Source organism: Candidatus Limimorpha avicola, assembly GCF_056978975.1.
This window is the reverse complement of the sequence record NZ_DBMCYK010000011.1, coordinates 1-84,235: the sequence shown is the minus strand read 5'-3', so window position 1 is coordinate 84,235 and position 84,235 is coordinate 1. Positions and strand designations below refer to the sequence as shown.

At 37.6% G+C, this 84,235-nt stretch carries 63 protein-coding genes and 1 tRNA gene; 34 read left to right on the top strand and 30 right to left on the bottom strand.

Features of this window, described 5'->3' with window-relative positions:
* The first annotated feature begins 414 nt into the window (after positions 1–414).
* The 7 genes from mdh to ACZOVS_RS06540 all read left to right on the top strand — a co-directional run bounded on the left by mdh (position 415) and on the right by ACZOVS_RS06540 (position 8,854).
* Complete coding sequence (mdh, locus tag ACZOVS_RS06570) at positions 415–1,362, top strand: malate dehydrogenase (protein ID WP_483996435.1); 948 nt, start codon at positions 415–417, stop codon at positions 1,360–1,362.
* Positions 1,363–1,384: 22 nt separating this feature from the next.
* Entirely contained in the window at positions 1,385–1,843 is a 459-nt protein-coding gene (locus tag ACZOVS_RS06565) for a regulatory protein RecX (protein WP_483996434.1), read from the top strand.
* A gap of 93 nt (positions 1,844–1,936) precedes the next feature.
* Positions 1,937–3,047 (top strand): peptide chain release factor 2 gene (prfB, locus tag ACZOVS_RS06560; RefSeq protein WP_483996433.1). Its coding sequence is split into 2 segments (ribosomal slippage): positions 1,937–1,999 and positions 2,001–3,047, totalling 1,110 coding nucleotides; the frame shifts between segments, so codons are not numbered across the junction.
* A gap of 215 nt (positions 3,048–3,262) precedes the next feature.
* Complete coding sequence (gene fumC / locus ACZOVS_RS06555; RefSeq protein WP_483996432.1) at positions 3,263–4,642, top strand: class II fumarate hydratase; 1,380 nt, start codon at positions 3,263–3,265, stop codon at positions 4,640–4,642.
* 162 nt (positions 4,643–4,804) lie between these two features.
* A complete protein-coding gene (locus tag ACZOVS_RS06550; RefSeq protein WP_483996431.1) occupies positions 4,805–6,223 on the top strand; it encodes a carbon starvation CstA family protein in 1,419 nt (472 codons plus the stop codon).
* Positions 6,223–7,386: a THUMP-like domain-containing protein gene (locus ACZOVS_RS06545; RefSeq protein ID WP_483996430.1), complete on the top strand. Its 1,164-nt coding sequence runs from the start codon at positions 6,223–6,225 to the stop codon at positions 7,384–7,386. The genes ACZOVS_RS06550 and ACZOVS_RS06545 overlap by 1 nt, the downstream gene beginning before the upstream one ends.
* Positions 7,387–7,666: 280 nt before the next feature.
* Entirely contained in the window at positions 7,667–8,854 is a 1,188-nt protein-coding gene (locus tag ACZOVS_RS06540) for a C1 family peptidase (protein WP_483996437.1), read from the top strand.
* 203 nt (positions 8,855–9,057) lie between these two features.
* On the opposite strand, the gene ACZOVS_RS06535 is transcribed toward ACZOVS_RS06540, so the two are convergent.
* From ACZOVS_RS06535 to ACZOVS_RS06500, 8 genes are all read right to left on the bottom strand, one after another.
* Positions 9,058–10,299, bottom strand: coding sequence for a hypothetical protein (locus ACZOVS_RS06535; protein ID WP_483996429.1), 1,242 nt, complete (start codon positions 10,297–10,299; stop codon positions 9,058–9,060).
* Positions 10,300–10,726: 427 nt separating this feature from the next.
* Positions 10,727–13,663 carry a T9SS type A sorting domain-containing protein gene (locus ACZOVS_RS06530; protein WP_483996428.1) on the bottom strand — a complete coding sequence of 979 codons (2,937 nt, stop codon included), beginning with the start codon at positions 13,661–13,663 and terminating at the stop codon, positions 10,727–10,729.
* 242 nt (positions 13,664–13,905) lie between these two features.
* Entirely contained in the window at positions 13,906–15,480 is a 1,575-nt protein-coding gene (locus ACZOVS_RS06525) for a dipeptidase (RefSeq protein ID WP_483996427.1), read from the bottom strand.
* Positions 15,481–15,489: 9 nt separating this feature from the next.
* Positions 15,490–16,020, bottom strand: a complete 531-nt coding sequence (gene rsmD, locus ACZOVS_RS06520; RefSeq protein ID WP_483996426.1) for a 16S rRNA (guanine(966)-N(2))-methyltransferase RsmD — start codon at positions 16,018–16,020, stop codon at positions 15,490–15,492.
* On the bottom strand, positions 16,008–16,874 hold the full coding sequence (locus ACZOVS_RS06515) for a DUF3822 family protein (protein ID WP_483996425.1): 867 nt from the start codon (positions 16,872–16,874) through the stop codon (positions 16,008–16,010). The genes rsmD and ACZOVS_RS06515 overlap by 13 nt, the downstream gene beginning before the upstream one ends.
* Before the next feature lie 15 nt (positions 16,875–16,889).
* Positions 16,890–17,495 carry a hypothetical protein gene (locus ACZOVS_RS06510; RefSeq protein WP_483996424.1) on the bottom strand — a complete coding sequence of 202 codons (606 nt, stop codon included), beginning with the start codon at positions 17,493–17,495 and terminating at the stop codon, positions 16,890–16,892.
* Positions 17,496–17,569: 74 nt separating this feature from the next.
* Positions 17,570–17,944, bottom strand: a complete 375-nt coding sequence (locus ACZOVS_RS06505) for a hypothetical protein (protein ID WP_483996423.1) — start codon at positions 17,942–17,944, stop codon at positions 17,570–17,572.
* 30 nt (positions 17,945–17,974) lie between these two features.
* On the bottom strand, positions 17,975–18,751 hold the full coding sequence (locus tag ACZOVS_RS06500; RefSeq protein ID WP_483996422.1) for a radical SAM protein: 777 nt from the start codon (positions 18,749–18,751) through the stop codon (positions 17,975–17,977).
* A 622-nt stretch (positions 18,752–19,373) separates the two neighbouring features.
* Between ACZOVS_RS06500 and ACZOVS_RS06495 the strand changes: the two genes are divergently transcribed.
* The gene (locus tag ACZOVS_RS06495) at positions 19,374–20,144 is read left to right on the top strand and encodes an AMP nucleosidase (protein ID WP_483996421.1); all 771 of its coding nucleotides are present in this window, start codon (positions 19,374–19,376) and stop codon (positions 20,142–20,144) included.
* Positions 20,145–20,146: 2 nt separating this feature from the next.
* Entirely contained in the window at positions 20,147–21,160 is a 1,014-nt protein-coding gene (holA, locus tag ACZOVS_RS06490) for a DNA polymerase III subunit delta (protein ID WP_483996420.1), read from the top strand.
* Here the strand turns inward: holA and ACZOVS_RS06485 are convergent.
* The 6 genes from ACZOVS_RS06485 to ACZOVS_RS06460 form a co-directional block, all read right to left on the bottom strand.
* Positions 21,148–22,956: an AMP-dependent synthetase/ligase gene (locus ACZOVS_RS06485; RefSeq protein ID WP_483996419.1), complete on the bottom strand. Its 1,809-nt coding sequence runs from the start codon at positions 22,954–22,956 to the stop codon at positions 21,148–21,150. The genes holA and ACZOVS_RS06485 overlap by 13 nt on opposite strands.
* Positions 22,940–26,641 (bottom strand): phosphoribosylformylglycinamidine synthase, encoded by a 3,702-nt coding sequence (gene purL, locus ACZOVS_RS06480; protein WP_483996418.1) that lies wholly within the window; start codon positions 26,639–26,641, stop codon positions 22,940–22,942. The genes ACZOVS_RS06485 and purL overlap by 17 nt, the downstream gene beginning before the upstream one ends.
* A gap of 84 nt (positions 26,642–26,725) precedes the next feature.
* Complete coding sequence (locus ACZOVS_RS06475; protein WP_483996417.1) at positions 26,726–29,716, bottom strand: T9SS type A sorting domain-containing protein; 2,991 nt, start codon at positions 29,714–29,716, stop codon at positions 26,726–26,728.
* Positions 29,717–29,722: 6 nt separating this feature from the next.
* A complete protein-coding gene (locus ACZOVS_RS06470) occupies positions 29,723–31,114 on the bottom strand; it encodes an STN domain-containing protein (protein ID WP_483996416.1) in 1,392 nt (463 codons plus the stop codon).
* Between the two features lie 190 nt (positions 31,115–31,304).
* Positions 31,305–32,303, bottom strand: coding sequence for a FecR family protein (locus ACZOVS_RS06465; protein ID WP_483996415.1), 999 nt, complete (start codon positions 32,301–32,303; stop codon positions 31,305–31,307).
* A gap of 101 nt (positions 32,304–32,404) precedes the next feature.
* Positions 32,405–32,971 carry an RNA polymerase sigma-70 factor gene (locus tag ACZOVS_RS06460; RefSeq protein ID WP_483996414.1) on the bottom strand — a complete coding sequence of 189 codons (567 nt, stop codon included), beginning with the start codon at positions 32,969–32,971 and terminating at the stop codon, positions 32,405–32,407.
* A 369-nt stretch (positions 32,972–33,340) separates the two neighbouring features.
* Here ACZOVS_RS06460 and rplU point away from each other — a divergent pair, with 369 nt between their 5' ends.
* From rplU to rsmA, 6 genes are all read left to right on the top strand, one after another.
* Positions 33,341–33,652 (top strand): 50S ribosomal protein L21, encoded by a 312-nt coding sequence (rplU, locus tag ACZOVS_RS06455; protein ID WP_483996413.1) that lies wholly within the window; start codon positions 33,341–33,343, stop codon positions 33,650–33,652.
* Positions 33,653–33,674: 22 nt separating this feature from the next.
* Positions 33,675–33,953, top strand: a complete 279-nt coding sequence (rpmA, locus tag ACZOVS_RS06450) for a 50S ribosomal protein L27 (protein ID WP_483996412.1) — start codon at positions 33,675–33,677, stop codon at positions 33,951–33,953.
* Positions 33,954–34,108: 155 nt separating this feature from the next.
* Positions 34,109–35,380: a serine--tRNA ligase gene (serS, locus tag ACZOVS_RS06445; RefSeq protein ID WP_483996411.1), complete on the top strand. Its 1,272-nt coding sequence runs from the start codon at positions 34,109–34,111 to the stop codon at positions 35,378–35,380.
* Positions 35,364–35,828, top strand: a complete 465-nt coding sequence (locus ACZOVS_RS06440; RefSeq protein WP_483996410.1) for a hypothetical protein — start codon at positions 35,364–35,366, stop codon at positions 35,826–35,828. Before serS ends, ACZOVS_RS06440 begins: the two co-directional genes overlap by 17 nt.
* A gap of 9 nt (positions 35,829–35,837) precedes the next feature.
* Positions 35,838–37,682, top strand: a complete 1,845-nt coding sequence (locus ACZOVS_RS06435; RefSeq protein ID WP_483996409.1) for a tetratricopeptide repeat protein — start codon at positions 35,838–35,840, stop codon at positions 37,680–37,682.
* Between the two features lie 19 nt (positions 37,683–37,701).
* Positions 37,702–38,466: a 16S rRNA (adenine(1518)-N(6)/adenine(1519)-N(6))-dimethyltransferase RsmA gene (rsmA, locus tag ACZOVS_RS06430; RefSeq protein WP_483996436.1), complete on the top strand. Its 765-nt coding sequence runs from the start codon at positions 37,702–37,704 to the stop codon at positions 38,464–38,466.
* A gap of 167 nt (positions 38,467–38,633) precedes the next feature.
* On the opposite strand, the gene ACZOVS_RS06425 is transcribed toward rsmA, so the two are convergent.
* The 6 genes from ACZOVS_RS06425 to ACZOVS_RS06400 are packed head-to-tail and all read right to left on the bottom strand — an operon-like array spanning position 38,634 to position 44,244.
* Entirely contained in the window at positions 38,634–40,298 is a 1,665-nt protein-coding gene (locus tag ACZOVS_RS06425) for an O-antigen ligase family protein (RefSeq protein ID WP_483996408.1), read from the bottom strand.
* Positions 40,295–41,953 carry a S41 family peptidase gene (locus ACZOVS_RS06420; RefSeq protein ID WP_483996407.1) on the bottom strand — a complete coding sequence of 553 codons (1,659 nt, stop codon included), beginning with the start codon at positions 41,951–41,953 and terminating at the stop codon, positions 40,295–40,297. Before ACZOVS_RS06420 ends, ACZOVS_RS06425 begins: the two co-directional genes overlap by 4 nt.
* A gap of 11 nt (positions 41,954–41,964) precedes the next feature.
* Positions 41,965–42,195 (bottom strand): membrane protein insertion efficiency factor YidD, encoded by a 231-nt coding sequence (gene yidD / locus ACZOVS_RS06415; RefSeq protein WP_483996406.1) that lies wholly within the window; start codon positions 42,193–42,195, stop codon positions 41,965–41,967.
* A 1-nt stretch (position 42,196) separates the two neighbouring features.
* Complete coding sequence (gene rnpA, locus ACZOVS_RS06410; RefSeq protein ID WP_483996405.1) at positions 42,197–42,532, bottom strand: ribonuclease P protein component; 336 nt, start codon at positions 42,530–42,532, stop codon at positions 42,197–42,199.
* Between the two features lie 59 nt (positions 42,533–42,591).
* Positions 42,592–43,359, bottom strand: a complete 768-nt coding sequence (locus ACZOVS_RS06405) for a uroporphyrinogen-III synthase (protein WP_483996404.1) — start codon at positions 43,357–43,359, stop codon at positions 42,592–42,594.
* 57 nt (positions 43,360–43,416) lie between these two features.
* Entirely contained in the window at positions 43,417–44,244 is an 828-nt protein-coding gene (locus ACZOVS_RS06400; protein ID WP_483996403.1) for a DUF4271 domain-containing protein, read from the bottom strand.
* A gap of 137 nt (positions 44,245–44,381) precedes the next feature.
* Here ACZOVS_RS06400 and pta point away from each other — a divergent pair, with 137 nt between their 5' ends.
* Positions 44,382–45,398: a phosphate acetyltransferase gene (gene pta / locus ACZOVS_RS06395; RefSeq protein ID WP_483996402.1), complete on the top strand. Its 1,017-nt coding sequence runs from the start codon at positions 44,382–44,384 to the stop codon at positions 45,396–45,398.
* 15 nt (positions 45,399–45,413) lie between these two features.
* Positions 45,414–46,613: an acetate kinase gene (locus ACZOVS_RS06390; RefSeq protein ID WP_483996401.1), complete on the top strand. Its 1,200-nt coding sequence runs from the start codon at positions 45,414–45,416 to the stop codon at positions 46,611–46,613.
* A gap of 169 nt (positions 46,614–46,782) precedes the next feature.
* Here ACZOVS_RS06390 and ACZOVS_RS06385 read toward each other — a convergent pair whose 3' ends face one another.
* Positions 46,783–47,103, bottom strand: a complete 321-nt coding sequence (locus ACZOVS_RS06385) for a diguanylate cyclase (RefSeq protein ID WP_483996400.1) — start codon at positions 47,101–47,103, stop codon at positions 46,783–46,785.
* 114 nt (positions 47,104–47,217) lie between these two features.
* Here ACZOVS_RS06385 and ACZOVS_RS06380 point away from each other — a divergent pair, with 114 nt between their 5' ends.
* The 4 genes from ACZOVS_RS06380 to ettA are packed head-to-tail and all read left to right on the top strand — an operon-like array spanning position 47,218 to position 52,770.
* Positions 47,218–48,684, top strand: coding sequence for an LptF/LptG family permease (locus ACZOVS_RS06380; RefSeq protein WP_483996399.1), 1,467 nt, complete (start codon positions 47,218–47,220; stop codon positions 48,682–48,684).
* Positions 48,685–48,686: 2 nt separating this feature from the next.
* Complete coding sequence (locus ACZOVS_RS06375) at positions 48,687–49,907, top strand: glycosyltransferase family 4 protein (RefSeq protein ID WP_483996398.1); 1,221 nt, start codon at positions 48,687–48,689, stop codon at positions 49,905–49,907.
* Between the two features lie 5 nt (positions 49,908–49,912).
* On the top strand, positions 49,913–51,091 hold the full coding sequence (locus tag ACZOVS_RS06370) for a glycosyltransferase (protein ID WP_483996397.1): 1,179 nt from the start codon (positions 49,913–49,915) through the stop codon (positions 51,089–51,091).
* Between the two features lie 5 nt (positions 51,092–51,096).
* Positions 51,097–52,770: an energy-dependent translational throttle protein EttA gene (gene ettA, locus ACZOVS_RS06365; RefSeq protein WP_483996396.1), complete on the top strand. Its 1,674-nt coding sequence runs from the start codon at positions 51,097–51,099 to the stop codon at positions 52,768–52,770.
* A 9-nt stretch (positions 52,771–52,779) separates the two neighbouring features.
* On the opposite strand, the gene ACZOVS_RS06360 is transcribed toward ettA, so the two are convergent.
* The 3 genes from ACZOVS_RS06360 to ACZOVS_RS06350 form a co-directional block, all read right to left on the bottom strand.
* Positions 52,780–53,217 (bottom strand): YqaA family protein, encoded by a 438-nt coding sequence (locus tag ACZOVS_RS06360; protein ID WP_483996395.1) that lies wholly within the window; start codon positions 53,215–53,217, stop codon positions 52,780–52,782.
* Between the two features lie 221 nt (positions 53,218–53,438).
* Positions 53,439–56,843 (bottom strand): C25 family cysteine peptidase, encoded by a 3,405-nt coding sequence (locus ACZOVS_RS06355; RefSeq protein ID WP_483996394.1) that lies wholly within the window; start codon positions 56,841–56,843, stop codon positions 53,439–53,441.
* Between the two features lie 23 nt (positions 56,844–56,866).
* Positions 56,867–60,292 (bottom strand): C25 family cysteine peptidase, encoded by a 3,426-nt coding sequence (locus ACZOVS_RS06350; RefSeq protein WP_483996393.1) that lies wholly within the window; start codon positions 60,290–60,292, stop codon positions 56,867–56,869.
* A 400-nt stretch (positions 60,293–60,692) separates the two neighbouring features.
* On the opposite strand from ACZOVS_RS06350, the gene ACZOVS_RS06345 reads away from it, so the two are divergent.
* The 11 genes from ACZOVS_RS06345 to ACZOVS_RS06295 all read left to right on the top strand — a co-directional run bounded on the left by ACZOVS_RS06345 (position 60,693) and on the right by ACZOVS_RS06295 (position 72,914).
* On the top strand, positions 60,693–63,005 hold the full coding sequence (locus ACZOVS_RS06345) for a glycoside hydrolase family 3 N-terminal domain-containing protein (protein ID WP_483996392.1): 2,313 nt from the start codon (positions 60,693–60,695) through the stop codon (positions 63,003–63,005).
* Between the two features lie 10 nt (positions 63,006–63,015).
* Positions 63,016–64,326: a polysaccharide deacetylase family protein gene (locus tag ACZOVS_RS06340; protein WP_483996391.1), complete on the top strand. Its 1,311-nt coding sequence runs from the start codon at positions 63,016–63,018 to the stop codon at positions 64,324–64,326.
* A gap of 1 nt (position 64,327) precedes the next feature.
* Positions 64,328–65,260 (top strand): hypothetical protein, encoded by a 933-nt coding sequence (locus tag ACZOVS_RS06335; RefSeq protein ID WP_483996390.1) that lies wholly within the window; start codon positions 64,328–64,330, stop codon positions 65,258–65,260.
* A 17-nt stretch (positions 65,261–65,277) separates the two neighbouring features.
* Positions 65,278–65,937 carry a uracil phosphoribosyltransferase gene (upp, locus tag ACZOVS_RS06330; RefSeq protein ID WP_483996389.1) on the top strand — a complete coding sequence of 220 codons (660 nt, stop codon included), beginning with the start codon at positions 65,278–65,280 and terminating at the stop codon, positions 65,935–65,937.
* A 101-nt stretch (positions 65,938–66,038) separates the two neighbouring features.
* On the top strand, positions 66,039–66,785 hold the full coding sequence (locus ACZOVS_RS06325) for a ComEA family DNA-binding protein (RefSeq protein ID WP_483996388.1): 747 nt from the start codon (positions 66,039–66,041) through the stop codon (positions 66,783–66,785).
* A gap of 217 nt (positions 66,786–67,002) precedes the next feature.
* Positions 67,003–67,539: a hypoxanthine phosphoribosyltransferase gene (gene hpt / locus ACZOVS_RS06320; protein ID WP_483996387.1), complete on the top strand. Its 537-nt coding sequence runs from the start codon at positions 67,003–67,005 to the stop codon at positions 67,537–67,539.
* A gap of 17 nt (positions 67,540–67,556) precedes the next feature.
* Positions 67,557–68,129, top strand: a complete 573-nt coding sequence (locus ACZOVS_RS06315; protein ID WP_483996386.1) for an adenylate kinase — start codon at positions 67,557–67,559, stop codon at positions 68,127–68,129.
* Between the two features lie 67 nt (positions 68,130–68,196).
* A complete protein-coding gene (locus ACZOVS_RS06310; protein ID WP_483996385.1) occupies positions 68,197–70,581 on the top strand; it encodes a 4-alpha-glucanotransferase in 2,385 nt (794 codons plus the stop codon).
* A gap of 6 nt (positions 70,582–70,587) precedes the next feature.
* Positions 70,588–71,223 (top strand): HAD family hydrolase, encoded by a 636-nt coding sequence (locus ACZOVS_RS06305; RefSeq protein WP_483996384.1) that lies wholly within the window; start codon positions 70,588–70,590, stop codon positions 71,221–71,223.
* A gap of 8 nt (positions 71,224–71,231) precedes the next feature.
* Positions 71,232–72,077: a deoxyribose-phosphate aldolase gene (gene deoC, locus ACZOVS_RS06300; RefSeq protein WP_483996383.1), complete on the top strand. Its 846-nt coding sequence runs from the start codon at positions 71,232–71,234 to the stop codon at positions 72,075–72,077.
* 450 nt (positions 72,078–72,527) lie between these two features.
* Positions 72,528–72,914: a transposase gene (locus ACZOVS_RS06295; RefSeq protein ID WP_483996382.1), complete on the top strand. Its 387-nt coding sequence runs from the start codon at positions 72,528–72,530 to the stop codon at positions 72,912–72,914.
* A 310-nt stretch (positions 72,915–73,224) separates the two neighbouring features.
* Here ACZOVS_RS06295 and ACZOVS_RS06290 read toward each other — a convergent pair whose 3' ends face one another.
* Genes ACZOVS_RS06290 through era form a run of 4 tightly spaced genes read right to left on the bottom strand, consistent with a single transcriptional unit; the run spans position 73,225 to position 77,159 of the window.
* On the bottom strand, positions 73,225–74,508 hold the full coding sequence (locus tag ACZOVS_RS06290; protein WP_483996381.1) for an aspartate kinase: 1,284 nt from the start codon (positions 74,506–74,508) through the stop codon (positions 73,225–73,227).
* Positions 74,509–74,552: 44 nt separating this feature from the next.
* On the bottom strand, positions 74,553–74,939 hold the full coding sequence (locus tag ACZOVS_RS06285) for an RNA-binding S4 domain-containing protein (RefSeq protein WP_483996380.1): 387 nt from the start codon (positions 74,937–74,939) through the stop codon (positions 74,553–74,555).
* A gap of 2 nt (positions 74,940–74,941) precedes the next feature.
* Complete coding sequence (gene der, locus ACZOVS_RS06280) at positions 74,942–76,249, bottom strand: ribosome biogenesis GTPase Der (RefSeq protein ID WP_483996379.1); 1,308 nt, start codon at positions 76,247–76,249, stop codon at positions 74,942–74,944.
* Between the two features lie 28 nt (positions 76,250–76,277).
* Positions 76,278–77,159 (bottom strand): GTPase Era, encoded by an 882-nt coding sequence (gene era, locus ACZOVS_RS06275; RefSeq protein ID WP_483996378.1) that lies wholly within the window; start codon positions 77,157–77,159, stop codon positions 76,278–76,280.
* A gap of 91 nt (positions 77,160–77,250) precedes the next feature.
* Between era and ACZOVS_RS06270 the strand changes: the two genes are divergently transcribed.
* Positions 77,251–77,324: transfer RNA gene (locus tag ACZOVS_RS06270), tRNA-Met, on the top strand.
* A 280-nt stretch (positions 77,325–77,604) separates the two neighbouring features.
* Here the strand turns inward: ACZOVS_RS06270 and ACZOVS_RS06265 are convergent.
* Both ACZOVS_RS06265 and ACZOVS_RS06260 read right to left on the bottom strand, forming a co-directional pair.
* Positions 77,605–78,642: a deaminase gene (locus tag ACZOVS_RS06265; protein ID WP_483996377.1), complete on the bottom strand. Its 1,038-nt coding sequence runs from the start codon at positions 78,640–78,642 to the stop codon at positions 77,605–77,607.
* Between the two features lie 7 nt (positions 78,643–78,649).
* The gene (locus ACZOVS_RS06260) at positions 78,650–79,240 is read right to left on the bottom strand and encodes an LOG family protein (RefSeq protein ID WP_483996376.1); all 591 of its coding nucleotides are present in this window, start codon (positions 79,238–79,240) and stop codon (positions 78,650–78,652) included.
* 468 nt (positions 79,241–79,708) lie between these two features.
* Between ACZOVS_RS06260 and ACZOVS_RS06255 the strand changes: the two genes are divergently transcribed.
* Positions 79,709–84,235 (top strand): fibronectin type III domain-containing protein (locus ACZOVS_RS06255; protein WP_483996375.1); only part of this gene is annotated, 4,527 nt, incomplete at its 3' end.

Genomic DNA, 84,235 nt, shown 5'->3' with positions numbered 1-84,235 from the left:
TCGCAACACAAAATTACTTAATCCATTCGGGGAAGCAGAGGCTTCCCCTTTATTTTTTGTATTGCTGAATGACCCTTCTGAGTTGCTTGCCATCCTCCTCCCTTTCCGCTACGCTCCAAGGACGGAGGAGGATGGTTGCACTTCTATCTTGAATCTATAATATTTTTTAAGATATTATAATTTTTTATGTCTTTTGACAATGAAACATGCACATATTCACTACTGTTAGTGAAATAGGAAAAGAAAAATATGGCAATAACTTGCCATAATAATAAGTTAATGATATAGTCAGCTGATTATCATTATGTTATTTAAAGTTGAACAAAAAGTTATTTTATGATTTTTAAAATGTTAAAACACCTTGTTGCAGCAACAAAATGGTTTTAAGGTTGTCTTTAAAGTAAAATTTGAATCATGAAAAAAATAACTGTCATAGGTGCCGGGAATGTGGGAGCTACCACAGCAAAAAACATTGCAGCCAAAGACATAGCTGAAGAGATAGTACTTTTAGATGTCAAAGAAGGACTCGCAGAAGGTAAGGCGTTGGATATCAAAGAATCGTCTTCTATTGAGGATTTTGATTCCGATGTCATTGGATATACTGATGATTATAGTAAGACTGCTGATTCTGACATAACTGTCATTACTTCCGGAATAACAAGGAAGCCGGGAATGTCGCGTGATGACTTGATTTACACTAATGCGACAATCATAAAGGAGGTGACAAGAAAGATAATGCAATATTCGTCAAATACTATGATAATAGTGGTGTCCAATCCTCTTGATGTGATGACATATATTGCCTTTCGTACTTCAGGATTGCCTTCCAACAGAGTATTCGGTATGGCTGGAGTACTTGATGCAGCACGGTTAAAGACTTTTGTCGCTGATGAATTGGATGTATCTCCTAATGATGTACAGACTTTGCTGCTCGGCGGTCATGGTGATGCAATGGTGCCATTGCCGCGTTATACCACTGTTTCCGGCATCCCAATTACAGAACTTATTCCGAGCGATAAGCTGAATGCCATTGTCGAAAGAACACGTAACGGAGGCGGAGAAATACTTAACTTGATGGGAACTTCGGCTTTTGTGGCTCCGGCTGCTGCAATCACTCAAATGGTGGATTCTATTGCTCATGACAGAAAAACCATCATGCCGGTGTGTACCTTGTTGAAAGGTCAGTACGGAATGAAAAACATTTTTATAGGAGTTCCTGTCGTCATCGGTAAAAATGGCGTGGAGAAGGTGATAGAGATAGATCTAAATGAAATGGAAAAACAGATGTTCGAGAAATCTGCCGATAATGTCAGAGCTATAATGGAGATGGTAAATAAAGTGCAGGAAACGACTGTGGAATGAGCTTTTTCAGTATCTTTGTCGTATGATTTGCGATAAAGATACTGTTTTAAAAAAATTACTGCATTATTGTTCTTATCAGGATAGGAGCTTGTATGAGGTATGTGTTAAATTGAAATCGTTTGACCTTCCTTCCAATGAATATGATGATATATTGAAAATACTGATTGACGAAGGCTTCGTTGACGACAAACGTTATGCGGAGAGCTTCGTGAGAGCTAAACTGCGCTATAGGAAATGGGGCGTCAATAAAATACGTGCTGAATTGAGAAACAAAGGCATTGATGCTTCCATTATCGATAAGGCTTTGCTCGATGTAGATCCCGACATATATTACAATACTCTCTTGTCGTTGCTTCAGTCAAAAAAAACAGAAAATCCTGATCTATTTAAAGAAAAAAACAGACTGATGAGGTTTGCCTTACAGAGAGGTTATCAGTTTGAGATGATACAATGCGCCTTAGATGATATTTTCAATAAATGATGATTATTTGATATTGTAAAAACAGAAGAATGAGTTATTTTGGCATTTTTGTTATCGTACAGGAAAAATTAGTATTTTTGCAAAAAAATAATCATGGTTACTTCAGATAGTATAAAAGAATTGTGTAAGAGGATCGAATCCTTGAGGAGGTATCTTTGACATCGACAATAAGTTGGTCGAGATAGCAGCTTTGGAAGACAAGACACATGCAGATGGTTTTTGGGATGACCCTAAGGCAGGTAAGATAGTGATGCGTCAGATGCGTGACGTTAAAAGTTGGGTTACAGCCTATGACAATATTGTAAAGGCAAATGATGACTTGTCGGTATTGTTCGATTTTGCCAAAGAAGGAGAAGCTTCGGAAGAAGAAGTAGATAAACAATATGCCGATACCTTGAAACTTGTCGAGGACCTTGAATTTAGAAATATGCTTCACGAGGAAGCAGATATGATGAGTTGTGTATTGAAAATCAACTCCGGTGCTGGTGGTACCGAGTCGCAGGATTGGGCTGAGATGTTGATGCGCATGTATATGCGTTATGCTGAAGCTCATGGATATAAGGTCCGCATAAGTAATTTGCTCGAAGGTGAGGATGCCGGTATCAAAAGCGTCACTATGGAGATAGATGGTGATTATGCATACGGTTATCTTAAAGGCGAAAACGGAGTTCACCGCCTCGTCCGTGTCTCCCCATATAATGCTCAAGGTAAACGTATGACATCGTTCAGTTCTGTGTTTGTGACACCTCTTATCGATGATACCATAGAAATAGTCATTGATCCGTCTAAATTGAGTTGGGATACTTTCAGAAGCGGTGGCGCAGGTGGCCAAAATGTCAATAAGGTAGAATCAGGCGTGCGTTTGCGGTATCAGTATAAAGATCCTTATACAGGTGAAGAAGAGGAAATTTTGATAGAAAATACTGAGACACGCGATCAACCGAAAAATAAGGAAAATGCTTTGCGTCTTCTTAAATCTCAACTGTATGATAAAGAGTTACAACATCGTATGGAAGAGAGGAATAAAATAGAGGCAAGTAAGAAAAAAATAGAATGGGGTTCCCAGATAAGGAGTTATGTTTTTGACGATAGACGTGTGAAAGACCATAGAACTAACTATCAGACAAGTAATGTACAAGGCGTCATGGATGGTAAAATAGATGACTTTATCAAGGCTTATCTTATGGAATTTGGACAAAAATAATGCTTTAATGATATTTTTGATTGCTTTTTGTAAGTATTGTATTGATTGTTAATTTGGATATAGGATAATATTTTCTTGGAAGGAGTCGGGTTAATGCCCGGCTCCTTTTTTATTAAATTTATTCTGTTGATTTATAATGTCTTATCACTTGGTTATATAACATTTTATTAAGAATTGAAATGTCGTCTTGTTTGTTTTGTTTTAAAAACGACAAAATGAGATACAGACTTGAATATGATACCATGGGAGCCGTTGAGGTGCCATACGACAAATATTGGGGTGCACAGACACAACGTTCGTTGAACAATTTTGAGATAGGTGAGCCGGCTTCTATGCCTGAATCTTTGATTTATTCCATGGTATTGGTGAAGAAAGCAGCTGCAATGGCAAACATGCATTTCAATGTTTTGGATGCAAAAAAGGCTCATCTCATCATCAAGGCTTGTGATGCCATACTCGATGGAAAATATGATGATAACTTTCCTCTTGTTATTTGGCAGACAGGCTCTGGCACTCAGACTAATATGAATGTCAATGAGGTGATTGTCAATGTGGCGCAAGTAATTAGTGGAGGTTCTCTCGAAGACAAACATAAAATATTGCATCCTAACGATGATGTCAATATGTCGCAGTCATCTAATGATACTTTTCCGACAGCAATGAGTATTGCGGTCTATAAATTGCTTACGGATAATACTATTCCTAATGTCACTTTACTTCGCGACGCTTTAAACAGTAAAGCGGAGGAATATAGTGATGTCAGGAAGGTTGGCAGGACACATCTCATGGATGCAGCACCGCTGACATTGGGACAAGAGTTTTCAGGTTATGTATCTCAACTCGACCATGCATTGGCAGTATTGCGTTTTGCCATGCAACATTTGTCAGAACTTGCAATAGGTGGTACTGCTGTTGGGACCGGACAAAATGCACCTGAGGGTTTTGCCGGTAAGGTGGCGAAGATTATAGCAGGCTTTACCGATATGCCATTTGTCAGTGCAGCCAACAAATTTGAGGCGATATCTGCCAATGATGCCATGGTGGAGATTTCTTCTGCATTGAAAATTACTGCGGTAAGTCTTTTACATATAACTAACAACATACGTTTTCTTGCCTCCGGACCGAGATGTGGTATAGGTGAAATAATATTACCTGCCAATGAACCGGGGTCTTCTATCATGCCGGGTAAGGTGAATCCTACTCAGAATGAGGCGCTCGCCATGGTGTGTTCTCAGGTTATTGGTAATGATATTGCAGTGACGACAGGCGGTTTGCAAGGCCATTTTCAACTTAATACATTTAAACCTTTGATGGTTCATAATGTTCTTGAATCTGCACGTCTTTTGGGAGATGCGTGCAAGAGTTTTGCAATAAAAGCTGTCAATGGAATAACCCCTAATTATAAGAAAATAAAACATAATCTCGAAAATAATCTTATGATGGTGACCGCTTTAAGTCCATATATAGGTTATGATAATGCTGCTAAGATTGCAAAAATGGCATTGTCGGAAGAAATTACTTTGCGACAGGCAGCTTCTGAACTTGGACTTCTTTCACCGGAAAAATATGACGAGTTGATGTCGTCTTGTTTATGATGGTCGTAATATCTTTTCATACCCTTTGGTTTATTTTGTCAAAGAACGCCTTTAGTGTCAGAGGCGTTCTTTTGTATATTCAGATGTTGTTATTTGTTAAAAAAACAGTTTTGTTTTTGTGATAAAATATTTATAAATTTGCATGATTAAAAAATAGTGGTGATGATTACTTTTATTATTGCTTTAGGGATTCTCATTTTGGGATATTTTATTTATGGAGGTTTCATAAACCGTATGTTTGGTGCTGATCCTAAACGTGTTACACCGGCAATAAGTAACAACGACGGGATAGATTATGTTCCTATGCCAACATGGAAAATTTTTATGATACAGTTTCTGAACATAGCCGGATTGGGACCTATCTTCGGTGCTATAATGGGAGCTAAGTTTGGAATGTCATCTTATCTGTGGATTGTCTTCGGTACTGTTTTTGCCGGTGCTGTACATGATTATTTGTCAGGAATGATATCTTTGCGTGATGGTGGTATAAGTCTGCCGATGATAATAGGTAAATATCTCGGAACAAAAGTCGAAAAGGTGATGACAGTGTTCACCATGCTTCTTATGTTGCTCGTGGGCGCAGTGTTTATTTCACAGCCTGCAGACTTGCTTGAGAAACTTACACCGGACTTTTTTAATGTTTACTTCTGGATTATAATGATATTTGTATATTATTTTATTGCAAGTATATTTCCTATTGACAAGATAATTGGGAAGATATATCCTGTTTTTGCTGCCGCCTTGTTGTTTATGGCATTAGGCATATTAATCATGCTTTTTGTCAAATGGCCGGCTTTGCCTGAAGTGTGGGATGGATTGGGTAACACTTATGAGAGTAATCCTATCTTTCCTATGATGTTTATCTCGATAGCATGTGGTGCTATCAGCGGTTTTCATGCTACTCAGTCACCTCTTATGGCTCGTTGTATCAAAAATGAGAAATATGGACGCCCTGTATTTTACGGAGCCATGGTTGCTGAAGGTATTGTGGCGTTGATATGGGCAGCTGCGGCAACCTATTATTTCGGTGAGAATGGTGTAGGAAATTCTGCCTCTGTGGTGGTGATGGATATTTCTAAGGACTGGCTTGGTTATTTTGGAGGTATTCTTGCAGTGCTCGGTGTCATAGCAGCTCCAATAACAAGTGGCGATACTGCATTGCGTTCGGCTCGTCTTATTTTGGCTGATTTCTTCCACATGGAGCAGAAAAGTGTCAAAAACCGTTTGTTGCTTTGTGTTCCTATTATGCTTGTCGTTACCGGTATCTTGATTTTTAGTATTGTAAGCCAAGACGGATTTAATATTATATGGCGTTATTTCTCGTGGCTGAATCAGGTGCTATCTGTATTTACACTTTGGGCTATTACAGTATATCTTGTAAGAAATAACAAGAATTATTTCGTTACTATGATACCGGCATTGTTTATGACTTGTGTGACAATGACTTATATATGTATTGCCCCTGAAGGTTTTCATCTTAACCCTGTGTTGTCATATATAATAGCCGGAGTCATCACCATTGGTATGATGGTGCTTTTTGCCGTGAAAATTAAAAGAATAAAATCCGATGTCTTAAGTTGATGAACGATGTTACTTTTAACTTTATAAAAGAACATCTCAATGATGATGTAAAGTGTCTGGCATTATCTGCTTTTCCTGAGGATGTAGATAAGAACTTTGTTATAAATCAGATATATGCACGTCAACTTTTGAGGCATAAGCTCCCCTCATGGGCTGCTGATGACAATCTTCTGTTTCCGTCTCATCTTTCTGTGGAACAATGTTCCTCTGAGTTGACGGCATTGTATAAGGCTTCTCTTGTGAGAGGTGATACTTTTGCAGACCTTACCGGAGGACTTGGTGTGGATGCTTGTTTCATGTCCAAATCATTCGAAATAAGTCATTACGTTGAATGTCAACAACAATTGTGTGTCTTGGCAGAACACAACTTTGCGGCCTTGGGGGTAAATATAAAGGTGTTTAACGATACGGCAGAATCTTTTCTTCAGCATTGCGGCAACTATGACTGTATATTCCTTGATCCGGCACGGCGCGATAACTATGGTCGCAAAATGATTTCTTTGCACGATTGTAGTCCCGATGTGTCAACTCTGTTGCCACCGTTGTTTCAAAAAACAGGAATAATAATGTTGAAATTATCTCCTATGATAGATATATCTATGATTCTTAGAGAGTTGTCTGACGTTGCCGAGATACATGTGGTTGCTGTAAAAAATGAATGTAAAGAGATACTTGTGTTGATGCGACAAGGGTTCACAGGTAAAACAAAGTATTGTTGCTCAGACCTGAAAGATAATAATCGTTTTGTTTATCAAGAAGGAGAAGAAGATGATGCATTATGCCAAATGGCAGACAATGTGGGACATTATCTTTATGAACCCAATGCTGCCTTGATGAAAGGCGGGGCTTTCAAACTTATTGGTCAACGTTATGGATTGTCTATGTTGCACAAAAACAGTCATCTATATACTTCTGATGTGTTGTCGGACTCTTTCCCCGGCAGAGTTTTTTCAGTTCAGGCTTATTCTGATTTTAATAAGAAAGTTAAAAAGGAATTGTTGAAAGACTTAACGGCAGCTTCTGTGATAGTCAGAAATTTTCCTGTTAAGGCTGATGAGCTTCGTAAAATGTATAATCTTAAGGAGAATAGTCAACATTTTGTCATTGCTACTACAATGAAAGGAAATAGAAAGATAATTATCAATGCATTAAGGTTATATTGATTTTTTTCAATTATTTGTTTGTCATTTAAAAATTTTTGACAAAAGCGTATAAATTGAGATTAAAATCTTATCTTTGCGCCAAATATCACAATGATATGGCAAAGGTGTCACAAATGTATGTCGTTATGATGTTTTTTTTCTTTGATAACTATACCTTGTTTTTTGATGATGGTTTTATTTTTGATATGAAATAAAAGAAAAAATTTTAACGTTAAAATAATAAGTTATGAATTTTAAAAAATTTTTAGCTACAACAGCTTTGGCAGCATGTCTGCCTTGTATGTTTGTTTCTCCTGTTGTTGCACAGGAAGAACAAAAGGAAGAAAAAGAAGAAGGTTATATCTTCACAGACATTAAAGTGTTACCTGTAACATCTGTAAAAGACCAAAATGCAGCCGGCACATGCTGGTGCTATTCCGGATTGGCATTCTTCGAGGCTGAGTTGTTACGTATGGGTAAACCTGAATATGATTTTTCGGAGATGTATATTGTTTACAACACATATATGGACCGTGCCGAGGCGACAGTACGTACTCATGGTGATGTGTCTTTCGCACAAGGCGGCTCATTTTATGACGTCATTTATGGTATGAAGCATTATGGTCTTGTGCCTGAAGAGTTTATGAGACCAGGAGCAATGCATGGCGATTCATTGTCTGACTTTACGGAATTTTCCAATGTCACTGATCCTTTTGTAGAGGGTATCACAAAAAATAGAAAACTTCAACTTGCTCCCGATGGCACTCCGCTTTGGAAAAATGCTCTCGAAGGTATTCTCAATGCCTATATTGGTGAACGTCCGGAAGTGTTTGTCTATGAAGGTAAAGAATATACCCCTCAGACATTTTTCGAATCAACAGGGCTTAATCCTGATGATTATGTAAATCTTACTTCATTCACACATCATCCTTTCTATGATAAATTTGTCATTGAAGTACAAGACAACTGGCGCTGGGGTACTGCATACAATCTTCCTATTGACGAATTTATGGAGGTGATGGATTATGCTATTGACAATGGTTATCCTATCGCCTGGGGCTCGGATGTCAGTGAGAAAGGTTGGCTGAGAGGTGCAAATATGGGTGTTGTTGTCCTTCCTGACATAGAAGCAAAAAATGTGGACAAGAGCAATACCGATATGGCTCACTGGACAGGCCTCACTACTGTTGACAGAGAAAAAGAAGCCCAAAATAAACCTACTCCTCAACGTTGGGTGACTCAGGAAGATCGCCAAAGAGCTTATGATAACTATGAGTCAACCGACGACCATGGCATGATGATATACGGCAAGGCTAAAGACCAGATAGGAAATGAATATTATATAGTGAAAAATTCATGGGGAAAAGCCGGTAACTACGATGGTAAATGGTATGCTTCAAAGGCTTTTGTACGTTATAAAACATTGAACATTGTAGTTCATAAAGATGCCCTTCCTAAACATATTAAGAAATCACTGGGTATAAAATAAAATTCATGTTTATTGCAATGAAAAAGAGAATGTGCCTCGGCATGTTCTCTTTTTCTATTACATTTATAATGATTTTTGCATTATAATATAAAATGGTGTGCCGCTTTTTCGACACACCACTTGAAATACATTACAATAACAAATCAATATGATATTGTAATAAAATATACAATAATACTAATCATGCATAATGATTGTCATTCTCATTTGGCCTGGCGTTTTTCTTTTGATTTGGCATATATTTCTTTCCAGTTGTAATTTCTTCTTAAACCTTGTATGGTAGAATACAACATTATCAAACAGGATGTTATGCAAATTAAGGCAAAGGCTATGATATATAGTATTATTTTTCTTGCTGCCACCATCTGATTACCGGCGATATCATATTCTCTGACTACTTTGCCGTTAGAATATTTGGTAATGATATCCGGAGCATCCTTAATTGACCTGGAATAAATCATCAGCATGCCGGATATCGAATAAGCCAACATGGTTAATCCTCCTAATTTTTCAGCTTCTGCTCTGTGTCGGGAGATGGAATATCCGTATGGTCTTTCTGCAAAGATATATAAAGGTATTAATAGGATGAAAAAGATATTCCATATTAAAACCGAACGTTTTTCCCCTTTGTATCTTGAAAGCGATGTTTTTGCATCTTCCAAAGCTGCTTTTTGTATCTTTTTGAAATTCATACTGTTAATATCTTCATACTCTTTTTGAAATTCTTCAGCATTTTTATAATTTTCTTTGGACTTTTTTTGAAAATCTTTCTTCCATTCTTTATTGGAGGTTGTATCTGCTTTATTGGCATATTCTTCAGCGTATTTAATGCAATTATCATAATTATAGCGGCAATTCATCAACATATATATTTTATATGTTTGAGCATTATTGAAAGCATAATAAATATGATATTTTATGATATAGTCGGTTGATGCTCTGGCAATATCATCCCATGCTACTGTGGTGTCGCTTTTTGTCCAATTCTTTATCAAAGTAACTTTCTCTTGTGCTTTTTCAACGTCATCGTCATGTCTCGATACTCTCCATGAGAGAAAAATAACAGTTAGTATGACGCCTAAAATTATAGCCCATTGGAAATTCCAATGCCTTTCTGACGACCAATCTAAAATGCTTCTCATTTCATTCATGCAATATCTAAAATGAGGATTCTGCTTGTCGCCGGCTACATCTTCAGCCTTATCCAGTAACTTTCGCATTTCTTCAACTTCCCATGCGGAAATAGGATATTCGTCGTCGATTTTTTTCCCTCTTCTCCTTATATTAGGGTCGGAAGTATTTTTTAATGCCTCATAGATATATCCGTATGCTTCGGCATTAACGTCAGTACCTTCATCGGCAATCTGCTTGAGTTCATCGATATCGAAAGATACATATCCTTCTCTGTACTGGTTTTTGGAAATGTTTTCATTCTGCTCTCCCATAATTTTGTGATTTATAAATTATTAAACAGGACAAATATAAAAATTTTTCAAATACTTTTTAAATTTGACTGTATATTTTTCAAAATATTTTTTAATAGTGTTCATTATCACATTATTAAAAAGTTTGAAAATCGTAAGATTATGTCGGAAAAGATGGATTTTATTGTTAAAAGAAAATATAATGTTAGAATTGTTTATGAAAAAACCGATTAAATTCTTATTTTTATTATGCTTAATTTATTGTTTCTTTTTCGAATTAAAAATTATCATTTGTTTATTTTAAGATAAAAAAATTGGTGTGCCAATTCTTAGTTTGGCACACCACAAAATTAAATTGCATAAAACTTTAAAGGTTGTTTTGTAAAGCGAAATTAAATGGGACTTCTTTTGTAAAAGTTATTACTTCAAGTTTAATCAAAGAAGTCTTTTATTTTATGGTTATTTTCTTTATTATTGCCATTTCTTTGGTGATTATTTCCATAATATATAAACCTGGTATCAGATTTTCGACATCTACAGAAGTATTCTGCAAATTGTTTAACGAACAGCGTTTTACAATACGTCCGCTTATATCATACATATTGATTTCTGCATAATCGTTGAAATTGGAACAGATGTTTATAGTAGATGAAGCAGGGTTGGGGAATATTCTCAATGTAGATACCAAAGTCTCGGAGATGAAAACATCGCCTACCGAGAATGTTATGATTTCAGACTCTTCCGATTCAAGTCCCGAATGGTCAACAGCAGTGGCTTTTACGTTATAAGTGGTGTTATATTCAACATCTGTTACTAACATGTTACCTTTGACTTCAATGATTTCATTGTTGATATAAATGTTGTAATGATCGAGGTCGTTTGATTCTACATTATCCCATGTGATTATGGCATAATAGTCGTCACCGGCACATACAACAGCTTCAAGGTTTGTTGGAGTTTCCGGAGCATTGTGTTGTACATTGTAATTTATCATGTTGTATGTAGAAGCATCGAAAGTGCTGACATCGTAAGGCCAGTATGCGTGATAATCACTGCCATGACTTCTGTAATAAATATAAAAACCGCTTTTGTCATTTATAGGGCTAAGCATGTAGGTCTCATCACCAAATTCTAATGAAAATTCGACGAAAACATGACCGTCAACGGTACCGAAAGCTAATTCCTGGTCGAAAACGTCAATTGTTGTACCAACGCTTCCGTTTTCATATATCGGTCTGTATGTCATCGATGTGCCGTTGCCTGTATAAGTAAGCCAGTAGTTGCCTTCGCTGTCGTCGCCTTGTGGCGGAAATGTGCGGTTGCCATTGTCGTCAACATATAATGCCACGCAGTCATCAGCCTCAAGCTCAGTATCTGTGAACACTTCAACTGCACCATATAATTTGTTGTTGTTCGTCTTGCAATAAAATAATACAGAGCCTGCAGGTTCAATTTCGTTACTGTTACCAAGGAAGTCAGAGATATCTACAACAGAAGCATCAATCCATTCATCAGTGCCTTTCTGTCCGTCAATCGTGGCGGCAGTCCCTTGATATGCGTCTGCTGTGGTCACAATGAAGTCTGTCGATACACTGCCTTCAGCTATGTTGGAATAAGGAGTTTCCATGTTGTCGCCAAGTATTGCCGTTACAGCATAGAAGTATTGTTTTGTTGGTAAGGCAGTGTCGTCGTAGTAAGCATTCTCTTCGGAAAAACCTATAGGTTCTCCAAAAGCTGCTTCTATGGCATCTTTGCGATATACGGCATAATGTTCGAAACTTCCTCCAAAATCGTTCCAGAACAGAAACACCTTGTCGTTGGAGTTTATGGTGGCATGAAGACCTGTCAAGGGCATTCCTACAGGCTCTAATGTGCATGATATTGTTGTTGTCGTTTCTCCGTTGATGACAACATTATCAATGGTTTGCTGTACGTAACCTGTTTTACTGACAGTGACGTTATAGGTGCCTACAGGGATAAATCTGATGTTGAAAATACCATCTTCGTCTGTTAACTCATAATAATTATCGATGCCATCAATAGTAACTGTGACGTCCTTATGTGATGTTTCTCCGCTGAGAATTACCTCACCGGCAAGAGTTCCGACATTTTCGTGTCCGGTTTTGATAAGATACGCGTTGCCACCCCATCCCATAGTGGTACTGTGGACTGCCTTACCTGCTGTTAAACAATATTTTCCGTCTGTAGATAAGTCTATGTTTGTTAAAGAGCCCGATGTGTTGAGTTCCATATAAGGTTCATTGGTTTGTTTACGGAAAATGATGGCATCGGGACCGGAGTTGTCAACAGGACCGTCTGATGCAACTGCCAAGAGACTTCCATCACTCGCCATGGAGAGTTCAGATACCTGGCCTCCACAGTTTTCGTATGTCCATAATGGAATGGGTGAGTAAGAATTAAAGAAAAATACGGTACCGTCATATCCGGAAGATACAAAATCAAGTGTTCCGAAAGCTACGTATTTTCCGTCAGCAGAGATGGCATTGCCGCATCCCCATGAACTGCTTGCATAACTTGAAGTGATGTTGGTTTTCCATACTAATTCATAACGTTCTCCATTCCAATGCATCAATGTACCTTGTCCGCTGAAGTCACTGAAAGCAAGATAATCACCATTGGCGCTGAGTGCCGGACTTTGAGTTGGAGAGTTGTCGTAATAATAAATGTCATCTTGAAGTATGTCACCTGTTTCCGGCTCTAATACATAAATGGTCTCTTCTGGTTGTGCTACAGATACAACAAGACGGTTACATTCTGCTGATATACTCATTCCTACTACATTGCCTGCTAATGTCGTTGTCCATGATGCTGTGTTGGAATCTAAAGTGTAGTAAGATACTTCGGTGTTGTTGTTTGTTCGTATTGCAAGATAATAACCGGCATCGTCATTTCTTGCCGCTGCGTATGAGTTCTCTGAACATTCATGTGTCTTGGTGATATTGCCGTTGCCGTCTGAGACATAGATGACGGTTTCTTCAGCAGTGATTTGTATGTTGCCGCTTTTGTTGGCAAAATGAGTGGTAAAAGAACCTGTTGTCGTTGGAATTTGCCATGTGGGAGAATTGTTTTCTCCGGTAAAACCGTCAATGCGAGGGTCGTTAAGCGACCAGTTGATGGCAAATTTATGGTCTTCATTGTCGTCAATGTCAAAAGCATATACATTGTCACCGATGGCATATTCTTCTGACAATGACCAAACGACATTGGCATCGCCTTTTGTTTCACCGCCTCTTTGCGAGATGACATTATCGGAAAACTCTACAATCCTGCCTTTTTGAGGATTGTACACTGTTTTGTAGCCTCTTTGTGCGTTCGCACATAAAACCACAAAAACCATTGTTAATGAAAGTAGAAATTTCTTCATCTTTTTGTTTTTTAGGTTATTGTTAATAATGAAAGTTTAATTGTTATTATCTCTTGTCATGAGATGTTTTTTTGCTGCTAATATAAGTGAGATTTTAAAAAGAAACAAGTAAAATGTAAATGTTTTCAATATTTTGGAATCATTTTAAAAAAGTGGTGTGTCAATTTTCAGTTTGACACACCACAAGGGTTATTTAGATAATATATGTTATAACAGGATATATAATGTTTTTATATTATAAATCAGAATCCTATCCAGAAAAACTCCCAGAGTCTTTGTTCCATTTCCTTCCATGTTTGCGCTGTTGCCGCTTCAAAATCGGCAGTATATCTGTTCAGCATCTTTTGTGCTTCTTCTTTTTTGCCGTCATCGAGTAATGCCTTGACTCTTTTTTCCAATTCCGGCTGTTCTTCGCGAGCTTTCTGTTCGTAACGCAATACATTGTTTATTAACATGTCTTTGGTGTTGCCCCACATTACCTGTGCCAATTTGTTGGCTTTACGGTATCTCCACAGTGCAGTATTTTCGTTATACCCGTGATGACCGCAATGAGAGAATACTTTCGGCATTTCTGTCGAACCGCAATAAACCGGTATTCTCGGGCTCTGTCCCGGATTTTCTACACTGATATAACATACACCGCCAATCTCGTCCGGCATCCAGTCGCGCAATTGTGCTACAAAAGAATAAGAACACCACGATACCGACACTGTACGTTGAAATTCTACTGTACCCGGTTTTAAAAAGTTATAAGTGGAAATCTCGGTATTACCCAACCACGGGTTGGCTGTAGGACTCACAATAGTGTCACCTTTTCTATTGACAATTTTCAAGTTGCGTGTCATGTCTAAATCGGTGCCTTCGTATGTGCTTCTTAATAACTCCATGACTTTGTTTACATCGACATTTTCTTCCGGTTTTACTGAGAATGGTAAGTCTTCATCGTCCATACTGAGCCCCAGTGATGGAGCCAATGTACTGAGGATGAAAAATTCACGCTCGCGGAAATTCTTGCCTTCGGAATAACTGCTGCCGAAAGTTTTATACCATATAAACTCTCCTTTGCCATCCCAAAGACCATATTTCTTTGCTACTTTCTCAATATTGTCTGAACAGAGGAAGTTGTCCGGGTCGTTTCTGTTGAGATATTTTATTCTCGGGATATTGGCTGACACTCCTACTTCTCCATCCGGCACACGTTGTGCTGCCCAAATGCCGCCTGTTTTTTTAGGTCCTTCTCCCATGATCTCCATGAGCCATACCTCTTTGGTATCTGCAATGGTGATGGCTTCGCCGCTGTCACCGTAGCCGTACTTTTTAATCAATTCGCCAATTAGGCGTATTGCATCTCTTGCATTGTCACAGCGTTGCAAGGCAATACGCTCCAATTCTTCTATTTGAAACATGCCTTTTGGATTGATGAGGGTGTCGGGTCCGGAAAACGTAGTCTCTCCTATGGCAAGTTGTTTCTCGTTAAGACATGGATATGCCGTGTTGAGATAAGAATATGTATGTGCCACTTGAGGTATCTCTCCGGCAAGTTTCATGCCACAACTGTCGTAAGGATTCTCGGTATGCATAGTGCCTTTGTAAATCTTTACTTTAGCGTCTTTTTCAAAATCTTGTGCCTTTTCCCAGCGCATCCATGTACGGTACTGTCCGTCACAGGTGTGTGATGTCATTACTGAGCCGTCTGTTGAGGCATTTTTGCCAACCATGATACTGGTACAGTTGGCTCCGTCAAATTCTTGTGCTTCTGTTTTCCATGATACTGATAGTATCAAAAATGTTGCGATGGTTAAAATTCCGATTTTCATATCAATTTTTTATTTAAAGAATGTAAAGTTGACTTTTCCGTATTTACGATGGTCAACAAAACGCGGATGTTCTGTAAAATCTATATATTTGTTGTGTTCAACGACAAACAAGCCATCTTCTTTTAGCAAATTATTGTCTAATACCAATTTTACGAGTAAGTCATAATGTTGACATTCGTATGGAGGGTCGGCGAAGATGAGGTCGTATTGCATTTTGTGCATCTGAAGAAATCTGAATACATCGGATTTTACAGCCACAATGGCGTTCATGCCGAGTTTGGTGGCTGTCTCTCTAATAAATCTGACACAACTGTTTTCTATATCCACCGATGTTATTCTTTGACAGCCTCTGGATGCCAATTCGTATGATATGTTGCCTGTACCGGCAAAAAGGTCTAATGCCGTGACATCCTCAAAATACAAGTGGTTTTCAAGAATGTTGAATAAACTTTCTTTTGCCATGTCAGTCGTGGGACGGACAGGAAGATTGGATGGTGCCACGATTTGACGTCTTTGATGTGTACCTCTTATAATTCGCATTTTATGGCGTTGTAAATGATGTAATGTTGATGATATGGTTCTTCTTCCAAATCTTTAGTAAGTTGTATTTCAACGGGTTTTCTCATAAATCTTATGTCACGAAAATATCGGGAACATAATTCCAATATTTTTGATGTGTTTTCTATATGTCCCAAGAAATATAATGGGACAGTCTCATTGTCAATATTGAACTGTGATGTGGCAAAAATGAGAAAATAAACAAAATCTTCTGTGGTTTTGTATCGGAAATAATTGTGAAACACCAGGATACAGCCATTCATGATTACAAGTTCAAAATAATCGTTCTTGACATTGACAAAAACTCTTGAATCATGGTTTCTGTTTAGATTCTCATTGATAAGACTGTTTATCATAACGCTTGATGCATGTGCGATTGTGACATTTTCCGGGAGATTATTAAGGTAAATTCCGTCACTTTTGTTTATGGCAAAAATGTTGTTGATGTCAACTCTTGCAATGTAATCGGTTAAAATAAAAGAATCATCATCACTGAGATTGAGAAATCTCATGAAGTCATCTTTGTGTTTGTTTAGGAAGAAATTAGCAGGCACAAAAGTGTTTAATGTATTGTCAATAAGAATAACAGCTCTTTTGTATTCTTGTAATTCAATGTTTTTTCTTTCTTGAAACTCATCGATGACTTGTTCTATGCCTGCATCTTGTTTGATGATATTATAGTGTTCAAGGACGATAAATGTGGCGATGGTCTCATCAAAAACAGAATAAGAAAAACCATCCAACGAACATTGGATGGTTATAATATAATCTTTTATTCTTTTTTTGTCGAAACTATTATCAACCCTTGTAGTATATGGTCTTAAAAATGAAGTCATGTTGATGAAACCTCATTATTCCCAATTGCCGTCAACAGAAGGTTCAGTCATGGAACCTACTTTCAATCCCGGATATTTTTCTATTTGCTCTTGTTCAGCAATTAAGTTTTTGACTCTTTGTTCGTCAAGATCCCAAAGATAAGTCTCGTATGGAACTTTAACTTCGAAAACGCCTACTTTAAGACCGCCACGCATGATGTAACCTGCTTGCACTTCAAAAGGTTTGTTCTGTGAATAAGGAATTATGCGCAACTGGTTGATGTCGAAGTTGACTCTGTTTTTAAACAAGGAATCGATGACTTTGATATATCCGACAGTGTCATTGATGGTTTTTGTAAAAGTTGTATCGTTTGGATCAGGAATGATGTTTACAATAGGAAGTGTACCATTCTTGATATAATCTGTAAGCGAGTCGAAATTCGCTGTGTATCTGTTGTAAGTCTGTTTGAACAAAGCTTGTGTATTTCTTATGTCTTTCAGACTTTGAATAATTTTTGCTTCTCTTTCTGTACGGGTATTCTCAAAAACGACAGGTTGTCTTACGCTGTCGAATACTTTATACGCCAAAAATATAGCTAAAAGTGCTAATACGATGTTGATAATTGTGAGTCTTTTATTCATGATTGTAAACTATTATTTTCGATTGGCAAATTTATTCATTTTTTTAGAAATATTACAAAGTTTTTTTATTTTTTTTAAAAATTCATCTTGTGATAGTCAAAAGTCTTGTTGTCAAGGTATTTGCGAATCTTTTGAGCTATGATTAGGAATATATCCAAATTATTGGTTGTCAATATATTTATCGCACTTTGATTTCCATGAACGGCCTCTACTAACAATACCATGATTTTGTAATCGTAACGTTGAAGCCATTGAAAGGCAGCCGTTTTGTTGTCAATGGCGGCATCGAGAGCTGCAAGATGATAAAATTTGTTGTCCATCAGCCATTTAGTGGCTCTTTCACTGCCTCTTATTGCCTCACTTAATGCTGATAATTCGGGATAGCCGTTTTCCAACAGCCATTTGTTGAATTCAGCACCGTTATCTTCGAAGGTTTGTGCAAAGGCCATTAAAATTTTGACATTATATTCTATCATATTTCATCCAAAACATTCAACTTCAAAACCCAAAGCTCTCACATTGTCGGCAATATTTTCCAATTCAGCAACTGTCAATTTTTCCAAATCTTTTTCAGGAGTACTGCGGTCAATGGCGTAAATCATTGTTTTTCTTGGCTTTATCTTTTTAATATAATCTATCCACAAAGATATTTCTTCTTCTGTTGTGTTGTCGATTCTGTTGCCATTGTGATTACCTCTCAAGAAGAGTGTCTGTATTATAACTTTCCCGTTAAATCGTTGCAGATCTTGAATATATCTGTTCAGGTCGATTTTTACATTCGGCATATTGATATTTTGTATCATATCGATAGAACCGGCATCTATTTTCATGATGTTGTTGTCGATTTTTGACAATGCCTTAAATACCTCTTCTTTATGCAGCATGGTGCCGTTCGACAGTACGCTGATGACAGCCTTTGGAACATATTTATTCCTTAATCTTATAGTTATGTCAATGATGTCGGCAAATTCCGGATGCAATGTGGGTTCTCCGTTGCCTGAAAATGTAATGCTGTCGGGCTCTTCAGTTGTTCCTGCTATTTCTTTTAGTCTTTTTTCCAGAACCTTTTCAAAATCTTCTTTTTTCGGTAACTTCGTTTTTTCTACTGTGTTTTCCGGATTCCAGCCACATTCACAATACACACAATTGAAAGTGCATATTTTGTGTGTTTGTGGTAATAAATTGATACCTAATGATTTACCTAATCGCCTGCTGTATATTGGCCCAAAAACCAATTCTTCAAATATTATTGACATTTCTTATTATTTTTTGCAAAGATAAGCTTTTTTCTATCTTTATCTAAACATAATCTTGTAAAAGTTTTTATGAAATATATAAACAGTCTTATCATTTGATTTATTATGAAAATTTCAAGTGATATCGATGATTTATATGCTTGATGATATGTATTAGGATGAATGAATTTATTTATCAATAATTTATAAATCAATTAATTTATTTAAAATAGATTTACTTCTATGATTGTTGTATTTTCCGTTTCTATAAAATGTTGAATATTTTTTTGTTTTTCTGGATACAAATTTTACTTATTTCAATTTATTTTGTTTATGTTTGAAAAATTGTAGTGATTTTCAACATTTTTTGTAGAAAGTTTGATTTCATTGCAATGGATACAATAATTCACTGTTTTTATTGAATATTGTATTTTTATAAAATATAAAAGTTTATTACTGAGAAAAATAAGTATTCTTTATTTGATGAAGTAGATGTTTTTATGATAAAGACAATATATTATATTTTCAAGTGATTATAATTTGGGAATTTGTTTGAAAAGATTATAATTAACAAACTGTTGTCAAATTTTTTGGAATGTTGAATTTTTCAAAAGTTCTTATTATCTTTGCAGAAAATAACGCTATGAAAACAAGGAAAGAGATTATAGAAAACTGGCTTCCTCGATATACAGGTCTGGATTTGGAAGATTTCGGACATTATATTTTATTGACTAATTTTAAGAAATATCTTGATTTTTTTTCAGAAAAATATAATGCTCCTATTGTCAATGAGAATGTCACCATGCCATGTGCTACACATGGAGGTATTACCATGATAAATTTCGGTATGGGCAGTGCCAATGCCGCCACTATAATGGATTTGTTGAGTGCCGTGCATCCTCGTGCTGTCTTGTTTCTCGGCAAATGCGGAGGTATCAAGAAAATAAATAAGGTAGGCGATTTGATTTTGCCCATTGCAGCTATCAGAGGCGATGGAACCTCCAATGATTACATGCCTCCAGAGGTTCCTGCATTACCTGCGTTCAATCTTCAAAAGGCTATTTCGAATATTATCAAAGAGCATGGCAAGGATTATTGGACAGGCACTGTATATACTACAAATCGCCGTGTTTGGGAACATGACGATGAATTTAAGAAATATCTTCTCAAAATACGTTGTATGGCAGTAGATATGGAGACTGCTACTATTTTCACTACCGGTTTTGTCAATGAGATTCCTACGGGAGCACTGTTGCTCGTGTCTGATCAACCTATGATACCCGATGGCGTGAAAACAATGGAAAGCGATAAGGTCGTAGATAAACTTTATGTGGATGATCATATAATAATTGGAGTGGATGCTTTGCAACAACTTATTGATGAAAATATTCCTGTCAAACACCTAAAGTTTTGATTATGACATACGAACAGATAATGTCCGACATTGGGAACAGAAGATACAAGCCAATATATCTGCTTACAGGAGAAGAGCCTTATTTTATTGATACTATAAGTGATGCTCTTGAGAATACTGTGCTCGATGAAGTACAGAAGACTTTTAATCTTGTGGTGCTTTATGGTTTGGATGTCAATGTCCATGATATTGTCAATCAGGCTCGAGCTTTTCCGATGATGGGAGATGTTTTGCTTGTCATCGTCAAGGAGGCTCAAAATGTAAAAGATATTGATGCTCTTGTGGATTATTTGCCGGTGTTTCCTCCGACTACGATACTTGTTCTCGATTATAAATATAAGAAATTAGACAAACGTAAATCGTTTGCAAAACAGGTAGATAAAATGGGAGTCTTGTTTGAATCCAAGAAACTGTATGATAATAAGATACCTGAATGGGTGATGGATTATCTGAAAGAAAGAAAATATTCCATAACACCTAAAGCATGTCAGATGATAGTTGATTTTATTGGAAACGATTTGCATAAGATACGTAATGAACTTGAAAAACTGATTTTGGCCTTGCCTAAGAAAAAAAATATTGATGATGCTGATGTTGAATATAATATTGGCATATCTAAAGATTTCAATATTTTTGAATTGCAAAGCGCCATTGGCACGGGCAACCTTGTCAAAGCAGTACAGATTGTCAATTATTTCGGTGATAATATAAACGATAATCCTATCATTGTAACTGTTTCGGTATTGTTTGGTTATTTTACCAAACTGATGAAACTGCATTGTTCTAATGATAAAAGTAGAAGTACGCTTGCTTCTCTTTTGGGAGTCAGTCCGTTTTTCGTCAATGATTACCTTAATGCAGCAAATCGTTATTCTCTCTCGGATTGTTGCAGATGCATAGAAGTATTGCGCGAGTTTGACCTTAAATCCAAAGGTTATAATAACGTCTCTTCCTCACAAAAAGAACTTTACAGAGAGATGATTTTCAAATTAATGCATAATTCTTATTCTGCATAAATTTTTTCTATTATGTCACCGAAATCTTTAATGATACGTGTACGGCGCAGTTTTAAACTTGCTGTCATATAACCGTCATCTATATTCCATTCTTTAGGCAAGAGTTCCAATTTTTTGATTTGTTCAAAATCACCCAAAGTCTTGTTGTATTTGTCAACTTCTTTGCGGAAACGGTCGATGATGATTTTTTCTTTGACCATCTGTTCGTCAGTGGTATATTCAACACCTTTTATATTACACCATGAACGTACATGTTCGAAGTTAGGTACTATGAGAGCGGCTGCAAATTTCTGACCTTCGCCGACGACCATCACTTGATTGATGAATTGCGACTCTGTCAATTTGTTCTCTATCAATGCAGGACTGACATATTTCCCCATAGAAGTTTTAAATATCTCTTTGATACGTCCGGTAATATGCAACATGTTGTCTTCGTCTATTGTACCCACATCGCCTGTATGAAAGAAGCCGTCTTCATCAATAGCTTCACGAGTCATGTCTTCAGCCTTGTAATAGCCAAGCATCACATTAGGACCTTTGACTAATATCTCGTTGTTATCACCTATTTTAATCTCCTGGTTTTTAAGCACTTCACCTACAGTACCGGCTTTTAATTTGCCGGTTACCATACTGTTGGTGCATATCACCGGGGATGTTTCTGTCAATCCATAACCTTCACTCAGTGGAATACCTATTGCAGAAAATGTCTTTACGAGTTTAGGATTGATGGCTGCACCTCCGGTTATGATAAGCTGCAGGTTGTTTCCCAAAGCCTTACGCCATTCTTTGAAGACGAGTTTATCGGCAATTCTTAATTTCATAAGGTAAAACAATCCATTGTTGCGTCCGGTTTCATCATAACGTCCGGCAAGATTCACTGACCAGAAGAATATTATTCTCTTTAAACCTTTGAGTTTGCTTCCTTTTCGTAATATTGTGGAGTAAATTTTTTCTATAAGACGAGGTACTGATGAAAAATGTTGAGGTTTTATTTCTTTGAGATTGTCAACAATGGCGCCTATACTTTCTGCATAATATATTGATACTCCGAGATATATGCGGCAATATTGTACTGTTCTTTCGTAAATGTGCGACAATGGAAGATAGCTTAGCGCATCATGAGACTCATCTATAGGATATAACGGACAAAGATATTCTACTACCGACAAGATATTGCGGTGGGACAGCATAACTCCTTTTGGAGTCCCCATGGTTCCGGAAGTATATATTATTGTAGCCACATCGTTGGTATCTATGCCTTCCGATATATTCTTCAACAATTCATAATCTGCATTGGCTCTTCCTAATTCTAAGAGTTCGCTGAAGTGTTGTATTCCTTCTATCTTTTGTATAGAAAAGACACATTCAATTTTCACATTGTTGATTATGTCTTTTATCTTGCTGTATAACAACTTGCTTCCGACGAAAATTGCTTTTGCCTCAGAATGTTTGAAAATATATTCATAGTCATCATGACTGATGGTAGGATAGACGGGGATACATATTGCACCGACTTTTTGAATTGCGAAATCTAAGATGTTCCATTCAGGACAGTTGTTAGCGGCGATGATGATGCGGTCACCTTTCTGTATTCCTATTTTCAAGAGACCATAACAAACATAATCGGTCAACTCGCAGAATTTTTTTCCATCATATTTTACCCACTTGCCATTTTCTTTTCCGGCAAACATACAGTCCTTGTAACTGTATTTCTGAGCAAAATGCGACACCAAGTCAAATAGTCTTTTTGGAACGTCTGTAAGTATTGGTGTTGATCCTTTAAAGTTCTTTCCCATAATCAGTCTGTTTTGTGTTTTTTATCCAGTTTTTAGCATTGATGAAAGTCTCGATCCAAGGGCTTACTTCATCATTTTTTCTGTTTTGTGGATAGAATGCCCATTGCCAAGGTAGAAATGCTCTCTCAAGGTGAGGCATCATGGCAAGATGACGTCCGTCATTGGAGCATACAGCAGCTACATCCCAGTTGCTTCCGTTAGGGTTGCCGGGATATTCATCGAAACTGTATGTCATGGCAATGTTGTATTTGTCCTTGTAATATGGGAAGTTGAATTTCCCTTCTCCATGTGATACCCATACTCCGAGACGACGCCCGGCTAATGTCGATAACATGATACTGTTGCTGCATAATATTTCAACATTGATAAATGCAGATTCAAATTTATGGGAGTCGTTATGCAACATTTTTATATGTTCTTCATGTTCAGGATAAATGAGATGCAGCTCTGTCATAAGCTGGCAGCCGTTGCATACGCCGAGACTCATGGTATCAGGGCGAGAATAGAAGTTTTCTATTGCTTTACGGGCTTTTTCGTTGAATAATAAAGCACCCGCCCATCCTTTTGCAGAACCTAATACGTCTGAGTTGGAAAATCCTCCAACGAAAACTATCATGTTGACGTCGTTAAGGTCTTCTTTACCGCTTATTAGGTCAGTGGTGTGTATGTCCTTGACGTCGAAACCGGCTAAATATAATGCGTAGGCCATCTCTCTGTCTCCATTGACGCCTTTTTCTCTGATAATGGCGGCTTTGATGCCGGATGGTGTGCGCCTATGCATATCTATTCCCAGATCAGCGGCTTTGCCCGTGAACTCTCCGAAGTTGAATCTTAAATCCTGTTTCTTGTAGTTTATGAAACGTTCTTTCGCCTTCTGCATTCCACTCTGTTTTATATCCATAAGATAGGAACTCTTATACCAAATATCTCGTAATTCATTGATATCTAATTGATATAAGATGTCGTCTTTTTTGAGTCTTATCATCCGTTTCTCAATGGGTTTTCCTATTATATGATATTTTATGCCGTTATTTTCAAGTATTTGTTTTGCTTTTGTATCTTTAATTTGGATGATAACAGCAGGTTGCTCGCTGAAAGCCATGGATACGAGATCATAGTCAAAAGCACTGAGGTCTATGTCCATTCCGTATTCGCAATTGGCAAAGTTCATCTCTAACAATGTCGTTATCAGTCCTCCGGCGGAAATATCATGTCCTGCAAGTATCAATTCTTGTTCTATAAGTTCTTGTATGCTGTTGAAACATTTCTTGAAATATTCCGGATCTTTGACATCAGATGCTTTATCACCTATTATGTTTATGGTTTGGGCAAAGCTGCTTCCTCCAAGCTGATAATTGTCTTTTGAGAAGTCTATGTATATTAACTCACTGTCTTTATCTTGTATCATGACAGGTTTTACGGCTTTGCGTATATCGCTTACTTCTCCGACAGCAGATACAATCACAGTACCAGGAGACAATACTTTTTGTCCGTCAGGATATTTTTGAGTCATGGAGAGAGAGTCTTTACCTGTAGGTATGTTGATATTCAAGGCAATACAGAAGTCGCTTATAGCTTTCACTGCATGATACAACCGAGCATTTTCACCGGTATTCTTGGCCGGCCACATCCAGTTGGCACTTAAAGACACTCCTTGAAGCCGCTGTTCTATAGGAGCCCATAGCAAATTTGTCAATGCTTCGGCCACAGACAGACGGGAGCCATTTTCTGGATTGACAAGACCTGCAACAGGAGCATGACCTAGAGCAGTGCCTATACCTTTAACGCCTTGATAGTCTAATGCCATGATACCCAGATTGTTGAGTGGTAACTGTATGGCACCTGCACACTGTTGCAATGCTACTCTTCCAGTTACTGAACGGTCAACTTTGTTGGTAAGCCAATCTTTGCAGGATACTGCCTCTATCTGTAGTACTTGTTTGAGATATTTTTCAAAATCATCGTTGTTATATTGTACAGGCGTGAATTTATATGGTTTTTCTGTGTCTGTCATAATTGTCTTTGGAGCACTGCCGAAAAAGTCCGATAAACTGAGGTCTATGGGATTCTCTCCGTTTTTACGGACAAAACGTAATCTTTGGTCGCCGGTGGCTTCACCTACCAAATAATAAGGTGCTCTTTCGCGTATTGCTGTCTTTTTTATGATGTCTATGTCTCTGTTGTTTACGAGAAGTCCCATTCTCTCCTGTGATTCATTTCCAATTATCTCTTTGTCTGAAAGGGTAGGGTCTCCAATAGGCAGAGTGTCAACATTGATTATGCCGCCGCTTTTATCCACAAGTTCAGATAGACAGTTGAGATGTCCGCCGGCGCCATGGTCATGTATGGAACGTATTGGGTTGCTGTCGTTTTCTACCATGGCACGGATTACATTGGATACACGTTTTTGCATCTCAGGGTTGGCACGTTGTACTGCGTTGAGTTCTATGGCATTGCTGTATTGTCCGGTGTCAACGCTCGATACGGCGCCGCCGCCCATGCCTATACGGTAGTTGTCACCACCTAATACCACGATAATGTCACCCGGTTCCGGTTCCTCTTTTATGCTGTCGTCTTGTTTTGCAAAGCCTATGCCGCCGGCAAGCATTATGACTTTGTCATATCCGAAATTTTGACCTTCACTGTGTTCAAAAGTCAACAGACTGCCATTGATAAGAGGCTGTCCGAATTTGTTGCCGAAATCTGAAGCACCGTTAGATGCCTTTATCATAATGTCTGACGGACTTTGATACAACCATTTACGTTCATTAAAAGAGTTTTCCCATTTTTTATCTTCGTTATTGCGAGGATATGAAGTCATATAAACAGCAGTGCCAGCCAACGGAATGCTGCCACGTCCTCCGGCAAGACGATCTCTTATTTCTCCTCCACTGCCTGTCGATGCTCCGTTGAAAGGTTCTACCGTGGTGGGGAAATTATGTGTCTCTGCTTTTAAAGAAATAACAGTGTCTATTTCTTTGATTCTGAAATAATCTGCTTGATGTTGCGTGGAAGGGGCAAACTGCTCTATCTTTGGACCCATAATAAATGCGACATTGTCTTTATATGCCGAGATGAGTCTGTTGTGATTTTCCTTGGACGTTTTCTTTATTAAGGCGAATAATGTCTCAGGCATTTCTTTGCCGTCAATTATAAATTTACCATTGAAAATCTTGTGCCGACAATGTTCTGAGTTGACTTGTGCAAACCCATATACTTCACTGTCTGTCAATGCCCTGCCAATCTTAGTGCTGACTTCTTGTAAATAAGAGATTTCTTCTTCACTTAATGCAAGCCCTTCCTTGCGGTTATAGTCTTCGATGTCGGTGATATGCTGTATGGGCTCAGGTTTCCTGTTAATGAAAAATACTTTCTGATCCAATATGTCATATTTAGATTGCAACATAGGGTCATAACTGTTGTCATCGTGTGCAACACGAGTAAATTCCTCAATTCTCTTGATACCTTTGATACCCATGTTCTGAGTTATCTCGACGGCATTAGTGCTCCAAGGCGTTATCATTTCACGTCTTGGTCCGAAGAAATGTCCTTCAACAAAATCTTCATCCGTTTTCTTGGCTTCATCAAAAAGCCATATAAGTTTTTTCAGATCCTTTTCAGATTGACGCTCAATGCTATCTACCGCAATGATTGTATTTTGCTTAGTTTCAAAAAAGATAATCATTTGTTCATTCAATATACTATGCTGCAAAGATAGCAATATTATCGACAATAATGAAATTATGGAAACTTAAAATAATCACTAATCCTAATGACTTATGATTAAGTTTTTGATTGTCATATTATTATCTTTTGACAAAATTTTTACTGAATATATTCCGGTCGGAAGATGTGATGTGCCAATACTTGATTTTTTTTCGCCTTTTATAGTTTGATGATGTACTTTTTCGCCTAAAATATTGTAAATCTCAATAAAGAGTATGTCATTGCTGCTGATATTGGAGAACTCTATATTAAAATTCATGTCGCACGGATTGGGATATATAGAAGTTTTTGTAACATTATTTTCTGCTGCTTCATTGTTATATCTCATTGTAATGATATCATTGTTTATCTCAAATACAAGTCCTTCAATCTCAGGATTTTGTTCTGTCAATATTAATTTATATGGTGTACTGGTCGTATATCTTGGCATGTCGGATATTACATAATAGGATCCGAATGGCAAACTGTCGAATTTGAAGTATCCTTTATAATCTGTCAATTTATAGTCCAAGAGATACTTCTCTGTAGAATTGTACAACATTATTGTTGCATTTGACAATCCTCCGTCACAATACATTTGTGTGCTGTCTCTGTCATACCAATCATTGCAATAAAATAAGGTATCACGAAATAGGGTGGAAGGATATTCAAATTGACCTGATATGGAGCCTGTTCCTTTCAACATTTGCGATATTGGAGATGATAATTCTATATCCACATCGTAAATATTGCCGTCGAGTTTTATTTTGTTGGCATATTTCCAACTGTTTTTAGCAGCATAATATACAGGTGCTCCTTGTTCGTTTATGGTATCTGGTATGGCATATAAAAGATAATTGCCCTCATGTAATTTGTTGAATATAAACTTGCCTTCTCCGTCAGTGCTTGTCTTGTACATTCTTTCTATCGCTCCGTTTGTGATGTTGGCGGCAATAACCAATGCATTCTCCGATTTTGTGTTTTTATATGATACTGTACCTTCAAGATTATATGCATTGATGAGAGTATAATTAGTCGTATCAGAGTGTCTTCCGCATTGCGAATACACGTGAATTGCCATGGTTATTTTCTTGTTTGTAGAGTCATGTTCTCCGTAATAATATACGGGATGCAGTTTATGTATGTCGTCGAAGTAGCCGTCACCGAAAGTTTCCCATTCTATGGAATCTTGATACATACTGTAAACGTTGCTTATCATGACAGGTTCACCGTAAAGACTGAAATTGTTTTCAGAAACATATACCATAGGTGTCTTTTTAAGATATAGTGTTATTTCGTCGCTTTCGTCACTTCCGCTGTTTTCTGCTTTGTCCACAAATAGCGTCAGGGTTACTTCTCCATTCGTGAAATCTTCTTCAGACGGGAAATAATCGGGTTGTAACGTCAAACTGTCGCTGAATGTGCCGCTTCCGGATGTTTCCCAGTGTATTTTTGAAAATAATGATGGAACATTGGCTTGTGTTAGCGATATATAACCAATTGATTCGCAAATGGTGTCATCAAATCCGGCGAATGGCTTTGCTGTGGCTATGCTATATGCACTTTCATGCGGTGATACCTCGTAATATTTCGTATTATATTGATTATCACATCCTGTTACTGCAATGTCACAATCCAATGTCAATCCCTGTATATAAATGATAGTATCTGTTATGTTTTTTATTACATTGTCGTATCTGTAATTGTTGAAATTGTCATGATAAATGTTATAACTGTTGAAATCACTTTCTTTATTGCTTTCCCATTTGACGAGTACACCTTCACCGGTGAATTGTTTCGTGACTTTTTTAGGTGCTGAAATAGGAGCATTTATATTGTGACTGTCTAAAAGTGGCATGTAAATTATTTTTCCTAAATTCATGTCATCGTTGTAATCAATAATAGCTTCTTCTATTGTTAAGGTGTTTGTGGTGCCCCAATAATTATTGGAAAGGTTTATGTTATTTTCTAAATTGTTAATAAATGTCGGTTTTGCTGATTCAAATAGTAGGAAGTTGTTGTTTGTAAACTGAACATTATTATAAGTTGAAAAATTAGTTATTGTGACATTAAGATGAAAAGTGTTGTCTTTTATGATAGCGGATTTTTGTGTATTGATATCGTAAAAACATAGATTATTCTCATAAAATGTGTTCTTTGTTATTTCGCAATATATATTGTCTTTAAATTCAATGGCATTTCCTAAATTCCAAAAGATGTTGTTCTCGACATATACTGAGTCTGTCTGGAGGTAAATGCCTATATTGTTCGTTGTGGTACTATTTGTTGGAGAATATATCACATTGTTTATTATTAGGTTATTCCCGGTTGAAGGCTTGTTGGCATTGCTGAGTAGTATAGCGATTTCCGAATTTTCAAAAATGTTATCTTCTATAATATTCCTTGTAGTTATGCCAAGTTTGTCAGTTATTACCATAATGGCATTCTGTCCTTCTTTAAAGACATTGTTTCTTATGATGTTGTCACTGCAAATGTTTTCATTGCTGTTTATAACAACGGCTTTATAGTTGTTGCAAAACCATGAATTTTCCACAGTACAGTTGTAAGAATCGAGAATATTGATGCCTTCTATGTATGAGTTCTCAAAGAAACAGTTTTTTATATTTATTTTGGAAGAATTTTTTATGCTGATAGCTGTTTCTATATCTTGGAATTTCACATATTTTAATGACACCTGATTCTCTTCATTGACATCTTTTATTTGAATACCTGTCCAATTCAACGTAGTGGCTGAACTGAAAATAACAGTGTCTTGTTCTGTCCCTTCTATCAGCAGTTTCCCTTTATTTACATACATTCCGGTGGATGATTCAAAGATTATTTGTGTTCCGGCATCTATTAATAATGTACTGATATTTTCAATGTAAATGTTTGAATATACGTAATAAATGTATTCTTTGGTCCAATGATGATCTCCTAACAATGTACCGCCTACAAATTTATATGTTTGCGCATTGAGAAGTTTTCCCGATAGACAGCACAATGTTATCGTAATCGCAGCTAAGAGTGTTGATATTTGTTTGGAAGACTTCATGATTGACTAAAAATAATAATACAATCCTATTCTTAAACCCATGCAGTCGAGGCGAGCAGTGGGCAGCGGTTCTTTTGTTATTGTTCCCAAATAACGATTGTAGTATATCTCAGGTACAATGTCAAAATCTTCGCTGATAGCATATTTCACTCCTATACTTCCTGATAATGTGAATTTTACTCTGTTAAACTCGTCAATATTCAAGTCTTTGATTTTATCGTTGCTGTTTTCAGTGATAAAAGAACCTTTTGCATTTATTAGATAATTCAAATCTCCTCTGCATTTGATGAATATGTTGAATCTTTCTGTCCTGAAAAAGGTATATGACACTCCAAAATTTAATCCTAAGTATAATAAATTGTTATTGCTAAATGTGTTGTATTTGAATTCCGAGCCGGAAATCATCACTGTATCGGTGATGTGGAAATAAGTAGTGTCGTGTGTAATACTGTTGATATTATAATATGTGTCTATGGTATCTATTGTGAAAGTTGGGGGGTCTTTTATTATGTCGGAAAATGAGAAATGATGACGTAGTGAATTTAAAGAAATACCTATTGTAAAATCAAAATTTTTATAAGTATAGCCACCATCTAAGTCAACTGTATAGTTGCGCAGTGAATATTTGTCAAGAGCACCAAGGCTTTCTTCAAAATAATCATGGTCAATGTCATTATTCCCTATATTGATTATTGTTAGATATTGTGAATATGATAGACGAAGTGAAAATTTTTCGTTGTGAGTATAATCTATTCCCATAAAAGCTCTTCTGACATCTTCCATTCTTTTTTTGATATTGGGTCTTTTATATACTATTACAGTGTCAACTACTCGTATTGTTTCTGTTTTTATCAACGTATCTGTTCTTACAATTGTGTCAGTGCGGACAAATGTAATGGTATCATGTACAAATACAGTGTCAGATACTTTCAATGGCACTTGCAGCAAGTCATTCTCTTTGTGTTTTTCTTTTTTAGGCTTTCTACTGTCATGTTTATTATCATCATTTGATTCTTTGTCAGTAATATTCCGGTCTTTGAAAATAACGACTTGATTGCCAATATATTTGAAAGAACAACCTGTGTTAGCCAAAATGTCAGACAACACATCTTTTACAGCTTTGTTTTCGGCAGAATAATGCTTGATCTGATAACCTTGTAAATCAGATGCACTATAAGCGAGTTTTATGGAGTATTCTTTATATAGTCTGTTTAATGCTGCGTCAACACTGATGTTTTCAAAAGATATGGAAATTTGTTTGTCTGTGATATCCTGTGCTCTTAATGTTGTTGTGGAAACAATGGCTATTAATATGGGAAGTATGAAATAATTTAACACAAATGGTTTATAACCAACAACTCTTCTGTAAAATAAGTCTATTTTCTCATTTCTTGACATTACGGTGTAATATTATTTCATGCCGCTAATTTATTAAAAAAAACATTAGATGATAAAAAATGTGTAAAAAATAATTGAGTGACACTAAAAAAAGTTTGCAGGTTTTTATTTTAAATGAAAATAAACCTGCAAACGCGAGCATTAAAAAGTGAATTTGGATAGAGTTTCATTATATTTTTGAAAACTTGTTTTATCTTATAGTTACCGTATTGCCTATTCTTACAATTTGCAAATTGAAGATGGCTGCCATGGTATCAAAGATACTTTCCAAGGTCTCATTTTCGAATCGTGCAGTGAGTATTAAATTGTTATATTTTTCATCGAGATAAATTTCAATTCCGTATGCCTGTGATAATGACTCTGTTACTGTTAACAAAGTAACATTGTTGAAATCAAGTATTCCTGTAGTTCTGGCAAATATGTTGTTGTTACTTGACTGATATTGTCTTTCTATACGGTTGTTTTTAGTATTGAATGTGCCTCTTTCTCCGGGTATGAGTGTTATCAACTCTTGTTGTTGACCTTTTTCGTCCACGCAGTACATTTTTACTTTGCCGGAATGCAAATCCACATAATATTCTGTAGATTCTTTTTCTGCATTTATGTCAAATTCAGTTCCGAGTACTTCTACTATCATACTTCCGCTTTTAATACAGAAAGGCTTTTCTGGATTTTTTGCCACATCGAAATGTGCAGAACCTTCAAAAAAGATATCCCTGTTGCTTGTGTTGAAACTTTTGTTGTAAGTTAATTTAGCATTTGGCTCTAATGTCACTTCTGTGTTGTCGGGTAATATGAAATGTTGAGATTCAGCCACTGCCATCAATATGGTTGTATTATCATGACGCAGAAAAATGCTTAATATCAATCCCAATACCAGCACTGCGGCAATCGATGCTATTGCAGCATAATATTTTAGGAATTTCTTTGTTTTGTTTGTTTCAAATATGTTATTCTCTTCGATTTCTTTGATGCGGCGATTGACTTTTTGCAAGGCAGACTCGGTATCGAATTTTTTCTCGGCTTTTGGTTCCGAAAATTCCCAAATCTTCTTGATAGATTCAAAATATGATTGATTGTATGGTGATTTAGTCAACCATATTTCAAACTCTTTCCTCTTCTCACTGCTTAGTTTCCCATGCAAGAAGTCTGTTATGAGTTCATTATATTTTTTGTTGACATTTACCATCTTTTTTTTTCTCTTAATTTCAAATTTATGACAACTTTATATATTGTTTTCCCTATCATTTTTTACAATTTTAACAAAAATTTAACATTTGACGACTATTTTTAGAGGAAAAACATTCCGATAAAATCTTTTAAGGCATTTCTAAGGTGTGTGAGTGCTTTGGAAAAGTCTTTTTCAACGGTTTTGGAAGATATATTCAGTTTTTCAGCTATCTCGTGATATTTCAATCCTTCATATCTTTTCATTTCGAAAGTCTTCCTCGAGCGTTCAGGCAATTCTATCAATGCCTCTTCCATTCTTAACTTCAAGTCCTTTTCTTTTAATTTTTCCAATGGATTGTTATTGTCCGGTTCGGAATTAAATCCTATAAAATTAAGGTGCTTTTCTCTTATTTTTTGCAATTTAATATAATTCAATGTATGGTTCAATACACCTTTATAAAGATAAGCTTCTAACGATGTGGTTATTAGCAGGGTGCTGTGTTTAAGCCATATTTTTACGAAAAAGTCTTGCACTATTTCTTCCGCCACATCACTATCATCGACAAACCTATTGCAATAATTGACAAGCGGTGAATAAAACTTACGGAAAATTATATCGAAAGAAAAGCGGTCGCCTTTTTTCATATTTTCAATAAGAATACCATATTCATTGCTGTTAATTATCATATGTTAATAGGTATAACAAATACAAAACTCTTCAGATAATTTTATGCAAATATAGCGCTTTTTTAAAGAGAAAAAACATTTTTGTTTTTTTTTGTTGAATGACGTAGTGTTCATCATAAATTAATGTTGGACAATATTTGAAGCAAGGAATGCTGTATCATGTTGATAGATACAGTTGTTTTTAAGATATGAAATAATATGAAACACCATTTTTATTTTTTTGATAGACAATGGTATAATCGATTTATAGCTTTAATATCAAATGGTTATTTGTTTTTTGATAAAAATTTTTCATATTAATGTAAGAAGTATAAAAAATAGTCTTAACTTTGCAGTCCGAAAAATTGTAAAGATTAATTGTATTAAAGAATGTACGCAATTGTAGAAATCGCAGGGCAACAGTTCAAGGTAAGCAAAGGTGATGAGATATTTTGCAATCGCTTGAAAGGTGAAGTCGAAAGCGCTATCACTTTCGATAAGGTGTTGTTGATTGATGATAATGGCAACACAAGGGTTGGCACCCCCGTCCTCCAAGGTGCTAAGGTTGATGCTACGATAGTCCAGCATCTCAGAGCTGATAAAGTTCTTGTTTTCAAGAAGAAAAGAAGAAAAGGTTATCAGAAATTAACCGGCCACCGTCAGGATATGAGTAAGGTGCGCATTGAAAACATTACTGAATAAAAAAATTAAAAAATTAGTAGTTATGGCACACAAAAAAGGCGTTGGTAGTTCCGAAAACGGTCGTGAATCACATAGCAAACGACTCGGAGTTAAGGTGTTTGGCGGACAAGCTGTTTTGGCAGGTAATATCATCGTTCGTCAACGTGGTACAAAACACAATCCCGGTGACAATGTGGGTATAGGTAAAGACCATACTTTGTTCGCTTTGAAAGACGGTGTTGTGAAATTTTATAAGGATAAGAAAAGAAACAACAGATCATATATCACCGTTATCCCCGTGAGCGGTGAGATAGTGGACTGATTGTTTTGAATAACGAGACAGAGAAAAGCCCGGTTCATTGTAATCGGGCTTTTTTGTTCTTCATGACACTTCTTTTGTGTTTTTGAAGAAAAATTTAGAAAACACTCCGATTTTTTGGTTCTAAATATTATTTTTGCAAAACAAATATAACGCTTATGTTAGTAATATCTTATATCAGAGAACATAAAGAAGAGGTTATCAATCGTCTGAGTATCAAAAACTTTACTCGTTTTGAGCTGATTGATGAGATTTTAGAACTCGATGATGAACGTCGTAGAGTACAACAGGAAAACGATGAGGCTCTCGCCGAAGCCAATAATTTAGCCCGTATTATTGGAGATTTGTTTAAACAGGGCAAGGCATCAGAAGCTAATGAACTGAAAGCTAGAAATGCTGTGCTTAAAGAGAAAGCCAAGTCGTGCTCCGACAGGCTCGCAGTGATAAAACAGAGCATTCAGGAAAAACTTGTGGAGATTCCCAATACTCCTCATCTTGATGTGCCTCGTGGCAAGACTGCTGCCGACAATCTTAATGTGCATCAGGAAGGAGAGATGCCTAAACTGCCGGATAATGCAATGCCTCATTGGGATTTGCTTAACAAATATCAACTCGCCGATTTCGAACTCGGCAACAAAGTCACCGGAGCCGGATTCCCTTTCTATAAAGGTAAAGGTGCCCGTCTGCAGCGTGCTTTGATAAATTTCTTCCTCGATGAGGCTGTCAGTGATGGTTATTTCGAGGTGCAGCCTCCTGTCCTTGTCAATGAGGCTTCTGCCTATGCTACCGGTCAACTTCCTGATAAAGAGGCTCAGATGTATGCTGTGCCTCTCGATAAGATGTATCTTATTCCTACTGCAGAGGTGCCGGTAACCAATATATTCCGTGATCAGATTGTACAAGAAGCACAACTGCCGATAAAAACAGTCGCTTATTCCAATTGTTTCCGTCGTGAGGCAGGTTCATGGGGTAAAACCGTACGAGGCTTGAATCGTCTTCATCAGTTCGACAAGGTGGAGATTGTGGAAATAGCTAATCCTGCTAATTCATACGAACGTCTTGAGGCTATGAAAGCCCATGTTGCAGGCTTGCTCCGTAAACTCGAATTGCCTTTCCGTGTCCTTCGTCTCTGCGGTGGCGACATGAGTTTTACTTCAGCAATGACATACGACTTCGAGGTTTATTCTGCTGCACAGCAACTGTGGCTTGAGGTAAGTTCTGTCTCCAATTTCGAAACGTTCCAGGCTAACAGAATGAGACTCAGATATAAAGATAAAGAAGGCAATATCAATTTCGTGCATACTCTTAACGGTAGTGCTCTCGCTCTCCCGCGTATTGTGGCCGCTTTGCTTGAGAATAACCAATGTGCTGAGGGCATTAGAATTCCTAAAGCACTCCAAAAATATACCGGCTTTGAGATTATTGACTAATATATTATGTTTGTTGTCGGTGTTGTCGCTGCTGTCATGCTCCGACACTCCGTCAAAACAGGTGAGTTCGATGCAAAAACGCCTCGCTGTCGTGCAATCCGGCGTTTCAACTCTGTATGAGAGAGATTTTGACTTCCTCGTAAAGGAATATTATCGCATAGATACTACTTTGGCAAGAAAATCCAACATATCAAAGGAAATGGATTTGTTGGCGTCATATCTTCAACAGTTTGAAACGGTTAGAGTGGATATGCTCGATGAGATAAAATATTCCGAACAACAGTTGTCGGATCTTAAATACGATATAGATAACAACAAGCTTTCCGAAAATGATATCTCCAAGTATCTTAAGGATGAAGAAGCTGCCGTGAAACGTCTTGAGGCTCAATTGGATTATTTTCGTGACAGATTTTCTCAACAGAAAAAAGTCGTCAAGAACTTAAAGTAATGATATGCCATGAAAGTGCCCTGTCTTGTTTTCTTTTTGCTGTTCGCTTTTTTGTCGATTGATGTTCAAGCACAGATTAATATCAACAATCCTCAAAAGATGGAACAAAAGGTGACTGAAGAACGTCTTGCAAAAGAATTGTTCAATAAAAAGGAATATGATAAGGCGAAAGATATATATCTTAAATTGTACAATGATTATAAACAAATTGTATATTTTAACCAGTATATCGACTGTCTCGTTCTTGACGGGGATTTAAGTCTGGCAGAACGCAGCCTGAGAACTTATTTGAGAGGCAATAACTCCAATTGGAGAGCCAAAGTGCTGCTTGGCAATATCTATATTCTTGGTAACGAATATGACAAGGCAGACAAATATTTTGTAAGATTTATAAGAGAAGTACCCAAGACAAGGAGAACTGTATCCGAAGTCGCCTCAATAATGCGTTCTTATGGATTGGAGAAATACGCATTGCAGCTCTATGAGGATGCTGCTGAAATTCCGGAGATAGATTATCAGTTTTATCTTGAAAGAGCATATTGCTATCAGTCGATGCTCGACTTTGAGAATGCTACTGAGATGTATCTTCGACACCTTGAAAAGACTCCTAAACAATATGATATGGTGAAAAACCGTATCCGTGTCATGATGATGTATGATATGGACGGTTCCATAAATGATATTATAAGGACTGTTTTGCTTGCCAATACTCAGAAATATCCTGATAATATAAAGTTTTCGGAATTGTTGATGTGGTTTTCTCTGCAGATGATGGATTATGATATAGCCCTGATGCAGGCTGAGGCTCTTGACCGCAGGACAGGAGATAGAGAGAGCGACATATTTTATATAGCAAGTATTGCAGAGGATAACAAGGAATTTGAGGTGGCTTCCGATGCTTATAACTATATAGTCAACAAACATCAGGATGGAGTGTTCTATTTGAAGGCGGCGGTGGCATTGTTGAACCTGGAATATCTGAAAGCCGTAGAAGAAAATATCAACGATGTCAAGTATTATGAGTCTTTGTCGAAACGTATAGATCAGGCTTTTGATAATATAGGATTCTTTCAGCAGACCCGTCCTCTCATGCTTGCACAAGCTGAAATATTGGCATATCATCTTGATAGAATCGACGATGCTGTTTCTCTTTTAGAGAGAGGTATAGCTCTTGGCGGCACTAATTATGAACAGTCGATTCTGAAAATGCGTCTTGCCGATATATATCTTTATAATGATGAGATATGGGAAGCTACTTTGTTGTACAGTCAGGTGGATAAGGCAATGAAAGATGACCCTTTGGGACATGAGGCAAGACTGAAAAATGCACGACTTCGTTATTATATAGGTGAATTTCAATGGGCTGTCACTGTGCTTGATATACTGAAATCTGCTACGTCAAAGTTGGTTGCCAATGATGCCATGACATTGTCGCTTTTGATAAAAGATAACTTGGAATATGATACTGTGGCATTAAGACGTATAGCAAAAGCAGATTATTATATCTATCAGAAAAAATATGACATTGCCGAGAAAGTACTTGATTCTGTTTGTATTTATAACCCTAATGAAGTAAGTCTCCCGGCAGTGTATTACCGTAAGGCGCAGATTGCAATGACACGTCAGGATTATTCTATGGCGGACAGTTTGTTCCGTAAGGTTTATGAGGGGTATGCCGGCAGTTATATTGCTGACGAAGCTTTGATGGATGATGCTGAGGTGTTGGAAAAATATCTTGACAGAAAAGATGATGCGATGCGTTGTTATGAGATGTTGATGGATACATATACTGCCAGCGTTTATGTGGCTCAGGCACGCAAAAATTATCGCCGGATTCGTGATGGTATAAAATGATGGTTGTATGAAAGATAATATCGGTAAAGTAAAACCCAAAAAGGCACTTGGACAACATTTCCTCATGGATTTGAATATTGCTCACGATATTGTTGACGCCTTGTCTGACGAGGTGGGAGAAGTCGTTGAAGTAGGTGCGGGCATGGGTGTACTTACTCGTTATCTTATCCCAAAATTTGGTGATAGGCTTCATGTTGTTGAGATTGATAATGAATCTGTTGTATATCTTGAAAAGGCATTTCCTGAACTTGGTACAGCAATAGAACATGCCGATTTCCTTAAAACGGATTTACATCGTTTTGGAGATAATATCGCCATTATTGGCAACTTCCCCTATAATATAAGCAGTCAGATTTTCTTTCATGTGTTGAAATACCGTGACAATGTGATTGAGATTGTCGGTATGCTTCAAAAAGAAGTGGCAGAACGTATCAGTGCAGCCCCGGGAAGTAAGACATACGGCATTTTAAGTGTCTTGCTGCAGGCTTGGTATGATATAGAGTATCTTTTTACTGTCAACGAGAATGTCTTTAACCCGCCTCCCAAGGTGAAATCAGCAGTGATACGTCTTAGACGTAATGAGGTAAAATCTTTGAATTGTGATGAAAGATATTTTACAATGGTTGTAAAACAGGCTTTTAATCAACGTCGCAAGACTTTGCGCAATTCATTGCGTTCTCTTGTACCTGCTGATATGATGGGTAATCCTCTTTTGGATAAACGTCCTGAGCAACTGTCTGTTGACGACTTCGTTACTTTGACAAATATGTTGTCAATAAAATAAGTTTTTTTAGTAAGCTCTTAAAATTACATTTAGCGATATACTTCGAGATAGTGTCAAGAGCAGTATCTATTGTTTTTTCGATAAGTTAATAAGGAATTATCATCGCTTTTCTGGACAGTATCATTTCTTTGGGAAGGATGGTATCATTATCTGTTTTCCGTTCTTTTTTACTTCTGTATCTTCTGTCTCCGGCAAGATGTCTGATTTTTGTCGGTTGTATTGTTGAAGAGCAGGAAAGAATTGAAAAATGCAAACAATGTGACACCGGCTTGAGACTCTATGGTGTCTTCTGTAAACATCGACAGTAACATGATAAGCAAGAAAGTAACATAAAGGAAGTTACGTGAGTTTTTGTCGAAAATTATCGGATATAATAATGTAAATAAAAACCATAACAAGCCTATTATTCCCAGTCCTACAGTGATAGACAGATACTGATTATGAGAGCGGTGCCTATATTGTGGAAGGAGTTTTGAGTCAGATTCTTCATAATAATTTTCAAAAGCGTCAGGCAAATCTCCGGTACCGACACCGAAAATTAAATTGTCTTTTATGATGTTTAATGAAGCTTTGATATATTCTATTCTTTGGAATTCCGAACTGCCGTTTGCGTCTTTTGTCTTTTTATATCTTTGATATGCAACCAACATTTTCGACAGCCTTGTCATTATTCCTGGATTGTATATATAGTTATAATTGTCAATGTTATTTTCAATATGTTGAATATCTTCTTTTGTGAGTTGAGATAAGCCTTCTGCATCTTTTCTTAAGTTTTTGGAATTCAAATATCTTATAATAGATTGATAATCAATATCTTTAAAATCAATATCGCTTATTTTTCCCCATTCTTCCTCTAATTCGGATTCACAAATGTAAAGTCCGGAATATCTGCCTTCTTCTATCGGAAAATTTACAGTGTCATGGATATATGGGTTTCCCAATTTTGTTGTTTTATCTAATGTAGAGAAATCGATTTTTCCCGGGAAAAGGTTTTCTTTTATTATTTTGAAAGTTTTCAATGAGCCAATTGAGAATACTACAAGTATTAAAGAGAAAACTATTATTTTAACAGTCGTATTACCTTTTTTTATTGTGAAATATATGATTATTAAAGAAGGTATGACAGTCAACAATACAAAACCTATAAGAGATTCAAAAACAAATGTAAGCCATAAGAACCATAATATTAAGGCCATCATAATGATTTTCAATGAAATATGATATTTTCTAGTCACTATGAAATAGGCAAGAATGAAAATGCTGAAAACTATACTTAGACAGAATCGTATGTGACTGATAAAAACTGATATTTCCCGTACATCGAGGAAGTCTTTGCTTAGATACTTCTCTGTACTGAAAATTGCACCGAAAACAATGGAGGCGATGTAAAACCATAACACAATATCGGTTTGTTTGCGCGTAAGCGGTTTCATGGAAGATAGCAATATAGGAAAGAGAAGCAGAGGCAGTTTAGTACGCAAATCTTTTGCTGCATAATCGAAATCGGCAGTGTGTATCAAACCTAACACATGAATAAGAAATAATGATGAAAGCACAAGAGCTGTTTTGTTGTGCAGAAAAGTGTTGAATCTCTCTCTGATGTTGCATCCGATATAACGGAACGACACTGCAATTTGAGACGACAGGCGAGGCAGGAGACTCTTTTCTGGAAACATCTTGTTGATGTCAGCCATGGGAACGCCGACAAGAATCCATACTGCGAGAAGGTAAAACTGTGTTACACTCATCCCATAATTTGATAACGGAATGAATACCGCCATACTGATGAGTCCAAGAAGATAAAATCCTGTGCCAATTTTGCCGTAACTCATTTATTTTGATTGCCCTTTAATATTGTTTCGTATTCGTTTTTGCCGTTACTGTCAAGAAGAATCTCAAAAGCTCTTTGTATCTCTTCATCATCGGCAATGGTTGATGTTATTCTTCCTTTCTGATGGTAATATCTGCCAACGATTTCATATTTGAGAAGTTCTTTTATCTCTTCGCTGTTGTTAATCAAGTCGTTGTCCTTGTGTTTTTTCAGTTCTGATTCTAATTGTGACAACTGCGATTCTATAACTTCCAAATAACCCTCTTCTTCAGCGGTGTTGCGCAAGTCTTCAATTTGCTTTTCACTTTCAGACACGAAAGAAAAATTCTGATTTTCAATAAATTCCATAAAATCGTTATAGATATTGTCAGTTACTGTAAATGTTTCCGGATCATCTATGGATTTATTCTCATTGTAAAACTTGTTTCCGTATTTGAAGAATAAATTTTTGGCATACAGGTTTGAAGTTATGGTAGAGAAACTGTCGATATCTATTTTTACGTCAGGTTGTATGCCATGTCCTTCATACACTATTCTTCCGTTAGCTGTTTTAAACTGAGGACCAAGGGTATCGGTACTGCCGTTTTCTGTAGTGTTTTTCTTTTTTGAATAATCTATTTCTTGAATACAACGTTTACTTGGGATATAATACTTTGAAACTGTAACTTTGATCTGAGTGTTATAGTTCATGTGCAATATATTTTGTACCAATCCTTTGCCGAAGGTACGTTGACCTATTATCACACCTCTGTCGAAATCCTGAATTGATCCGGCGACTATTTCGCTTGCCGAAGCACTTAGACCGTTAACTAAAATAGCAAGAGGAATGTTGGTATCGTTAGGTTCGTTTTTAGTGAAATAGTTTTTATTCTGTTGCGAAGTTTTACCTTTTGTATATACAACAAGCTGGTTTTTGGGGACGAAGATATTGACGATGTCTATCGCCTCGTTGAGCAAGCCGCCGCCATTTCCGCGCAAATCGAGGATTATGCCTTTGAGGTCGTGTTCTTCTTTCATTTTCAGAAAACATTCCCTTACTTCTTTGGCTGCGTCTTTAGTAAAACTTCCAAGTGCTATATAACCTATTCCATTGTCGAAGACTCTTTGATAGGTAATATTGTCAACCTTGATATTCTCTCGTGTCAATGTTTTAGTGGCTATACTTTCATCATAACGTTTTATTTTCAGGGTCACGGTGGTTCCCGGCTGTCCTTTCAACAGTTCACTGACTTCGGAGGTATTTTTTTTACTGACATCCATTCCGTTTATTTCCAACAAAATATCGCCCGGCAGTAATCCGCTTTTATGAGCCGGTGAGTTTTCGTAAGGTTCTGCTATATGTACGGCATTGTCGTAATAGCTTATTATGGCGCCTATGCCGCCGTATTCGCCTGTCGTCATAAGTCGAACGTCTTCTATCTCGGATTCCGGAATATAAACGGTATAAGGGTCTAAACTCTCAAGCATGGCATTGATTGCAGCTTCGTTGAGTTCGGAAGGGTTTATGTCATCGACATAATTGAGATTAAGTATTTTTAATACGTTGTTATAAATGTCGAGACTTTTTGATATTTCAAAATTGTTGAGTTTTTCTTGTGCCATCATCGACAATGGCAACAACATCATCAATAAGAGAATGTTTTTAATTCTTTTCATTGTTGAAATTATTAAGGGACGGGGTCATAGCCGCTGCCGCCCCAAGGATTACACGATAATATTCTTTTTATTGTCAGCCAGCCGCCTTTTATAGCACCGTATTTTCTTATTGCTTCTATGCCGTAATTGGAACATGTCGGCGTGTAACGGCACGATTTGCCTAAAAATGGCGATAATGTCACTTGATATATGCGTATCAGCAATATCATGATGTCGGCCGGTATCTTTATAAGTCTTTTCATTTCAGAGACATTCGTTCTGTAAACGTTCAATAAGCAGTTTTATTTTCTTTTCAATATCTTTATATTCCATTATTATCGTTGCGGTATAGACAAGAGCTATGTCGATCGTAATATTTTCGTCCATACATTTACATAACAATTCATGTTTGTTTTTTCTCCAAGTTTCACGAATCAGACGTTTTATACGGTTGCGTTTTATTGCATGATGAAAACGTTTTTTTGATACTGATACGAGAATCCTTGGTAAGGCATCACATTGGTTGTCGGGTTTAGTTACGTTTATTATGACCCTAAAAGGATAAAAACTGAAGCCTTTGCCTTTTTCAAACAAGGCCATAATGGCTTTTTTTTTGAAAAGCCTTTGAGATTTCGGTAATCCTTCGGTCTTTAACAATGTTATTTCTTTTTGTTTTTCTTGTTTTCTGCAGTAAGAAATTGTTCTATTGCCATTGTCATTGAAGGTGCTGTCTGTGTGGGAGCAGAGAAATTCAGAGTGAATCCTGCATCGGTGATGGCCTGACATGTTGTTTCGCCGAAACCTCCAATTACTACGTTTTCAGTCTGTTTGAAATCCGGGAAATTGGACTTCAAGGAGTCTATTCCTGCAGGACTGAAAAATACCAGCATATCATAATTGTCAATTTTGACATGAGAAAGGTCGGATGCAACAGTCCTGAAAATTACAGCTTTCTTGAAATTAATTTTAGCATTGGTAAGCATCTCAGGATGATCTTCGTTGGTGCTGATGTTGGAACATGGAAGAAAATAACTTTCATTACTATGTTTTTTCATGATAGCAATAAGTTCCGCAAACGAATGCTTGCTGAAAAATATTTTTCTTTTTCTGTATTGAATGTAGTGTTGCAAGTATAAAGCTGTAGATTCTGTAACACAAAAATACTTAAGTTCATCGGGAATAGTATAACGCATTTCTTTTGCGATACGGAAGAAATGGTCAACAGTGTTGCGACTTGTTAGTATTATGGCAGTGTAGTCCGAAAGTTTTATTTTATCTTGTCTTAATTCTGATGCGCTTACATCTTCCAACCTGATGAATTTTTCAAATTCTATGTTGACATTGAATTTTTTTATGATGTTATCATAAGGGGTTTTTGTAATGTCAACAGGTTTGGGCTGCGAAATTAGAATTGACTTGATTTTCATTTCAGTAAATTATTATTTTTCGTAATGTTAGTTTTTATTTTGCAAATTTCAGTAACTCTATATGATACAATTACTTGTAACTATCCGATAAGCCATTGTCAGTGCTACTGCCAAGGGTGCTATTTCAAGCGTGCAAAGATACAAAAAAATATTAATATAGCTTAGTTTGGTTAAAATTTGAAGTTCGAAAAATATTTTCACTATCCTGATGATGTATGGAATAAACAAAATAATGCCGGTAATGATGCATATTGCCTTGCTTGGATAAAATATTATGATAAGCATCGTCGGTATAAGAATTAGATTGTTAAGACTCACAGCCGATAGCCGCACTATTGTATGGTGCTGTATGGCCTTTTTCGCATTTATAATCCATCCGTAAAGATTAGACATGAGGTATTGAAACAATAGAAATACGGCAATGCTGCAACATATTATCAGATAAAATTTAAAACTTCTGAATAAAGAGTCATTATTGATTATCAGTAAAATATGTTGTATATATAATGACATCATCGCGATATGGCATATAAAAACCGAAGTACCGGAAATACTGCGCAAAGGGTTCCATTCTCTCAACATCTTTTCTGATGATTTGTTTTGTGCGAATGTCGTGATAATGGTACTGAATTTATTGTAGGCAAGACTTCGGTTGAGTGCTATTGTCAAAAGTGTAATTAAAATTATTGCCATGTTCCACCAAGGTGAGAATGATGATGTGTTTCTAATATTTGTTTCTACGGTATAGTTAGGTTTCTCTGTTACAAAATGAAATGATGAATATATGGTGTCATTGGTTGTTATTGATGCGTTATCAGCCTGATACTCAATGTTTGAGCATGGTGTGTCAATTGGAAAGCAAGACATGATAATGCTATCGTTCATTAGTTCAACTTTATTTTGCAAAGATACATTTTGTTTAAATGTCGTGCAAGAAAGGTGATTTTTTTTGATTTTAGAAAATAGATTTATATCTTTGCATTTTGTTTGTAATCATGTAGTAATAATCATTGTAAATCGATATGGAACTTATTGAAAAAATCAAAAAAAATGCGCAAGCCAATCCGCAACGCATAGTGCTTCCCGAAGGAACAGAAGAACGTACTTTGAAAGCCGCAGATATTGCTCTTGAACAGAAACTTGTGAAAGAATTGGTGCTTCTCGGCAATGAATCGAAAATAAATGAAATGGCAGAACAATTCGGGTTAAAAAATATCTGTAACGCCATTATTGTTGACCCCGTCAACAATCCCAAGAAGGAGTATTATGCCAATATGCTGTATGAATTACGCAAAAGTAAAGGTGTTGACATGGATAAGGCTATGAAACTTGTGGAAGATCCTTTGTATCTTGGTGTTCTTATGATCAAAGCCGGTGTCGTTGACGGAGAACTTGCCGGTGCCGACAATGCGACTGCCGATGTGCTTCGCCCTGCTTTGCAGATTGTCAAGACACGTCCCGGTATCAGTACTGTATCAGGTGCTTTTATGATGGTGTTGCCTGAGAACAAGAAAAATTATGGTGATGATGGCATAATGGTGTTTGCAGACTGTGCCGTATCACCGGAGCTGACAGCACAACAACTTGCGGAAATTGCTGTTATCTCAGCCGAGACGGCCAAAAATATTGCCTGTATTCAAGAACCACGTGTCGCCATATTGAGTTTCTCTACTAAAGGTAGTGCAAAACATGAGAAAGTCGATAAAATTATTGAAGCGACAAGTATAGCTAAAGAAATGGCTCCTGGTCTCAAACTTGATGGCGAGTTGCAGTCTGATGCTGCCATAGTACCTTCGGTGGCAATGAAAAAAGCACCTCATTCTGAAGTCGCCGGTAAGGCCAACGTGTTGATATTCCCTTCTTTAGAGACAGGCAACATAGCTTATAAACTTGTACAGCGCCTTGGTGATGTTGAGGCGGTTGGTCCGGTTCTTCAAGGTATGGCAGCACCTATCAACGATTTGTCAAGAGGCTGTTCCGTCGATGATATTGTCAATATGATTGCTGTTACTGTTAATCAGGCAGCTGCCAATAAATAATTAAAAATTACTGTTATGAAAATATTAGTTCTTAACTGCGGAAGCTCTTCGATAAAATATCAACTTATCAATATGGATAACGATCATGCAGTTTTGGCAAAAGGGCTTCTTGAACGTATAGGCCTCGAGATGGGAGAATTTACCCATAAATATAGAGGTGAGAAACATTATGAACAACTGCCGATACCTAATCATACCTTTGGCATAGACCTTGTACTTAAAGCTTTGGTGAATCCGGATTATGGCGTTATAGACTCGCTTGATGAAATAGGTGCCGTAGGTCATCGTTTGGTACATGGTGGTGAGAAATATACCAAGAGTGTTCTGATAGATGAAGATGTGGTGAAAGGTATGGAAAGTCTTATTGACCTTGCACCGCTTCACAATCCAGGCTGTTTAGAGGGCGTTTATGCTGTCACAAAACTGTTGCCCAACGTAAAACAGGCAGGCGTTTTCGATACCGCATTCCATTCTACCATGCCGCCGGAGTCTTATCTTTATGCAGTGCCTTATGAGTATTATGAGAAATATCGTATCCGCAGATATGGCTTCCATGGTACAAGTCATAAATATGTTGCCGAAAATGGAGCTGAATTTATAGGTAAGGATTGGAAAGAACAGAAAATCATCACTTGTCATCTTGGGAGTGGAGCCTCTGTCGCTGCTGTCAAAAATGGCAAATCTGTCGATACTTCCATGGGATTCACTCCTGTTGAGGGTCTTATGATGGGTAGCCGTACCGGTGATCTCGACCTTGGCGCATTTATGTATATCGCCGATAAGGAGGGCTTTGATATGAAGGCCATGAATACTCTCGTCAATAAGAAATCAGGTCTCGTCGGCATTACCGGCGGCAAACAAGATATGCGCGATGTGAATGCAGGACGTAATGCCGGTGACGAACGTTGTACATACGCTTTTAACATGTTCGCTCACAGAGTGAAAAAATATATAGGGGCATACGCTGCTGTGATGAATGGAGTCGATATTATAGTAATGACAGGCGGTATTGGTGAGAATGCATGGTTTATGAGAGAAGCAATATTGCTGAATATGGAATATCTCGGTGTGAAACTTGATAAGGAGGTTAACGAGAATACCATGGGCGAGGCAAGAGTGATTTCTTCCTGTGATTCCAAGGTTACTGTGGTGGTTTATCCTACAGATGAAGAATATATGATTGCCAAAGATACTTATGATTTGGTAACTGCTTGAAATAAAAGAAATTGATAAAAATATGGGGCGAGTCTGTATTGTTAAATCGGACTCACTCCGTTTTTTGTATTTGGGAATGTAAAAATACAAAGAGTTGATTATGGTGAGAATATGTATTTAGGTGCAACGACATAGTCAATTGCCATAGCCGAGAAATTTTTTCTCACTGTTATCTGATATAATGTGGAATCTCAGGCGGCAGTATTATCGAAAATTCTATAAGACCTTTGAGTTCCCCATTGTCATACCAGGGGGTTTGATATATCATCTTTTTAACATCTCCTTTCTGAATAGTATATACATTGGTCTCTTTGTTTTCGATTAATCTGTGTATTATATCTTGTGACCTCGTTTTGTGGCAACCCAACATGTTCTTCCCTGTCATGTCTCCAAAAACACTTTTTGATTTATTATTCATATACACTATGTTGCCTTCAGTGTCGGAAATAGTTATGCTTACATTAATCTCATTGAAAAAGTCTTTTTCCATATAGAATTTTTTTATGCAAAAAAAAGAAATATTTTTTTAAAATGAAACATTTTATCGAAATATTATTACTACGTCATTTGATAAATGTCTATATTTGCAAAAAATATTATTAAATTGAAAAAATTATATCGTTATATCATCAGGTCATATATCGGCACGTTTTTTTTTACTTTTTTCGTTGCCGTATTCATTCTTTTGATGCAATTTTTATGGTGTTATATCGATGATTTTGTCGGAAAAGGTTTGGAAGTCAGTGTTATATTAAAATTATTGTTTTATACATCCATAACTTTTGTTCCCATGGCATTGCCTTTGGCAATATTGCTTTCTTCGTTGATGTGTTTCGGTAAACTTGGCGAGTATTACGAACTTGTTGCCATGAAAGCTTCCGGCATTTCTATTTGGAAGATAATGCGCCCTTTGTTGGTGTTTTCCGTAATAATGAGTTTTGTGGCATTTTTCTTTTCTAATAATGTTCTTCCTTATGCCAACCTTAAATCACAGTCTCTGCTTTATGATGTACGGCATCAGAAAATGGCACTTGATATACCTGAAGGCGTTTTTTACAGGGGAATTGACGATTATGTGATAAGAGTTGGTAAAAAAGGAGATGATGGTAACTCGTTGTACGATGTCATGATCTATGATCATTCTGATGGAAAAGGCAATGTGAAGGTTACTACTGCAGATTCCGGTTATATCGCTTTGTCGAAAACTCAGAAAGAGATGATATTTACTCTTTATGATGGTTGTAATTATACTGAGATGACTGATGATAAAGATTATAGGGTTAGAAGACCGTTTCAGACCATGTTTTTCAAAAAGCAGTATATCACTTTCGATTTGTCGGAATTCGACTTGACACGTACCGACGAGGATTTGTTCAAGTCCCATCATTCCATGCTTAATATTGCTCAGTTGAATGTTGCAATTGATTCTCTTAATAAGACATACGACAAACGTGTCGAGAAATATGATGAATCTTTCAAGAGAAGATTTCATAATCTTGTTGCAGATGATGAAGAATTTGTAAAACATGACAAAAGGGCGAGCAAAAAAAGCAAGGAAAAAGTTGAGAATGACAATGAAGAGAAAATCATCTGGCCTTTATTGGATAATTTTACTATAAAAGAACAGACTTCAATAGTGGACATGGCTTTGTCTTCAACAAAAAACATAAAAGAAAATATTGATGTCAATGTCAAGGAGTTTAACCGGCAAAAGACCAATATTCTCAAGCATGAGCAGGTGTTGAACCAAAAGTTTTCTCTTAGTGTGGCATGTCTGATATTTTTTTTCATTGGAGCACCTTTGGGAGCAATAATACGAAAAGGCGGACTCGGATTGCCTGTGGTGGTAAGTGTGGTGTTTTTTGTGATATATTATATCATGACTATAACCTGCGAAAATATTGCACTTGCCGGTGACATGCCTATGTTCCTCGGAGTATGGCTTTCGTCCATAGTGTTGTTCCCTATAGGTGTGTTTCTTACTTTCAAGGCTACTACTGATGGCGAGTTGCTTGACGGAGAGAGTTGGAAAAAGACTTTTGATAAAATTTTTACACATAAGAATAGATAGTTATGAATATATTGCTGCTGTGTAACAAATCGCCTTATCCTCCGAGTGAAGGAGGTCCTATGGCAATGAATAGTATCATCACCGGCCTCATTGGTAAAGGTCATAAGGTGAAAGTAATGGCATTCAACAGTGACAAATATAGTGTCAATCCGGATGGTATTCCTCCTAAATATAAAGAGGATACCAGAATAGAATTTGTTGATATAGTCCTGAAAGTGAATCCTATCGATGCATTTAAAAATCTTTTTACCGGTGAATCTTACCATGTCCAGCGCTTTGTCTCTGAGGAGTTTTCCAGTCGTCTTGTGGAAGTGCTAAAAGAGGAGGAATTTGATATTGTGCAGTTGGAGATGGTGTATATGGCTCCTTATATTGATATTATCAGAAAACATTCTCGTGCTGAGATAGTGTTGAGAGCTCACAATCTTGAACATCAGATTTGGGAAAGAATAGCAAAAAAGACGAGGTTTTTTGCCAAGAGATGGTATATAAATCATTTGGCACGTACTTTGAAGTCCTATGAACTCAATGTCATTAAAAAAGTCGATGGTATAGCTGCAATTACTAATAGAGATGCTTCTTTTTTCAGAAGAGTGACATCGAAACCGGTGATAGATGTGCCTTTTGGTGTTGATATTGACATGTTTAAATATGATAATAAGGTAAAAAAAATTCCGGATTTCTATCATATTGGTTCAATGAATTGGATGCCTAATGAGGAGGCCGTGAAATGGTTGTTGGACAATGTGTGGGATAAGGTGGTGGAAAGAGAGCCGGAAGCCAAGTTGTATCTGGCGGGACGCAATATGCCTCAATGGCTTGTTAAAACTGATAAACACAACGTTTTTGTAGTTGGTGAAGTAGAAGATTCTCACAAATTCGTCAGTGAACATGACGTGGCAGTGGTACCTTTGTTATCAGGTGGTGGTATGAGAATCAAGATAATAGAATCGATGGCTTTGGGTAAGACGGTTATATCCACCATGGTTGGTGCTGAAGGTATTCAATACAAAGAGTTTGAGAATATTATTATTGCTGATAATGCTGACCAGATGATAGAAGCGATGTGCAGAATAATGCAAGACCGTGACAACGCGGAAAGAATTGGTGCCAATGCCCGCCGTCTGATAGAGAATGTATATGATAATGATAAGATAATTAATAGATTGGTAATATTTTATCACGAACTTTTGTCTAATAAGGAAATAACAACATTAAATTAAGTGCGATGAAGATTTTTGTACTTTTGCCGAGAATACCATGGCCTCTCGAAAAAGGGGATAAACTCAGAGCCTATAACCAGATAAAACAGCTTGCAAGAAATAATGAGATAGTGCTTTGTGCCTTGAATGTTGACGGCAATGCAGATAAGCAAAAGGCTTTTTCCATGCTTCAACCTTATTGTGTCTCGGTTAATTTCATAGATATTACAAAAGTCAGTGTGCTGTTTAACATCATAATAGCGTTTTTTACCGGTAAACCGCTGCAGTGTGGTTTCTATTTCAGCCGCAATGCAAAAAGAAAAATACATTCCTTGATAAAAAAACATCAGCCTGAGATGCTGTATTGTCAGTTTATCCGCGTGGCTCCTTATATTATAAAGGAAAATTTGCCTAAAACTATTGATTATCAAGATGTCCTTTCTATTGGCATGAAAAGACGCGCAGATATAGCCCCTTTCTATCTTAAACCTTTCTTTCTTACTGAATATAAAAGACTTCGCCGTTATGAAAATTATGTTTTCGATTTGTTTGATGTTAAAACAATAATAAGTGAACAGGACCGTGATTTTATCGATCATCCTGAAAAAGATAAAATAGTGATAGTTCCTAATGGTGTTGACCATGATTTTTTTAAACCTCAAAATAGAAAGAAAATTTATGATGTCGTTTTTACCGGTAATATGGCATATCCGCCCAATGTAAATGCTGTGGAATATCTTGCTGAAGAGATTTTGCCTTTGGTTTGGAAGTCATTACCTGATGTGAAAATGTTTATTGCAGGTGCTACGCCTGACAGTAAAGTTAGGAGAGTGGCATCGGACAAGATAATAGTTAGCGGTTGGATTGATGACATAAGAGATGCTTATTCTCAAAGTCGGGTCTTCATTGCTCCAATGCGTATTGGAACAGGCTTGCAGAATAAGATTCTTGAAGCCATGTCAATGAAAATACCAAGCATTACGACTTCTTTGGCAAGTAATCCTATTGGTGCAACTGAAGATGTGGATATCATGGTGGGTAATAATGCTGCCGAATTGGCTTCTCATATTGTTCTATTATTGAAAGACAAAGAAAAAGCCGCTTCTTTGGCACAAAATGGCTATGACTTTGTCCATAGAGTGTATGAATGGAGTTCCGTGACATCTATCTTGGAAGAGGCAATGAAAAAAGTTATTAAAAAATAAAAAATATGGCAGACGATAAAAAAATAATATTCTCGATGGTTGGGGTTAGTAAGATAATACCTCCGTCGAGACAGATTCTGAAGGATATATATTTGTCTTTCTATTATGGAGCAAAGATAGGTATTATCGGACTTAATGGTTCCGGAAAATCTACTCTGTTGAGGATTATTGCCGGTAAGGAAAAGTCGTATAATGGTGAGGTGGTGTTTTCTCCCGGTTATTCCATAGGAATGCTTGATCAGGAACCTGTACTTGACAACGATAAGACTGTCAGAGAGATAGTGGAAGAAGGAGTGCAGGATGTAGTTGATGCTTTGAAAGCATACGAGAAAGTTAATGAACGTTTCATGGAGCCAATGAGCGATGATGAGATGACAGCCTTGATAGAGGAACAGGGGCGTCTTACCGATTTTATTGAACAGCATGACGCATGGGAGCTTGACAGTAAATTGCAGCGTGCCATGGACGCTTTGAACTGTCCTGATGGAGATGCCATGGTACGAAATTTGTCCGGGGGAGAAAGAAGAAGAGTGGCATTAGTAAGACTTCTTTTACAGCAACCCGATATCTTGTTACTTGATGAACCTACCAATCATCTTGATGCTGAGGCTATTGAATGGCTCGAGAAACATTTGCAACAATATAAAGGTACCGTTATTGCTGTTACTCACGACCGTTATTTTCTTGACCATGTGGCTGGTTGGATATTGGAACTCGACAGAGGTGAAGGAATACCGTGGAAAGGTAACTATTCTTCGTGGTTGGACCAGAAGACTGCACGTCTTGCAATGGAAGAGAAAACAGAAAGTAAACGACGCAAGACTTTGGAACGTGAGTTGGAATGGGTTAGAATGGCACCTAAAGCACGTCATGCCAAGGGTAAGGCACGTTTGGCTTCTTATGAAAAATTGCTTAACGAGGATGTGAAGGAAAAAGAAGAGAAATTAGAGATTTATATTCCCAATGGAGACCGTCTTGGCAATAAGGTTATTGAAGCTAACAATGTTACTATGGCTTATGGCGATAAACTGCTGTTCGAGAATCTCAGTTTTACATTGCCGCCTGCCGGTATAGTAGGCGTTATAGGTCCTAATGGCGCCGGAAAAACTACTTTGTTCCGTCTTATCATGGGTATAGAAAAACCTGATGCCGGTACTTTTGAAATAGGAGAAACGGTAAAGGTAGGCTATGTTGACCAGCAACATGCCGATATTGACCCGGAGAAAACGGTTTGGGAAGTTATTTCCGATGGTAATGAATTGATTCAACTTGGGAATAGAACCATGAATTCGCGTGCATACGTTTCTCGTTTTAATTTCAATGGTAATGACCAGCAGAAAAAAGCCGGAGTGTTGTCCGGTGGTGAGAGAAATCGTATGCATCTGGCTCTCACCTTGAAACAGGAAGCCAATGTGTTGCTGCTTGACGAACCTACTAATGATATTGATGTTAACACTTTGCGTGCTTTGGAAGAAGGTCTTGAAAATTTTGCCGGCTGTGCCGTTATCATCTCTCATGACAGATGGTTTCTTGACCGCATTGCTACTCATATTCTTGCTTTCGAAGGTGATTCTCAAGTGTATTTCTTTGAGGGAAGTTATTCGGAATATGAAGAGAATAAGGCAAAACGACTTGGTAATCAAGTGCCTAAGAAGTTTAGGTATAAGAAACTCATGTGATGTTTTGCTTTAAAATAATGGTATGATATAAATCCATATCAAAAAACGTATAGCCCTTCCTATGAGCATGAATATCGCACTGAGGAGGGGCTTTGTTTTATAAAAACCCAATGCGATGGCAAAAACATCGCCAATAATAGGCAACCAAGCAAGCAGTGCTAATAGTGGACCGTATTTGTCAATTTTTTCTTTCTGTTTCTCCAATGTCTCTCGTTTCACCTTGAACCATTTTTCTATCCATTCCCACTTGCCTATCCATCCTATCAGATATGATGTCATACCACCAAGCCAGTTTCCGGCAAGGGCTGTAGTGAAACATATCCATGGCTTGCCCCCGGCAATCAACATTCCTATTATTAAAGCATCAGCTGAAAATGGCACTATGGTAGAAGCTAAAAACGAACCTATAAATAATCCTAAATATCCTAATTCCAAAAGACCTTCCATGTGTAAATTTTTATGTTTGCAAAATTATTATTTATTACTTTATGTTTAAACTGCAAAGAAAACAGGTGAGCCGTTTATTTTGAATTGACTCACCTGTATTGTAATTAAAGTGCAAAATGATGAATGATTAAGTTGAGATGAAATATTGCAGAATCTTGTCAAATAATAATTGACATTCTGTAGATATAATTTCTCATTTCTTCTTTAAAATTTACACTATTTTATTTATATATTACAACATTCCTTACTTCATTTAAGGAAGATCCTTTTATTTTTATGAAATAAATTCCTGAATTCATATCGTTTACATCTACCGATACTTTACCTGATACGGAACTCATTGTTTTAACAATCTGTCCCAGACTGTTGTAGATTAATATGTCACATTCATTGTCGCCTGTTTCAACATAAATATTGGAACTGGCAGGATTGGGATAAATCTCTATATTATTTTCCTCGGATGTTTCTAAGTCATAAATGATGGTTGTAGGAGGAAATACTATATCATCTATCCATGCACAGTCGCTGCCACTTGATAATGATGAATCTTTTTCGTAAGTCCATGTTAACTGATGTGAACCGGATGGCAGAGTGTATGATACCTGATTCCATTCGACTTCTCCGGACCATTCTTCCATTTTTGAATTATCTACATAGAAGTTAAGTTTATCATAATTTGATTCGGATGAAACTTTGACGAAGAAACTGATTTCTGTTTCGACGAATATTTCTATTTCTATGCTCAAAGTTGAATTTTGGTAGTCGCCGATAGCTCCGGATTTGGCACAATAGGTACCTGAATGTGGGTTTTCTGATACTATTGTCCATTGTTGGTTACCGCTATGGCTCCAGTCGAAAGCGCTGAAATCTCCGGTTTCAAAAGTTTCTGTTGTATTGCCAACAGGGAAAGTGTAAGAATCATAAATCAAATAGTTGTCATAATATATAGCTAAAATGAACTCGTAAGCAATACCTGTTTCGGTGTTCTCGCTCATGGTGAAAGTGAAGTCGGTAGTAAACTCTTCCCCTTCTTCAATGTTGTCTATTACAAATTCATTTTGACTGTATGACACTTCCGGTGCGGAGCAGAAAACAGCAAAAACAGCATAAGGAACAGGACTGTTACCGGTGTTTTTGCCTGTTAGATGCAAAGTTATTGTCTCTCCTGGATCTACGTTGCCGTTATTGTTACCTTGGGAATCATCCAAAACAATATTAACGACCTTAAAATCAGGGGCATTTAAGGTGGCGTTAAAGGAACTCTCCCAAGAATCGGTGCCATCAGTACAAGTAAGAGTGAATTTTACACTGGTGTTGTTGGGTACATTATCGGAGATGCTGAATTCAAAGACATCATTAAGTTCAATGTCTTCTTCTCCGGCTATAGTGCCAACTTCTGTTTGACTATCCATGATGGTGACATATTCGCTGTTACAGGACAAAGTGGCAATTACATTGTTGGCATCAATCATACCGGCATTTCTAAGTGTCATATTGAAAGATGTTGTCTCTCCAAAATCCATCTTGCCGTTATCGTCATTAAGAGAATAGTCGTAATAGACTACATAAGCTGAATTGTTTGGAATCGATGTCATTTGGAATATTTGAGGATATGCATTTAATCCAGTTACAATAAGTGTAAGTGTTCCAACAGTATTGATGGGGCTATTCATCGTTATTTCCGCTTCACCATTTTCATCAGTCAAGGCAACGCCAAGTAATTCATCTCCATTAAATAAACTACATCTGAACCCTTTTTGTGGATTGTTGTCGTTATAAACATTCACTACTGTTGAAGACATTCCAACCAATATTTCTTGATTATATTCTACAGTAGGAGTAAAAGGTTCATCTAACCATGGTGAAACTGCGACATCGCCTAATATGTTCAAGTCATAAAAATTCCAACGCAAGGCACCTTCTTCCCATTGTCCCGGAGCATTAACCCAAGGTGCGGTTTGACACTTGCCGTCTGTCATTGCATTGCCTATATATGGAATTCTGTCATTAAAATAAGCATCAGTCATTTCGCGATGCAGGTGTGCTGAGGGACCTTCTGTTTGTCCTTCGTTGAACCAACCATAGCGTGAATTGCCGATAACGCTTACACAGAAATTGGGTATTGTCACCATGGCTTCCAAAATAGAAGTAACATCGAAAGATGCACACATACATCCGTGTGAATGGAAGAAAGTATAGTTATGGTCAACCCCGTTAACGTTAGAGAATATAGAACTTGAAATCTGATTATAATCCCATCCGGCCACGTATGTTTCATTTGCATGGCCTACATGGTGGACGTATTGAGAACCTTGATTGATTGCTTCAATAAGGTTATTGCCACTCCAGTTGCCTTCTTCTTCATAGAGGCGAGTGAAATTAAGATCTTCAGGCATACCTATGGTAGTATATCCGTTATCATCGTGTTCTCCTATAAGGAGTTCAAGATAACCGCTGCCGTATGTTTGTGGATTGTCATACAACCATTCGGCTCCCATTATGACATTGCGCAATTCTCCTAAAACGGGAGATCTCTGATATTTAATGGTTTTGTTTATCATGTTGTGAAGTTCTTCTGTGGTATTGAAAGGCATTCTTGCAATACCGATCTCGGGAAGAAGGTCTTCTTCTCCTATTTCACCCCACTTGTCATTATTATTGTCATTCCAAGTGCCGTCAAGTGCTGCAAAATAAAGGTCGGCAGGTATTCCGGAGTCTTCATAAACACTGCTCGATTGGACTACACAATAAAATCCTCTGTATGGAAAATGTTGAACATCGCCTCCGAGGAGGACCATCATAATACCGTTGTCTTGATATTCACGTATGATATAGTTACGAATCTTTTCCTGTTGATCGACACCTGTCATCTCATTGTAAATGCTTTCCAATGATACTATACGGCTACGGAGACCTATACTGTCATAAAAGTTAAGATATTCATCAAACTCAGGAATGAATTGTTCTTTGGTTATGACAAGCAAATCGTATGCTGAAGAAGATTTGGCTGTCGCTTTGTAATTATCGATCATCTCGGGATTTTGTGCCAATGAAAGTACTTTGTTATTTATGTTGGGCGTATTCCATAACATTGCGGAGCGGTCTGTTTTATCGGCAACAGTGTTGACGACAACAGTGGCAGTCCTGGCATAGCGAATCTTTCCGGTTGACGGTGTATATTGTACAGGAGTGAAAGATGAGAAAGCAAAAGCATAACCATTCATGTGGTTTGTGGTAAGAATACCATGATTTTCAAATGGATAAGTGGATTTAGAATTATATATTTCTTCATTTTTCATAAATACTGTACGTTCCGGTTTTGAATATGGTCGTGCAGGTTGGTGAGGAAATAGATTATAGCTACCATCCATTTCAACAAAATCTGATAAAATGACCTCGATAGATTCCGCTTCTGTCCCATGAGGAAGTAATAGACTTACAGAATAGTATGGCAATGTTGGATTGCCTGCTATTGCAGTCTGCATGCATCCTTCGAAATGAATTTGTTTATACTCTTGAATATCACTGACAACAGGATTGTCGAAATGATATGTCATTTTTACCGTTTGGGCTGATACTATAACCCACAGAAACGATAATGCAAGTAGCAGTACATGTTTTTTCATCTGTATAGATTTTAATGAAGTGTTTATTTGTTAATTATTATCTTGCGAATACTGCATCTTTCAGAGTCCATTATCTGAATGATATACAGTCCATTGTTCAAAGCAGACATGTCGATTTGACATATTCCGCCAATGTCATCATCATTTTTTATTAAACGACCCGTTATATCGAATACTTTTAATGAAAAGTTTCCTTCAGGAAGTTCAATGTTGAACTTGCCATTGTTGGGATTTGGATAAATGTCAAATGTTAATTCGTTATCTGTCAGTTCAACATTGTCTGTCATTATCAACGAGTTGATAGGTAGCCGTATGGCATCTACCATGACACGGTCGTCTCCATAAGAGCCTGTCGGTGATTTGTCATATCTCCATTCCACCTTATATGTGCCGACGGGAATCGACATGTTGAATGGCTGCCAGTCGTTTTCGCCTGACCATCTGTTTATCAACTCATCGTTGACATAGAGCACAAGGAAGTCTTTCCCTTCTTCAGTTGATGTCTTGAAATAAAATGACAACTCACCATCCTGTTTTGCATCGAAATAGATAATCATAGATGACATCTCGTTATCATCTATGTCGCCTGACCTTGCACAATAAGAGCCATCGTAAGCATCCTCATCGGTAATGGTCCAATCGTTATCATACGCAAATTCCCAGTTAAGATAAGAGAAATCTCCCGTTTCGAAACTTTCGAGGATATAACTTATTGTTCCCTGATAGTTATAATGGCAGTCATAATTGCCGGCTGTCAAATTGAAATTGATATTATAAAAAGATCCGTCGGTTATGAGTTCGTCAAAATAAATTTCTATATCGGTGGAGAATGAACCTCCTGCTTCTATAGCGTTCAATTCAATTTCATTGTTAATGACATGTATCAATTCATTCTCTGTCGAAGTTTTTAACACGGCACTACCGGAATCGGAACCGCCATTGTTGATGCCGTCGATAGTGAAAATGACAGTCTCTCCGGCTTCTATTATGCCATCGCCATTTTCGTCATTATATGATACTGAAGTGATTTCCAAATCCGGTGCATTGACTTCCAAGCCGAAAGATTTGTGCCAGTATCCGGTACCGTCGCTGATAGTGATGCCCAAGTTCAACACTGTGCCGTCGGGAATGTCATCTACTACGGTAAACTCAAAAGCGTCGTTGATAGTGACAACACCGAGAGCATCGATATGGTCTATATGTGCTTCATTGTCTGACACTATAATATAACCGGCATTACAGCAGGAGAGATAGGTGTCTATGTTTGAAGTGGCTTCGCGTCCGAAATTTTTATAATCTATTTTCAGCGTCACGGTTTCGCCATAATCAATTTCTCCATTGCCGTTGCCATTGTTGTCAACTACGGTTATGACATCGGGATATACAAATGGAGAGTCGTCAGATATGCACTCTATTGTGGTTTCAACAGGAAATGAGTTCATGCCATTGACATTAAGTCTTACCTGATCTACGAAGTTGATCGGTTCGGCAAATTCTATTGTTGCATTGCCATTCTCGTCGGTGATTGCATAACCTAACAAGGTATCGTAATGATATAGTAGGCAGCGGTAATTCTTTAACGGAATACCTTTATTGGAGACGTTGATATTCATCGACTCATCTCCTTGCAGTAGAGCGGGTGTACATGACACAGTAGCATTGAAAGGCTCATCATGCCATGGACTTACAGCGACATCTCCCATAATGTTAAGGTCATAAAAATTCCATCTCAAAGCACCTTCTTCCCATTGTCCGGGTGCATTGACCCATGGTGCCGTTTGGCATTTTGCATCTGTCATGGCCATGCCGAGATAAGGGATCCTGTCATTCCAGAAAGCATCAGTCATTTCTCTCTGAAGATGGCATGCCGGACCTTCTGTCTGACCTTCGTTGAACCATCCATACCGTGAGTTTCCTATGGTAGCGACAGCAAAGTTGGATATTGTCACCATTCTCTCAAGTATGCAGTTAGATGCGAAATCTCCACAATCGCAGCCGTGAGTATGGAAAAAGGTAAAGTTGTGGTCAATGCCGTTGGAGCCTGAAAAATAAGAGTCTGTTATTGACATGCCGTTCCATCCTGCCACATAGTCGGCATTGGCATGACCTGCATGATGTACATATCCCGTACCGCTGTTGATTGCATCGGCAAGAAGTGCAGGACTCCAATTGCCATCTTCGTGATATAATCTCGTAAAATTGTAATCTTCCGGTATTCCGACTGTGGAATAGCCGTTGTCATCATGATTGCCGACAAGTAGTTCGAGATAATCGCTGCCAAGAGTGCGTGGATAGTCATAAAGACTCTCGCCTGCGAGTATCACATTGCGGAACTCTCCGCGTACGGGTACTTGTTGATACATAATGGTCTTGTTCATCATGTTGTTGAGTTGTTCCTTGTTGTTGAACGGAAAACGCGCTATGCCTATTTCCGGTAACAGGTCGTCTTCTCCAATCTCTCCCCAGATGCCATTGCCATTGTCGTCCCATGTACCGTCCAAGGCAGCATAATAAAGGTCAGCGGGAATATTGTAGTCAGTCTGATGACTGCCTCCGGATAATACATCACAATAAAAACCCCTGTATGGAATCAATGCGACATCACCGCCAAGAAGAACCATCATGATATCGTTGTTTTGATATTCGTTGATGATGAAATTACGTATTTTATCCTGATTGTCAATACCTTCAGTGGTGTCATAAATGCTTTCTACAGAAACAACACGTGTACGCAATCCTTTATATGTATATAAATCTATATAACTGTCAAAGTCTTCAACATATTCTTCCGGCGTGATGACGAGTAATTCATAACCGTTCAATGATTTGTCATTTATGGAATAAGAATCTATCATCTCGGGATTTTGAGCCATTGCAATGACTCTTTCTCGTACCAAATAATTGTTGCTTAACATGGCAGATTTGTCAGTTTTGGCAGCTGTCATGTCAATGCTTACTGTTGCAGTCGTAGCATAAAATACTTTACCGCTTGCCGGTATATATTGAACAGGAGTGAATGCTGAAAAAGCAAAGGCATATCCATTCATATAGTTAGTAGTAATAATACCATTACATTCAGATGGATACACTTGTTTCGAACTGTATAATTCTTCATTCTTTAAAAAACCTTCGTATGTCTTTTGGGAATAAGGTCTTGCGGATTGATATGGATACAGGTTATAACTTCCTTCCATTTCGACAAAATCAGATAATTCTACTCTTATATTTTGTGCTTCAAAACCTTGTGGAAGAAGAATAGACACGGATTGATAGGGAAGCGATGGATTGCCGGCCTCTGCCGATATCATGCAGCCATCGAGTTCTATTTGATCGTATCCTCTGATTTTATTTATCTTGGGTTCGTCAAAGTGATATGTCTTGTTGATTGTTTGTGCAGACATCGCAAAACAACATGTCAAAATCAAAAAAAGAAATAAACGTTTTTTCATTAAAGTGATGTTTTAAATCTAAAATATTGATTATAAATATTTAATATATACAAAATCTATTATTGGTTACTATAGTTCCATTATTTCAGACGTATAAAAAAACTCATTATTCAGTCGCATGAAGAATAAGTATGAAAATCATCGTTCCGCAAAGATACGCATTTTAAGAATATGTTAGGCTATTTGAAATAAATAAGGTAAAAATATTTTGACTGAGGGTGTTATATGTTAAATGATATTTGGTAAAATCATACTTTTTTCTTCAAAAAATATATTTGCAATTAATTGAGATGCTGATATTGAAGAGGATGATAACATAAAAATTTTACACTTTTTAACTTTTTAATGTAAAAAAAGAGTAGTATCTTTGTAATGCAAAGAAAAACAAAATCATGCTAATATGATATTTCGGAAGATGATAATGATATGCTTGAGTGTACTTATACTACTGTCGTGTAAATCAACAGATAATAACGACAAAGTCATGGTTTTGTTAAAAAAAATGACTCTTGAGGAGAAAATAGGACAGTTGTGTTGTCCAATAGGATTTAACGTGTATGACAAGTTATGCAAAGACAGTATAATGTTGTCAGATTCATTTGTTAAGACTATTGATACCATGAAATGTGGCGGCTTTTGGGCTGTTTTCAGAGCTGATCCATGGTCTCGTAAGACATTGGAAACAGGACTTGATGCGCGGGAGTCGGCATTGTTGTTCAATAAGATGCAGCGTTATGTGATAGACAATACGCGTTTGGGAATACCATTGTTTATTGCAGAAGAATGCGGTCATGGGCACATGGCTGTCGGTGCCACTGTGTTTCCTGTCGGACTTGGACAGGCTGCCACATGGGATGACACATTATTATATAAGGTGGGGGAGGCTGTCGCTCTTGAGGCTGAAGTTACTGGATCTGTCATTGGTTACGGTCCTGTCATGGACGTGGCAAGAGACCCGCGATGGTCGCGTGTCGAAGAGTCTTTCGGGGAAGACCCATATCTGTCGGGCCGACTTGGCACTGCCGTTATGAAAGGTATGCAGCGGCATTTGGCAAGTACTCTTAAACATTTTACGGGATATGGTATGCCTGTCGGCGGCCATAATGGGGCGGCAACTGTGATTGGCAATCATGATTTGCTGAATGACTGTTGCTCTAATTTTGAGACTGCCGTGAAAAGTGGTGCTGCTTCTATTATGACTTCATATAATGCTGTCGATGGAATACCATGTACTTCGAATAAATGGCTCTTGAATGATGTCTTGCGTGAAAAATGGGATTTTGATGGTGTCGTCTTTTCAGATTTGGGAAGTATTTGGGCATTGCATAGCTACCATAGAGTGGCTGAAGATCAGTTGCATGCTACGGCAATGGCAATGAATGCCGGTGTCGATATTGATTTGGGCGCAAGCAATTATGGCGCATATCTTGAAAAAGCAGTAGAGACGGGTCTCGTTTCTGTAGAAACAGTGGATAATGCTGTTTCAAGAGTGTTGAAATTGAAATTTGAGGCAGGACTTTTTGACAATCCTTACATAAACGTGGATAAGGTGACCGAGGTTGTCAATAATGATAATCATAAAAGGTTGGCATTGAAAACAGCAAGGGAGAGTGTGGTGCTCCTGAAAAATAACGGGGTGTTGCCTCTGAAAAAAGATTTGAAACGAATTGCTGTGATAGGTCCTAATGCTGATAATATGTACAATCAATTGGGTGATTATACGGCACCTCAGAAGCCTGATAAAATAATTACCGTGTTGGAAGGAATACGTGACAAGGTATCTGATATGACGGAAGTCCTTTACACAAGGGGTTGTTATGTAAGAGATACTTCTTGGGAAGATTTTGAGAATGCTGTTTTGATGGCGAAAAAATCCGATGTCGTTGTCCTTGTGGTCGGTGGGTCGAGTGCGAGAGACTTCAGTACATATTATGAAAATACCGGCGCGGCGTTGGTGAATGATATAATGTCCGATATGGATTGTGGAGAAGGGTACGACAGGGCGTCATTGGAATTGGCAGGACGGCAGAATGAATTGATGAAACTATTGATAGATACAGGTAAACCGTTGATAGTAATATATATAGAGGGAAGACCTTATTTGAAAAACTATGCTTGTCAATATGCCGATGCTCTTCTTACTGCATGGTATCCTGGTGAACAAGGTGGCAATGCGGTGGCTGAGATATTGTTTGGTGAATATAACCCCGCAGGAAGACTTCCAGTTTCGATACCTCGTTCGGTCGGACAGATACCCATATATTATTCCTTGCCTCCGGCTCATAATTATGTGGATGAGATGTCTTCTCCTTTGTTTCCATTCGGATATGGATTGAGTTATACGGAGTTTGAGTATGACAATATGAAAGTTACAGTGTTCGGAAATGTTGATTCTGCTAATGATGATGAGCCTGTTTTAGAGGTGTCTTTTCTTGTTGCAAATACAGGCGATTATGATGGAGATGAGGTGGTTCAGCTTTATGTTCGTGATGAATATTCCTCTTTTTTTACTCCTGCAGAGAAGTCTTTGAAAGACTTTAAAAGAGAATATTTTAAAAAAGGAGAGAAAAAAGAAATGCGTTTTGTCTTGTATAAAAAAGATTTGTCGGTTTTTGATTCTGATTTTAACCGTGTTTTTGAACATGGGAAATTTACAATAATGGTGGGCGCATCTTCTGACGACATAAGATTAAAGGAAATTATTTATATTTAAATTAAATGACATGGATTTACTCATTTTAGTGCCAAAGGTGACAAATAGAATTAATTATATCTTTGAACTGATATTCGGTAATTTGCTTGGGCTGGATTTCAAAATCACTTCTAATAAGGATTCTTTTGATTCATTTGATGGTGCTAAGTTGCATTATGGAGATAAACCTTTTGGTGATGAATTGTTCCAGAAATCGACGAGTATCCTTTTTGAACATTTTGTGATATTTCAGAAACTTGTTGTTGTGGATTACAATGACATAAAGACAATTTTTCCTGTTCATCATAAAAACAGCATATTCCCATTTGACCTTTTTGCTGCCTCGTTTTATTTTGTTACTAGATACGAAGAGTATATGCCTTATGTGCCGGACAAATATAACAGATTTCAAGCTAAGGATTCTATCTTGTATAAGACAGGATTATTGAAAAAACCTATTGTCAATATTTGGGCAATGGAGTTGGGTGAGATATTACAAAGTCGTTATCCGAATCTTCGATTTAAGAAAAGATCTTTCAGTTTTGTACCAACTTATGATGTTGACGCAGCCTGGGCATATCGCAATAAAGGTTTTGTTAGGATAACATCAGCTTTCATAAGAGATTTGTTGAGATTGGATTTTGCTGAGATGGATTTGAGATTCAAGGTGCTTTCCGGAAAGAAAATGGACCCTTTTGATACGTTTGATTATCAGATAGAACTTCAAAAAGAGTTGAATTTACATCCTTTATATTTTATCTTATGCGGGAATTATGATGTGAACGACAAGAATATTTCCATAAAAAATAGCGAGTTTCAGGATTTGATTAAACGACTTGGCGATTATGCCAATATTGGAATACATCCTTCTTTTTCTTCCTATCTTGACAACAAGAGGCTGAGAGAAGAAATACGTCGCCTGTCGAATATCTTGAATAGAGAAATTACTATGAGTAGACAACATTTCCTGAGACTTAATATGCCTGTAAGTTATCAGAAACTTATTGAGTTGGACATTACAGATGACTATACCATGGGATATGCTTCTCTTCCGGGTTTTAGAGCGGGTATTTGTGATACTTTTCGTTTTTATGACCTTGAACATGATGTGCCTACGTCTCTTAATATTCATCCTTTTGCTTTAATGGACGGTACAATGCGTGACTATCTTGACCTTAGTACGACAGAGTCCTATGCTTTGGCTGTTGAATTGTTACAGGCAGTGAAAGATGTAAACGGAACGTTTATTTTATTGTGGCATAATGAAACATTAAGCGATGAGAAACGTTGGAAAGGCTGGATAACGTTGTATAGAAAGATTTTGGATTACGCTTTGAACTGAGATGATAAAGTATTTGACACATAATCAGATTGACAAGGAAAAGTGGGACGACTGTATTTCGCTGTCGTTCAACGGTAATGTTTATGCCTGGTCATGGTATCTTGACATTGTACATCCTAATTGGGAAGCTCTGGTGGAGGATAATTACAAACGAGTTATGCCGTTGACTGGAGGCAGAAAGTTCGGAATTAATTATTTGTACCAACCTTTTTTTGTTCAGCAACTTGGGGTGTTCTCTCAAAAACAATTGTCTTCAGATGTTGTGAGTAATTTTATTTCCTCTATTCCTTCTAAATATCGTTTTGCAGAAATACGACTTAACATACATAATAAGTTTGATTCTGATACTTTAATTGTTGATTGTCATCGTAATGTGGAATTGGATCTTATTTCTGATTATGATAGTCTTTATAAGAATTATAACAATAACACAAAAAGAAATCTTGCCAAGGCTCATGCTAACGATATTGTCGTAGTGAAACAGATTAATCCTGAAATGATAATAAATCTGTTTAGGAATAATAAGGGGAAGGATGTAATACATTGGGGTAAAAAAGAGTACGACAGATTGTTACAGTTGATATATACTGCTATATATCATGATAGTTGTCTTTTATATGGTGCTGTTAGGGAAAACTCAGATAGTCTTGTGGCCGGCGCTGTTTTTATGTTCAGTCACGACAGAATAGTGTTCCTGTTTTCAGGTGCAGATGAAAGTAATACTGAAAATCATGCTTTGACGCTTGTATTGGATTATGTGATACATGATTTTAGCGGGACACAGAATACTCTCGATTTCGAAGGCTCCGACAGTGATAGTCTTGCCCGTTTTTATAAAGGGTTTGGAGGAAAAGAACTGTATTACAATGGAGTCAACTTCAATAAATTGAATGGTTTGGCTAAATGGGCGTTGAGAAAATGGAAAGGTAAATAACTAAAACTTAAATAATCATGATGAATATTGTAAACTTTGAAAAAACAAATTGTATAATCAATGAGTATATCGCAGAATTGAGAGATGTCAATGTCCAGACTGACAGAATGCGTTTTAGGAGAAATTTGGAACGCTTGGGAGAAGCAATGGCTTATGAGATAAGTAAGGTCCTTGAGTATAAGTCGGTCACAGTATCGACGCCTTTGGGAAGCAAAGATGTGAATCTGTTGAAAGAACAACCTGTCATTGCTACGGTGCTTCGTGCCGGCATACCTCTTCACCAGGGATTCCTCAATGTTTTTGACAAAGCCGACAGCGCTTTTATCGGTGCTCGACGTAAAAGCGATAAAAATGAAAATGTCGATATCTGTGTGGAGTATTATTCTGTGACAAATACTTCGAACAGAGTGCTGATTTTTGTTGACCCGATGCTCGCTTCAGGTTCATCGTTGATACAGTGTATCAGTATTATGAAAGATGATGATGTCAGACCTAAAAAATTGCATATAGTTGCAGCAATAGCAAGTGTCGATGGTATAGAATACCTGAAAAGAAATCTTCATGAAAAAGATGTTACATTATGGGTCGGCGCCATAGATGACGAGACAACGGCAAAATCTTATATAGTTCCGGGTCTTGGCGATGCCGGTGACCTCGCTTATGGTTCGAAAAAATAATTTCTTATCTGTTTCTTCGTATCTTTGATATGATGTTATTTGCTTTGTAGTACTGATGTCAGTTTGAATTCTGAACCTTTTTGAAACCAATTTTATGAACTATGACGGATAAGTTCAAGAAATCTTTTTTGTTCTCGAAAGGAGAACGTATGGCATTGTCTGTGTTATGTGTCTTTATCATTATATTATTTATTATCAATATATTGATAAAACAAAGACCTGTAAAGCATTCTTTTGTGGACTCAAATCTCGACTCCTTATTGATGGTGTATCATTCCGCTATTGACTCTTTAAGGAAAGCAGATTCTATTAACAAAAGCAAAATATTGTCGTATAAGGTTAATATTGTGAATGAAAAAAGTGATGACTGTAAAAATCATTACAAGGTAAAAGAAAGAAAAAAGACTGATAAATTTGAAAAAACTGAAAGAAAAGTATCCGGAAATATAGAAGTTCCTACTGTAGAATTGAATGTTGCTGATACGGTACAACTGAAAATGCTTCCCGGTATAGGCTCTTCTTTCTCAAAAAGAATTGTGGAATACCGTAAGTCTCTTGGTGGATATGTCAACAGTTCCCAACTGTTGGAAATATTTGGTATGGATACATTTAGATACAATGGTTTCTCGAAATATATTACCATAGATGTTTCAAAGATAAAGAAAATGAATGTCAATAACGATGACTTTAAAACATTGCTTGCACATCCTTATCTCGAATATGACGATGTAAAAGATATTTGTAATTATAGAGAGAAAAGAGGATTGATAACTTCGTGGGATATGTTAATACAGGTTATGAATAATAAACCGGATTCGTTATTGAGATACTACATTGAATATCAATAAAATATATTATGCTCCTCGATTTTGTGGATTAAATTTCATATTTTGTGTGCTTTGTTGTAGAAACTTTGGATGAAGTGTAAAGTTACTGTTGATAAAGGTATGATTTTTTATGCAGAAAAAAGTTGTTTAAAATCATTAGATATTTTTTGTGAATGTTTAACAAATTTGTATATTTGCATAATTTAAAGAGTTGTATTATTCGTCTAAAGCGTTAAATATGAACAGGATAAAAGTATTAGACAAAGAGTTTGACATTTTTATTAAGCAGGAGGATATAGAAAATGCCATACATGCGCTGGCAAAGCGTATCGATGAAGATATGAAAGGTCGTAATCCGCTGTTTCTTGTTATGTTGAATGGTGCATTTATGTTTGCTGCCGAATTGTTTAAAAGTCTGGAGATGGATTCTGACATCTCTTTTGTAAAATACAGTACTTATAGCGGTATGAGCAGTACCGGACGGGTGAATCAACTTATAGGATTATCGTCTAAAGTGGAAGGTCGTGATATTGTGATAGTTGAAGATATTATTGATTCCGGTTATACCATGAAATGTCTTATCGAAGACCTGAAAAACAGAAATGCCGGAAACATTAAGATTGCTACAATGTTATTTAAACCGAAGGCTTTTAAATATGATTACAATATTGACTATGTCGCTCTTGAGATAGGCAATGAGTTTATTTTGGGTTATGGTCTTGACTATAATGAATACGGACGTTCATATAAGGATATTTATATAATTGTAGAATAATCGTAAAATTACTCATCATGTTAAACATAGTAATTATCGGACCTCCTGGTGCGGGGAAAGGTACACAGTCTCAATATATTAAAGATAAATATAACCTTACTTATTTGTCAACAGGCGATATTCTCAGGGAAGAAATTGCCGCCGGCACAGATGTAGGCAAAATGGTTGACGATATTATAAAACATGGCAAACTCGTCCCCGATGAAATTGTCGTGTCTATAATAAGACATAAAGTGTTGTCTCATCTTTCATCTCCGGGATTCCTGTTTGATGGCTTCCCTCGTACTGTACATCAAGCTGTTATGTTGGATGACCTCATGAAGGAAAATAATTTGAAAATATCTGCCGTGTTGAGTCTCGATGTCTCTGTCGATGTACTGACAGCCCGTATGCTCGAAAGAGCCAAGACAAGTGGTCGTTCTGACGATAATGAAGAGACTATTATGCACCGTCTTCGTGAGTATAATGATAAAACCAAACCCGTGTTGGATTATTACGAAAAAAAAGGTAATCTCCATACTTTCTGCGGAGACCGTAAAATAGAAGAGGTGTTCAAAAGTCTTTGTGAAGTTATTGATGAAGTGAAATAATATTGTAAACATTTTAAAATTATGATTGTCTATATCATAAAATATGGACAATCATTTTTTATCTAATATGAAACAACATCCTCTCTATACCAAGCCTTTCTGTAAGGTTTTCTTTAAACCTGCATTTAATACTGCTCCTGAAAATAATCTCGGTGCCGGTAATGTGGTTCATTTTAGAATATCTGCTCCACGTGTGGGAAAAGATTATGCTCTTGCTCTTATCGGCAATGTTGATGTATTGGGAAAATGGGAGAAACCTTTGATAATGAGTAATAAAGATTATCCGATGTGGACGTTGGACGTGGAAAGGGACTCCTTGCCTGACAGAATAGAATATAAATATGTTATTGTAAATGTAAAGACAATGACAATTGCTACATGGGAGGACCGTTATAATAGAGTTGCTTATCTGCCTGATAATATTTCCTTTACCATAGAAGATTACGATTTTTGTTATCCTTTGGGCAATTGGAAAGGTGCCGGTGTCGCTGTGCCGGTGTTTTCGCTTCGTAACAAATTCAGTTTTGGCATTGGTGAGTTTTCCGACCTTAAATTGTTAGGCAAATGGTGCGCTTCTACAGGTTTGAAGATGATACAGATTCTTCCTGTCAACGATACAACGACAAATCGCGACTGGAATGATTCGTATCCTTATAAGTCTATATCAACCAACGCTTTACATCCTATCTACCTAAACCTGTCGCAGATGGGCACTCTCCGTGATGAAAAAGATAAACTTTATTTCGAGACTGCAAGAAAAACGCTTAATGCTCTCGATTTTGTGGATTATCCTTCCGTGATGCGTTATAAGGAGGAATATTTTAAAAAGATATTTGAACAGACATGGAGTGAGGTTAAGAATAATGCAGATTATATTGATTTTTATAATGATAATAAACAATGGCTGAAACCTTACGCTGTTTTCTGCTATTTGAGAGATACTTTCGGAACGGCAGATTTTTCTAAATGGAAAGACTTTGCAACATACGATGAGAAGGTTGTGGATATGCTTTGTTCGGAAACCAATAAGTTTTACAACGAGATTGCCATACATTTCTTTTTGCAATATCATCTCGACAGACAACTCCATGATGCCGTTGAGTATCTTCATTCTTTGAATGTTGTGTTAAAAGGCGATATGCCTATAGGTATCAGTCGCTACAGTGTGGAAGCATGGACTGAGCCTTCTCTCTTCAAACTCAACATGCAGGCTGGTGCCCCTCCGGATGCTTTCGCTTTTGAGGGACAGAATTGGGGCTTCCCTACCTATAACTGGAATGCCATGGAAAATGATGGCTTTCAATGGTGGTCGAACAGAATTAAACAACTTGACAAATATTTCGACGCTTTTAGAATAGACCATATTCTCGGATTCTTCCGTATATGGGAGATTCCTTTTGAATTTACACAAGGGGTGATGGGCCATTTTTGTCCCGCTTTGCCATATACTATAGATGAATTGAATTTTAATGGACTGAATTTCGATGTTGACAGAATGACTAAACCGTATATACGCGGTTATTTCTTATACGACTTTTTCGGAGATTTTACCGAAGAGGTTAAGAATACTTGTCTGTTAAATGTTTATGATGATGTTTTTGTCTTAAAATCGGAGTTTGACACACAACGTAAGATATCGGACTTTTTTAATGGCTCCGATGATAAGTCGTTGAGAATAAGAAATGGTTTGATTTCATTGGCAGGACAAGTGCTTTTCGTTGAAGACCCTTATTCTGAACTACCGTCTTATCATCCCAGAATATCTTTACAATATACTTATTCTTACCGTGATTTACCTGATTATCAGAAGAATATTATTAACAGACTTTATGATGACTTTTTTTATCGTCGGCATGAGATATTTTGGAAAGAAGAAGCTTTGAGAAAGTTGCCGGTGATGATTCAGAATGGTGGCATGCTGGTATGCGGCGAAGACCTCGGCATGTTGCCGGATACTGTTAAAGATGTGATGCAACAACTTAACATTCTCAGTCTCGAGGTGCAACGTATGCCTAAAAATGTCAATGACGCTTTTGTCAATCCTTTGCATAACCCTTATCTTAGTGTCGATACTACCTCGACACATGATATGTCAACATTGAGAGGCTGGTGGGAGGAGAATGGTTCTTTGTCGAATAAATTTTATCATGAGATGCTGCATCATAGTGAAAGCGCGCCTTTTTTTGCAGAACCGGAGGTGTGCCGTGAAATAATATCTCAACATTTACGTTCATCTTCAATGTGGGTGATAATTCCGATACAGGATTATTTGTCCATGGATGGAGAATTGAGATGGTCGCAAACACGAAAAGAACAAATAAACGACCCGGCAAATCCTGATAATCACTGGTGTTATAGGATGTTTCAGGATATTAATGATTTGTTGGATGATGATTTTAACGGTTTATTATTTGATATGGTTGATTCGTCGGGACGGAATTCGGATTATTGAAATGAAATGAGAAAATTTGCTGTATTGTTTGATTTAGATGGGACTTTGCTCGATACGGAGTGCCAATATTCAACATTTTGGGAGTCGCAATGTTTGAAATATCATAATGATAAGGATATTGCATTGCAGATAAAAGGCACTACGCTGAAAAGTATTGTCACACGTTATTTTTCTTTTGACGAGAAAGTTACAAAACAAGTGCTTGAAGACTTGTATGACTTTGAATCTAAGATGACATTCCCTTTTGTGAAAGGTGCAGAAAGATTTATTAAAGAATTGAATGATAATGATATACCTGTTGCTGTCGTAACAAGTTCCGATATGAATAAAATGAGAAATGTCTTTACAGCACACCCGGATTTTAAAGATTTGTTCGACGTTTTTCTGATGGCTGAGGATTATACTGAAAGCAAACCTTCTCCCGAATGTTTTCTTGTTGCAGCTGAACGACTTGGAGTTATGCCACAAGACTGTTTTGTTTTTGAGGATTCCGAACTCGGCATTGAGGCGGGTAACCGTGCCGGCATGACAGTGGTCGGTTTGTCAACAACTTTACCTGTTGAGTTTGTGTCAAGTCGGGTGAAACTGTGTATCCCTGATTTCGAAAATATCAATATTGAAAAACTAATGTCTCTAAAATGAATATCGATATGAATTTTCACGATTATGATTATTCCGAAAGTGTTCTTGTCGAAAGAATAAACACTATATTGAAAAGACAGAAAGAAAACGATGACAGAAAGAAATCTCTTGAAACGGTCTTTCAATGTATTGACTATACAACTTTAGAGGGCTCTGACAATCAAGATAAAATCAACGCTTTTTGTGCTAAGGCAATGTCGTTCGGCAATAATGCACTTCATCTGTCACTGCCTGCTGTTTGCATTTACAGCCCTTTCGTAAGACAGGCAAAGATTTTGTTGAAGGATAGTGGCATAAAGGTGGCTACCGTTGCATGTGCTTTCCCTTCAGGTCAGATGCCTCTTGACTTGAAAATCAAAGAAGTGGAATATTGTGTCAAGGAAGGTGCTGATGAAGTCGATATGGTGATATCAAGAGGAACTTTTCTTGCCGGCAATTATGATGATGTTTATAATGAGATATGTGCTGTTCGTGAGGTGTGCAAATGTCCTGTCCATCTTAAAGTCATTCTTGAAACGGGTGAGCTGAAGACTGTCGCCAATATCAGAAAGGCAAGCGAGCTCGCTATCATGGCAGGCGCCGATTTTATCAAGACTTCTACAGGCAAGATAGCCGATGCTGCAACGCCTCTTGCTGCCATTGTTATGATAGACACAGTAAAAGAATATTATGACAATACAGGAATAATGATAGGCTTCAAACCAGCTGGCGGTATGAAAACTGTAGATGACGCTTTGACTTATTATTATTTGGTGAGAGATATTCTCGGAGACAAATGGCTAAACAGCAAGTACTTCCGTATAGGCACAAGTCGTCTTGCCGACAAGGTGCAGGAAGAAATGATGACTTTATGACAAAAATGTCATATTGTCCGGACGGCTTAACAGCGAAATATACTTGACTTTTCGGATTTGACATGAAAATGTTTAATCCGGATTTTAGAAATTATAATGTAAAAGGTATATCTATAGGATTTTATTTAAGGCTGAAGATTTTAGGCGTTCAGATGAAAATGGGAGAAGAATATTTGTAACATTTGAATTTAATGAGAATGGACTTTTAAAATCAGATTTAAAAATTGTGTTAAGAATAACCATGATGTCAAGAATAATTTAAGTCCTGATAAGGAGACACAAAACAAGAATGACGACCTGTTTTAAAATAAATTTAGCATTCCGACAGCGCGTGCCGTATGACATGATTATAACCATGGGATTTATTATGGACGATATGTACAGCAAACCATACAACATTGTTTCAGGGAAATTGCAGATAGTGAAATGCTGTTGTCTGAAATTTGCAGGATGGCAACGGAAAATTTACAGAACGTTGCAGCACATTATCCGTATGTAGAGATTCCGTTATTCGTGGTAATGCCGAATCACATCCATGCAATTGTAATTATTGATGAATCAATAACCAAATGCGTAGAGACGCTGCGCGCCACGTATCTATGTGGAATGAATCATATATCAGATATTAAAAATGGACGTGGATTATTATCTGTTGTTGTAGGAGGATTGAAATCTGTCATCACAAAAATATCGAACCAACAAAAAATTCCTTTTGCTTGGCAATCTCGTTTTTACGATTATATTATATGTAATCATAATGAATTGAACCGTATTGTTGAATACATAAAAAACTATATTGACAATCGGCAAACTGATAAATTGAATAAATCGGAATAATTATTTCACACTTCAACGAACATGCTCTTTAAACGGTTAATATTGAATTGTTATTGAATGAAGTTTTTTTATATCAATTGAAAATAAATCTGTTGTTCCACTGTATTGTATTCTGTCATTCTCGAGCTTAGAAAAGGTAAATGCCGGATGGCTCACAAATTAACTGCCGTGTCATCGATTTTATGTATTTAGGATACAATCAGGATACAATCAGGATACATGATGGATACAAATTGGATACATGATGGATACAAAAAGGATACATCTGCACTTTGAATGTTGATATTTCTTTTTCTTGTACAGATATTGTTTATAATGTTTTTTCTGCTTCAAGCACAAGTTGAAGCGAGAGACGGTTGCGCTGCTCCAGAAGTATCTTTCTGTTTCCTACAAAGTCTTTTTCCAAGCCTTCTTTATAATGTCGTATGGTAAACAACTGTAAGTCGTTGTTGTATCTCACCTTGAAAATGGAAGACAGTGCAGCGGTGAGTTTGGAAAGTTTTCTGTCGTCTTTGTCATAGCATATTGTCAATGCCAAAGCTGATGTCTGAATCAAGTTGGAGTGTATGTCGAATTCATCGAGAGTCCTGAACAGAAAAGCTAAGTTGTTCTCATTCATGAAAGAGAAATCGTTGGAGGAAATGCTGACGAGTGTTTGTCTGTCTTTTACTATATATGATGCCACATAATTGATATAATCCTTGCTTCCGTCAATAGTTGTAGGTTCGAGGCTGCTATTCAGGAAACAGCGGACATATAGAGGTATGTTTTTGTTTTGTAGCGGTTTGATGGTTTTGGGGTGTATCACTGATGCCCCATAGAATGACAGTTCAATGGCTTCGGAATATGACAAGTGCGGGATTTTCTGTGTTATCGGGAAGCGTTTGGGGTCGGCATTGCGTATTCCATCGACATCTTTCCATATTGTCAATGACTCAGCGTCGAGCAGATTGGCAAATATGGCAGCACTGAAGTCGGAGCCTTCTCTGCCTAAGGTTACCGTGGTATATGGTTTTTCCGATGCACCAATAAAGCCTTGTGTTATATACAGTGTGCCGTCGTGTTCTTCATTAAGTTTTTCTATTCTGATGCGACATTCGTCCCAGTCCGGGTTGGCGGCTCTGAAACGGTGGTCGGTGATTATATAACTTCTTGCATCGAGAAGTTTGTTTGTCATACCTTGGTCATTAAGATATGCCGATATTATGGCGGTGGAAATCAACTCTCCGTAACAAACAGTCTGATCATATTGATAGTCATAGTCATATCCTGTGTCTTGCAGTTTAAGATAAAGTTCTAACATCAGATTGGTGACGGTATCGAATACGGGATGTTCGTTATTGCCTTCGAAAAGGTCGGTCATGATAGTCTCGTGATAAGATGTTATCTCGCTAATGGCATCTACACCGAGATGACCGTCGGCATTACGGAATTTCTCCAATGCCTTTTCTATTGCGTTGGTAGTCTTTCCCATGGCAGAGATAACGAGTATGGTATCTTTGATATCTTCTTCACGGAGTATCTTAGTCATGTTACGTACAGCTTCTGCATCTTTTACAGAGGCGCCGCCGAATTTGAAAACTTTTTTTATCATCTCAACTGTATTGTCATGTTAACAACGGCAAAACTGTAATAATATTACTGTTCTGTATTTTTCAGTTTATCCATCATACGTCTGTCTTTTTTGGTAGGACGACCGCTGCCTTTGTCGCGGTATTCGCTTTTGTAGGCACGCATGAACTCTATGCGTTCGTATTCCTCTGCCGGTGTCAGGTCGGTGTAAACTTCCGGCACCAACTTGGGAGAGACACGGTTTTTCGGTATGCTTTTGACTTGTACAGTCTTGTGCAGTTGTCCGAGATGTACTTCTATCACCTCATCTGTTTTGATGGTATGAGAAGGTTTCATGGAAATGTCGTTTATTTTCACCTTGCCGCTTTTACAGGCATCGGAGGCAAGGGTACGTGTCTTGAAAAGTCGTGCGCACCACAACCATTTGTCAAGTCTCAGTTCTTCGTCATTCATAGTTATTTCTCTCTGAAAAACAATTGAATGGGAACGCCGTGGAAATTCCAGTTTTCTCGTATTTTGTTCTCGAGGAAACGGCTGTACGGCTCTTTGATGTCTTTGGGCAGGTTGCAGAAAAAAATGAACTGCGGAGTGGGACTTTTCAGCTGTGTGATATATTTTATCTTGATATATCTCCCGCGTGAGGCAGTCTGTTGAGGAGCATTGTTGATAATTTCCAACATGGTATCATTCAGCTCGCGTACCGGTATTTTACGTTCTCTGTTTTCATAAACCTTGTGAAGAGTCTCAAGAACCTTGAAAGTCCTTTGGCGGTTGATGGCAGAGGTGAAGATGATGGGGTAGTCGGTGAATGGTGCAGTGTGTTCCCTTATGTTTTTTTCAAAAGAAAGATGGGTGTTGGAGTTTTTATCTATGAGGTCCCATTTGTTGACGACAATGACAAGTCCTTTTTTGTTTTTTTCTATGAGGCGTAAGATGTTCATGTCTTGTGCCTCGAAACCCTGCGTGGCATCTATTATGAGAGCGGCTACATCGCATTCTTCTATGGCGCGTATGGAACGCATGACGGAATAAAACTCTATATTTTCAGTCACCTTGCTTTTTTTACGCAATCCGGCGGTGTCAACAAGAATGAAGTCCATGCCGAAAGCATTGAAACGTGTGTTGTTGCTGTCGCGTGTGGTGCCGGCTATGTCGGTCACAATGTAACGCTCTGTACCGAGGAAGGCATTTATCATTGAAGACTTGCCCACATTGGGACGTCCTACTACGGCAAAACGCGGCAGTCCGGAATAATCTTCGGTGTTGTCGTTGGGAAGATGTTTTATCATTTCGTCGAGTAACTCGCCCGTGCCTGTGCCTGTCATTGCGGAAAATGGGAATATCTCGCCGAGACCGAGGGCGTAAAATTCTGATGCATCGTTGTATTTGCTCGGTATATCGGTCTTGTTGACGGCGAGAATGACATTTTTCTTTGTCTTGCGAAGTACGGTGGCGACATCTTCGTCCAAGACATGAATGCCCTCTTGTCCGTCAACGACAAAGATAATGACATCGGCTTCATCAATGGCGAGGTCCACTTGTTTTCTTATTTCCTCTTCGAAGATGTCATCAGAGCCGACGACATAACCGCCCGTGTCAATTATGGTGAATGTCTTTCCGCACCAGTCGCTGTGTCCGTAATGTCTGTCACGAGTTACGCCGCTGGTCTCTTCCACAATAGCCTGTCGTGTCTTTACCAATCTGTTGAATAATGTCGATTTGCCGACATTGGGCCTTCCTACTATAGCAACAATATTACTCATAATATATATTTTCCTTTAATGATGTATGTTATGTCTCATAACCGAAGTGTCGCAGTTCATCTTCATTGTCTCTCCAGTCTTTATCGACTTTCACTTTTAGGTCGAGGTATATCTTTTTGCCTGTAAATTCTTCAATGTCGGCACGTGCCATGATGCCGGTCTTTTTTATGGCAGAGCCGCCTTTGCCGATAAGTATGGCTTTTTGTGATTCCCTGGCAGCATAAATGGTAGCTATAATGTTGATCATCTTGTTGGTTTCTTCGTATGCATCTACAGCAACTTCAACGGAATAAGGTATCTCCTGTTTGTAGTTCAACAAAATCTTTTCCCTTATAATCTCCGTGATGAAGAATCGCATGGAACGGTCTGTCAGTTCGTCTTTGGGAAAGTAAGGCGGACTGAGCGGCAGTTTTTCCAAGATACAGTCGAATATATGTTTTACATTGGCATGATGCAAGGCGGAAACGGGGAATACAGTGCATCCCGGCAATGTCTCATTCCAGAAATTTACTGCGGTCGCGACATCTTCCTGGTTTGATAAATCTATCTTGTTAAGTAAAACAAAAACAGGTACTTCCATTTTTTTGAGACGTTCAACCGTAGGCTCATCGATTTTTTTGTCTGTGATATCAACTACATACAATATTAAATCAGCATCTATGAAAGCGACATTCACAAACTGATTCATAATCTCATGCATTTTGTATGCAGGATTTTTTATTATGCCGGGAGTATCGGAAAAGACAATTTGAAAGTCGTCTCCATTCACTATTCCGAGTATTCTGTGCCTTGTTGTCTGTGCCTTTGATGTGATGATAGATATCTTTTCTCCCACAAGGTCATTCATTAAAGTCGATTTACCGACATTAGGTTTTCCTATAATATTGACATAACCAGCTTTATGATTCATAAAAAAAAATTTCAAAAAAACTTGACATGCAAAGATAGTTTATTTATCTTTGCAGTCTGAAATAAGAAGATAAATTTTTTTAAATTCATATTGCGGGGTGGAGCAGTCCGGTAGCTCGTTGGGCTCATAACCCAAAGGTCGGTGGTTCAAATCCGCCCCCCGCTACAAGGGAAGTCGCAAGGTGCGGCTTCTTTTTTTTGTTTAAAAAATTAGATATAGAGCAGTCATAATGCTGTGATTCAAGCATTTTTTATATATTTTTGGTAATCGTTTAAAGCGATTTTATGTAATCTGGATACATAAAAATAACTTCCTATCTGAATATCAGGTAGAAAGTCTATTCATTAGGATAATAAAATCGATTAATTTGGTAAGTTGTCCTAAATAAAAAAATATTTGATTATATTGGAATTTGTCATGCAATATGATTCAAAAATCTTGTTATTTATTGATTATCATATTGTTGTACTTCATCATAAAAATATTCGAGTTTTACTCCGGCTTCTTTGAACATTTTCTCGGAATCGGATCCGTCGTGATATTTTCTTTGACAGACGACTCTAGTAATGCCGCAGTTAATGATAAGCATAGCGCATGTACGGCAAGGAGTCATGCGGCAGTACAGCGTACTTCCTTCGAGAGCGATACCTCGTCGTGCAGCCTGGGTTATGGCATTTTGTTCTGCATGTACGGTCCTGACGCAATGTTGAGTGATATGACCGTCTTCATGTATCATCTTCTTGAAAAGATGTCCGACATCATCGCAATGCGGCAATCCTCTTGGTGAACCTACATATCCGGTGACTAAGATCTGTCTGTCTTTTACTATGACACAGCCGCTTCTGCCTCTGTCACAAGTGGCTCTTTCAGCTACTGTATCTGCAAGATTCATGAAATATTCGTCCCATGACGGTCGGTGATGTTCTTTGTCTTCAATATCTTTCAGGACTTTTTCAACCTGAACATATAGATCTTCAATGCTTCCGTTGTTTTGAAATATAAAGTCAGCCTGTCTGACACATTCTGCAATATTTTGTTTGTTCGGGTCTTGTGATGACAGTTCTCTTTCTTCGTTGGCGACGAAAGTCTCGAAGCTGACATTGTCGGTCTCTGAATGACGTTCTTTAATACGCTGATAACGAACTTCTCTGTCAGCATCTACAGCGAACAGAGTAAAATGACCTTTGGAACGTAACGAAGCCACCTCTCCCGGAGTACGGACACTTTCAATGACAGCATTTTTACCTGCGATACAAGCCTGTTCATATAAACAGTCGATTATATAACTTGGACTGTGAGTAGCTCTCAAATCATTGGCAACCATTGTCAAAGTGTCACGATTGACATCCAATCCCCTGTTTTGTATTTCTTTTGCGATAAAGGCTCGGACAGAATAATGTATGTATCCTTTTTTCTCAATAAGGTATTCTACAATAGTACCTTTGCCAGCACCGAGTGTTCCGGTAATTCCTATTATGTTCATGACGGTGTTATTTACTTTCTTCTTTAATATCTTTAATCCAACCTCCTATTTCTATAGGTTTAAAGTTATTGAGACTGTCAACTATAGTTTTGGGATTGTCGGAGATTATAATGTTGTTTTTATGTTCTTGACGGATAAAACCCTCATGTATGGCATGGTCGATAAATTCAATTAAATGATTATAATAACCATTAACATTATATAAAGCCACAGGTTTATCAATGATACGCAGTTGGTTGAGGACCACCACTTCGAACAATTCGTCCAAAGTTCCGAATCCTCCCGGCATCGCAATGAAAGCATCAGATTTTTCAATGAGCAGATTTTTGCGTTCCGACATACTGTTCACTTCAATCATTTTTGTTATGCCGGAATGACCTATTTCCATATTCAATATCAGTTTTGGCATAACACCAATAACAGTGTTGTTGGATTTTAACATGTAATCGGCAATGATTTTCATCAATCCGACATCACCACCTCCATAATACAGGATATGACCATTATCGGCAAGAACTTTGCCAAGGGCAGCCGCTGCTTCCTGATAACAATAGTCGTTGCCCATACTACTTCCGCAAAAAACGCATATTTTTTTCATAATGATAAAAATATTATGCAAAATTATCAAAAAAATTTTGTTTTATTAAAAATGTTTAATAATTTTGACACGACACTTTATAAATAGGTGGAAATACGGTTTTGTTGATATTTTGATGACAAAACTGTTAATCAATATGATATGATGTTTTATGTTTTATAGTAATCTCTTTCAGTTTAGAAATGTTCTAAATTCAAAAAAAATGTTAAAAAACTCTTTATTTTGAGAGGGATTTTTTTGTTTGAATTGTCATAATAATGATTGTTTGATTGGTTTAGTGTGTAAGGAATCGTTCTGTTTTTGGTGTGATAAAAAATGTGCTACTGAGAATTAGTCGCAATGTCGAAATAAGAGTATAGAAAAGTGGATTTTATGGCATTAATGACTAAAGTGATTAAAGTTTGATGTTTTGACATCGCAAGATGTTTAATCATAATTAACATATTTATTAACAAAAACTAACACACAATGAAAAGATTTTTAGTTGGTTTACTGTTATTGGTGCTAATAGCGCCTATGACAGTAAAGGCCGATGAAATAATCATCGGCACAGGGACGGTAACGACTTATAGTGCGCCGTTCAACAATTTCTACAAGAACTCATGGAATGAGACAATCTATCCCGCGAGTTCTTTCTCTTCAGCATGTGTAATTAACTCAGTCGCTTATGAAGTGGCAACAGCATCGCCTGTTACCATGTCAACACTGAAAATTTACATGGGAGAGACATCAAGGTCAACGTTTTCATCTACTTCAGACTGGACGCCTGAGTCAGATCTTACGTTGGTTTATTCGGGTACCAATGTGGTCATTGGTTCCACAACAGGTTGGCAAGAGATTCAACTTGATTCTCCATTCACCTATGAAGGTGAAGATAATCTTGTGATAGTAGTATCGAAGACTACAGCAAATTATTCATCATCTCTGAAGTTTTACTATACTTCGGAAACGAATACATGCATGTATCGTCAAAGTGACTCTGATTTGTCTTATGCCGAATATCCAACAGGAGTAGGTACAAGAACTGCCTACAAGGCTAATGTCAAACTTAATGTAACTCCATTTGTGTTGACATGTCACAAGCCTACTGCAGTGGAACTCATCGGTGCTACACCAACAACCATTACAATGGGTTGGACTCCTTATCCCGGAACAGGTGCATTCGATGTTTATATCAGTGATGAAGAAGCACCTTCAGCTACTACAACTCCTACTGCTTCGAATATAACAGATACATCTTATACATTTACTGGTCTTACAGGTGGAACAGTATATAACTGTTATGTAAGAACAAATTGTGGTGATGGAGATGTGAGCGGTTGGCGTTCGATTACAGCGTGTACCGAACCGGATTTTAGTGGTAATGGTACAGAGAGCAGTCCGTATCTTCTTTATTCAAAGGCAGATTTGGATGCATTGACATCTGTAATGTCGAATGGTTGGACAACATCAGGCAAATATTTCAAGGTGATGCGTGATATTGACGGTATTACATCATCTATAGGTGTTAATACTGCTTTTGAAGGTTATTTCGATGGTAATGGCTATTCCATTGAGGTTGATATCAATGGGGCAGGCAGTGTAGGTCTGTTCTCTGCTCTTGATCCAGGTGCTGTTGTATCTAATGTTACAGTGAATGGTTCAATTGTCAGTACCGGTACTAAGGTGGGTGGTATTGTCGGAGATGTTAATCTAAGTTCTTCTGAAACTGGTGATGAAGATATTTATATCATCAATTGTGTAAATAATGCTACTATCAATGCTTCTGTAAGTTATGTTGGTGGTATTGTCGGTTATTATAATGGCAAGAATGATGAAACAACTTCTCATCTTTATGTTGTTGATTGTATTAATAGAGGTGACATATTTGGCTCCGGTTCATATCATGGCGGCATAGTTGGATATTTAACATATTATGGTGTGGTGGACAACTGTACCAACAGAGGTGATGTGAATGGTCAAAGCTATAGTGCCGGTATTGTAGGCCGTTCTTATGGAAGATGTGTTGTACAAAACTGTGCTAATATCGGAGATATAATAGCTACTACATACAGTGGTGGTATAGTAGGTTATAACTACGGCTCGATTTTACGTAACAGTTATAATATAGGTGATGTTACAGGTTCTTCATACTGCGGCGGTATTGCAGGATATAACTATGCATACAACTATACGGGTTATGGTCGTGTTGACAACTGTTATAACGGTGGTGTTCTTACTGCAACATCAACTACAACCTCAGGTGCTGCAATAGGTTATCAGGGCTATTCTTCAACCGGATATTATGGATATGCTACCGGTTTGTATTATCTCGATGGCAGTTACAGTATAGCTATTGGTTCTAATTCCAATACAACCCAAGTTCAATATCTTGTAAGATTTACTCAAGATGAGAACGATCCTACAGTATGTACGCTTCTTGCTCCGGGTTATGGTGGTTCAACAGATTTGCGTACAGCTCTAAACGACTGGATAAATGGTGATGAAGAATATAATGAATGGTTGACAGATATTTATGGAAACAACCACTACTTCCCGACATTTGTCGTTGGCAATCCTCCGGGATTGGAAGTGACACCTAATCCTCTCGCAATGGGTCCCCGTCCTGTTGGTTCCTGGATGCATAACGAGACACTTACATTGACCAATACGGGACAGATTCCTGTCGATGTTTCAACAATGGATTTTGCTAATACAAACTTCTTTGTTCTCGATGCTAATGCAAATAATCCGGAACTTCCTGTCACTGTTGACCCTGAAGAATCAATAGATATTTATGTTACAACCAATCCTGATGCTACAACTTCTGCTGGTATGGTTACTGCTGAATTTGTTGCTGTTTGGAATAACAATGTACGTAGTGTATCAACAGCCACAATAACTGCTGAGGCATATATTCCTGTTGTGCCAGATGTGGTTGAGACACCACAAACAGTGTCAACATATCCTTATTCTACAACACAAAGCACAAGCAGTATTTATGATAACTATGAACTTCCCGGCGAGAATTCGGATGGTCCTGACGGTGTATATAAACTTGTTATCACTGAAGATGCAATTCTTAATATTGAGATGACTGAAGGTAACAATCCTAAGTTGGCTTTATATAGTGAAGATTTCAATGGACAAGATGGTCCCGGCATTGACAATTACTATACCGGACCTGAGATCGGTGCCGGTGGTGGTGCAACAGAAGAGTTCTTATTTGACCAAGCTGATATGGTGACACATCCAGGACAAGGTGCTGGTGGCAGTGACGTTTCAGCAATATGCGGTTCTGGAATTAATTATGGTCCAAATGCCAACTGGGCTACAGGTGCCGGTACGTATTATTTGCTCGCTGATGATTTTGTATGTGAGACAGAAACAACCATTAACGAGATGGAATTTTATGGTTATCAGACAGGCTCAGGTCTGACATCAACATTTACAGGTTTGTATTTGCAGATTTTCGATGGTAATCCTATGGAAGGAGGTCAGCCTGTATGGGGAGACAACGCAACAAATCTAATGTCATCTACAGAATGGACAGGTATATACAGAACAACAGCAACGGCTCTTACATCGACAGACCGTCCGATTATGAAAGTTGTGGCTTCCGGCCTGGATATCACCCTTCAATCCGGGACATACTGGGTGACAGTAGGCTTTACAGGTTCGTTGTCAAGTGGTCCTTGGGGTGTTCCGAGAGCTATCTGGGGACAGAGCGTTTCAGGTAATGGTCTGCAAAAAACTTCAACAGGTTGGACTATTTGGGATGACAGCGGACAACAGGGCCTTCCTATGATATTGAGAGGTTTTAGTGAAAGAGGTTCTTTCATGCTCAGCCCGTTGGCACAAGAACCTAATATCGGTTCAGGTTCAATGGAAATTGCCGATATGATGACAGAGGAAGAAATGACACAGGTGCCTAATAATCGTGATGAGTATCCTGTCAGTTTCGGAGGTGATAATCCTATCACTAATTTGACAGTAACACCAGGAACATATTATCTCGTAGCTTCTTCGACAAGTGCGCAATATATTCTTAATGTTGATAAGGCAACTATTCCTGCTCCATTACCGGCTGTTGCAGTTTCTCCGGCTAATGGTGAATCTAATGTCACTTCCCCTGTGACATTGAGATGGACATTGGGACAGTTTACAACTGAATATCAACTTTTGATGGGAACTACATATCCTCCATCAGAGGTCGTCGTGGATTGGACAGATGACTTGGCACAAAGTTATACAACAGGTGTGTTACTTAATAACAAGAACTATTTCTGGAGAATTAATGAACGTAATGTTTCTGGTATAACAGAAGGTGAGGTGTGGGGATTCACCACCACGTTGAATATTCCTCAGGACCTTGTTGCTGCCGATTACGAACTTTATGAAGGCGAAGCTGCAGAATTGAGCTGGACAGCAGTGCAGGATCGTAACTCCAAGTCGATACGCGGATATAACGTCTATCAGGACGGCGTAAAGGTAAATGATGCTGTTATTCCGACGAATTCATACGATGTGGAGGGTCTGACATACAATATGGAAGGCTATGAGTTCAATGTGACGGCTGTTTATGACGAGGGAGAATCCGCAATGTCAGAAGGCATTTTGGTACGTGTAAGCGGCAACGGAATTGTAAGCGGAACAGTGTTTGAACAGGATGGTGCAACGACAATAGAAGGAGCCACAGTGACATTCACGGGATTGGATGAATACGGAGTCGAACAGACATTCAGTTTCACCACCGGTTCAGACGGAACATATTATGGTGAGGTTCTCGTCGGAGAGTATTCTGCAACAGCATCAAAAGCCGGTTATCAAGATGCTTCGTATATTAATGAAGAAGGTGAACCTGTCGTCTTATTTGTTTATGACGTAGAGACGCCGGATATTAATATAATAATGTATGAAGAGTATAATCCTGTAGCGGAAGTGATAGCGGAAGAGGTGAGCGACGAGATGGTGAAGGTAAGCTGGAGCTGGAGCATGATGAGTGCATTGATAGAA

What these genes read in the sequence shown, in the direction of transcription:
- ACZOVS_RS06400 (WP_483996403.1), bottom strand. Translation starts at nt 44,244, where the DNA reads ATGAACGATAGCATTATCATGTCTTGCTTTCCAATTGACACACCATGC.
- purL (WP_483996418.1), bottom strand. Translation starts at nt 26,641, where the DNA reads ATGATTATCTTTTTTGAAACTAAGCAAAATACAATCATTGCGGTAGAT.
- ACZOVS_RS06420 (WP_483996407.1), bottom strand. Translation starts at nt 41,953, where the DNA reads ATGAAAAGAATTAAAAACATTCTCTTATTGATGATGTTGTTGCCATTG.
- ACZOVS_RS06260 (WP_483996376.1), bottom strand. Translation starts at nt 79,240, where the DNA reads ATGAAAAAAATATGCGTTTTTTGCGGAAGTAGTATGGGCAACGACTAT.
- hpt (WP_483996387.1), top strand. Translation starts at nt 67,003, where the DNA reads ATGAACAGGATAAAAGTATTAGACAAAGAGTTTGACATTTTTATTAAG.
- mdh (WP_483996435.1), top strand. Translation starts at nt 415, where the DNA reads ATGAAAAAAATAACTGTCATAGGTGCCGGGAATGTGGGAGCTACCACA.
- ACZOVS_RS06265 (WP_483996377.1), bottom strand. Translation starts at nt 78,642, where the DNA reads ATGAACATAATAGGAATTACCGGAACACTCGGTGCTGGCAAAGGTACT.
- ACZOVS_RS06340 (WP_483996391.1), top strand. Translation starts at nt 63,016, where the DNA reads ATGGATTTACTCATTTTAGTGCCAAAGGTGACAAATAGAATTAATTAT.
- ACZOVS_RS06375 (WP_483996398.1), top strand. Translation starts at nt 48,687, where the DNA reads ATGAATATATTGCTGCTGTGTAACAAATCGCCTTATCCTCCGAGTGAA.
- pta (WP_483996402.1), top strand. Translation starts at nt 44,382, where the DNA reads ATGGAACTTATTGAAAAAATCAAAAAAAATGCGCAAGCCAATCCGCAA.
- der (WP_483996379.1), bottom strand. Translation starts at nt 76,249, where the DNA reads ATGAGTAATATTGTTGCTATAGTAGGAAGGCCCAATGTCGGCAAATCG.
- ACZOVS_RS06565 (WP_483996434.1), top strand. Translation starts at nt 1,385, where the DNA reads ATGATTTGCGATAAAGATACTGTTTTAAAAAAATTACTGCATTATTGT.
- serS (WP_483996411.1), top strand. Translation starts at nt 34,109, where the DNA reads ATGTTAGTAATATCTTATATCAGAGAACATAAAGAAGAGGTTATCAAT.
- rnpA (WP_483996405.1), bottom strand. Translation starts at nt 42,532, where the DNA reads ATGGCCTTGTTTGAAAAAGGCAAAGGCTTCAGTTTTTATCCTTTTAGG.
- rplU (WP_483996413.1), top strand. Translation starts at nt 33,341, where the DNA reads ATGTACGCAATTGTAGAAATCGCAGGGCAACAGTTCAAGGTAAGCAAA.
- ACZOVS_RS06495 (WP_483996421.1), top strand. Translation starts at nt 19,374, where the DNA reads ATGAAAACAAGGAAAGAGATTATAGAAAACTGGCTTCCTCGATATACA.
- ACZOVS_RS06510 (WP_483996424.1), bottom strand. Translation starts at nt 17,495, where the DNA reads ATGAATAAAAGACTCACAATTATCAACATCGTATTAGCACTTTTAGCT.
- ACZOVS_RS06335 (WP_483996390.1), top strand. Translation starts at nt 64,328, where the DNA reads ATGATAAAGTATTTGACACATAATCAGATTGACAAGGAAAAGTGGGAC.
- rpmA (WP_483996412.1), top strand. Translation starts at nt 33,675, where the DNA reads ATGGCACACAAAAAAGGCGTTGGTAGTTCCGAAAACGGTCGTGAATCA.
- ACZOVS_RS06350 (WP_483996393.1), bottom strand. Translation starts at nt 60,292, where the DNA reads ATGAAAAAACGTTTATTTCTTTTTTTGATTTTGACATGTTGTTTTGCG.
- ACZOVS_RS06465 (WP_483996415.1), bottom strand. Translation starts at nt 32,303, where the DNA reads ATGGTAAATGTCAACAAAAAATATAATGAACTCATAACAGACTTCTTG.
- ACZOVS_RS06475 (WP_483996417.1), bottom strand. Translation starts at nt 29,716, where the DNA reads ATGAAGTCTTCCAAACAAATATCAACACTCTTAGCTGCGATTACGATA.
- ACZOVS_RS06545 (WP_483996430.1), top strand. Translation starts at nt 6,223, where the DNA reads ATGAACGATGTTACTTTTAACTTTATAAAAGAACATCTCAATGATGAT.
- ACZOVS_RS06310 (WP_483996385.1), top strand. Translation starts at nt 68,197, where the DNA reads ATGAAACAACATCCTCTCTATACCAAGCCTTTCTGTAAGGTTTTCTTT.
- ACZOVS_RS06535 (WP_483996429.1), bottom strand. Translation starts at nt 10,299, where the DNA reads ATGGGAGAGCAGAATGAAAACATTTCCAAAAACCAGTACAGAGAAGGA.
- ACZOVS_RS06540 (WP_483996437.1), top strand. Translation starts at nt 7,667, where the DNA reads ATGTTTGTTTCTCCTGTTGTTGCACAGGAAGAACAAAAGGAAGAAAAA.
- holA (WP_483996420.1), top strand. Translation starts at nt 20,147, where the DNA reads ATGACATACGAACAGATAATGTCCGACATTGGGAACAGAAGATACAAG.
- ACZOVS_RS06435 (WP_483996409.1), top strand. Translation starts at nt 35,838, where the DNA reads ATGAAAGTGCCCTGTCTTGTTTTCTTTTTGCTGTTCGCTTTTTTGTCG.
- ACZOVS_RS06305 (WP_483996384.1), top strand. Translation starts at nt 70,588, where the DNA reads ATGAGAAAATTTGCTGTATTGTTTGATTTAGATGGGACTTTGCTCGAT.
- ACZOVS_RS06505 (WP_483996423.1), bottom strand. Translation starts at nt 17,944, where the DNA reads ATGGCCTTTGCACAAACCTTCGAAGATAACGGTGCTGAATTCAACAAA.
- ACZOVS_RS06325 (WP_483996388.1), top strand. Translation starts at nt 66,039, where the DNA reads ATGACGGATAAGTTCAAGAAATCTTTTTTGTTCTCGAAAGGAGAACGT.
- ACZOVS_RS06550 (WP_483996431.1), top strand. Translation starts at nt 4,805, where the DNA reads ATGATTACTTTTATTATTGCTTTAGGGATTCTCATTTTGGGATATTTT.
- ACZOVS_RS06525 (WP_483996427.1), bottom strand. Translation starts at nt 15,480, where the DNA reads ATGAAAATCGGAATTTTAACCATCGCAACATTTTTGATACTATCAGTA.
- ACZOVS_RS06315 (WP_483996386.1), top strand. Translation starts at nt 67,557, where the DNA reads ATGTTAAACATAGTAATTATCGGACCTCCTGGTGCGGGGAAAGGTACA.
- ACZOVS_RS06515 (WP_483996425.1), bottom strand. Translation starts at nt 16,874, where the DNA reads ATGACTTCATTTTTAAGACCATATACTACAAGGGTTGATAATAGTTTC.
- ACZOVS_RS06485 (WP_483996419.1), bottom strand. Translation starts at nt 22,956, where the DNA reads ATGGGAAAGAACTTTAAAGGATCAACACCAATACTTACAGACGTTCCA.
- ACZOVS_RS06530 (WP_483996428.1), bottom strand. Translation starts at nt 13,663, where the DNA reads ATGAAGAAATTTCTACTTTCATTAACAATGGTTTTTGTGGTTTTATGT.
- ACZOVS_RS06385 (WP_483996400.1), bottom strand. Translation starts at nt 47,103, where the DNA reads ATGGAAAAAGACTTTTTCAATGAGATTAATGTAAGCATAACTATTTCC.
- ACZOVS_RS06390 (WP_483996401.1), top strand. Translation starts at nt 45,414, where the DNA reads ATGAAAATATTAGTTCTTAACTGCGGAAGCTCTTCGATAAAATATCAA.
- ACZOVS_RS06345 (WP_483996392.1), top strand. Translation starts at nt 60,693, where the DNA reads ATGATATTTCGGAAGATGATAATGATATGCTTGAGTGTACTTATACTA.
- ACZOVS_RS06295 (WP_483996382.1), top strand. Translation starts at nt 72,528, where the DNA reads ATGGCAACGGAAAATTTACAGAACGTTGCAGCACATTATCCGTATGTA.
- era (WP_483996378.1), bottom strand. Translation starts at nt 77,159, where the DNA reads ATGAATCATAAAGCTGGTTATGTCAATATTATAGGAAAACCTAATGTC.
- ACZOVS_RS06500 (WP_483996422.1), bottom strand. Translation starts at nt 18,751, where the DNA reads ATGTCAATAATATTTGAAGAATTGGTTTTTGGGCCAATATACAGCAGG.
- yidD (WP_483996406.1), bottom strand. Translation starts at nt 42,195, where the DNA reads ATGAAAAGACTTATAAAGATACCGGCCGACATCATGATATTGCTGATA.
- ACZOVS_RS06360 (WP_483996395.1), bottom strand. Translation starts at nt 53,217, where the DNA reads ATGGAAGGTCTTTTGGAATTAGGATATTTAGGATTATTTATAGGTTCG.
- deoC (WP_483996383.1), top strand. Translation starts at nt 71,232, where the DNA reads ATGAATTTTCACGATTATGATTATTCCGAAAGTGTTCTTGTCGAAAGA.
- rsmD (WP_483996426.1), bottom strand. Translation starts at nt 16,020, where the DNA reads ATGCGAATTATAAGAGGTACACATCAAAGACGTCAAATCGTGGCACCA.
- ACZOVS_RS06405 (WP_483996404.1), bottom strand. Translation starts at nt 43,359, where the DNA reads ATGAAAATCAAGTCAATTCTAATTTCGCAGCCCAAACCTGTTGACATT.
- ACZOVS_RS06425 (WP_483996408.1), bottom strand. Translation starts at nt 40,298, where the DNA reads ATGAGTTACGGCAAAATTGGCACAGGATTTTATCTTCTTGGACTCATC.
- ACZOVS_RS06355 (WP_483996394.1), bottom strand. Translation starts at nt 56,843, where the DNA reads ATGAAAAAACATGTACTGCTACTTGCATTATCGTTTCTGTGGGTTATA.
- ACZOVS_RS06370 (WP_483996397.1), top strand. Translation starts at nt 49,913, where the DNA reads ATGAAGATTTTTGTACTTTTGCCGAGAATACCATGGCCTCTCGAAAAA.
- upp (WP_483996389.1), top strand. Translation starts at nt 65,278, where the DNA reads ATGATGAATATTGTAAACTTTGAAAAAACAAATTGTATAATCAATGAG.
- ACZOVS_RS06290 (WP_483996381.1), bottom strand. Translation starts at nt 74,508, where the DNA reads ATGATAAAAAAAGTTTTCAAATTCGGCGGCGCCTCTGTAAAAGATGCA.
- ACZOVS_RS06460 (WP_483996414.1), bottom strand. Translation starts at nt 32,971, where the DNA reads ATGATAATTAACAGCAATGAATATGGTATTCTTATTGAAAATATGAAA.
- ACZOVS_RS06470 (WP_483996416.1), bottom strand. Translation starts at nt 31,114, where the DNA reads ATGTCAAGAAATGAGAAAATAGACTTATTTTACAGAAGAGTTGTTGGT.
- fumC (WP_483996432.1), top strand. Translation starts at nt 3,263, where the DNA reads ATGAGATACAGACTTGAATATGATACCATGGGAGCCGTTGAGGTGCCA.
- ACZOVS_RS06285 (WP_483996380.1), bottom strand. Translation starts at nt 74,939, where the DNA reads ATGAATGACGAAGAACTGAGACTTGACAAATGGTTGTGGTGCGCACGA.
- ettA (WP_483996396.1), top strand. Translation starts at nt 51,097, where the DNA reads ATGGCAGACGATAAAAAAATAATATTCTCGATGGTTGGGGTTAGTAAG.